The organism is Mycolicibacterium phocaicum (genome assembly GCF_010731115.1).
GTDB classification, from domain to species: Bacteria; Actinomycetota; Actinomycetes; order Mycobacteriales; family Mycobacteriaceae; genus Mycobacterium; species Mycobacterium phocaicum.
Map to the genome: position 1 here is coordinate 1595799 of NZ_AP022616.1, position 113916 is coordinate 1709714.

The following is a 113916-nucleotide window of genomic DNA, read 5'->3' on the forward strand; positions in this document are numbered from 1 at the left end:
GGCTGGCGTCGCTGGTCTACGCGGTGGCGACCGAACTCCCCCGGCATCCACCGGACATCTTCGCCGGCACCCGGCTCGGAGTCATGCTGGTGCACAACGTGTTCAGCGTCGATTTCGTCGACGGACGGCTACCGCTGTACATCGTGGCGCTGTACCCGGCGACCATCACCCTGGCCTATGACATCGTCCGCGCCACCGGCGTCTTCGAACGGCGCGGCGCGGTCGTCGGCGCCATCTGCGTCGGCTTCGTGCACGGCTGCGTCTACGGCGTGTTCGACCATCTCGGTCCGCAGCTGCGCTGGTGGGTCTGGAACACCGCGAACCCCCTGAATCACCCGACGCTCGGCTGCGTGCCGGTGAGCAGCTGGGTCAGCCTCGCGGTGGTCGGGCCCGCGGCGGTCGCCTTCCTGGTGCACGTCCTGGTCGGGCGCCGGGTAGCCGCAGGCACACCACCGGGTGCGGTGTCGTTGGCCTGGCGCACAGCGGTCGTCAGCGTGCTGGCACCGGTCCTCATGGGGCTGTTCAGCCTGCCGACGTTGCTCTCCGCCCACCACAGCGCGACGCAGTACGTGGTCCTCGGGGTGGAGATGGCGATATTCACGTTCGTGGCGGTGCCGGTCCTCATTCAGGACTGGCGGATCACGCGCCGGGTCGGCACGCAGCACCCGAGTTCGTACGTGCGGGTGTTCGGCGTGCTGTACCTGCTGACCTTCACGGTGCTCTGGCTGGCCGCGCTGCCCGACTTCGCCGGCGCCATCGACGGCGTCACCGGCGCGGGCACCCCGACCGGCAATCTGCCCTGCGCCGCGGTGTGTTTCGTGATCGCGGGCTACTGCGTCGCGGGCGTGTCGTCACTCAAGCCGACGACCGCGCCCGCGCCGCAGGAAGTGTTGCGCTAGCTGCAGGCCGCGATCACCAGTTCGCGCACGCGTGCCGCGTCGGCCTGCCCCTTGGTCGCCTTCATCACCGCGCCGACGATCGCACCCGCGGCCTGGACCTTGCCACCGCGGATCTTGTCGGCGATGTCCGGCTGCGCCGCGAGCGCCTCGTCGATGGCCGCCTGGATGAGCGAATCATCGCGCACCACAACCAGTCCGCGGTCGTTCATCACCTGCTCGGGCTCACCCTCGCCGGCCAGCACGCCCTCGACGACCTGGCGGGCCAGCTTGTTGGACAGCTTGCCGTCGTCGACCAGCTTGACCACCGCGGCGACCTGGGCCGGCGTGATGGCCAGCTCGTCGAGTGTTACTTCGCCCTCGTTGGCCTTCTGGGTGAGGAAGTTGCCCCACCAGGCGCGGGCCGCCTCACTGTACGCGCCGTGCTCGACGGTCGCGGCCACCAGCTCGACCGCGCCGGCGTTGACGAGGTCGCGCATGACCTCGTCAGAGATGCCCCAGTCGTCCTGAATCCGCTTGCGCACCAACCACGGAAGCTCGGGGATGGTGCCGCGCAGCCGCTCCACCAGCTCGTCCGACGGCGCGATGGGCTCGAGGTCCGGCTCCGGGAAGTAGCGGTAATCCTCGGCGGTTTCCTTGCTGCGCCCGGACGTGGTGTGCCCGTCCTCGTGGAAGTGCCGGGTCTCCTGCGTGATGGTGCCGCCGGACTGCAGCACGGCGGCCTGCCGGCGCATCTCGTAGCGGACCGCCACCTCGACGCTCTTGAGCGAGTTGACGTTCTTGGTCTCGGTGCGGGTGCCGAACTCCGCGGCGCCCTTAAGCTTGAGCGAGACGTTCGAGTCGCAGCGCATCGAGCCCTGGTCCATGCGGACATCGGAAACGTCCAAGCCGCGCAACAGGTCCCGCAGCGCGGTGACGTAGGCGCGGGCGATCTCCGGGGCGCGTTCGCCCGCGCCCTCGATGGGCTTGGTGACGATCTCGACGAGCGGCACCCCAGCCCGGTTGAAGTCGGCCAGCGAGGTGGTGGCGCCCGAGATGCGGCCGGTGTCGCTACCCAGGTGGGTCAACTTGCCGGTGTCCTCCTCCATGTGGGCGCGCTCGATCTCGACGCGCCAGGTGGTGCCGTCCTCCAGCGGCACGTCGAGGTAGCCGTTGACGGCGATGGGCTCGTCGTACTGGCTGATCTGGTAGTTCTTCGGCTGATCCGGGTAGAAGTAGTTCTTCCGGGCGAACCGGCCCCACGGCGCGATGTCGCAGTTCAGCGCCAGCCCGATCCGGATCGCGGACTCCACGGCCGCTTCGTTGACCACCGGCAGGGCACCGGGCAGGCCGAGGCACACCGGGCACACCAGCGTGTTCGGCTCGGCACCGAACCGGTTCGCACAGCCACAGAACATCTTGGTCTCGGTGGACAGCTCGACATGGACTTCCATGCCCATGACGGGCTCGTACGTCGCGAGGACGTCGTCGTAGTCGAGAAGGTCTGCGTCAGCCATGCGCCTGATCCTAGTTGCCGTTCACCGGCCATTTCCCCGGCCCGGTTAGTCTCCGCGGATGCTCGCACGCATCGGCGCCCTGCTGACCACCTTCGCGCTGACGGCGCTGCCCGTCGCCTCGGCCGATTCCGACGCCTTCGACCTGCAGGCGCACCGCGGCGGACGGGGCGAGACCACCGAGGAATCGCTGCGCGCGTTCACCAAGGCCATCGAACTCGGCGTCACCACACTGGAACTCGACATCGTCATCGCCAAGGACGGCGCGCCCATGGTGTGGCACGACCCGGCCATCCAGCCCGACAAGTGCGCCGACACCGGCCCCGCCTTCGCCGGCGACCCGCAATACCCCTATGTCGGCAAGCTCGTGCACGACCTCACGCGGGCCCAGCTGCACACACTGGACTGCGGCAAGCTGCTCAGCGGATTCCCGGCCGCCGAAGTGGTGAGCGGAAACAAGATCGCCACGCTCGATCAGGTCTTCGCGCTCGCGGACGCGCACCACGCCGCCGTCCGGTACAACATCGAGACCAAGATCGAAGCCGACAAGCCCGAAACCTCGGCCACGCCAAAGCAATTCGTCGACGTCATCCTCGGCGCCGTGCGGTCCGCCGACAAGCTCGACAAGGTCGAGATCCAGAGTTTCGACTGGCGCAGCCTGCCACTGGTCCGTCAGCAGGAGCCCGGTATCCCACTGGTGGCGCTGTGGGACGAGACGACGTGGGTGCCGAACTCGGCCTGGACGGCCGACGTGAACCCGGCGGTGGTCACCGACCCGGTCGCGGGAGCGGCGTCGGTCGGCGCGAACATCCTGTCCCCCGGCTACTCGGTCCCCTACGGGCTCACGCCGAAGGATCCGGGGTTCGCACTGGTCGCCGACCGGGCGTTCATCGACCGGGCACATGCGCGTGGGCTCGAGGTGATCCCGTGGACGATCAACGACGCCGACACCATGCGGGCGCAGATCGCGGCCGGCGCCGACGGCATCATCACCGACTACCCGAGCCGGCTGCGCGCGGTGGAGTCCGAGCTGGGCATGCCGCTGCCGAAGGCCTACCGCTAGCCGAAGAACTCCGCGGCATCGTCGTAACGGCTCTGCGGCACGAGCTTCAATTGCCTTACCGCGTCGGCCAACGGCACCCGGCCGATCTCCTGGCCCTGCAACGACACCATCATCCCGTACTCCCCCGCGTGTGCGGCGTCGGCGGCATTGATCCCGAACCGGGTGGCCAGCACCCGGTCGTGGGGCGTCGGCGTGCCGCCGCGCTGCACGTGGCCGAGCACCGTGGTGCGCACTTCCTTGCGGATCCGCTTCTCGATCTCGATGGCCAGCTGCTGCGCGACGCCGGTGAATCGCACATGCCCGAATTCGTCAATTCCGCCGTCGCGCAACTGCATTGACCCCTCGGCCGGTCGCGCGCCTTCGGCGACGACGCAGATGAAATGCGAATCACCGCGCACGAAGCGCTGTTTCACCAGCCGGCACACCTCTTCGACGTCGAAAGGCTGTTCCGGGATCAGGGTCATGTGGGCGCCGGCCGCCATGCCGGCGCCGAGCGCGATCCAGCCCGCGTGCCGTCCCATCACCTCGACGAGCATCACCCGCTGGTGCGACTCGGCCGTGCTGTGCAGGCGGTCGATGGCTTCCGTGGCGATCATCAGCGCCGTGTCGTGGCCGAAAGTGACGTCGGTGCAATCGATGTCGTTGTCGATGGTCTTGGGCACGCCCACGACGGGGACGTTCTCTTCGGCCAGCCAGTGCGCCGCGGTCAGCGTGCCTTCTCCGCCGATCGGGATCAGCACGTCGATGCCGTTGTCCTCGAGCGTCTGCTTGATCTGGTCCAGCCCGGCCCGCAGCTTGTCGGGGTTGACGCGCGCGGTGCCCAGCATGGTGCCGCCCTTGGCCAGTAGCCGGTCGTTGCGGTCGTCGTTCTTGAGCTGCTCGCGGCGATTCTCGAGCAGGCCACGCCAGCCGTCCCGGAACCCGACGACCGTCGAGCCGTACCGGGCATCGCAGGTGCGGACCACCGCCCGGATCACCGCATTCAGGCCAGGACAGTCACCGCCACCGGTCAGCACACCTATCCGCATGACCCCATACTGCCCGCTCGCGGGTTCTCGTTCTTGTTGAACGAGCGGCCGACTGCCGCTAGACGGCGGTCGGCAATGCGCCGCGCGCGGCTTCGTAGGCCGCGCCGACGCGGTACAGCCGGTCGTCGGCCAGCGCCGGCGCCATGATCTGCAGCCCGACCGGCAGGTTGTCGTCCGGCGACAGGCCCGACGGTACCGACATGCCACAGTGGCCGGCCAGGTTCAGCGGCAGCGTGCACAGGTCGAACAGGTACATCGCCAGCGGATCGTCGACCTTCTCGCCCAGCCCGAAAGCGGTGGTCGGGGTCGTCGGGGTGACGAGCACGTCGACCTTCTCGTACGCCTGGTCCAGGTCGCGGGCGATCAGGGTGCGCACGCGCTGGGCCTGGTTGTAGTAGGCGTCGTAGTAGCCCGAGGACAGGGCGTATGTGCCGATCATGATGCGGCGCTTGACTTCCGGACCGAAGCCGGCGGCGCGGGTCAGCGCCATGACCTCTTCGGCGCTGTGGGTGCCGTCGTCGCCGACGCGCAGGCCGTAGCGCATCGCGTCGAAGCGCGCGAGGTTCGAGGACACCTCGGACGGCAGGATCAGGTAGTAGGCCGCCAGCGAGTAGTCGAAGTGCGGGCAGTCGACCTCGGTGATCTCGGCACCGAGCTCGGTCAGCTGGTCCACCGCGGTGTTGAACGACGACAGCACGCCGGGCTGGTAGCCCTCGCCGGTGTGCAGCTGCTTGACCACACCGATCCGGACGCCCTTCAGGTCACCGGTGGCGCCGGCGCGGGCCGCACCCACGACGTCGGGCACAGCAGCGTCGACCGAGGTGGAATCGCGCGGGTCGTGGCCGGCGATCACCTGGTGCAACAGCGCGGTGTCGAGCACCGTGCGCGCGCATGGCCCGCCCTGGTCCAGCGACGACGCGCAGGCGATCAGGCCGTACCGCGAGACGGTGCCGTAGGTGGGCTTGACGCCGACGGTCGCGGTCAGCGCGGCGGGCTGACGGATCGAGCCACCGGTGTCGGTGCCGATCGCCAGCGGGGCCTGGAACGCCGCGAGCGCGGCGGCGCTACCGCCACCGGAACCACCCGGAACCCGGTTGACGTCCCAGGGGTTGCGGGTCGGGCCGTAGGCCGAGTTCTCGGTGGACGACCCCATGGCGAACTCGTCCATGTTGGTCTTGCCGAGGATCGGGATGCCGGCCGCGCGCAGCCGCGCGGTGACGGTCGCGTCGTACGGCGACCGCCAGCCCTCCAGGATCTTCGAGCCGGCCGTCGTCGGCGCGTCAGTGGTCGTGAAAACGTCCTTGAGCGCCAACGGAACTCCGGCGAGCGGCGATGCCAGCGGCTCACCGGCTGCCACCTGCTTGTCGACGGCGGCGGCAGCGGCGAGCGCCTCCTGGGCGCCCACGTGCAGGAAGGCGTGGTAGGTCTCGTCGGTGGCGGCGATCTGGTCCAGGTGCGCCTGGGTGACCTCGGTGGCCGACACGTCGCCGGCGGCGATCTTCTCGCCGAGCGTGGCCGCGTCGAAACGGATCAGGTCACTCACTCTGCTTCTCCCAAGATGCGGGGCACGGCGAACCGGCCCTCCTCGGCCCGCGGGGCCTCCGCCAGCGCCTGATCCTGCGCCAGGCTGGGCGCCTCGACGTCGGGCCGGGTGATGTTGACCTCTTTGAGCGGATTGCCGGTCGCCTCGATACCGGTGACGTCGACGGCCTGAATCTTGCCGACGTGCGCCAGGATGGCATCGAGCTGGCCTGCGAAACTGTCCAGCTCACCCTCGGTCAGGGCGAGCCGGGCCAGATTCGCCAGATGGGCGACATCGTCCCGGGAAATCTTCGACACGTCTAAACACCCTAGTGGGAGGCAACGCGGGCGCAGCCACGGGGAATGTATTCGTGACACGCGCCGCACCTGCCCGTCCTGCCATGGCCACGCCGCTGTGCCACAGTTGTCGCGTGTCCTCCTATCTGCTGCGGGTTCAGCTCGAAGACCGCCCCGGTAGCCTCGGCTCCCTCGCGGTGGCTCTGGGCTCGGTGGGCGCCGACATCCTGTCGCTCGACGTCGTCGAGCGCGGTCCGGGTTACGCCGTCGACGACCTGGTGGTCGAGCTGCCGCTCGGGTCCATGCCCGATGCCCTGATCACCGCCGCGGAGGCCCTCAAGGGCGTGTACGTGGACAGCATTCGGCCCCACACCGGGCTGCTCGAAGCCCATCGCGAACTGGAACTGATCGACCATGTGGCGGCCGCCAAGGGCAAGGCCGCGCGGCTCCAGACACTTGCCGACGAAGCGCCGCGCGTGCTGCGGGTCGGGTGGTGCGTCATCGTGGCCGGCGGCAAGGACGGTGTGCTGCCCCACCGCATCACCGGCAGCCCGGGTGCGCCCGAGACGCTCGCCGACTCCGCGCCGTGGCTGCCGCTGGAGCACGCCGCTGCCCTGGACGCCACCGGCGACTGGGTACCGCAGTTCTGGCGCGACATCGACACCACCCTGGCCGCCGCACCGTTGGGCGACCCCCACACCGCGATCATGCTGGGCCGCCCCGGCGGGCCGGCCTTCCGCCCGTCGGAGGTCGCGCGGCTCGGATACCTCGCGGGCATCGTCGCGACCATCGTGCGCTGACCGTCTCGTTCACAGCCACTTCACCTGCGCGAATGCGGTTGCGGAAGGGCCGAGACTGCTAGCGTGAGCCCACATCTCACTGGAGGGCACACGTGAGCACTTTCCTGATCGTCGTCGGCGTCCTGCTCATGATCGCCGCGGTCGTCGTCGTGGTGCTCGCCTTCACCCGGGCCAAGAAGCCCGCAACCACCGGCGCCCGCCAGGACCCGCTGAAGTCCGGTGAGATGCCGGTCTTCGGACCCAAGCAGCTCGGCCCCGGGGCGATCGTCAGCTACGGCGGCGTCGACTACGTGGTGCGCGGCTCGGTGACCTATCGCGAAGGGCCGTTCATCTGGTGGGAACACCTGCTGGAAGGCGGTCAGGGCGAACCGATCTGGTTCAGCGTCGAAGAGGACGAGGGACGGCTGGAACTCGCGTTCTGGACCAAGCGACCCGACCTGGCGCTGCAGCCCATCGGTCCGCTCACCATCGACGGGGTGCAGTACGACGAGGTCGAGACCGGTGACGCCCAGTACACCTCCGAGGGCACGACGGGCCTGCCCGAGCACGGCCAGATGAACTACGTCGACTACGCCGGCCCCGGCCGCGCCGCCCTGCTGAGTTTCGAGCAGTGGTCGCCGAACTCGCCGTGGGAGGTGTCGACCGGCAAGGTCATGTCGCCCGGTGAGCTCACGGTGTATCCCGCTCCCCCCGCCGGCTCGTAGGTCGGTGCCATGACCCGGGGCAAGATGCTGATTCTCGCCGGGGTGCTCGCGGTCGCGTCGGTGATCTGCCTGGCGATCGGCATCAGCACCGCCCGCACCATCGAGTCATTCGTCAAAGACAACTATCAGAACGTCGGCTACAACACCTACCGGTGCGACGGGTCACCGAGCGACGTGGCCGACGACCTCGCCGAGGCACATCGACCGGAGGCGCGCGCCACCGATCGCGGCAACTACTACCTGCGGTACAACGACTCCATCGCCATCGTGGGCCCGGGCTCCGGACAGGCGTGCACTGTCCGGCTGGAGAGCCTCAACTCGGGTTACAACCACGGCAGCTACTTCTTCCTTGGCCCGGGTTTCAGCCCGGGTTCGCCGTCGCACAGTTCCGGCGGCAGCTCGGGCGGACCGGGCGGCGTCAAGTGACCACATCAATTCCGAGGAGACTCCGATGAACCTGGCCGCCATCGACTTCGGCACCGTCCACACCGACGCGATCATCCAGAACGTGGTCGGCTCGGTGCTGTACTTCCTGGTGGGGGCGCTGGTGCTGGCCGCCGGCTTCGTCATGGTCGATGTGCTGACCCCGGGCAAGCTGCGCCGTCAGGTCTTCGTCGAGCGTCGGCCCAACGCGGTGACGATCACCGCGGCGATGGACGTCTCGCTGGCCGCCATCATCATCACCGCGATTCACGCCAGCTCCGACCGGCTCGGGCAGGGGCTGATCGACACGCTGATCTACGGGCTGATCGGCGTCGCGCTGCAGGGCCTGGCCCTCGTGGCGGTGGAGTTGTTGGCGCCCGGGCACTTCCGCAACGACATCCACGCCGAGGAGTTCCATCCCGCCGCTGTTGCCGTCGCGGTGGTGCTGCTGGCGGTCGGTGGTATCAACGCCGCCGCGCTCACCTGATGGTCACCGAGGCCCCGGCGGCCCTCCCGGATCCCTCACCGGTAGTCGGAACCCGTTGGCGCGCGCTGCTTCTGGCGGCCGTCGCGGCGTGCGCAGCGTGCGGCATCGTCTATGAGCTTGCACTGCTGACACTCTCGACAAGCCTCAACGGCGGCGGCGTCGTGTCGACGTCGCTGATCGTCGCGGGCTACGTGGCGGCCCTGGGCGTGGGTGGGCTGTTGGCCAAAGCGCTGCTGGCGCGTGCGGCCATCAGTTTCATCGCGGTGGAGACGGCGCTGGGTGTGGTGGGTGGCCTGTCCGCAACGGTGCTCTACGTGACGTTCGCGTTCCTCGGCGACTCGGACTGGGTGCTCGGCGTCGCGACGGCGCTCATCGGCGGGCTGGTCGGCGCGGAAGTGCCACTGTTGATGACGCTGCTGCAGCGTGGCCGGGTCGCCGGGGCCACCGACGCCGGCCGGGTGCTGGCCAACCTCAATGCCGCCGACTATCTGGGCGCCCTGCTGGGCGGCTTGGCGTGGCCGTTCCTGGTGTTGCCGTATCTGGGCATGATCCGCGGCGCGGCGGCCACCGGGATGATCAATTTGGCTGCCGCAGCGGTGGTTTCGGTGTTCCTGCTGCGCCGCATCCTGAGCCGGCGGGAATTCGTCGCCGCGCTGAGCGCCCTGGTGCTGGCGTTCGCTCTACTGGCGACGCTGATGGCGTCCGCAGACGGTATCGAGACGACGTCACGACAGCGGTTGTACGCCGACCCGATCGTGGCCTACCAGCATTCGGCCTATCAGGAGATCGTGGTGACCCGCCGCGGCGACGACACCCGGCTGTATCTCGATGGCGGACTGCAGTTCTCGACGCGCGACGAGTACCGCTACACCGAATCTCTGGTGTACCCGGCGTTGGGCGCGGGTGCGCGGTCGGTGCTGGTGATCGGCGGCGGTGACGGCCTGGCGGCGCGGGAACTGTTGCGCCAGAAGGGCATCGACCGGCTCGTCCAGGTCGAGCTCGATCCGGCGGTGGTGGCGGTGGCACGGACCAAGCTGCGTGACGCCAACGCCGGCGCGCTCGACGATCACCGCATCCGGCTGATCCTCGATGACGCCATGACGTGGCTGCGGGTGCCACATCCGGACGTCGTACCGCCAGGCGGATTCGACGCCGTCATCGTCGACCTGCCCGACCCAGACAACCCGGTGCTCGGCCGGTTGTACTCCACCGAGTTCTACAGCCTCGCCGCCCGGGTCCTGGCACCCCAGGGCCTGCTGGTGGTGCAGTCCGGCAGCCCCTACTCGACGCCGACGGTGTTCTGGCGCACGGTATCGACCATCGCGTCGACGGGGCTGGCGGTGACGCCGTACCACGTCGAGGTGCCGACGTTCGGTGACTGGGGTTTCACGCTGGCCCGCCGGGGTCCCCTGCCACCCGCGCCGGTGGTGCCCAAAGACGCTCCGCCGCTTCGGTTCCTGAATCAGCAGGTGCTCGACGCCGCCACGGTGTTCGCGCCCGACACGGCGCCGCAGCACCTGCCGCCGTCGACGCTGGAGCACCCGTTGATCGTTGATGACATGCGGCGCGGTTACCGGTAGCGCACCGAGCCGACGAGAACAGCGGTCAGCACCGCACTGACCGCGGGCCGAGCCAAGCCGAGTCCGCCGGCCGCACTCGCGTTGGTCAGCAGGAACGCCACCGCGGCACCCAGTGGCCGGGTCAGGACGAAACAGCCCCAGAAACCCACCGTCGTCGCCCCACCGAGCCGACGGCACGCCAACACGACCGCGGCGACGGCGACGGCCCACAGCAGGAGCTGCAGCACCGGGTACGCCAAGATGGGGCGCGGCGTCAGGTGGGTCAGTGCAGTGCCGATGCCGAAGGCCACCAACGCAATTGCCCAGAACCAGCCTTCGGAGCGGCGGCTGCAGACAGCGATCAGCGAGGCGATTCCCATCGTGGCATGGCCGGCCGCAACCAGCCCCGCCCCACCGATGAGGCACACGACGGCGATTGCCGCGTACCCCAGACCCAGCGCGATGTGCAGCCCGTTCGCGATCTCGGTGCCGACGGCACTGGCGGCCAGCATGGCGCACCAGAACGCCCACGGCCGCAATCGGTCACCGCGCAGCTGAATCATGAGCACTGTTGCCAACGCCGCGACGAGGAGCGTCGTCGCGATCCAGCGGCCCAGGTGGTCGTACAGGTAATCCGGCCAGAACACCGATGCCGCGGTGATCAATGTCTTGCTCACCCAGAATCGCGTGCTGATTTCCGGGATTCTGCGAGACACCGGCGCCGCCATCGAGCTCAGAGCGCGTCCGGCCCCTCCGCCAGCAACCGCCGGAAGCCGTCTTCGTCGAGAATCGGCACGCCGAGTTCAACGGCCTTGTCGTACTTGGATCCTGGCGCGTCGCCGGCCACCACGTAGGCCGTCTTCTTCGACACCGACCCGGCCGCCTTGCCGCCGCGGACCAGGATCGCCTCCTTGGCCTCGTCCCGCGAGAACCCCGTCAGCGAGCCCGTCACCACGATCGACAGGCCCTCCAGGTTCCGCTCGATGCTTGCGTCGCGTTCGTCGGCCATCCGCACGCCCGCGGCCCGCCATTTGTCGACGATGGCGCGGTGCCAGTCGACGGTGAACCAGTCGATCACGGCGGCGGCGATGGTCGGTCCGACGCCCTCGACAGCCGCCAGGCGTTCCTCGGAGGCTTCGGTGATCGCTTGCAGATCACCGAATTCCGCGGCCAGCGCCCGGGCCGCCGTCGGGCCGACGTGCCGGATGGACAGCGCCACCAGCACGCGCCACAGCGGCTGCTGCTTGGCCTTGCCGAGGTTGGCCAGCAGCCGGGCGCCGTTGGCCGAGAGCTCACCCTTCTGGGTCTTGAACAGGTTGGTGCGCAACAGCTCGTCGGCCGTGAGCTCGAAGATGTCGCCCTCATCGGTGATGACGCCGGCGGCCAGCAGCGCGGTGGCCGCCTCGTAGCCGAGGCCCTCGATATCGAAGGCACCCCGACCCGCGACGTGGAACACCCGCTCGCGCAGCTGCGCGGGGCACGACCGGGTGTTGGGGCAACGGATGTCGGCGTCACCCTCCTTCGACGGCGCCAGCGTGCTGCCACACTCCGGACATGTTGCGGGCATGACGAATTCGCGTTCGGTGCCGTCCCGCAGATCGACGACCGGGCCGAGCACCTCGGGGATGACGTCGCCGGCCTTGCGGATCACCACGGTGTCGCCGATCAGCACGCCCTTGCGCTTCACCTCGGTGGCGTTGTGCAGCGTCGCGAGCCCGACCGTCGACCCCGCCACGGTGACGGGCTCCATGTACGCGAACGGCGTGACGCGGCCGGTGCGGCCCACACTCACGCGGATGTCGAGCAGCTTGGTGGTGACTTCCTCGGGCGGATACTTGTAGGCGATGGCCCACCGCGGCGCGCGGCTGGTGGCGCCGAGGCGTCGCTGCAGCGTGCGGTCGTCCAATTTGACCACCAGACCGTCGATTTCGTGATCGACGTCGTGGCGGTGCTCGCCCCAGTACGCGACGCGTTCGGCAACCGCCGCGATGCCGGTGACGCGGGTGGTGTGGTCGGACACCGGCAGGCCCCAGGCCTTGAGTGCGCGGTAGGCGTCGTGCAGCGACGCGGGCTCGAAGCCTTCGGTGAGGCCCAGGCCATGGCAGATCATGTGCAGCCGGCGACGCGCGGTGACGGCCGGATTCTTCTGCCGCAACGACCCGGCGGCGCTGTTGCGCGGATTGGCGAACGGCGCCTTGCCCTCCTCGACGAGGCTGGCGTTGAGCGCGGCGAAATCCTCGACGCGGAAGTACACCTCGCCGCGGACCTCCAGCACCGCCGGCACCGGGAATTCGTCGGTGCCCGTCAGCTGCTCGGGGACGTCGGTGATGGTGCGGGCGTTGAGCGTGACGTCCTCACCGGTGCGGCCGTCGCCGCGCGTGGCGCCGCGGACCAGCTTGCCGTCGCGGTAGACCAGCGCCAGCGCGACACCGTCGACCTTGAGTTCGCAGAGGTACTCGAGATCGCCGCCCAGCTCGTTGGACAGCCGGGCCGCCCAGGCCGTCAGCTCGTCGGTGTTGAACGCGTTGTCGAGCGACAGCATCCGCTCCAGGTGCTGCGCCTCGCCGAACTCGGTCGCGAACCCGGCGCCGCCGACCAGCTGCGTCGGCGAATCCGGCGTCCGCAGCTCGGGGTACCGCTCTTCGATCTCCTGCAGTTCACCCAGCAGCTTGTCGAACTCACCGTCGGAGATGATCGGTGCGTCCTTGACGTAGTAGCGGAACTGGTGACCGCGGACCTCCTCGGCCAGTTCCTGCCATTGCCGGCGCACGTCGGGATCGGGTGAGCTCACTCGGTAAGGCTAGCGAAGGGCTGTGACATCAGGCCGCGATGATCCCCGCCGACGTCCCGCACGCCACCAGGACCGTGCAGGCAGCCACTGGCGCGGGATCCTCGGTACCGACCAGCGGCGGCAGCGGCGGCATGAAGATCGGCACGAGGCCGGCCCCCGTGACCCCGGTCAGCCTGGCGACGACCTGCGCGACGGCGTTCGTCGCCGCGTAGGTCAGGCTCCCGACCAGCTGCACGGGCAACGTCATCGCCTGTGCCAGCGGGCTGATGACGAAAATGTGTTGCGCCGCGATCGACTCCAGTTGCGCCGTCACCGCATCGAACCCTTGATTGAGGAAGTAGGGCACGGACGCGAAGACCGTCCGGATGCCGAGTTTCAGATCGGTGCCGATGTCGGGGTATCCGTACTTGCCGATGACATCCAGCACCGCGGCTCGCAGCGCGGCGTCGTCGTCGATCGGTGTGACCGTGCTGCCGCCCAGGTTGGTGATCGAGACACCGTCGGACTTGGGCGCGGGGGTGCCGCCGAACAACGTCACCACCGTCGGCGTGACGTCGACGATCTGGTACTTCAGGTTGACCCCACCGGCCGTGAACAGATTCGGGTTGTTGGCGATGACGAAAGTCGATGTCTCATTGGGTGATTGGAAACCGTGACCGAGGCCCTTACTGGCCTGGTGACCGTGATCGGTGACGACGATGACGGTCCACTGCTCCCCGGTCGCGGCTTCCCAGTCATTGACCTGCTGCATGATCTCGCCGATGTTCTGGTCGACATTGCGCACCGCGTCGGCGTACTGCTGGGACGCGCCACCGTAGTTGTGCCCGTTCTCGTCGACTCCGACGAAGTAGCTGAACACGAAGTTCGGCTTGTTCGGGTCGGCGGCGGCGATCGCGGCCTCGGTCGCGTCGCCGACGGCGTCGTCGGTGAGTGACCAGTCGGAGTCACCCGCGATGTGCGAGATGTTGACGACGTGGTCGGCGCCCACCGAGCCCGACACGGCGATGGCCGAGATGACGTCCCAATTCGCGATGGCCGTGGTCTGGATACCGGGGTTGAAGGTCTCGAGCTGGTTGAAAACCGTGGGCCACGTGTCGTAGACGGCCGGATTGAAGATGTTGTTGATGACGCCGGTCTTCTCACCCCAGACGCCGGTCAGGATGGCGGTCCACGACGGATTGCTGATCGTGGTGTGCCCGACGATGCTCGCGGGCGCCGTGGTGCCGCCCTGCATCAGTTCGAAGAAGTGGGCGTTGGCCGGGTCCGCCAGCACCCGGCTCAGGTTGGTGCCGTCGACGCCGATCACCAGCACGTTGGGCGTGGTATCGGCGAGCGTCGAAACCGGCTGCGGTGCAACGGCACTGGTGGGCTTGAGCGTCTTGCGTTCGAGTTCATCGCGCACCGCAGCCAGGGCCACCAGCACCGATGTCGAGCTGAGCGGCGATACCGGCGCCTGAAGCGAACGCAGGGCCCTGGTGAGTTTCGCGATCGGTGTGGTGGACACCGCGGCCACCTTGACGGTCGGCTGTGCGGCGCTCGCCTGCGCCGCGACGGCCGTGACCGTCGGAGTCGCCACGGACTTGGCCGGAACCGCGGCCGTGACGCGCGGCAGGCTCACCCGGGGTGCTGCCTCATCCGCTTTGTCTGCCTTGCCGTTGTCGACCTTTCCCTTGTCGGGTTTGTCAGCGGCGGCGGCCTTCTGAACCTTCTTGTCGGGCTTGTCGGCCGTGTCCTTGCCAGCCTTGTCCTTGTCGGCCTTGTCCGCGTGCTTGTTGGATTTCGGCTTCGGCTTGGCCGGTTTGCGCTGCTTCTTCTCCGGAGCGCCCGACGGCGTGCCAGCCGACTGGGATGACGTCGTCGTCCCGGCGGCACCTGCGGTGGTGTCGGCCCACGCCGGGCAGTCACCCCACCCCGCGAGCGCGGTACCGATCCCGAGTGCGACCGCCAGTCCCCCGACCCGACCAATGCATCTTCCCGCTGTCATCCGGAATGTATAACGCGCGACAATTATCGGCCGCACAGGAATCGCGAACCTGACACACAGTCATCCCGAAGGTTGGACACCCGCCGCCCCGCCGCGCGTTACCGTGGCAACGTGCCGCATCCGATCATGTTCGACGATGACGACCCCGGCCTGGCAGAGCTGCGCGCGGTCGCACTGGGCTTCCCCGAGGCCTTCGAGAAGGTGTCGTGGGGCCGGCCGGTGTTCTGCGCGCCCAAGATGTTCGCGATGTACGGCGGCAATTCGAAGACGACGGGCGAGATGGTCGCTTACCCGCATTCTCTACTGGTCAAGGTTGACGAGTCCGACCGCGCAGCACTGGAACAGGATTCGCGGTTCTACTATCCCGCCTACATGGGTCCGTCCGGCTGGCTCGGGCTGGATTTCACCGCGGCGAAGGTCGACTGGCACGAGGTCCGGGAGCTGCTCGATGCGTCGTTCCGGCTGGTCGCGCCGAAGCGATTGATCAAGCTACTCGACGCGCAATGAGGTAGGCCTGCGGCGTGGATTCGGCTCCGTCGTCGTCAGGTTGCCGGACCAGTTCGGCGTAGAGGCGAAAACCATTGCTCGACAACAGGTCTGTGACCACCTCCGGCCGACGACGGATGAACGTCAAGTTCACGGCCTCGCCATCGAAGTCCGTCAGCACCCGCGGCTCGTCCCCGACCTGGAACGCCAACAGCAGCACACCGTCCGCCGCGAGCACCCGGTGGAACTCGGCGAAGACCCGCGGCAGGTGCGCGTCCGGTACGTGGATGATCGAGTACCAGGCACAGAGCCCGCCGACGCTGCCTTCGGCCACGTCGAGGTCGAGCATCGAACCGACGCGAAACGGCAGACCCGGATTGTGCTGCCGCGCCTGCGCGATCATGTTGGGCGACAGATCGATTCCCGTGACGTCGAGGCCGGCCGCCGCGAGTGCTGCGGTGGCCACCCCGGTTCCGCAGCCCACGTCCAGCACCCTGCTTCCTCGGCCCACCAGTTCAGCGAAGGCACCGATCATGGCGCGGTCCAACGGCCTGTCATCGAGATGGCTTTGGAAGCGGGCGACGTAGTGTGCCGCCGCACGGTCGTAGCCGTCGCGCGTCAAGGCCACAAAATCAGGCATCGGCCAACCGTACGCGGGCCCGGCGACACGGCGATTGGACGCGTGGCTTCCGCAGCGCGACCTGGTGTCGTGCTGCCGGGCAGCATGGGGCGCCGAATCACCCTGCGGTCCTGTCTGTTTCACCCTCGTCGTCTCCACTCTCGGGCGGGTAGAGCGTCGGGTGGTGATACTCATTCGTCCTAGGTTGGCCGACATCGAGCAGTGGTGGTGGGGTCCAGTGGGTTCTGCCGTCGGGGCCCATGGTGGTGCTCCAGCCGCCGGTGTCGACCAGGCGGTTGTCGCGGCCGCAGGCCAGGGTCATGGTGTCGACGTTGGTCAGGCCGTCATCGCGCCAGTTGGTGACGTGATGGGCCTGGCTGCGGGAAGCGGGGGCGGTGCAGTTCGGGCGGGTGCAGCCGTGGTCCCGCCCGAACAACGCCAACCGCTGCGCGGTGCTGGCGGTTCTGGCCGCCCGGCCCAGATAGAGGGGTTGGCCGGTGTGCTCATCGAACACGGCGAGGTAGTTATCCGAGCCCTGAGCGGCCATCCGGATCAGGTCTTTGATGGGGAGTTTGGTCCCGGTGTGCGTGAGCGCCATCCCGGCACGCTTTTCCAGGTCGGTGACGGTGCAGTTGGCGACCACCGCGACGGGGAACCCGTTGTGCACCCCCGACATCCCGGTGGCGAGCATCATCCGGCCCACGAACGTGAACGCGTCGTACTGGCGCTGCGCCAGGGTGCGGGTATCCGCATCGATCTGCTCCTGCGTCGGGGTACCCGAGTAGCAGGGGTGTGGGTCGGCGGGGTTGCACATGCCGGGGGCGGCGTACTTGTCGAACAACACCTCCCAGTAGGCCCGCCCTTCAGGGTCGAGTTGGGCGGTCACGTCGGTGCGGCCGTCGGGCCGCTGCTTACCCATGACAAACGAGCGTTGCGGGTCGGGCTCGTCGTCGTTGGGTTCGGGGCCGTCCTGATCCAACTCGTACAAAAGTTTCTGCGCGGCGCGTCGGAGGTCCTCGGGGGTTTTGACCCTCGCATCGGCCACCAGATCCGCCTCACACTGGGCGACGGTGATCGGGTCGGCCGCCCACAACGGCAGCTTGCCGAAGAACCAGGTGATCACCTGCACGTGCTCGGCATTGATCGCACCGTCAGCCAGGGTGGCGGCGACCAGCTCCCACACCGGCCCGAGCGGCTCCCCGGTGATGGCCGAGCGCGGACCCAGCTGGTCGCAGTCCCGCACCCGCCGGCGGGCCTCCTCCCGGCTGACCCGCAACCGCACATGCAACACCTCCGGCCAATCCTTCGCCCCGATCTCCTTGGCCGTCGCCTGCGTCTGTGCCGCGGCCAGGATCCGGTGATCGACCGCCTCAGCCGCGCACCTCAACGTTTCCCGTCGGGACTGCAACGCCAACAATGTCGGCACATCCAGACCGGTGTAGTCCAGGGCTGCGAGCCGGGCCTGCGCCGCCTCGTAGGCGGCGTAGGCCTCCTCGATGACGGCCGGATCAGCGAATCCCATACATCGAACACTAGTTCGAACCACTGACAAGAAACCGCAGTTTGGGACGCCTGTGCCGAAAGTGACTGATGAGGTCAAACATGTTGCCCAGCAGGATGTTCTGCCCGCCGAGAAACTCCGAAGCTACCGCCCCGAACTCGTCAGTCCTCGCGGAACCCGGGCACCCATTTGTCGACGATATCGGCGTAGTTGATGGTCGCGTCGAGCTGTGCGGCGATGCCGAGCAGACCGCCGAGCACCCGGAACATCATCAGGTAGTTGGGCGGCAGGTTCAGTTGGCGGCTGGTCTTGAACGTGGCGGCGAACTGCTCGCTGCGGATGTCTGCCGCAGTGGCGGCGATGCCCTGCAGCCACTTGCGGCTGAAGTGGAAACTCTTGTGCCGCAACGGTTCGATGTACGGCAGCAGGTAGGCGTTGATCTCCTCGTGCGACACCGTGGCACCCGGTGGGATGAAGCCTTCCTCCCGGAGGTAGGCCGTCATCTCCTCCCACTTCTCATCGCGCGCGAGCCGCAGGATGGGGCCGGTGGCGCGCGGCAGGCCGCCCTCGTGGACCGCCACGGCACCGAAGTCCATGACACCGAACCGGCCGTCGTCGAGCAGCATGAAATTGCCGGGATGCGTGTCCACATGCAGCAGCCCGCAGCGATAGGGGGCGCTGATGGTGACCTCGAGCAACAGGTGCGCGCACCGGTTGCGTTCGTCTTCGGTGCCGCCCGCGATGATCTCGGAGAGCTTGCGGCCCTCCATCCATTCGGTGATGACGACCTTTGGTGACGATGCGACGACCGCCGGCACATAGAACTGCGGATCCCCCGCGAAAGCCTTGGCGAACGCGCGCTGATAGTCCGCCTCGATGCGGTAGTTCAGCTCTTCCTCGGTGCGCTCGATGAGCTCGTCGATGATGCTCTTGACGTCGGCGCCCGGAACCACCTGCTTGAACAGCGTGGTGAGCATGCGCAGCGTCTTGAGGTCGGCGCGCACGGCCTCATCGGCACCCGGGTACTGCACCTTGACCGCGACGCGGCGGCCGTCGCCCCACACCGCGCTGTGCACCTGCCCGATGCTCGCGGAGGCGACGGGCGTGTCGTCGAAAGACTGGAACCGCTCGCGCCACTTGGTGCCCAGCTGGGCGTCGAGCACGCGGTGCACCTTGTCGGCGGGCAGTGGCGGGGCGTCGCTCTGAAGTTTGGTCAGGGCTTCGCGGTAGGGCTCGGCATACGCCGGTGGGATGGCGGCCTCCATGACCGAAAGCGCTTGTCCCAGCTTCATGGCCGCGCCCTTGAGCTCCCCCAGCACCTGGAAGAGCTGCTCGGCGGCCTTCTCGACGAGCTCGGCGTTGACGTCCTCTTTCGACTTGCCGGCCATGCGCTTGCCGACGCCCAGGACGGCGCGACCTGCGATCCCGGCAGGAAGGGTTGCCAGCTTGGCGGCACGTCCCGTGCGGCCACGGCGGATTTCAGCCATGGCCTCGATCTTGGCTTTCTTAGCCGATCTTGACAACAGCCGCTACGAAACCGGGACAACCACCAGCTCGTGCGGCTGGTTGTTCATCGATACGCAGCCGTCGTCGGTGACGACGACGATGTCCTCGATCCGGGCGCCCCACTGCCCCGCGAAGTACACACCGGGCTCGACGCTGAACGCCATGCCCGGCTCCAGCGTCAAACCGTTGCCCGCCACGATGTACGGCTCCTCGTGGACCGACAGGCCGATGCCGTGACCGGTGCGGTGCACGAACACCTCGGCCAGCCCCTCGGCGGCCAGCACGTCGCGGGCCGCGGCGTCGATCTGCTCGGCGGTCATCCCGGGCCGGACGGCGGCCACCGCCGCCGCCTGCGCCCGCTGCAGCACCGAATACTGTTGCGCCACCACGGGATCGGGCTCGCCGATGCTGTAGGTCCTGGTGCAGTCGGAGTTGTAGCCGGGCTCGACGGGCCCGCCGATGTCGACGACGACGATGTCACCGACCTGCAGTTCGCGGTCGGAGCATTCGTGGTGCGGGTCCGCCCCGTTGGGACCGGAGCCGACGATGATGAACGCCACCTCCGAATGACCTTCGGCCACAATAGCTTCCGCGATGTCCGCGGAAACGTCGGCCTCGGTACGTCCCGGCTTCAGGAACTCGGGCACCCGCGCGTGGACGCGGTCGATGGCCGCGCCGGCCTTAGTCAGGGCGTCGATCTCGCTGGGGTCCTTGATCATTCGCAACTGCCGCAGCACATCGGTGGCCAGCACCGGCACCGCGCCGAGGACCGACGCCAGCGGCAGCAGGTGCAGGGCCGGCATGGCATCGGTGACCGCGACCGTGCTGCCCGGCAGCGCCGCGGCCACCAACGCGTAGGGATCGTCCCCGTCGACCCAATCCTCAACCGTCAGGCCCAGTTCCAGGATCGCCGACTCCTTCAGCGACGCCAATTCCAGCCGCGGCACCACGACCGTCGGCGTCGAACCGTCGGCCGGCACCACGAGTGCCGTCAACCGCTCGAAGGTCTGTGCGCGCGACCCCACCAGGTACCGGAGGTCGTACCCCGGAGTGATGACCAGCCCGGCCAGGCCGGCGGCATGGGCAGCCGCGGCGGCCGAGCGCAGACGCGCGGCATAGACGTCGGTGTTGAATCGCGCTGAGCTCATGGCAATAGGCTAGTGCGATGCTGACCGACATCCGTGACAGGCGGGCCCGAGCATGAGCCAGCCGATCCTGCTCCTCGACGGCGCCAGCATGTGGTTCCGGTCGTACTTCGGGGTGCCGTCCTCGATCACCGCGCCCGACGGCCGCCCCGTCAACGCGGTCCGCGGTTTCATCGACAACATCGCGGCCCTGGTCACCCAGCACCGTCCCGGCCGCCTGGTGGTGTGCCTCGACCTCGATTGGCGGCCGCAGTGGCGCGTCGACCTGATCCCGTCCTACAAGGCGCACCGGGTTCTCGAGGAGAACCCCGACGGCGAGCCCGACATCGAGGAAGTGCCCGACGATCTGACACCGCAGGTCGCGATGATCATGGAGCTGCTCGACGCGTTCGGCATCGCCACGGCGGGCGCCGCGGGTTTCGAGGCGGACGACGTGCTCGGCACGCTGGCGACCCGGGAACAGACCGACCCCGCGATCGTGGTCAGCGGCGACCGCGACCTGCTGCAGCTGGCCAGTGATGACGGACCTGGAATCAGGGTGTTCTATATCGGTCGCGGCCTGGCCAAGGCGGTGCTGTACGGGCCGGCCGAGGTCGCCGAGACCTATGGCGTCCCGCTCGACCGCGCCGGTGCGGCATATGCCGAACTCGCCCTGATGCGCGGCGATGCGTCCGACGGTCTGCCGGGCGTGGCCGGCATCGGTGAGAAGACCGCGTCGACGCTGCTGCAGACCTACGGTTCGCTGGCTGCGATCGAGGCGGCCGCGCAGGACCCGACGTCCAAAATGGCTGCGGCGCAACGTAAGAAGCTGCTGGCCGCAGCGGACTACATCACGGCCGCGCTGCCCGTCGTCCTCGTCGCGACCGATGCGCCGGTGTCCCTGTCGACAGCGTCCGACGCGCTGCCGCTCGCCGCGCGCAACCCACAGCGCGTGGCCGACCTGGCCGGCAAATACGGCGTCACAAATTCCATCGCGCGGCTGCAGAAGGCGCTCGACAAGCTGTAGTCACCAAACGCAGAACTGCCCCTTTCCGAGGAAAAGGGGCAGTTCTGGCGTCACGCGCGGGTGCGTTACTTCGGGCGGCCGACCTCGTACGTGCCCTTGTCGTCCTTGAACGTGACCTTGACGGTGCGCTTGGTGCCGTCGATGTTCACGTCGCAGTCGAACGTCTGCCCGGACTTGACCTCAGGGTCGCTGCCGTTGTTGCACTTGACGTCCTTGACGTTCTTGGCGCCGTAGCCGTTGGTCTCGTCAGTGAGGATCTTCTGCACGCCCGACTGCGCGGCGTTGATGTCGAGCTTGGTGGTGACGAAGAAGCCCGGCCACAGGAACCCGAGGACGCCGACGACCGCGACGACGACGGCGGCCACGACGCCACCGATGATCATCAGCGTCTTGCTGCTGGCCTTCTTGGCGGCCGGGGCGCCGAACTGCTGGTCGAACTGCTGGCCCGCGGCACCGTCACCGAACTGCGGCTGACCGTATTGACCCGGCTGGCCGTACTGGGGCTGACCGTACTGTCCCGGCTGGCCGTACTGCGGCTGACCGTAGGCGCCCGGCTGCGGGTAGCCCTGCTGCGGGTAGCCCGGGTACTGCTGCTGGGGGTAGCCCGGAACCTGCTGCGCCCCAGGCTGGGCGGCACCGGGCTGAACGGCCGGGTACTGCTGCTGGTACTGCTCCGGGTTGTAGGCCGGCTGCTGTCCCCATGCCGGGGCGGCAGTGGTCGGCTGCTCGGCGCCGGACGCCGGCTGACCCCAAGCGGGCTGCTGACCTTGCCACTGCTGTGACGGATCAGTTCCCTCTGGACCGCTCATCGTCTCTCCCTCGGTGCTCTACTACTCGGACGTCATCCGGGCTGCTGGTCAACCACACTACCGGTGCCGCCGTTCCTGGATGACCTGCACGCGGGGCGCGTGTCTGGGCATTACCTGACCCGGCCGGCCTTAGTCTCGCGGTATGACGGACCAAATCCGGCTCGGCAACGCCATCTTGACCCGCGTCGCGGAAACCCAGGTGCAAATCCCGACCACCCTGTGGCCGTCGACGCCGCCGGAGGCCTGGCACGCCGAGGCCGAACTCCTGGCGCCACGGTTCTGGAACCCCGAGACCGACCTGTTCCGGATCGCGATCCAGAGCTGGGTGCTGCAGGTCGACGGGCTGACCATCGTCATCGACACCGGCGCCGGCAACGATCGGCACCGGCCGCACATGCTGCCGCTGGATCACCTCAGCACGCCGTTCCTCGACAACATGCGCGCTGCGGGCATCGACCCGGCAGCCGTCGACGTCGTGCTCAACACGCACCTGCACACCGATCACGTCGGCTGGAACACCCAATTGGTCGACGACGCTTGGGCCCCGACGTTCCCCAACGCCCGGTACCTGATGCCCGAGGCCGACTACCGATTCTTCGCGCCCGACAACCCCGAGACCACCGACGAGATGCGAACGGTGTTCGAGGACAGCGTCATTCCCGTGGCCGACCAGACCGAGCAGTTCTCCGGCGACTATCAGCTGAGCGACTCGGTGTGGTTGCGTCCGGCGCCCGGCCACACACCCGGCTCGTCGGTGTTGTGGCTCGATGCCGGTAAGCCGGCGGTATTCGTCGGCGACCTGACGCACTGCCCCATCCAGATTCCCCGGCCGGATGATCCGTGCGCGTTCGACGTCAACGGGGCCGAAGCGACCGTCACCCGCAAGCGGGTGTTCACCGAGGCATCCCGGCGGCGGGCGGCGGTGGTGCCGGCGCACTATGCCGGCCACGGCGGCGCAACCATCGTGGCGCGCGGCGACCGGTTCATGGTCGACGACTGGCTGGATCTGAGTCCGGCCTGAGCCGGCGGCAGCTCACATGCTGTCGATGGCGACGACACCGCGACGCACGGCGCCGATGGCCCGCTTGGCCGTGGCCCGCAGCTGCGGCGACGGCGCGGCGAGCCGCACCTGGTCCAGCAGGTCCAGCACCTGGCGACACCACCGCACGAAATCACCTGCGGGCAGCGCGTTTCCGTTGCCGTTGTCGGACATCAGCAGCGCCGCGGTCAGATCACCGTAGGTCGCCCAGCTGTACATCGCCGCGGCGAAACCGGCGTCGGGTTCCCGGCTGAACGGCAGCCGGTGCCGGCGCTCGTCGCCGCGGATGTCGGTCCACAGCCTGCGAGTCTTGGCCAGCGCCCGCCGTACCTCGTCGGTGACCTGCTCGGAGCCCGGCGGCACCGTCGGGCCGTCACCGCGGGATTCGAACAGCACCGCGGACACGACCGCGGCCAGCTCGGCCGGATTCAGGGTGTCCCACACGCCGCCGCGCAGGCACTCGGCGACCAGCAGGTCGCTCTCGCTGTAGATGCGGGCCAGGAGCCGTCCGTCGTCGGTGACCGCAGGCTCGCCTTCGGCGCCTTCGATGAAGCCCCGCTCGCTGAGCAGCGACACGATGCGGTCGAAGGTGCGCGCCAGCGAGTTGGTGGCCGCGGCGACTTTCTGCTGGGTCTGGTCGTTGTCGCGTTCGATACGCAGGTAACGCTCGGCGGCGCGCACCCTGGCTTCGCGGTCGGGCAGTTGATGCGCGGGGTGCCGGCGCATCTGCTCGCGCAGGCCGGCGAGCTCCGGATCGATGTCCGGTGTCGCCTCCGTGGCGCCGCGGCTGCGCCGCACCGACGGCACATCGAGGCTGTCGGCCGCCCGCAGCAGCGCCAATGCCAGATCACGGCGCACCTTCGGCTGCCGGTGCTCCACCCGCTTGGGCAGCGACATGCTGCCCAGACGCTGCGACGTCCCGGCGTAGTCGGCGGCGGAAATCCTTCCCGCCCAACGATGTTCGGTCAGCACCAGCGGGCGGGGGTCGTCGGCGTCGAACGCCGGCTCCAGCACCACGGCCAGTCCGCTGCGCCGACCCAGGCCGATGGCTATGACGTCGCCCCGCTTGAGCCCGGCCAGCGCGTCGTTGATGCCCTTGCGCCGCGTCAGGCGACCGGCCCGGGACTGCGCCCGCTCACGTTCGGTGATGCTCGCCCGCAGCCGGGCGTACTCGAGCACGGACTCCCAGTCGTCACTCTGCTCGGCTGCAATCTCGGCGAGCATCCGCTCACCGCGCTTGATACCGCGCACCAGCCCGGTGACCGAGCGGTCCGCCTGGTACTGCGCGAACGACTGCTCGAGCAACCGGTGCGCCGCGGCCGGCGTCATGTGCTGCACCAGGTTGATCGTCATGTTGTACGACGGCGCGAAGGAACTGCGCAGCGGGAAGGTTCGGGTCGACGCCAGGCCGGCGACCTGGGCCGGATCGGCCATCTCGTCGGTGGCATGCCACAGCACTACGGCGTGGCCCTCGACGTCGATGCCGCGGCGGCCGGCGCGACCGGTCAGCTGGGTGTACTCCCCCGGCGTCAACGGGGCGTGCTGCTCGCCGTTGTACTTGACCAACCGTTCCAGCACGACGGTACGGGCCGGCATGTTGATGCCCAAAGCCAGTGTCTCCGTGGCGAAGACGGCCTTGACCAGGCCCGCGGTGAACAGCTCCTCGACGGTGTGCCGGAACACCGGCAGCAGCCCGGCGTGGTGGGCGGCCAATCCGCGCAGCAGGCCTTCGCGCCACTCGTGATAGTCCAGCACCGCCAGATCGGACTCGGCCAGATCGGCACAGCGCCGGTCGACGATCTCGGCGATCCGGTCGCGCTCGGTCTTGTTGGTCAGCCGCACCGCCGATCGCAGGCACTGCTTGACCGCGGCGTCACACCCGGCGCGGGAGAACACGAATGTGATGGCCGGCAGCAGCCCGGCCTGGTCGAGTGTGCCGATGACGTCGGGCCGGCTCGGCGGGCGGTACATGGCGGGCCGGCCCCGATGGCCGTCGCGGCCGCGCCCGCGGGGCTGCCAGTCCATCAACCGGTCCGCCTCGCGGCGATGCGCGATGTGCCGCAACAACTCCGGGTCGACGCGCGCCTTCCCCTTGCCGGGGGCCGCACCCTTGGACAGGTCGAAGAGATCGAAGAGCCGCTTGCCCACCAGCATGTGCTGCCACAGCGGCACCGGGCGGTGTTCGTCGACGACGACGGTCGTGTCACCACGGACCGTCTGGATCCAGCCGCCGAACTCCTCGGCGTTGCTCACCGTCGCCGACAGGCTGACCAGCCGGACCTCGTCGGGCAGGTGCAGGATCACTTCCTCCCACACCGCGCCGCGCATCCGGTCGGCGAGGAAGTGCACCTCGTCCATCACGACGTACGCCAGGCCGTGCAGCGCAGGCGAATCGGCGTACAGCATGTTGCGCAGCACTTCGGTGGTCATGACCACGATGTCGGCGTCGCCGTTGATCGCCTGGTCACCGGTGAGCAGGCCGATGCGTTCGGGGCCGTAGCGGGCCACCAGATCGTTGTGCTTCTGGTTGCTCAGTGCCTTGATCGGGGTGGTGTAGAAGCACTTCCGCCCGGCGGCCAGCGCCAGATGCACCGCGAATTCGCCGACGACGGTCTTGCCGGCGCCGGTCGGGGCACAGACCAGAACGCCGCGCCCGTTCTCGAGCGCCACGCAGGCGTTGGTCTGGAACGGGTCCAGGGTGAACGACAGGCCGGCGGCGAAGTCACGCAGTTGCGGCCCCGGCTCGACCGGGGCCGCCTCCTGCGGGTCAGGTGGCGTCGTCATCGATGGTCAGCCGGGTCGGCGTCGGCACGGCAGATGGCGCATCGATGGGTTCTACCGGCCCGATCGGGGCGGCCTCGTCGTCGGGAACGGTCTCGGCTTCGCGCCGGGCCTTGCGCCGGTCGTGGAGCCGTGCCACCTGGATCGACATCTCCAGCAGCACCGTCAGCGCGAGCGACAGCGCCAGCATCGAGAACGGGTCCGAGCCGGGCGTCACGAACGCCGCGAACACGAACAGGCCGAAGATCAGCCCGCGACGCCAGGCCTTGAGCTTCTCGTAGGTGAGCACCCCGACCAGGTTCAGCATGATGATCAGCAGCGGGAACTCGAAGCTGATGCCGAACACGATCAGCAGGTTGATCAGGAAGCCGAAGTACTGCTCACCGGACAGCGCGGTGATCTGCACATCGCTACCGACGGTCAACAGGAACGACAGCGCCGTCGACAACACGACGTACGCCAGCACAGCGCCACCCACGAACAGCACCGCACCGACGCCGACGAACAGCGACGCCAAACGCCTTTCATTCTTGTACAGGCCCGGCGTGATGAACGCCCAGATCTGATAGAGCCACACCGGGCAGGCCAGGATGATGCCCGCCGCCATGCCGACCTTCAGACGCAGCATGAACTGGTCGAACGGTGCCGTGGCCAACAGCCGGCACTCCCCGTCGGGCGCGATCGTCGCACGCGACGACGCCGGCAGCGAGCAGTACGGACCGCGCAGCCAGTCACCGAGGCTGGGGAATCCGAAGAAGCCGTGCCCGTACCAGAGGAAGCCGACGACGGTCGTCAACAGGACCGCGACGACCGCGATCAGCAACCGTGTCCGGAGCTCCTCGAGATGATCGACGAGCGACATGGTGCCGTCAGGGTTGACCCGCGACCGTCGGCGGCGCGGGTCGAGCTTTCGGAAGATTCCAGTTACTGGCACGTGAGTGTGAAATAGGCCGACCGCCGCGAGCGCTGGGCCCGCGGCGGGATCACGGCAAAGGTCAGGCCGGGTGCTTGTCCGCGGCGTCCGGCGCTGCCTGCGGTGCAGGCGCCGGGTTCTCGACGCGCTCGGCAGTGATCGGGCGCGGCGCAGGTTGCTGCTCCGACGAGCCGTCCGACTGCATTTCCTTCAACTCGGACTTGAAGATGCGCATCGACTTACCGAGCGAACGCGCGGCGTCCGGCAGCTTCTTCGCGCCGAAGAGCAGCACGAACACCGCGATGACGATCAACCAGTGCCACGGTTGCAAACCGCCCAATTTGGGTCACCTCCAGAAGTTGAGGCCGAGTCTACTCGCCAAGGCCGGGTTCATACGCCGCCAGCGCCGCTACCGCGGACTCGCGCACCCGGTCGGCGAGCGCCGGCGGATCGAGGACCCGGACCGCCGAACCGAAACCGAGGACGAAACGGGCCATCCACTCGTTCGACGCGTAACTCATGGTGGCTTCCCAGCTGCCGTCGGGAATTTCGCGCTGCACTGCCAGCGGGTAGTAGTCGAACATCCACGCCGCCGACGCGTCGATCAGCAGCGTCGCCACCGGGAGCGTCGGGTCCGCGGTCTCCGCCGAGAACAGCGACGTGTCCGGTCCGGCCTGCACCGCGGGTGCCGGCGGCGCGGCCGGTTCGTCCAGGGCGGTGGCGTCGACGACGCGGTCGAAGCGGAACAGCCGCACGCCCTCGGCGGTGCGGCACCATGCCTCGAGGTAGCTGTGGTCACCGATCAGAGCCACCCGGATCGGGTCGACGACGCGCTGCGAGACGGTGTCGTGCGAAGCGGAGTAGTACTCGAGGGACAACGCCCGCTTGTCGCGCACCGCGGCCCGCACCGTCGCGGTCGCCTTGTTCTCGACATCGCCGGTGACATCCGGGGCCGGTGCCGCCGCCGCGGTCGCGCCGGCGGTCCCGGCGGCGGCCTCGATCTTGGCGATCACGCTGCGCGCCACGTCGGGGTCGACGACGCCGGGCACGTCGACCAGCGCGCGTAGCGCCATCAGCACGCCGGTGGCCTCCGGCGAGGTGAGCCGCAGCGCGCGGTCCATGCCCGCAGAGAAGATCACCTCGATGGTGTCGCCCTCGAAGTCGAGGTCGATCAGTTCTCCGGGACCTCCGCCGGGCAGTCCGCAGACGAAGAGCTGCCAGAGGTCGGCTTCCAGCTGCTTCCGCGTCACGCCGAGGTCAGCGGCGGCCTTCGTGTGACTGACCCGTGGATTGGCCTGGAAGTACGGGACCATGTTCAACAGCCGCACGAGGCGGGTGGACACGTTGCTCATGCGCGATCCGCCTGCGCCACTCGCTGGATACTCACGATTGGACACTCTCCCCCGCCTGCGCCCGCAACCGACCGATCACGTTGTCCCGCAGAGATTTCGGCTCCAGAGCCACGGCGTCGGCACCGTAGCCGGCGATCTCCCGGGCCAGCCGGTCGACCATGCCGATGTCGACGACGATCTCGTCGCCGTCGCGTCCCCCGCGCGCACTGGGTGAGGTGCTGACGGCCTGCCGGCGCAGCGCCGTCGCCCGCCCCTCGGCCACCCAGATCCGCGCCTGCTCGCCGGCCGGCCACTCGGCCACCGCGCGGTGCACGATGTCCCGCAGGTTGACACCGTCTGGCCGGGTGACGGCGTGGTCGGGCCCCACCGCGCGCACCTCACCGGCGATGCGCGACACCCGGAAGGTGCGCGCGTCGTTGCGGTCCCGGTCGTGACCGACGACGTACCACCGGCCGCGGTAGGTGACCACACCCCAGGGCTCCAGGGTGCGGTCGACGTAGGGCGAGCTCCGGTTGGGGCGATGCGCGAACTGCACGGCGCGGCCGGAGTCGATGGCGGACAACAGGATTCCGAGGGCCTCTTCGGAACCGCGCAGCCCCTGCGTGGTGCCGGTGGTGATGGCGACGCCCGCGTCGGGCGCGTCGACGTCCACGCCGGCCGCCCGCAACTTGAGCAGCGCGCTCTGCGTCGCGGTGACCATCTCCTGCGATTCCCACAGCTGGGTTGCGATCGCGACGACGGCCCGTTCGTCGCCCGTCAGCTCGACCGGCGGCAGCTCATAGGCGGTGCGGTTGATGCGGTACCCGTCGTTGACGTCCATCATCGAGGCGCGCCCGGTCTCCAGCGGGATGCCGAGGTCGCGCAGCTCGTTCTTGTCGCGCTCGAACATCCGGGAGAACGCCTCGTCGGTCGGCGGGTCCTGGTAGCCGGTGACGTTGGCCCGGATCTGCTCCGCGGACAGGTAGCTGCGGGTGGACAGGAGCGCAATGACGAGGTTCATCAACCGCTCAACCTTGGACGTCGCCACGCCCAACAGACTAAGTGGTTGCTGTGCGCTGCGAGCTGACCGCCGCGCCTACCAACGCGGCGGCACCGCTCACATGCTGGCGATCAGCCGGTTGACCCGCTCGTCGACCGACCGGAACGGGTCCTTGCAGAGCACCGTGCGCTGCGCCTGGTCGTTGAGCTTGAGGTGCACCCAGTCGACGGTGAAGTCGCGCCCGGCTTCCTGTGCGGCGGTGATGAATTCACCGCGCAACTTGGCCCGCGTGGTCTGCGGCGGGGTGTTGACCGCCGCGTCGATCTCCTCGTCGGTGGTGATCCGGGCGGCCAAGCCCTTGCGCTGCAACAGATCGAACACGCCGCGTCCGCGCTTGATGTCGTGGTACGCCAGGTCCAGTTGCGCGATCTTGGGGTCGGACAGGTCCATGCTGTAGCGATCCTGGTAGCGCTGGAACAACTTCCGCTTGATCACCCAGTCGATCTCGGTGTCCACCTTGGCGAAGTCCTGGCTCTCGACGGCGTCGAGCTGGCGGCCCCACAGGTCGACGACCTGCTCGAGCTGCACGTTGGGCTCGCGGGTCTGCAGGTAATCCACGGCACGCGAGTGGTATTCACGCTGGATGTCCAGCGCCGAGGCCTGCCGTCCGCCGGCCAGCCGCACCGCGCGGCGCCCGGTCAGGTCGTGACTGACCTCGCGGATGGCGCGAATCGGGTTGTCCAGGGAGAAATCCCGGAACGGGACGCCCGCCTCGATCATCTCGAGCACCAGCGAGGCGCTGCCGACCTTGAGCATGGTGGTCGATTCGCACATGTTGGAGTCGCCGACGATGACGTGCAGCCGGCGGTACTTCTCCGCGTCGGCGTGCGGCTCGTCGCGGGTGTTGATGATGGGCCGCGACCGGGTCGTGGCGCTGGAGACGCCCTCCCAGATGTGCTCGGCGCGCTGGCTCAGGCAGAACGTCGCGGCTTTCGGGGTCTGCAGCACCTTGCCGGCACCGCAGATCAGCTGGCGGGTGACCAGGAACGGCAGCAGGACGTCGGAGATCCGGGAAAACTCGCCGGCCCGCACGATGAGGTAGTTCTCGTGGCAGCCGTAGGAGTTGCCCGCCGAGTCGGTGTTGTTCTTGAACAGGTAGATGTCGCCGCCGATGCCTTCGTCGGCGAGCCGCTGCTCGGCGTCGACCAGCAGGTCTTCGAGCACGCGCTCACCGGCGCGGTCGTGCGTGACCAGCTGCGCGAGGTTGTCGCATTCGGCGGTCGCGTACTCGGGGTGGCTGCCCACGTCGAGGTACAGACGTGCACCGTTTCGCAAGAAGACGTTGGAACTGCGGCCCCACGACACCACTCGCCGGAACAGATACCGCGCCACCTCGTCAGGGCTGAGCCGGCGGTGACCATGAAAAGTGCAGGTCACGCCAAACTCGGTCTCGATTCCCATGATCCGTCGCTGCACATAATCGAGCTTACGGGTTGGGAATGGGTATTAGGTGGGCAACAGGCCGGGCATCACCGAGAGATACCGGCGGCCTGCCGGGCGGCCCGGACGAAGGCGGTCTTGGTCGAGTCGATGCCGTCGAGATATCCGCCGACCAGTGCGGCGTCGCGCAGCAGGACGAGCGATGCCGCGACCTCCTCGGGGTTGTCGCGCCCTTCGGCCGCTGCCTGCAGTGCATCGCGAAACCAGCTGCGGTGCCCGGCGATGAGTTGCCGTACCGGGCTGTCCGGCGCGGGGTACTCGGCGGCGGCGTTGATGAACGGACAACCGCGGGTGTGGTACCTCGCGATGTCCTCGGCGATGCCGTCGATCACCAGCTCCAGCATGTCGTCGTCGGGTCCGGCGGCGGCAGCGGCGTCGCGGAAGTAGCCGCGGATGGTCTCGTCCTCGAGCCCGAGGTACGCCTCGACGAGGCCTTCCTTGCCCTTGAAGTGGCGGTACATCGTGGCGCGCGTGACGCCCGCTTCGGCGAGTATCCGGTCGACGCCGACGGCGTGGATTCCTTCGCGATAGAACAGCTCGGCGGCGACGCGGAGCAGGCGATCGCGAGGTCCGGACGCCGCGGCAGTGGTCATCTGGCCACGGTACCCCGCGGGGCAGAACGTTCTTTCTGGTTGCGGGAACAGATCGGCGCAGCCATCGGTTACTTCAGGCAGAACGACCGTTCTTTCTACTTGAGGAGACCGCAATGTCCACCATCACCGCCCGCGAGCAGGCCGAAATCGACCGCGCGAACGCTTCCACCGCACAACCCGTCGTGTTCGTGCACGGCCTGTGGTTGCTGCCGAACAGCTGGAACGACTGGCGCACCTATTTCGAGGAGCAGGGCTTCGTCACGCTGGCGCCGGGGTGGCCGGACGACCCGTCGACCACCGCCGAGGCCCGCCGCGACCCGTCGGTTTTCGCACGCAAGAGCGTCGGCCAGGTCACCGAGCACTACGCCGACGTCATCCGCGGCCTCGATCGCAAGCCCATCATCATCGGCCACTCGTTCGGCGGATTGATCACCCAGAAACTCGCCGGCCTCGGCCTGGCCAAAGTGGCGGTCGCGATCGATCCGGCGCCGTTCCGCGGGGTGCTGCCGCTGCCGCTCTCGGCACTGCGCGCGGCTTTTCCCGTCCTCAAGAACCCGCGCAACCGTGGACGGGCAATCGCCTTGACGCCCAAGCAGTTCCGGTTCGGGTTCGGTAACGCGGTCTCGGAAGAAGAGTCGAACAGCCTGTATGAGAAGTACTCCGTCGCCGGCCCTGGTGTGCCGCTGTTCCAGGCCGCGCTGGCCAACTTCAATCCGCGCACCGAGGCCAAGGTCGACACCAAGAACCCCGACCGCGGGCCGCTGCTGATCATCTCCGGCGAGAAGGACAACACTGTTCCCCCGGCAATCGCCAACGCCTCCTACAAGCAGTACAAGAAGAACCCGAACACCACAGAGATCGTCGAAATCGCCGGTCGCGGCCACTCGCTGGTCGTCGACGGCGGCTGGAAAGAGGTCGCCGACAGCGCGCTCGATTTCGTCCGGCGGTTCTGACACCCGACCAGAAAAGGCTCCGTCCGCCACCCAAGTGGGTGGCGGACGGAGCCAGGCCGGCCCGGCCGGATCAGAACGAGGTGTCGAGGGCGCCCGCACTCTGATTGGCTTCGTCGTGGTTGGAGATGTGCTCACCCAGCACGTACGACGAATGCGGATCGGTGCCGTTGGGGATCAGCGGGTCGGTGTCGGCACTGGCGATCGGCGCCAGCAGCAGGGCGCCGGCGACGCCGGCTGCGGCCATTGCGGGGGCGATGAACTTGATCGGGTTCTTCATGATCGGCGCTTTCTGTCGAAGGGCTCGTCCATTTCCGGACTGCATTCATCGTCGGCCTCGGACCGGCGAAAGTCGCTACGGCAGGCACCCGTTCCGTATTGCAGCTAGCCGGAAGACGCAGTTGGATGCCAGCGCTGACGACAACGGACCGGTCGCCGACGAATCTGTCCGCATGATGATCAATCGACGGACGATGCTCGGCGGCGCCGGCGCGGTCGGGGTGGCGGCGCTTGCCGGCGCCGGCGCCGACCGCGCCTTCTCATCCCCCTTGTCCCGCAACGAAACTCAGGACGCCACCATGACCGACAACGCCGCCCGCTTCGGCGACCCCCGCATCCCTGCCGAACTGAACACAGCGCAGCCGCACATGTTCCACCTCGGCGCCCTGACGCCCACCCAGTTCGACGGCGGCACGCTGCGCCAGGCCTACGAAGGCAATTGGCCGATACTGACCGGACAGGAAGCCAGCGTGGTGATGGTCACCCTGGAGCCGGGCGGCATCCGCGAACCGCACTGGCACCCCAGCGCCTGGGAGATCAACGTCATCACCGGCGGTGTGGCGACCTGGACCCTGCTCGATCCGTTGGGGCACGCCGAGCAGTTCGAGGCCAACGTCGGCGACGTGGTGTTCGCGCCACAGGGCTCACTGCACTACTTCGAGAACAAGGGCACCGAGAATCTGAGCCTGCTGATCGTGTTCAACGCCAGCACACAGGAGGGCGAAGACGACATCAGCATCGGCGCGTCCATCAGCAAGCTGCCGCCCGACGTGCTGAGCGTCGTGTTCGGTGTCCCTGCAGAGACTTTTACCAAGTTCAAAAAGATCGACCAGTCGCTGACGATCATCAAACGACGTTGACCCGGGTGCCGGGTCAGGCCAGCGACAGGAACAGCTTCTCCAGCTCAGCCTCGGTCATCGGGGCACGACCCTCTTCGACGTTCCCGCTGAGGCACTCACGCAGCCCGGTGGCGACGATCTTGAACCCGGCGCGATCGAGCGCCTTGGATACCGCCGCGAGCTGTGTGACGACGTCCTTGCACTCCCGGCCCTGCTCGATCATCGAGATGACGCCGGCCAGCTGACCCTGCGCCCGGCGCAGCCGGGCCAGGACAGCGGCCATGGCCTCCTCATCACCGACCATGTCGCACCTACCTTTCGTTGGTTGGCGGGCCGAACCGCCATACCCCAGAGGGTATCAGCGGAGTGGGCCGGCCTACTTCCAGAACTTGAGCCGGGTTGGTCGATCGGCCTTGGGATGACCGTCGCACCACTCACCAGCCGGTACCGCCGCCTTGACGGCGTCTACATGCATGCCGCAACCCGACCAGGTGGTCTTGCCACACACCGAACAACGCTTGGGTTGACACATGTTCGAGCCTTTCCGGAACAGCAAGTCGCTTGCCTCATTTATACATACCCCATGGGGTATAGGTCAATGATGTCCCGCGCCAGTTGACACCCGCGCGAATACCCTAGGGGGTATGGTACGTTGACCCCGAGACGGAATACCCGTCGGGGTATATACGCAGACCGCACCGCGGTGGATCCGTGCCGTCCGAGCGACAACCCGCACATCTGTGAAGGGAGACAAACGATGCCGACAGTCCTGGCCAGAATCTGGGTGCCGGCGGTCACCGTGGTGGCCGTCGCGCTGGGCGCGGCGGCGGTCACGCAACTGCGGGGCGCATTCGGCTCCGAACCCATCTTCACCGCAACCGGCAGCAGTGCCGAGCCACTCGAGCCCACGCACGTCAAGCGCGTCGTCTACGAGGTCTTCGGCCCCAGCGGCACCGCGGGCAGCGTCAACTACCTCGACCAGAACGCCCAGCCGGTGCAGACAAGTTTCCGCAGCCTGCCGTGGACCGTCGAGATCAGCACAACCGCATCGGCAACCATCGCCAGCGTGGTGGCGCAGGGCGACGGCGACCGGCTCGGGTGTCGCATCACCGTGGACGGTGCGGCCCGCCAGGAGCACTCCTCGACCGGACGTGATGCCCAAACGTCGTGTCTGGTCAAGAACGCATGAGCGGCAACATCGGCGCGGGCGAAACCCGCCCGGCGTACATGCGGTTCATCCGGCGATTCGCCTGGCCGATCATCATCGGCTGGCTGCTGCTGACCGTCGCATTGAATGTGCTTGTGCCGCAGATCGAATCGGTGGCGCGTGAGCACGCGGTGACGATGTCGCCGCAGGATGCCCCGGCGTTGATCGCCGCCAAGAAGATCGGTGCGACGTACCACGAGTCGGATTCCGACAGCATCGCGATGATCGTTCTCGAGGGCGCGGAGAAACTCGGCTCCGAGGCGCACCGCTATTACGACGGCCTGGTGCGGGCGCTGCGATCGGATCCCGCGCACGTGCAACACGTCCAGGACGTCTGGGGCGACCCACTGACCTCGGCGGGCGTGCAGAGCCGTGACGGCAAGGCGGCCTACGTGCAGCTGAATCTCGCCGGCGACCAGGGCAGCACGCTGGGCAATGAATCGGTCGATCGGGTTCGGGAGATCGTCGAGCGGCAGCCGCCTCCCCCGGGCCTGAAGGTGTATGTCACCGGGCCCGCGCCGCTGACCACCGACATGAACGAGGCCGCCGACAAGAGCATGCTCACGATGATGGGCGTGACGGGCGTCGTCATCATCATCATGCTGGCCGTGGCCTATCGCTCCGCCGCCACCGTGGTGCTGGTGCTGGTCATGGTCGGGTTCGAGATGGGCACCGCCAGAGGCCTGATCGCACTGCTCGGAGACCATGGCCTGCTGAGCTTCTCGACGTTCGTGGTCGCCATGCTGTCGTCGCTCGCGATCGCCGCGGGCACCGACTATGCAATCTTTCTCGTGGGCCGCTACCACGAGGCCCGCCAGGCCGGTCAGGACCCGGAAACGGCCTACTACACCATGTTTCGCGGCACCGCCCACATCATCCTGGGTTCGGGACTGACCATCGCCGGCGCGACGCTGTGCCTGCACCTGGCGCGGCTGTTGTACTTCAAGGCGCTGGGTATTCCATCAGCACTGGGGCTCGTCGTGGTCGTCGCCGGCGCGCTGACCGCCGCGCCGGCCGTGGTTGCGGTCGCCACCCGCCGGGGCCTGCTCGAACCGAAACGGACTACCAAGACCAAGGGCTGGCGGCGCATCGGCACGGCCACGGTCCGGTGGCCGGCGCCGATCTTCGTGGCGTCCCTGCTGGTCGCCCTCGTCGGGATCATGTTCATGCCCAGCATGAAACTGAGCTTCGACGACCGCTTCTACATCCCTCGCGAACTGCCGTCGAACGCCGGATACGACGCTGCTGGGCGCCATTTCAGCGCCGCCACGATGAATCCCGACATCCTGATGGTCGAGGCCGACCACGACATGCGCAACAGCGGCGACATGATCATCCTGGACAAGCTGGCCAAGGACATCTTCAAGTTGCCGGGAATTGCGATGGTGCAGAGCATCACTCGGCCGTTCGGCGGCCCGACCGAACACACGTCGATCCCGTTCCAGATCAGTGCCCAATCGATTCCGATCCAGCAGAACCTTCAGATCATGAAGGACCGGATGGGCGACATCCTGAAGATGAGTGACGATCTCGGCGGCCTGATCGGACCGATGAAGCGGTTGCAGACCCTCGTCGACCAGATGAGCGGATCGACGCAGCACCTGGCCGGCGATGTCCACCAGATGCACACGACCCTGAACGAACTACGGGACCATCTGGCCGACTTCGACGATTTCGCCCGGCCGCTGCGCAACTACTTCTACTGGGAGCAGCACTGCACCGACATTCCGGTCTGCGCCGCAACCAGATCCGTCTTCGACGCGATCGACAACGTCGACACGTTCAGTTCGGACATGACCACGCTGGGCACCGACATGGACCGCACCGTGGCGCTGCTGCCGCAGATGAAGGCACAGTTCCCGGCCATGATCGCGACGGTGGAGTCGATGCGCGGCACGTTGCTCACCTTGCACAGCAGCTTCTCCGGGCTGATCACCCAGATGTCCGCCATGACCGACACCGCCGGAGCCATGGGCCAGGCGTTCGACGCGTCCCGCAGCGGGGACTTCTTCTACCTGCCGCCAGAAGCCTTCACCAATGCGGACTTTCAGCGCGGCCTGGAGCTGTTCCTGTCCCCCGACGGTAAGGCGGCGCGCTTGATCATCACGCACGCCGAAGACCCGGCCACGCCGGACGGCATCGCCGCGGTGCTGCCGACGCTCGAGACCGCGCATCAATCGGTGAAGGGATCGTCTCTCACCGGCGCCAAGTTCTACCTTGCCGGCACCGCCGCGATCTATCGGGACATCCAGTCGGGCTCGCAATACGACCTGCTGATCGTCGGCACTGCCGCGCTGACCTTGATCTTCGTCGTCATGCTGCTGATCACGCGGGCTCTCGTCGCGTCGCTGGTGATCGTCGGCACCGTGCTGCTGTCACTCGGCGCGGCGTTCGGACTCTCGGTTCTGGTGTGGCAGAACCTCCTGGGTCTCGAATTGAACTGGATCGCGCCGGTTTTCGGCCTGATCATCCTGCTGGCGGTCGGCTCCGACTACAACCTGCTGCTGGTCTCCCGGTTCCAGGAGGAAATCGGCGCGGGGCTGAAAACCGGCATCATCCGCTCGATGGGCGAGACCGGCAGTGTCGTCACCACCGCCGGTTTGGTGTTCGCCTTCACCATGATGTCGATGGCGGCCAGCGATCTGAGCTCCATCGGTCAGGCCGGGACGACCATCGGCCTCGGGTTGTTGTTCGACACCTTGATCGTCCGGTCGTTGATGACGCCGTCGATCGCGGCGCTCCTGGGCCGATGGTTCTGGTGGCCGCTGCGGCCCACGCGCCGGACGGCGGCGTCACCCGCACAGCACTCCCCCGCACCGGTGGGCTGATCAGTCGCCCGGTGTCCGCGCCAGGATCGCCAGCAGCAACTCGGCGCGGACCCGGGCGATGGCCAGATCGCAACCGAGCAGCGCCTCGGCGGTCTCGATGCGCTTGCGCATCGTGTGGCGGTGCACGCCGACGGCCGCGGCCGCAGATTCCCAGTGCCCGTTGGCTTCCAGGAAAGCCCGCAGCGACGTGAGCAATCCCGTGCCGAACTCCGCGTCGTGGTCGAGGACCGGAGTCAGGACGGCCGCCCCGAGCGCAACCAGCACGTCCCGACTCTCCCCGAACGCCAGCAGTGCGCTGCCGGCCAGCGCGGAGAACTCGATCGGCGGCCGGCCGCATTCCGCGACGGAGGCCGCCAGCCGGGCGTTGTCGACGGCCTCTCCCAATTTGGCCAGCGGCTGAATTCCGCTGAGGCCCAGACGGATGGTTCGGCGCAACGATGCATCAATCCGGTTCACCAACGCGGCGGCGATCTCCTCGGCCTCCGCTCCGGGTAACAGCACCGCCAGCCATTTGTCGGCGCCGTGCACGAACGCCGGCTGGCCGGCCTGGTCCAGCTCATCGAGGATCGCGGCGGTCACCTTCTTCAGCAGATTCGCGGTGTCGGCTTCAGCGTTCGTATCCGAATCCGCCTGGACGACAAGCACCCTGATCCGGCCCCGGTGATCGGCCGCCTGAGCCAGCTGCGCCCAGGCCGGCTCCAGGTTGGCTTCACCGGTGAGAATGAGGCCGAACGCCTGTTCGTTGAGCCGCTGCTGCGCCTCCTTCAAGCGCACGGGTTTCTCGAAATCCAAGGCGAGCAACGAGTTTGCGTGGCCCAACAGCACCTGATCGACCGGGCTCAATGCCGTTTCACTGACCACGGCGAGCACCCCGTGCGAACGGCCACCGACGCGGATGGACTGCTGCGCGACGGTGACGCCCTCGGCCAGCACCGCGACGGCCGACGCGGCCCCGGGCTCGATGGCATCGCGCACCAGGTTGACGGTGGTGACGTTGAGATTGCGCGGATGCGACGCGATCACCGTGCCGGACGGATCCAGCACCACCACACTGGCCCGCAGCGCCCGCCCCAGTTCGGCGGCAACCTCCTGCGGGCCACCGCTGACGACAGCCCGGGTGATCCGTGGCTGCGCCCGGGACGCCCGCAGCACCGCGTCGTACTGCAGCGCCGCGATGCGTGAACTGACCCGCTGCACGACGGCCGCGAACGGCGTCCGCAACGGAATCTCCAACAGCGGCAGCCCCAGCTCCTCGGCGGCTGTCACCAGTTCTTCGGGCACGTCGTCGAAGGTGAGCCCGGTACCGAATCCGACTCCGGCGACGCCGCTTTCGTGAAGGCGCCGGAGATACTGCCGCCGGTCCGCAGCAGCCGGCGGCAGACTGATGCCCGTGGTCAGCACCAGCTCACCACCGGACAGCCATTTGGCCGGGTCAGCCAACTCGGTTGTCAGGACCAAACTGATCTCGCCGCCGACGCCGGCGGCACCGCCGCGCAGCCGGATTCGCAGATCAGCTTGGTCCAGCACCCATCGCACCGGAACCGTCACCGGCATGAATGTACAGAATGTCGAAAAACTCCACCGAAAATCCCGTAATTGTCCGATGCTGAAGAGTGTGTGCTGGCGCACACTAAGGCCGCCAGAGACGTGACGGCCTTCCCAGCAAGAGAGCGACGGTACGAGATGCCCGACGGACTTCTTCAGAACTACATCGACGGAAAATTCGTCGATTCGTCGTCGTCGGAGGTCATCGACCTGATCAGCCCGGTGGACGGCTCCGTGGTCGGACAGTCCCCCGTGTCCAACCGCACCGATGTCGATGCCGCGGTGGCCGCCGCCGAGCGCGCGTTCCTCACCTGGGGCAAGACCACGCCCAGCGTGCGGCAACAGGCGCTCCTCAAGCTCGCTGACGCGATCGAGGCCCACAGCGACGAGATCGTCGAGGCGCAGTGCCGCAACACCGGCCAGCTCAAGGCCATGATCGCGGCCGAGGAAGTCGCTGTGAGCGCCGATCAGGTCCGCTTCTTCGCCGGGGCCGCCCGCATGGTCGAAGGCTTGTCCGCCGGTGAGTACATGGAGGGCTTCACCTCCTATGTGCGGCGCGAGCCGATCGGCGTCGTCGGCCAGGTGACCCCGTGGAACTACCCGTTCATGATGGCGATCTGGAAGATCTGCCCGGCCCTGGCCACCGGCAACACCGTCGTCCTCAAGCCCAGCGACACCACCCCCGAGAGCACGCTGGTGCTGGCCCGGATCAGCCAGGGCATCCTGCCCAACGGCGTGTTCAACGTCGTTCTCGGCACCGGCGCCACCGGCGCCGAGCTGGTCGACCACCCGGCGCTCGGCCTGGTGTCCATCACGGGTTCTGTCCGTGCCGGTGTCGCCGTGGCCTCGGCAGCCGCCCAGCAGCTCAAGCGCAGCCACCTCGAACTCGGCGGCAAGGCGCCCGCCGTGGTGTTCGGCGACGTCGACATCACCAAGGCCGCAACCGGTATCGCGCAGGCCGCGTTCTTCAACGCCGGCCAGGACTGCACCGCGGCCACGCGCGTCATCGTGCACGAGTCGATCCACGACCAGTTCGTCGACGCCCTCGTCGAGGCGGCACAGACCTTGCGGCCCGGCCTCCCCGACGACGCCGACGCGTTCTACGGGCCGCTCAACAACGTCAACCACTTCACCACGGTCAGCCAGAAGATCTCCGCGCTACCGGAGCACGCCACCATCGTCACCGGCGGAAAACAACTGGGCGACAAAGGCTTCTACTTCGAGCCGACCGTCATCACCGGCGTCCGCCAGGATGACGCCATCGTGCAGGACGAGACGTTCGGTCCCATCCTGACGGTGCAGCCGTTCAGCTCCGACGACCAGGCCATCGAACTCGCCAACGGCGTCCGGTACGCCCTGGCCTCGAGCGTCTGGACGAAAGACCACGCGACCGCCGAGAAGTTCAGCCGTGCACTCGATTTCGGCGCGGTGTGGGTGAACTGCCACATCCCGCTGGTTGCCGAGATGCCCCACGGCGGATTCAAGTACTCCGGCTACGGCAAGGACCTGTCGATCTATGGCGTCGAGGACTACACCCGGATCAAGCACGTCATGAGTGCCCACGACTGATCCGACCGTCGCTTTTCTCCCCCGCGAGTTCTCGCCTCGCGACCCGAATCCACCTGCCGACAGGAGCCTCCTCGATGTCCGACACCTTCCACCCCCTCGACCCGCTGACCGCACCCGAATTCGCCAAGGTCGCCGAGATTCTCGCGGCCGCGCACGGTGTCGGTGAGGGTTGGCGATACACCTCCATCGAGATGATCGAACCGCCCAAGGCCGAGGTCGCCGCGTTCGACGCGACCGGCACGGTGCCGGACCGGCGGGCACTGGCGACGCTGCTCGACACGTCGAACAACCGCACGTACAAGAGCGTCGTGTCGCTGACGGCCAGGGCGGTGCTGTCGTGGGACCACATCCCGGGCGTGCAGCCCAACTTCACCGTCGATGAGTGGGAAGAGGCCGACGAGGTGCTGCGCAAGCACCCGGACGTCATTGCGGCCCTGGCCAAACGCGGGTTCACCGACATGGACCTGGTGTTCATGGACACCTGGACCTACGGCGACGTCGTGATGCCCGAGAAGTACAAGGACCGCCGCCTGGGCTGGACCGACACCTGGGTACGGGCCGCCGACGGCGCCAACCCCTACGCCGGTCCGGTCAACGGCTTCCACTGTGTCATCGACATGAACACCATGGAGCTGCTGGAGATCGAGGACACCTTCACGGTCGACCGGCCGGACATGATGGGCGAATATGTGCCACAGCACATTCCCGAGCGCATTCGCAATGTCGGCACCCGGGAGCCGCTGCAGCCGCTGAACATCACGCAGCCCGACGGGGTTTCCTTCACGCTCGAGGGCAACCTGCTGAAGTGGCAGAACTGGTCGCTGCGCGTCGGGTTCAACTACCGCGAGGGCATGACGCTGCACGCGGTGAGCTACAACGACAACGGCAACGTGCGGTCGGTGGCCAACCGGATGTCGTTCGCCGAGATGATGGTTCCCTACCGCGACCACTGCGAAGACCATTACCGCCGAACGGCTTTCGACATCGGCGAGTGGGGCATCGGCTTCATGACCACCTCGCTGGAGCTGGGCTGTGACTGTCTCGGCGAGATCCGCTACCTGGACGCCGTGCTGCACAACAGCAAGGGCGAGCCGTACACCATCAAGAACGCCATCTGCATCCACGAAGAAGACAACGCGGTGCTGTGGAAGCACGTCGACCACCACCACGGCGCCGAGGTGCGGCGGATGCGCCGGCTCACGGTGTCGTTCCACGTCACCGTCGCCAACTACGAGTACCTCACCTACTGGCGCTTCTACCAGGACGGCAACATCGAATGTGAGGTCCGCGCAACGGGAATCATGGTGGTGAGCAACTTCCCGGAGGGTCAGGCCCACCCGCACGGCACGCTGGTCGACCACCGTACCTACGCGCCCTACCACCAGCACTTCCTCGTCGCCCGGCTCGACCTCGACGTCGACGGCACCGAGAACACCGTGTACGCCAGCGAGACCGAGATCGAACCGATGGGACCGGACAACCCCTACGGACTGTCGCTGCGCCAGCGCAACACCCCGCTGCGCACCGAGGCCGAGGGCAAGCAGGACATGAACTTCCAGACCCAGCGGGCATGGAAGGTCGTCAACGACAACGTCCGCAACGGCATCGGCACCCCGCCGGCCTACAAGCTGGTGCCCGGCGGCGCCTTCCCGGCCATGTTCGATCCGAACTCCCCCGTCCTGGCGCGCTGCCGCGCTATCGAGCACACCGTGTGGGTCACCCCCAACTCTCCCGACGAGCGCTGGCCCGCAGGTGAATTCGTCACGCAGAGCAAGGAAGACACCGGTCTGCCGATGTGGACCGAGGCCAACCGCTCGATCGAGAACACCGACGTCGTGTTGTGGTACGTCTTCGGCATCCACCACATCACCCGCCCGGAAGACTGGCCGATCATGCCGGCGGACACCGTCAGCTTCTGGCTCAAGCCGGTCGGCTTCTTCGATCGCAACCCGTCGATCGACGTCGCGCCGACACCGCCGAAGGCGTGCCACATGTCCTCCAACTGTGAAGAAGGCTAGCCCGTGAGCAATCCACGAATCGCCGTCGCGTATCTCGCCACACCCGGCGGTGACGACGCCGTCGCCGTCGGCGAGCAGATCGCCCGCACCCTCGGCGCCGAGATCGATCTGTGCATGGTGCTGCCGCGCGACCGGTCGGCCCTCGCCACCACGCCCGGCGGCATTCTGCAGCGCGAAGCCGAAAGCTGGCTCGCCGCAGCCGCGGCCGGGGTCCCCAGCGACCTCAAGGTGACGACCCATCTGAGCTTCGACGAGTCCAGCACGGCGGGCCTGATCGCCGCGGCAGAGGCCGCCGGGGCCGAGGCCCTCGTGGTCGGCGGCGCCGGCGGTGGTATCGCCGGCTCGTTGTCCCTCGGGTCGGTGGTCAACGATCTGGTGCACGCCTCACCGATTCCGGTGGTCATCGCACCGCGCGGCGCCCGCCTGAAGCGCGACGAACGGATCCGGGAAGTCACCTGCGCCGTCGGCACCCGACCGGGCGCCAAGCTGCTGTTGGACGCCGCGCTGCGGCTCTGCCGGGACACCGGGACACCGCTGCGCCTGGTGTCGCTGGTCGCCGTCGACGACGCCGACGACCTGGAACTGGCCCAGCAGCACGCCCAGAACGCCCTCGACCAGGCGAAAGCATTTCTGCCGGAAGACATTCCGGTCACGTCACGCGTCGCCACCGGCGCGGGTGTCGAGGACGCCGTCAACAAACTCGGCTGGCACGACGGCGACGTGATCATGGTCGGGTCCAGCCGGCTCGCACAGCCCCGCCGGCTCTTCCTGGGATCGACCGCCGCCAAGATGCTGCGCGTCCTGCAGGTGCCCATGATCGTGGTTCCGAAAGATGAAGGGGCTGATAATGACTGAACAACTGGCCGATTCCGACCTCGCTCGCGTAGAGCGGGAAGAAGGCCTCGTCGCCAAGGGCCTCGCCGCAGGCAGAATCGGCACCATCACCGGGGCAATCCTCGGTATCTCGACCGTGGCGCCGGGCTACACGCTCACGGCCAGCATCGGGCTGATCGTCGCGGCGGTCGGGCTGAAGATGCCGGCCATCCTGATCGCCGGCTTCATCCCCATGTTCCTGACCGCCTACGCGTACCGCGAACTGAACTCACGGGCCCCCGACTGCGGTGCGTCGTTCACCTGGTCCACCAAGGCTTTCGGCCCGTATGTCGGCTGGATGTGCGGCTGGGGCATGGTGATCGCGACCATCATCGTGCTGTCCAATCTCGCCTCGATCGGCGTCCAGTTCGGCTACGAATTCCTGGGCAAGGTGCTTCACAACGAGAAACTCGCCACGCTCTCGGCCGACAATGTCTGGGTCAACATCGGGTCCACCGTCGCGCTGCTGGCCATCGCCACCTACATCTCCTGCCGTGGCATCACGACCAGCGAGAAGGTGCAGTACGTCCTGGTCGGCTTCCAGATGATCGTGCTCATCACGTTCTCGATCGTCGCGATCGTGCGGTCGGGCGGCGTCGAGGGACACCTGAACTTCGACATCGACTGGTTCGACCCGTTCACCGGATTGACCATGAGCGCCTTCGTGATCGGGCTCATCGGCTCCATCTTCGCGTTCTGGGGCTGGGACACCTGTCTGACCCTCGGCGAGGAATGCAAGGACCCCACCAAGGTCCCCGGCCGCGCCGGATTGCTCTGCGTCCTGTCGATTCTGCTGACGTACCTCCTGGTCGCGGTCGCGGTGATGATGTACGCCGGGATCGGTGACACCGGCCTGGGACTGGGCAACAAGGACAACGCGGCCAACGTCTTCGGCGCGCTGGCCTATCCGGTCCTCGGCGATTGGGGTGGCCCGTTGCTGCTGCTGGCGGTGTTCGCCTCGTCGATCGCCAGCCTGCAGACCACCGTGCTGCCGGCGGCCCGCACCATGCTGGCGATGGGTACCTACGGCGCCTTCCCCAAGCGGTTCGCCAGCGTCAGCCCCCGCACGCTGTCGCCCGTGTTCAGCACCGTGATCGCGGGCGTCGTCACCGCCGCGTTCTACACCATCGTGACGCTGCTGTCCGAGCGCACCTTGCTGGATACCATTGCCGCCCTTGGCATCATGATCTGCTGGTACTACGGCATCACGGCGTTCGCCTGCGTGTGGTTCTTCCGCAAGGAACTGTTCCTCAATGCGCACAACGTCATCTACAAGCTGGTGTTCCCGCTACTCGGTGGCATCATGCTGCTTTCCGTGTTCGTCAAATCGGTGCTCGTCAGCATGGATCCGACGGCCAGCGGCAGCGGCGCCGAGATCGGCGGCATCGGGCTGGTGTTCTATCTGGGCTTCGGCATCCTGATCTTCGGCGCGGTGCTCATGCTCGGCATGCGCGCCACCCAGCCGGCGTTCTTCCGGGGCGAGACCCTGACCATGGACACTCCTCCGCTGCCCTGAGTGAACTCGGACGCGCCCCGTCATGCTTCGGCATGACGGGGCGCTTCTCTTTGACCGGCCAATTGCCTTGTGCCTGTTGACTGTGCAGCCTGGGCGGGAAATGTTGAGTAACCATGTGCCTGGACGCAGGATCAACGGCGGGGCCAAGCGAAATCTGCCAGACAAGGACCTCGCTTCAATCACGATGCACTGCAGGACATCATGATTGAAGCGAGGTATCTTTTTCGACGGCTGGACGTCCCTGACTTCAATAACCAGCGGCAGATCGCCACGACGATTGAGCTCAGGGCGCCACACCGCGCGGGGCCGCCGTCAGGCGTCGTAGTCGACCGACACCGTGGGGCTGGTCGGATGCGACTGGCAGGTGAGGATGTAACCGGCGTCGAGGTCGGTGCGCCCGAGCGCGAAATTCTGGTCCATCTCGACCGTGCCGCCAAGCAGTTTGGCCCGGCAGGTGCCACACGCACCACCCATGCACGAGTAGGGCGCGCCAATTCCCGCCTGCAGTGCGCTTTCCAGAATCGTGTCCCCGCCGGCGAGACCGAAAGTCTGCCGCTTGCCGGACAATTGGACCGTGACGGTGGCCGACTGGTGGTCGCGAGCGGGCGAGTCGCCGCGGTCGAAGCCGGTGAACAATTCCAGATGGATCCGCTCCGGGTCGACGCCACCCTGGATCAGCGTCTCGCGCGCACCGGTGGACATCGCAGCGGGGCCGCACAGGAACCACTCGTCCACGCTGCCGGGATGAAGGTCGCCCGTGAGCGAGCGGGTCAGGCGTTCCGTATCGATGCGGCCGGACAGCTCCGGGGTATGCCGCGGCTCGGCCGACAACACGTGCCGGATTTCGAGGCGGTCGGCATAACGGGATTCGAGACGGTCGAGTTCGGCGCGGAACATCGTCGACTCTTTGGTGCGGTTGCCGTAGATGAGGGTGAAGCGGCTCTCGGTTTCGAGCTCCATGACGGTTGCCAGGATCGACAGCACCGGGGTGATGCCGCTGCCGGCCACCAGCCCGACGTAGTGCTTGCGGTGCAGCGGATGCAGGGCGGAACTGAAGCTGCCGGCCGGGGTCATCACCTCCAGGACGTCGCCGGCCCTGAGGTGCTCGGTCACAAATCCCGAGAATGTCCCTCCCGGAATGTGTTTCACCGCGATCCGCAACTGGGCTCGCGTGGCGGGCGCGCAGATCGAGTAGCTGCGGCGTACGCCCTCTCCGCCCAGGTCGGTGCGCACCGAGACGTGCTGGCCGGGTTCGAATCGGAACTGGTCCTGCAGTGCCTCGGGAACGGCGAAGGTCACCAATGTGCTGTCTGCGGTGATCGGATCGACCGCGGCCACCGGGATCCGGTGGAACACCGCGTGCGGTGAACTCGAGCGCGCCGGCATCCGCACCGGCAGCAGCCGGCCGAGCTTGCCGTTCAGTTGCTTCCACTCCCGGAATTCGCCGGCGTCGAGACCTTGCCCGAACACCGTGGAGATCGCGGCGTTCCGGTCCAGGTAGGCCTCCTCGTTGCGGCGCCAGGTCTTGGTATAGCGGTAGAACGGCACCGACGGGTGCAGGTGGTGCACCAGGTGGTAGTTCTGCGACAGCATCAAAGGGGTGTAGAGCCACTCCATCCCGACGCGGGTTCTGGTCGCCCGGTAGCGGTCACTGCGCTGAGTGTCCTCCAACCCGTGGTGCGGCATCCAGTCGAACCACCACGCCAAGACGACCACCGCGATGCGCTGCGGAATGATGAAGACGACGGCCAGCGTCCAGAAGTGGCCCGACATGATCGCGACGATCAACCCGGCCACCGAAACGGCCACGCATACCAGGGTTTCAGCGACCTCGGCCTTGGGACGACCGCGAATCTTGCGGATCAGATAAGTGCCGTAGAAAACGTCGAGTACGGCCCAGCGGAACGGCAGCTGCCACACCGGCCCGTGGGAGGCGAAGGTATCCGGATCGTTCTCGTCATCATTCGAATGCCGGTGGTGCTCAATGTGAATGAACCCGAACGAGGGGAACGAGATCAGCGGCTGGACGAACGGCACAGCCAACCGTCCGAACAAGCCGTTGACCCAGCGCGTCGAACTGATCGCATAGTGCACGGCGTCGTGGACGACGGTGAACATCGTGAAGGTCACCACCGCGTTGACCACGATGGGCACCCACACCGGAGCGACGCCACCCAGATAGGCGACGGTCGACGCCACGAAGGCCGCGGCTCCCGCGAGAAACAGCGCGACAGTCGGCCATGCCAACTTCGGAACCTGCTCGCCCGGATCGGGCAACGCCGTTCGCGCGGCGGGTTGGCTTTCTGCCCGATCGGCCACTTCGACTGACGACATTCGACACTCCGTCTTTCGGGCAACCCTCGTTGGCTGCGTCTGCCGAAAAACGCTACGGACGGGGCCGACGCGACTGAATGTTCCAACGGGACGTCGATTTGGTATTTTCGGACAGTGGGAATGGCCCCGGTCTGGGCGGTGCCGCGGGGCACCGAAGGCGTCCGCATCATGGTGCAGGGCGGCATCGCGCATGGGATGACAGCCGCCGAATGTCTGGCAGGTAGCGGACTGACCGAAGCCGACCTTGACGACGAGAACGCCGAAATCTGGGCGCACCAGGAATTCGACGTCATCCGCAATCTCATTGCGGGACTTGGCGACAGACCGGGTGTCGGCATCGAGGTGGGCGTGCACTCCACCCTGGGACGGGCCGGCTTGCTCGGCTTCCTGATCCTGGCTAGCCCCAATCTGCGGCAGGGGGTGGAACTGATCCTGCCTTATCTCGCGCTGTCCCCCACACACCTGCGGTTCTCGGTGGAGACCGACGACCAGTACGGATACCTCGTCGCCGACGACAGTGAATTACCCACGGACGTCAGGTCGTTCATCGTCGAGCGGGACCTGGCCGGATTCGTCGCCGCGACGCAGGGCGCAAATTTGGCGCTGACACCGGCATGGGCGGAGACGACACTCGACGCCGCTCGCGCCGAGAAGCTCGCCGAACTGTGGGGGCTTCCGGTATCGGACGTGCGTTCCGGCCAGCGCACCAACCGAATCGCCGCCACACACGAAGTACTGGAGATGCCGTCGCCGCTCGCCGACGGCAATACGGCACGCAAGATCGAGCAGCAATGCCGGGACCTGCTCGAGCGCAGGCTGTCTCGCGTCGGCGTGGCAGGCCAGGTCCGCAGCCGGCTGCTGCACAACCCCGGCGAACTGCCGTCGATGCCGACCATCGCCGACGAATTGCACATCGATCAGCGCACCCTGCGCCGTCGGCTCGCCGCCGAGGGCACCTCCTACCGCGCGTTGCTCGACGAGGTCCGGCGCCATTTGGCCCTCGAGCTGCTCCAGCAGGACCTTTCTGTCGAGGAGATCTCGCGGCACCTCGGGTACGCCGAAACAGCCAATTTCACCCACGCTTTCAAGCGCTGGGAAGGCACTGCGCCGAGCTACTTCCGCAGGCCGCGTTAGCCGGCTTTCGCCGGCCGCGTCAGCCAGTTCCGCGAGTGCTCCACCCGCATGACAAAACGGAGTGGACGGCACCCTTCAAATCGACAAAGTGGACATAGTTATCCGCGCCACAACCGAAGAGAATCAGCAGTACACAAGCCGTTCGATCACCAGGAGCAACCGATGACCGACATCACCTATCGACTGGCGCAGAAGCGCAACATCGTCACCGCGCTGCCCGGTCCGCGATCGGCCGAGATGTCGGCGCGCCGCCAGGCCGCGGTGGCGGGTGGCGTCAGCTCGTCGGCACCGGTTTACGCCGCGGACGCCGACGGCGGCGTCATCGTCGACATCGACGGCAACTCGCTCATCGACCTGGGTTCGGGTATCGCTGTCACCAGCGTCGGCGCATCGCATCCGGGTGTCGCCGCTGCCGTGGCTCAGCAGGCAGCCCGCTTCACCCACACCTGTTTCATGATCACCCCGTACGAGGGCTACGTGGAACTCGCCGAGCGCCTCAACGCCATGACCCCCGGCGATCACGAGAAGCGCACCGCATTCTTCAACTCGGGCTCCGAGGCCGTCGAGAACGCGGTCAAGGTCGCGCGGTTGGCCACGGGCCGGCAGGCCGTCGTCGCCTTCGACCACGCCTACCACGGCCGCACCAACATGACGATGGCCCTGACCGCCAAGGCCATGCCCTACAAGACGCAGTTCGGCCCGTTCGCGCCGGAGATCTACCGGATGCCCGCGTCGTACCCGTACCGCGACGGGCTGACCGGCGAGGCCGCCGCCAAGGCCGCCATCAGCCGCATCGAGACCCAGATCGGCGCCGCATCGCTCGCCGCGGTGATCATCGAGCCCATCCAGGGCGAGGGCGGCTTCATCGTGCCCGCACCGGGATTCCTTGCCACCATTGTTGATTGGTGCAAGGCCAACGGTGTCGTGTTCATCGCCGACGAGGTGCAGACCGGCTTCGCCCGTACCGGATCCTGGTTCGCCTCCGACCACGAGGGCATCGTCCCCGACATCGTCACCATGGCCAAGGGCATCGCCGGCGGCATGCCGCTGGCCGCCATCACCGGTCGGGCCGACCTGCTCGACGCCGTGCACCCCGGCGGCCTGGGTGGCACCTACGGCGGTAACCCCGTCGCCTGCGCCGCGGCGCTCGCCACGCTCGACGCCATGGCCGAGATGGACCTGCCTGCCCGCGCCCGCGCCATCGAAACCGCGGTGGTGCCCAAGCTGCAGGCCCTGACCGACACCGGAGTGATCGGTGACGTCCGCGGCCGCGGCGCCATGCTGGCCATCGAGATCGTCAAACCGGGTACCGATGAACCGGATCCGGTACTGACGAAAGCCATTGCGGCAGAGGCGTTCAAACGCGGTGTCATCCTGCTGACCTGCGGCTCGTACGGCAACATCATCCGCCTGCTCCCGCCGCTCGTGATCAGCGACGAGCTGCTCGACGAGGGCATCGCCGTCCTGGCCGACATCGTGCGCGAAATGGCGGCAGCCCGATGATCGACCGCACCACGCTGCTGGAGTCCATGCCCACGGAGCTGTGGCTCGGCGGCCTACAGGTACCGGCGTCCACCGGAGCCCGGTTCGCCGTGCACGACCCGGCCACGGACGCCGTGCTCATCGAGGTCGCCGACGCCTCACCCGCCGACGGTGCCCGCGCCCTCGACGACGCGGTCGCCGCGCAGGCTTCGTGGGCCGCCACCCCGGCCCGCGAACGCGCCGAAATCCTGCGGCGCGCTTGGGAACTGGTCATGGAGCGCCGCGACGACTTCGCCCTGACCATGACCCTCGAGATGGGAAAGCCTCTGGCCGAGAGCCAGGGCGAGGTCAACTACGGCGGCGAGTTCCTGCGCTGGTTCGCCGAAGAAGCGGTGCGGATCAACGGCCGCTACACGCAGTCGCCCACCGGCACCGGCCGCATCCTCGTGACCAAGCAGCCCGTCGGCCCCACCTTGGCCATCACTCCGTGGAACTTCCCGCTCGCCATGGGCACCCGCAAGATCGGGCCCGCGCTGGCGGCCGGCTGCACCATGATCGTCAAGCCCGCGGCCGAAACCCCGCTGACCATGCTGCTGCTGGGCCAGGTGTTCGCCGACGCCGGCCTGCCCGCCGGCGTGCTGTCGATCCTGCCGACCACCGATGCCGCCGGTCTGACCGGCCCGCTGCTGGCGGACCCGCGGCTGCGCAAGCTGACGTTCACCGGCTCCACCGGAGTGGGACGAAAGCTGTTGGCACAGTCCGCTGATCGGGTGCTGCGCACCTCGATGGAACTCGGCGGCAACGCCCCGTTCGTGGTGTTCGACGACGCCGATCTGGACGCCGCGGTCGACGGTGCGATGGCCGCCAAGATGCGCAACATGGGTGAGGCATGTACCGCCGCCAACCGCATCCACGTCGACAACGCAGTCCGCGCCGAGTTCACCGAAAAGCTCGCCGCCCGGATGGCGGCACTGGCGACCGGCCCGGGCGACCAGGCCGGCAGCCAGGTCGGTCCGCTGATCACCGCCAAGCAGCGGGCAACGGTCGACGAGCTGGTGCAGGACGCCGTCAGCAAGGGCGCCACGGTGGCCACCGGCGGTAAACCCGTTGAAGGCGAAGGCTTCTTCTACCCGCCCACGGTGCTCGCCGACGTGTCGACCGACGCCCGCCTCCTGCGTGAGGAGATCTTCGGACCGGTCGCCGCCATCATCGGATTCGACGGCGAGCAGGCCGGCATCGATGCCGCCAACGACACCGAGTATGGCCTGGCCGCCTACGTCTACACGCAGGGCCTGGACCGCGCACTGCGGGTCGCCGAGGCAGTCGAGGCCGGCATGGTGGGCGTCAACCGCGGCGTCATCTCCGACGTGGCCGCGCCGTTCGGCGGCATCAAGGAATCCGGCATCGGCCGGGAAGCCGGCAGCGAAGGCATCGAGGAATACCTCGAGACCAAGTACATCGCCCTTCAGTAGTTGCGCTGCAACAACTTTCCCCTCTTTCTCCCCACACAGACATCCAAGTAAATAGACCGGAGTAGTCCTCCCCATGCAGAATTCCGCTGCCCGGGTGTCTTTCGACGCCGACGGGCTGAACAACCACGCCCAAATTCAGTGGCCCGGGCATCCGCCGTTCCTGGCCGACGTCTGCGCGATGTTCGAGTCCTTCGGCCTGCGCGTCGCCTCCTACCACCACTCCGACGACGCCGGACACTGCTACGAGTTCGGCGACCTCTCGCTGTCCGAGGCGACACGCGACCTGGTCGCGCAGGCCTGCGAGGCCGCCATCGCGGGGCGCTGGAGCGTCGACCGGTACGCGATGCTCATCGCGGCGGCCGGCATCGACTGGCGCCGCGCGGTGCTGATCCGCGCCGCATGCCGGTTCCTCCGGCAGACGGGCCTGGGATTCTCCGAGGACTACATCATCGAATCCCTCGTAGCTGCGCCCGAATTCGTGAACGCACTGCTGGCGCTGTTCGACGCCCGGTTCAACCCGGACGCCGCCGCCGACATCGAGCAGGCGGATCGCGAGGTCGCCGGTCTCGTGGATGCCGCCACCTCGCTCGACGACGACCGGATCCGGCGGGCACTGCACGCCTTCGTCGCGGCGACGTTGCGCACCAACTGGTTCCAGGTCGGCGCCGACGGCGGGCCCAAGGATTACGTGTCGTTCAAGATCGACTCGGCGCGCCTGTCGATCACGGGACCCGTTGTCCCCTACCGCGAGATCTTCGTGCACTCCGACACCGTCGAGGGCGTGCACCTGCGTAGCGGTGCGATCGCCCGCGGCGGCCTGCGCTGGTCCAACCGTGCCGAGGACTTCCGTACCGAGGTGCTGGGCCTGATGAAGACGCAGGCCGTGAAGAACGCCCCGATCGTGCCGACCGGCGCCAAGGGTGCCTTCGTCTTGCGTTCTGCCACTGTCGATCCCGCCGACGGCTACCGCACCTTCATCCGCGGCCTGCTCGATGTCACCGACAACATCGTCGACGGAAAGATCGTGCATCCCGACCGCACCGTGTGCCCCGATGGCGACGACGCCTACCTCGTCGTGGCCGCCGACAAGGGCACCGCCACCTTTTCCGATCTGGCCAACTCCATTGCCACCGAATACGACTTCTGGCTGGGCGACGCCTTCGCCTCGGGCGGGTCGGCCGGGTACGACCACAAGGCCATGGGCATCACCGCCCGCGGCGCATGGCTGTCGGTACGCCGGCACTTCGCCGAGGCCGGCCATGACATCGACGTCGAACCGTTCACCGTGGCCGGCATCGGCGACATGTCGGGTGATGTGTTCGGCAACGGAATGCTGTTGTCGCGCAACATCAAGCTCATCGCGGCATTCGACCACCGGCACATCTTCCTCGATCCGGATCCGGACCCCGCCGTCTCATATCAGGAGCGTGAGCGCCTCTTCGCCCTCCCCCGGTCCAGCTGGCTGGACTACAACCCGGCACTCATCTCGTCGGGCGGCGGCGTGTGGTCACGCACCGCGAAGTCGATTCCGCTGTCCGATCAGGTCCGGGCCCGCCTGGGCGTCGCGGCTACCGAATGCACGCCCGACGAGCTGATCAGCGCGGCGCTGCGGGCACCTGTCGACCTGCTGTGGAACGGTGGCGTCGGCACCTATGTCCGTGCCGATGACGAGACCGACGCCGACGCACATGACAAGGCGAACGACCGCGTGCGCGTCACCGCTTCGCAGTTGCGCTGCAAGGTGATCGGTGAGGGCGGCAACCTCGGCCTGACGCAGCAGGCCCGGATCGCGTTCGCGCTGAACGGCGGCCGGGTCAACGCCGACTTCATCGACAACGCCGCCGGGGTTGCCACCTCCGACCTCGAGGTCAATCTCAAGATCGCGCTGGACTCCGGCACTATCGCCATCGCACAACGCAATGAGCTGCTCGCCGGTGCCACCGACGACGTCGCCGCCCGGGTGCTGGCGGACAACGCCGACCAGATCCTCGCGATCAGCATGGCGGCCGCCGAGGCCGGCTCGTTGTTGGAGCGGCACGTCCGGCTCATCGGCAACCTGCAGGACGTGGCCGGCGTCGACCCCGACGTTGAGGGGCTGCCGTCGAAGCAGGAACTGGATCGCCGCCGTCTCGTCGGGCTCGGACTCACCCGGCCCGAAATCGCCGTGCTGCTGGCGCAATCCAAGAACCTGGTGTCACAGGAGCTGTTGGCCTCCGGCGTGCCGGATCACGAGATGTTCGTCGGCCGCCTGGAGCAGTACTTCCCGGCCACCATCGCCGCGCATGCGCGCGCCGAGATCGCGAACCATCCACTCCGCCGCGAGATCGTCGCGACCTCGGTCGCCGGTGAGCTCATCAACCGCGTCGGTCCTGGCACCATCTACCGCATGCAGGAACGCCTGTCGGTGAGCACGTCGGATGTGGCGATGGCATATGCGACGGTGCGCGACATCCTCGATCTGGACACCCTGTGGTCCGAGGTGCTGACCGGCAAGACCGACGAAAGCGAACGCATTCAGGCGCTGCTGGAGATCCGCGAGCTGCTCGAGCACCTGACGTCGTGGGTGGTGCGCAACGGCGCGGGCAACCGCGACCGGGTGAGCGCGGCCGTCAGCCGCTTGATGGCCGTCAGCTCTTCTTGAGCTCCTCGGCGAACATCACGATGACGCCGCTGGGGCCACGGACGTACGTCAGCTTGTAGACGTCCTCGTAGGTCGCCACGCCACGGAGTGGGTGACACCCGTGGCGGGCGGCGATCTCGAGGGCCGCGTCGATGTCGTCGACCGAGAACGCGACGCGGTGCATCCCAATATCGTTGGGACGGGTGGGTTCCGACTCGTTCGCCTCGGGATGGATTTACTCGAACAGCTCGATGCGGCCGTGACCGTCCGGTGTTTCGAGCATCGCGATGTTGGCGTGGTTGCCGTCGAGGCCGACGGCAGTCTCGGTCCACTCGCCGCTGACGGTGGCCCGGCCGACGAGCGTCAGGCCGAGGTCGGTGAAGAACGCGATGGTGGCGTCGAGGTCGCGCACTGCGATGCCGACGTTCTCGAGTTTTATGGCCATGAGTCGGATGCTACCCAGCACGTGAGCAGCTTCCCGATTGGTCAGCCCTTGACCCTGCCCTCGCAGGCACCGTCGTGCCAGTTCTGCCAGAGCACGTTGGCGATTTTCGGCGGACCAGCCATGTAACTCATGATGATGTACTCATCGGTTCCCGGCTTGATCCACGAGTAGGGGCCTCCGGTGTGGATGGTGCACTGCTGCCAGCCTTGGCGTAGCAGACCCGAATCGGCCATCGCGAAGATCGTGTTCCGGATCGGGATGTCTTTTCTCGAGTCCAGGCGGTCGCCTTTGTAGCCCCATGCTTCACGCGACGAGGTACCGCTGTAGCTGCTCTGTACCAACCAGGTCCCCGTCGGCATGTCGACCCCGAGCAACTTTGACTTGTTGGCCCGGGCAGCGCTGGTCGACGGCATCGAAGACGCCGACCGTCGTTCCTCTAGTTTTTCATTGATTGTTTCAGTGGCGATCCGGTCAGTGTCCACAACGCAGCCGGCCAAGACGACCGGTCCGACAAAGGCGTATGCGAGCGCGGCAAATATGTTCTTAATGGCTCCCCCTGACGTAGTTGCACGAATCCTCAGGCTGGGAGCGAACATTACCGGCGAAAAGGGGCACACGGACCGGATCTGCTACTCGACTATCACCGACGGCTGGTGCTGCGTGATGCAGTGGATGCCGCCGCCTCGTTCGAACAGCGGCCGCGCGTCGACGCTGACCACCCGGCGGCCCGGGTACTGCTCGGCAAGGATCGCCGCGGCGTCGGCATCGCGGGGATCGCCGAAGGCACAGGCGATGACGCCGCCGTTGACCACGAGGTGGTTGATGTAGCTGTAGTCGACGTAGCCCTCGGCGTCGGTCAACAGGTACGGTGCGGGTAGTTCGATGATTTCCCACGGCTGGCCCGCGGCGTCACAGGTCTCGGCGAGTGCTTCGCGAATCTCCTTGCATACCAAGTGGTCCGGATGTGCGTCGGAGCGCTGCGCGTGCAACAGCAGGCGCCCCGGTGACGTGATGGCCGCGACGATGTCGACGTGCCCGCGGGTGCCGAAGCGCTCCGAGTCTCGGGTCAGGCCCCGCGGCAACCACACGGCGTGCGTGGCGCCGAGGGTGCGGGCCAGCTCGGCCTCGATGTCGGCTTTGGTGGCGCCGGGATTGCGGCCGGGGTCGAGCTGGACGGTCTCGGTGACCAGCACCGTGCCCTGCCCGTCGACCTGGATGCCACCGCCTTCGTTGACCAGCGTCGAGCCGACGACCGGAACACCGGCCCAACCGGCAACGGCGGCACCGATTTTCGCATCGCGATCCCAGCGCGCCCAGTCCTGGCCGCCCCAGCCGTTGAACACCCAGTCCACGGCGGCCACCGAACCGTCGGCGGCGTGCACGAAGGTCGGGCCGATGTCGCGCATCCAGGCGTCGTTCAACGGCGCCTCGACGATGTCGACCTCGCCGGACAGATACCGCCGGGCGGCAGCTGTTTCCGCGGGGTCCACCACCACGGTCACCGGCTCGAACTCAAGCACCGCATGGGCCACGGCAGCCCATGTCGAGCGGGCCTCGTGATGCTCGGTTGCGTTGTCCCCCAAGGAATATCCTTCAGATGGGAACGCCATCCACACCCGATCCTGGGGCGCGCTCTCCGCAGGCATCACATAGTTCGTCATTTCACCACCGCGGTGGCCTCGTGGCCGGCGCCGTACGGACGCTGCGCGTCAACCGGTGCGGTCAGCGCGCCGTAGCTCTCGGGCCGGCGGGTCAGCAGGAACGGGAACAGCTCCAGCCAGTCGCGGCGCTGATCGAGATCCAAATCGGCGACCAGCACCGCCTCCTCGCCGCGCGGCGCCTGCACCAGCACCCGGCCGTACGGGTCGGAGATGAACGACGAGCCGTAGAACGTGACGGTACCCTCGCCGCCAATCCGGTTGGGCACCACCATGAACAGGCCGCTGTTGATGCCGTTGGCGACGATGACCTGCTGCCACAGCGGCTGCGTGTCGAACGCCGGGAAGACCGGCTCAGACCCGATGGCCGTCGGGTAGACGACGATCTCGGCACCGCCGAGCGAGTAGTTGCGGGCCACCTCGGGAAACCACTCGTCCCAGCACGTCGGCATGCCCAGCTTGGCGCCGAGGCCCTTCGGTTCGTAGACCGGGTAGGGGTTGCCCTCAGCGGGACCGGCGCGGAAGTAGGTGTCCTCGTAGTAGCCCGCCGAGATCGGGATGTGCATCTTGCGGGTCCGGCCGACGAGCTCGCCCGACGGCGAGACCAGGATCGCGGTGTTGAAACCCAAACCGTCTGCCGCCGGTGCCTTTTCGTAGAGCGACGCGTGCACGAAGATGCCGTTGGCGCGGGCCGCCTCGGCGGCCAGCGCGAACGTCGGGCCGTCGAGGAGATCCTCCGCGGCGTCGCCCGGGTTCGGCCCGGCCGGGGTGTCGGCGGGGTACCGCAGCAGCGTGATCTCCGGCAGACACACCAGCGCGGCACCTTCTCCCGCGGCCCGGTCGATACCGTCGCGCAGCACCTTGGTGAGCTCGTCGGCGTCGGGACGCCAGCGGTGCTGCACCAGGCCGACCCGCACCGGCGGTCGCGTCGACTCGGTGCTGCGAGACAGCGATTCGGGCGCGGTGGCGGTCAGGGTGATCATCAGCTGGACTCCTAAAACGAATTTGATTCGTTTTATTGTGACCCCACCTACCCGCACTTGTAAAGAGGTAGTAGACATATGCCATGGGCCGCCCCTCCAAACCGCTGCTATCCACCGATCGCATCGCCGGCGCAGCAATGGATTTGGTCAACAAGACCGGCGGTTTCACCGTCCCGGAACTGGCGCGGGCCCTCAAGGTCAGCCCGTCATCCCTGTACAACCACATCGCCGGACGTGAACAGATCGTCGAACTCCTGCGCGAACGCGCCATGTCTGACGTCGCGCTCCCGGCCGACGACCCGCACCGCCCGTGGACCGACGTCGTCGCCGACATCATGCGGTCGTACCGGCAGAGCTACGCCCGCTACCCGCGGCTCATCCCGCTGCTGACGTCGCACGCGGTGAACAGCGATCACGCCCTCACGATGTACAACGTGCTGGCCGTCGCATTCGACCGGGCCGGGTTCAACCCCGCGGATACGTTGCGTGCCATCACGCTGATCGATTCGTTCGTGCTGGGCTCGGCGCTCGATGTGGCCGCGCCCGACGAACCCTGGCAGACCAGCGCCGATGTGGGTCCGGAGTTCGCGGCCGCGCTTGCCACCGGCAGCACCAAGCCCGAACGCGCCGATGATGCCTTCGAATTCGGCATCGCGGTGCTGCTTCGCGGACTGGCCGCGGTCCCGTCGACCGGGTGACTACTCGGTCGCGTCGCCTTCGGGCTTGCTCTCGCCGTCGGCGGCCTTGTCGCCGTCCGTGGTTTCCGCCTCGACTTTCGGCAGGACGGCGTCGAGCGCCGCACCGGTGATCCGGCGGAACGCGCGGCGTGGCTTCTTGGCGTCGAGGATCGCGACCTCGAGTGTCGCGGCCCCCAGCACGCGGTCGCCGGCCCCGGCATGCAGCGCGTCGACGGCGACCTTCACCGCGTCGTCCAGGCTCGCGTTCTCCTGGTAGGAGTCGTTGAGCGCGGCGATGATCGGTTCGGTCGTGCCGCCCATGACGACGAAATGCGGCTCGTCGGCGATCGACCCGTCGTAGGTGATCCGATACAGCTCAGGGGCTTTCGTCTCGCCGTGGTGCGCCACCTCGGCGACGCACAGTTCGACTTCGTAAGGCTTGGCTTGCTCGGTGAAGATGGTGCCGAGGGTCTGGGCGTAGACGTTGGCCAACTGACGGCCGGTGACGTCCCGCCGGTCATAGGCGTAGCCCCGGGTGTCGGCGAACTGGATGCCGCCGCGACGCAGGTTGTCGAACTCGTTGAACCGGCCGACCGCGGCGAAACCGACGCGGTCGTACAGCTCGCTGACCTTCTGGAGCGAGCGCGACGGGTTCTCCGCCACGAACAGCACGCCCCCGTCGTAGGCCAGGACGACCACGCTGCGGCCCCGCGAAATGCCTTTGCGCGCAAGCTCGGAACGTTCCCGCATCGCCTGTTCGGGCGAGATGAAATACGGAAAGCTCATCAGGCATTACCTCTCGCGCGGGTGCGGTTGGCGATGACTTCCCGGGCCAGCGCGGCGATGCGCTCCTCGGTGACCTCTTCGGCGCCTTCGGCACCGATGAGCACCGCGGTCGGATAGATGCCACGTGTCAGATCCGGTCCGCCGGTGGCCGAATCGTCGTCGGCGGCGTCGTACAGCGACTCGATGGCGACCTTGAGCGCCGAATCGGCGTCGGTCACATGCGAATACAGCTTCTTGATCGATGACTTGGCGAACAGCGAGCCCGAGCCCACCGACTGGTAGCCCTCTTCCTCGATGTTCCAGCCGCCGGCGGCGTCGAACGAGACGATGCGACCGGCGTTGCCCGGGTCGGTGTCGTCCAGGTCGTAACCCACCAGCAGCGGCAGCGCCACGAAGCCCTGCAGGGCCGCGCCGAGATTGCCGCGGACCATGATGGCCAGCCGGTTGACCTTGCCGCGGAACGTCAGCGGCACGCCTTCGAGCTTCTCGTAGTGCTCGAGTTCGACGGCATACAGCCGCGCGAACTCCACCGCGATGGCCGCGGTGCCGGCGATGCCGGTTGCGGTGTAGTCGTCGGCGATGTGCACCTTCTGCACGTCACGGCTGGCGATCATGTTGCCTTGGGTGGCGCGCCGGTCACCCGCGATCAGCACGCCGCCGGGGTACTTGATCGCGACGATGGTCGTGCCGTGGGGCAGGTCGGCACCGCTGGTCACAGCATCCCCTGGCACCGGCAGCAGGTGGGGCGCCTGCCGGCTGAGAAAGTCCGAAAACGAGGACAGGTTCAGGTGGGGTGAGGTGACATCCAGTCGATCAGAGAAAGGCCCGAACGCTGGCGTCACTGGCCGCCCTTTTGGACGTACGCGCGCACGAAGTCCTCAGCGTTCTCTTCCAGCACGTCGTCGATCTCATCGAGCAGATCGTCGGTGTCCTCAGCGAGCTTCTCGCGACGTTCCTGACCTGCGGCAGACGGGCCGGAGACGTCGTCGTCCTCGCCGCCGCCGCCACCGCGCTTGGTCTGTTCCTGAGCCATCGCCGCCTCCTGATTGCTCGATATCTAACTTCACACTACCGGTCCGGGCCCGGGTTCCCCGGGAACACAAGCGTTTACGTGGTGAGCTGTTCCACCAACTCGACCGCGCTGTCCACCGAATCGAGCAACGCACCGACATGGGCCTTGCTTCCACGCAGCGGTTCCAGCGTCGGAATCCGCACCAGCGACTCGCCGCCGAGGTCGAATATCACCGAGTCCCAGCTGGCCGCGGCGATGTCCGCACCGAACCGGCGCAGGCACTCACCACGGAAGTAGGCGCGGGTGTCGGTGGGCGGATTCTCCACCGCATCCAGCACCTGCTGCTCGGTGACGAGCCGCTTCATCGAGCCGCGCGCGACCAGGCGGTTGTACAGGCCCTTGTCCAGTCGCACATCGGAATACTGCAGGTCCACCAGGTGCAGGCGCGGCGCGTTCCAGCCCAGGTTCTCCCGCTGCCGGAAGCCCTCCAGCAGGCGCAGCTTGGCCGGCCAGTCCAGGATTTCGGCGCATTCCATCGGATCGCGCTCGAGCAGATCCAGCACGTGCGCCCAGGTCTCGAGGACGTGGTCGGCACGCGAATCGGGATCGCGCCGTTCCTGCAGCTTGGCCACCCGGTCCAGGTAGATGCGTTGCAGCGCAAGGGCGGTCAGCTCGCGACCGTCGGCCAGCGCCACGGTCGCGCGCAACGACGGGTCGCGGCTGATCACATGCACCGCGTGCACGGGGCGGGCCAACGCCAGATCGGACAGGTCGATGCCCTCGGCCGGTCCGAACTCGATCAGGTCGAGCACCAACGACGTGGTGCCGACCTTGAGGTACGTCGACGTCTCGGCCAGGTTGGCGTCACCGATGATGACGTGCAGCCGGCGGTACTTGTCGGCGTCGGCGTGCGGCTCGTCGCGGGTGTTGATGATGCCGCGCTTGAGCGTCGTCTCGAGCCCGACCTCGACCTCGATGTAGTCGGCGCGCTGGGTCAGCTGGAAGCCCGGCTCGTCCCCCGACTGTCCGATGCCGACCCGGCCGGAACCCGTCACGACCTGGCGGGACACGAAGAACGGCGTCAGGCCGGCGATCACCGAGTTGAACGGCGTCTGCCGGCTCATCAGGTAGTTCTCATGCGTGCCGTACGACGCGCCCTTGCCGTCGACGTTGTTCTTGTACAGCTGCAGCCGGGCCGCGCCCGGGACGCTGGCCACGTGGCGCGCGGCGGCCTCCATGACGCGTTCGCCGGCCTTGTCCCAGATGACCGCGTCCATCGGGTCGGTGACCTCGGGAGCGGAGTACTCCGGGTGGGCGTGGTCGACGTACAGCCGGGCGCCGTTGGTGAGGATCATGTTGGCCGCGCCGATCTCGTCAGCGTCGACGATCGGGGCCGGGCCCGTGGAGCGGCTGAGGTCGAAGCCACGCGCGTCGCGCAGCGGGGACTCCACCTCGTAGTCCCACCGGGTGCGCTTGGCCCGCTGGATGCCGCTGGCCGCCGCGTACGCCAGCACCGCCTGGGTGGACGTGAGGATCGGGTTCGCGGTCGGATCGGACGGCGACGAAATGCCGTATTCGACCTCAGTTCCGATGATCCGTTGCATGCCGCCAAGACTAGACGGCTGTCGATACGCGACGATTAGCCGCATGACCACATCTGGGCGAGCGCAGCGACGGGAAAAGCCCTCACGTGCCGACCGAGTCGCCGCCGAGACCTGGTTTCTGCGCCGTGGACTGCCCGCGGTGCTGCGCCCGGGAGCGCTGGTACGACGGCTGTGGCAGCGCTCCGCTCCCGCGCTGGCCGGGTTCGCGGTGTTCATGGCCAACTCGATCCTCGTCACCGCGGTCACCGGCAGGCACACCATCAACATCGAGGGCCAGCCCACCCGGACCGAGTGGTTCGTCCTCGCCGTCCTCCTGTTGGTGGCGCCGGTGGCGGCCCTGGTGGGCTGGCTGGTGTCCCGCATCGCGTCGTGGCGGCGTCGCGCCGCGGCGGCCGCAGTGTCGGTGGCGGTGTGCCTGGTCGGCGCGGTGTTCGGTGGCCCTGGTGCCTACGTCGGCGGCAACGTGATCTACGTCGGTGTGATCGTCGCCGTCGTCCTGGTCTGTACCGCGACCGGAATCGGCTCGATCCTGGGCTGGGCCCTGGACACCACGGCGCACAACGTCACCCTCGTGGGCAGCCTCTTCGTGCGGGCCCTGCCGATCATGCTGTTGACGGTGCTGGTGTTCTTCAACACCTATGTCTGGCTGATGGCGGCCATCGTCAGCCGGGCCCGGCTGTGGTCCGCGCTGGGCTTCCTGGCGCTGATCGCCGTGGCGTTCGTCATCGCGACCACCATCGACCGGGTCCGGCCGATCCTGACGGCGTCGGCGCCCGACGCGCCCGAGACCCAGAACGCGGTGCTGGCCGACACGCCATTCGTGCACCTGCCCGCGCCCGAGCACCGAATCCCGTTGTCCCGCATCGAACGTGTCAACGTGGTGTTCGTCCTGGCCATGTCGCAGGTACTGCAGCTGCTGATCGTCGCGCTGGTCACCGCATTCATATTTCTGGTGCTCGGCCTGATCCTGATCAGCCCCAAGCTGCTGGCGGAATGGACCCGCAACAACGGCTCGCCGGACGGCTCCATCTTCGGCATGACACTGCCCATTCCGGAGTCGCTGATCCAGACGACGCTCTTCCTGGGCGCCCTGACCTTCATGTACATCACCGCGCGCACCACGACCGATGCCGAGTACCGCGCCGAGTTCGTCGACCCACAGATCGACAGCCTGCGCCGCCGGCTCGACGCGCGGGACCGCTACCTCGCCGACCTCAGACAAGCGTGAGGGCCGGGTACGCAATTCCGGAAAATCGCGTACCCGGCCCGCACACCGGTCGTGCTGTTACAGGTACTGCCCCAGGTTGGACTCGGTGTCGATGGCGCGGCTGGCCGACGAACTCTTGCCGGTGACCAGCGTGCGGATGTAGACGATCCGCTCGCCCTTCTTGCCCGAAATCCGCGCCCAGTCATCGGGATTGGTGGTGTTGGGCAGGTCCTCGTTCTCGGCGAACTCGTCGACGATGGAGTCCAGCAGATGCTGCACGCGCAGGCCGCGCTGCTGCGTTTCCAGCACCGACTTGATGGCGTACTTCTTGGCCCGGTCCACGACGTTCTGGATCATGGCGCCGGAGTTGAAGTCCTTGAAGTACATGACCTCCTTGTCGCCGTTGGCGTAGGTGACCTCGAGGAAGCGGTTGTCGTCGATCTCGGCGTACATCCGGTCCACGATCTTCTCGATCATGGCCTTGATGGTCAGCGCGCGATCACCGTTGAACTCGGCCAGGTCGTCGGCGTGCACCGGCAGTTCCTCGGTGAGGTACTTGCTGAAGATGTCCTGCGCCGCTTCGGCGTCCGGCCGCTCGATCTTGATCTTCACGTCCAGACGGCCGGGCCGCAGGATGGCCGGGTCGATCATGTCCTCGCGGTTCGAGGCACCGATGACGATGACGTTCTCCAGGCCTTCGACACCGTCGATCTCGCTGAGAAGCTGTGGCACCACGGTGGTTTCGACGTCGGAGCTGACGCCGGTGCCACGGGTACGGAAGATCGAGTCCATCTCATCGAAGAACACGATCACCGGGGTGCCCTCGGAAGCCTTCTCGCGAGCCCGCTGGAAGATCAGGCGGATGTGCCGCTCGGTCTCGCCGACGAACTTGTTGAGCAGCTCGGGGCCCTTGATGTTCAGGAAGTAGCTCTTCGCCTCCCGGGCGTCGTCGCCGCGCAGCTCGGCCATCTTCTTCGCCAGCGAGTTGGCGACGGCCTTCGCGATGAGCGTCTTGCCGCAACCCGGAGGGCCGTACAGCAGCACACCCTTCGGCGGCCGCAGCGCGTACTCCCGGTACAGGTCCTTGTGCAGGAAGGGCAGCTCGACAGCGTCGCGGATCAACTCGATCTGCCGCGTCAGGCCACCGATGTCGCTGTAGGCGACGTCGGGCACCTCTTCGAGGACCAGATCCTCGACCTCGGCCTTGGGGATGCGCTCGAAGGCGTACCCGGCCTTGCTGTCGACCAGCAGCGAGTCGCCCGGGCGGAGCTTGCGCGCCCGCTCGTCGGCCAGGTCGTCGACGCCCTCGAGCACCTCGGCGACCTCGGGGTCCAGGTACTCGAGCGCGATCAGCGGCTCGGCGAGCCAGACGATGCGCTCCTCGTCGGCATGGCCGACGACGAGGGCACGCTTCCCGTCGTTCAGGATTTCGCGCAGGGTGCTGATCTCGCCGACCGCCTCGAACGAGCCGGCCTCGACCACCGTCAACGCCTCGTTGAGACGGACGGTCTGGCCCTGCTTGAGTTCGGACACCTCGATGTTCGGCGACACCGACAGCCGCATCTTGCGACCAGAGGTGAAGACGTCGACGGTGTCGTCGTCGTGGGTGAGCAGCAAGACGCCGTAACCGCTGGGCGGCTGCCCCAGCCGATCGACCTCTTCGCGAAGCGCCAGCAACTGCTGCCGCGCCTCTTTGAGGGTGTCCATCAACTTGCCGTTGCGGGTCGTCAGCGAATCGATGCGGGCTTCGAGCTGCTGCACGTCCCGTGGTCCGCGATGCGTCGCGGCCGCGTTGGTGAGCTGCTCGCGCAGCGCCGCCGTCTCGCTACGAAGACGCGCCAATTCGGCGGCATCGGTGCTGGACATGGGGTTCTGACGCGGTATGCCCGGGTTGCCGAAGGCGTCCGGGCGATCCATTTCAGACATCTTGCGCTCCTTTCCCACACCGGAAGTTGGTGCGGCGGATACCTCAACGCTACCGGCGATCTGCCGATCATGGGCGTCGAAGGAATTGCGACACACGGGTGTCCCTCTGACCGCGCTGTTAATCTCATACGCGAGTCGGGCTCATCGAAAGACATCTCACGAAGTTAAAAGTCAAGCCGCGGCCGGGAGTGGAGGTGGAAACGCTTGATGTTCGTTGTAGAGCTGGCCGGTGTGCAGGCAGTGATGCAGTTGGCCGAGGAATTTGTTGAACAGGTGCCGTTGGGCTTGGTGGTTCCAGTCTCCGGCGGCGCGGCGGGCGTCGAAGTGCCGGCGGGCTCCTGGGGAGGCGCGCAGCGAGGCCAGGGCCCAGATCGGCCCGACGGCGTTGAGTCGCCGGTTTTTGATATGACGGTGCAGGACAACGGTTTTCTTGCCGCTGGCTCGTGTGATCGGCGCCGATCCGGCGAACGCTTTCAAGCCGCGGGCGTCGGGGAACCGGGTGCGGTCATCACCGATCTCGGCGAGCACCCGGGCACCGGCGAGCATCCCCAGCCCGGGAAGCTGGTGATGATCGCGGCGTCCGGGTGCTGATCAAAATGGGCGGTCGCCGCCTCGGTCAACGCATCGGTCGCGGCGCAGGCCGCGTCGAACTGGCCCAGCAGCGCCGTCAGGTGAATGCCCATCGCGTTTTCCACCACCGCCGGCTGGTGCAGGTAGGTGTCGCCGAACACCTCACGCAGGCGTGTCACGTCGCGGTCGAGGTAGCGCTGGCGGCCAGCTTTGATCAGCAGCCGGCGCAACCTGGCGGGGGTCAGCTTGGCGGCCTGGGCCGGGGTCGGCGCCGCGGTCAGGATGGCCCGGGCATCGGGGCGGGCCAGCCCGCCGTCGAGGCCGTCGAACGCCACCAGCGCGGCGGGGTAGAACTCTTTGAGCAGATCACGGATCTGGTTGCCGACCTGCCCGCGGGCCCACACCGCGTCCTGCTGGGCGCGGGCCAGGACCCGGATCGCTTGGGCCAGTTCGGTATCGGCCGGCAACGCGCGATGCGCGGTGGGATCGGTGCGGATGATGTTGGCCAGCAGCACCGCGTCGGTGGCATCGGATTTGGCGCCCGACACCGAGTACCGGGCCCGGTAGCGGGACGCGGCCAGCGGGTTGATCGGGTAGATCACCCGGCCGGTTTCCGCAGCGCTGCCACGAACAGGCCGCGGTCGGTTTCGATACCGACCGGGATCGGATGCTCAGCGCTGTCACCGACCTCGGCCAGCAGGGCCAGCAGGGCGGTGAACCCGGCGGCGTCGTTGTTGACCCGGCCGCGGGCCACCACCTTGCCCTCATCGTTGATCACCGCGACATCGTGATGGGCTGTGGCCCAATCGATTCCGCAATACAAACCCAATGTTGTCTCACTCCTTCGATCTGTGGTCGTGCCGTTACCGGTGGACTCACGCGGCGCCCTAATCGTGGGACTCAAAGGTCCGTCATCTCACTAGCCGTCCGTGACTCCAGCGCACCGCAGGACTTCGTTCTATCGAAGAGCTCAAAGCTCGGGAACCATCATCGGGAAGTCAACCCTGCGGCAGGCTCGGGCAACGGAATCCCACCACCACCGAACAGGGTCTGCTGCCAGGCGCGCCGTTCTTTCGTAAGTCGTCGAACGACGGGACACATCAGGCATCACCTGGCAACAGACCCCGTCAGGAACAAACCCCGGTCATCAGGACCGGTAATCCATCCCTACTAAACGATTAGGACCGCAGTGATCGTCAAATCCCTCGTCACCGGCATCGCAGCCACCGCCCTCGTCGGCGCCGCAGCCGCCGGTACGACCGTGGCTTCGCAGACGGCCATCCCGACCACCGGAACGCCGACGGTCGCGCCGGTCGTCCGCCAGGTGCCGCTGCCCCAGGCGCCCGCGCCGGGCCTGCAGACGTCGCTGGTGTCGACCCTCAACGGGCTCACGGCCGCCGGGAGCTTCGCCGGGTCCAAGGGCAGCTACATCCAGGGTGGCGTCGGGCGACTCGAGGCCATCACCGCCGACCGGGCCTACAGCAACGCCGTGAAGCAGGGCGTGTTCCCCATGAGCTTCGCTGTTGCCGACATCGATGACCTCGGAGACGGCACCGCGACGGCCAACGTCACCGCCACCGCTGCCACCGGCGCCACCGCGGCCCAGCCGCTGACGTTCGTCGCCGGCCCCAGCCCCACCGGCTGGCAACTGTCCAAGGGCTCGGCCATGGCCCTGCTGTCGTCGGTGAAGTAGGCGCCAGGACCAGCCCGGTGAATACGACCCGAGGGACCTTGATCGCCGTCGTCGCGGCGGCGATCGGGTTGGCCGGGTGCAGTGAACACGTCGAGCCGCCGGCCGACCCGATGCCCCGTTCACTGCTGACGACCGACGCCAAGGCGCCCGAGGCGGCGCCGCTGCCATCGCCCGATGCGATCACCGCGGTGCTGTACAGGATCGCGGACCCTGCGGTGCCGTCGGCACAAAAGATCGGGCTGATCCAATACGGCACCGCCGAGGATCAGGCCGGGCTGGACAACTTCACCAGAGCACTGCGCGACAACGGCTTCAATCCGATGAACGTGACGGCGACCGACCTGCTGTGGTCGGCCGGGCAACCGGGCGACATCATCGCCACGATCACCATCAGTTCGGTCGCCGCGCCGGACAACAAGTTCACGTTCCCCATGGAGTTCAGCCCCATCCGGGACGCCTGGCAGTTGAACCGGCAAACCGCCAACCTACTGCTCAAGCTGGGGCAACCCGGCGGCCCGGGCGCTTCGGGCGCGGCGCCGACGCCTGGTCGCTGAGCTGTCGAATGTGGGTCGGCTGGCTGGAATTCGACCTGTTGCTGGGCGATGTGCACTCGCTGAAAGAGAAGCGCTCGGTGATCCGGCCGATCATCGCCGAACTGCAGCGCAAGTTCTACGTGTCCGCAGCCGAGAGCGGAAATCAGGATCTGCACCGCCGGGCGGCCATCGGGGTGTCGGTCGTCGCCGCTGACCGCCACCACGTCGTCGAGGTGCTCGATGCCGCCGAACGTCAGGTTGCGGGACGCCCGGAGATCGAGCTGCTGTCCGCGCGGCGCGGCCTCGTCAGCAGCGAGGACTAGATGTTGCGCTTGCGCCGCAGCGGCTGCGGCGTCACCGCCCCCGGCGCGAGGCGGCGCGCGCTGATCAGGAACGCGGTGTGGCCCCGCATCGAATGCTGCGGGCGCACCGCGAGTCCGACGACGTCCCAGCCGCGCTGCAGCGACTCCCACGACCGCGGCTCGGTCCAGCACTGCTGCTCACGCAGCGCCTCGACCGTCTTCGACAGCTGCGTGACCGTCGCGACGTAGACGATCAGGACGCCGCCCGGGACCAGCGCCTTCGACACCGTCTCCAGCACGTCCCACGGCGCGAGCATGTCGAGCACCACCCGATCGACCTCGCCACCGTCGTAGTCATTGAGGTCGGCGATGACCAGGTTCCAGTTCTCCGGCCGTTCGCCGAAGAAGGTCTCGACGTTGCGCACCGCGTGCACCGCATGGTCGTCGCGCACTTCATAGGACGTCACAGAGCCGCCCGGGCCGACGGCGCGCAGCAGCGAACACGTCAGCGCGCCGGAACCCGCGCCGGCCTCCAAAACCCTTGCCCCCGGGAAGATGTCGCCCTCGTGCACGATCTGCGCGGCGTCCTTGGGGTAGATCACCTGCGCGCCGCGCGGCATCGAGAGGACGTAGTCGATCAGCAGCGGACGCAGCACCAGGAACGGGTCGCCGTTGGTGGATTTCACGACGCTGCCCTCGGGCTGGTCGATCACCGAATCGTGGGCGATGACGCCCCGATGGGTGTGGAATTCTCCGCCCGTCGCCAGCACCATCGTGTAGTGCCGGCCTTTGGCGTCGGTCAGTTGGACGCGGTCGCCGACGGTGAAGGGTCCGGTGATTCTCACCGGGCCAGCCTGCCAGCCGACCCGTCCGGGCGGACGGCCGGGGTTCGGCAACTTTGTCGTTGCCCCCACTTAAGCTGCTGGCATGACCACCCCCACTGCGCCCACCCGGCGGCCGGCGCTGTCGCCGTCGCGGGCCGGTGACTTCAAACAGTGTCCGCTGCTGTACCGGTTCCGGGCCATCGACCGGCTGCCCGAGCCACCGTCGACCGCGCAGCTGCGGGGCTCGGTGGTGCACGCCGCCTTGGAGCAGCTGTATGCGCTGCCGGCCACTGATCGTGTGCCGGAGACCGCGCTGTCCCTGGTGACACCGGCGTGGGACGCCGTGGTGGCGGAGAAGCCCGAGTTGGCCGAGGAGATCGCGCCCGAACTGCGGGAGACGCTGCTCAAAGAGGCGCGGGCCCTGCTGTCGGGCTACTACCGGCTCGAGGATCCGACACGCTTCGATCCGCAGAGCTGCGAACAACGCGTCGAGGTCGAGTTGTCCGACGGCACCCTGCTGCGCGGTTTCGTCGACCGGATCGACGTCGCGCCGACCGGTGAGCTCCGCGTGGTCGACTACAAGACCGGGAAGGCCCCGCCCGAAGCGCGGGCGCTGGCCGAGTTCAAGGCCATGTTCCAGATGAAGTTCTACGCGGTGGCGCTGCTCCGGCTGCGGGGCGTGGTACCCGCGCGGCTGCGGCTGCTGTACCTCGCCGACAGTCAGGTGCTGGACTACAGCCCTGATCTGGCCGAGTTGGAAAGGTTCGAGAAGACCCTGATGGCCATCTGGCACGCCATCCAGAAGTCGGGCGAGACCGGTGATTTCCGGCCCAACCCGTCCAAGCTGTGTTCGTGGTGCACGCACCAGGATCTGTGCCCCGCCTTCGGCGGCACTCCCCCGCCGTACCCCGGCTGGCCCGAGAACTTCGGGGCCGCATGATCGACTGTTACTACCGTCGGCTGGACGCCGACGGCGACCTGCAGCGCTTCGAATCGACCGAAGGCACCGGCAGCAACTGGGATGAGAGCATCCAGCACGGGTCGCCGCCGCTGGCATTGCTGACCAAGGCCATCGAAGAGCTGGCCGCCGGTAGCGGTATGCAGGTGGGCCGGCTGACCCTCGACATCCTCGGCGCCATTCCTGTTGCGCCCGTTGCGGTTCGGGCCTGGGTGTCGCGGCCCGGCTCGCGCATCTGCATGATGACCGCGGAGATGACGGCCGCGCAGCGCGACGGTTCCGAACGCGCGGTGGCCCGGATGTCGGCGTGGCTTCTTGCGGTGACCGACACGCGCGACGCGGTCCTCGATCGGTACCCGCCGATGCCCCGGTTGCCCGACACCGGTTTCCGGCATCACTGGCAGGGCCGGCCCGGCTATCTGGAGACCGTCACCTGGGTGCCGCAGCCCGACGACGCCAACGCGTCGGTGGTGTGGATGCGGCCGCTGATATCGCTGGTCGATGACGAGAAGACGACTGACCTGCAGCAGCTGGCGATGGTCGTCGATTCCGCGAATGGCGTTGGCGCGGCGCTGGATCCGAACGAATTCATGTTCATGAACACCGACACCACGGTGCACCTGCACCGCGCCCCCGTCTGCCCGGAGTTCTGTCTCCGGGCCCGCGGCTCGATCGGCCCCGACGGCCTCGGCTCGACGACGGCCGAGCTGTTCGACGAACAGGGCTTCTTCGGGACGTCAGCGCAGACGCTGTTGGTCCAGCGGCGCTGACGTCCCGCGATCACTTCGCGACGTCGACGGCGGACGTGGGCGCCTCGAAGAAGACGCGCAACGCCGCGAGGTCGCCGGTGATGTCGACGAGCGGGGCGACGTCGTCAAGGGCGAGCAAGCCTGCCGCGAGCCCGAGAACGATCTGCGCCTCGGCCGTCAGCACGGCGTCGAGCTTGCGCCCGTCGGGCCAGCCCACGTCGATGCCGGCCTCGGCCGCGCTCAGTTGGACGGTCACACCGTCCACGACGATTCCCACCGTGGTCGGCCGATCACCGGGCACACGCGCGGACAACAAGGCCGGCAGCGCCAGCAGCAGCCCGTCGGCGCGGAAGGAATCGCCCTCCGGACCGCGGATCATCAACGGCGTCGACCAGCGGATCATGGCGTAGATCGGCTCCCGTAATTGGGCGCCCCAGTCAGTGAGGGCGTACGTGATCGCGTTGGCCTCGTCGGACAGGCGCCGTGCCACCACACCAGCCGATTCGAGATCGCGGAGCCGGTCGGTCAGCAGGTTCGTCGCGATCCCCGGCAGCCCCTCACGTAGCTCACCGAAGCGCGCCGGCCCGATCAGGAGCTGGCGGACGATCAGCAGGTTCCACCTGTCACCCACCACGTCCAATGCCCTGGCGAGTCCGCAGTACTGGCCGTAATCTTTACTCATCATCACTCACTTGATTTTTTAAAGTACACCTGATTATATCAACTACCGAGCGGAGGTTGCCATGACAATCCCAGACCGACAAAACGACCCGCGCCGCAAGGCGGGCATTCTGACTGCCGTCTACGTAGCAGTCCTGGCCATCAATCTCGATGTGACGATCGTCAACGTCGCCTTGCCCAGCATCGCGACCCAACTGCACGCCGATACCCGCGGCCTGCAATGGGTCGTCGACGGCTACACCCTGACCTTCGCGGCCCTCGTCTTGGCAGCAGGCAGCTTGTCGGACCGCTACGGTCGCCGGCCGGCGCTGCTGATCGGCCTGCTCGGATTCGCTGTCACCAGTGGGATGGGCGCACTGGCCACCAGCACCGGGTCCCTCGTCGCGGCGCGGTTCGGCATGGGAGTTTTCGCCGCGCTGATCTTCCCCACCACCCTGTCGATCATCACCAACACCTTCTCTGACCGACGCCAACGTGCCGCGGCACTGGGCGGCTGGGGCGCGGTGGTCGGCGTCGGTGTCGCCGCCGGCCCGGTCACGGGAGGCCTTCTGCTCGAACACTTCTCGTGGAGCAGCGTCTTCTGGGCACTCATCCCGTTGGCCCTGCTGGCAGTGGTTCTCGGGTTTTTCCTCGTCCCGGAATCACGCGACCCGGGCGTGCCACCGCTCGACATCCGGGGCTTAGTCACCTCGACCGCATTGCTCGGAGTGCTCGTCTACACCATCATCGAAGCCCCTGCCCGAGGCTGGCACAACCCCGCGACACTGTTCGGCTTCGTCGCCGCGGCAGCGCTGACGCTGGCTTTCGTGACGATCGAGCAGTCAGCAGAGCACCCCATGCTCGATGTCCGGTTGTTCACCGACCGCAGATTCAGCGCCGCCAGCGCGTCGGTGGCCGTCACCTTCTTCGCGTTGTCCGGCTTCATCTTTCTGATCACGCAGTACTTTCAGGTGCTGCGCGGGTTCAGCCCTTTCTCGACCGGCGCCCGCATCCTGCCCGTCGCCGGCTCCATCGCGATCGGTTCCATCGCCGGCGGCTTGCTCGCCCCACGCGTCGGCACCCGCGCCGTGGCGGTCAGCGGACTGGCGTCCTTCGGCACTGCGATGGCCTGGATTGCCGGGAGCATCGACACCGACACCCTCTATTGGGCCACCATCGTTGCGCAGATGGTGCTCATGGGCCTGGGCATCGGCCTGGTCTCCACTCCCGCAACAGAATCCATCATGCTCGTGCTGCCGCCGGCCCGGGCCGGTATCGGTTCGGCGGTCAACGACGCCACGCGCGAGCTGGGTGCCACACTCGGCGTGGCCATCGTCGGCTCACTCTTTTCCTCGATCTTCAGTGCCCGCCTCGCCGACAGCGCATTCGCCGCAACCGGAAAGGCCAGCGAGGCCGGCGACTCCGTACCGACCGCGTTCGGCATCGCCGCCGCGCACCCCGAACTCCTTGTCGCCGTGCAACATTCGTTCCTCAGCGGCATCACCACGGCGTGCACGGTCGTCGCGGCACTGTGCTACGCGGCGGCTGCCGCCGGTGTCATTGCGCTACCCGGCCGACGGTTTCAGCCGCCGGCCGTCGCGACGGGCACCGCACACGAGCCGGATTCACGCGCTCCGGTGGCACAGCAGGCATAGGTTGCCGATCTCCTTTCCACCGCCCGGGTCTAGCAGTGGCGAACGGAGTTCGCGGCGAGCCAGTCGGCGAAGCGTGTCGTGCAGATGGTGGCATTGCCGCCTGGCGCGAGCGAGAGATCATCGATCACTGCCCCGAAGTACGGCGCGCGGGCGTCGGTCACGATCCGGCGAGGATCGCCGGCCGCCGCGAGACCCGTGCGGACAAAGTCGTCCATCCCAATCGCTTCCGGACCGACAACCTCCACCACCCCGTTGGTGGGGCTGCCAACAGCGGCACCGGCCACGGCGGCCGCCACATCGTCGGCGGCGATCGGGCGAAACGCGGCGTGCGGCAAGGTCACAACGTCCCCATCGGTGGCCGAGTCGGCCAGGCCGCCCACGAATTCGTAGAACGGCGTAGCGCGAACGATCGAGTACGGCTGGCCGGAATCCTGGATCCGGTTTTCCTGGGCTCCTTTGGCAGTGTTGTAGCCGCTATCGGGCGTCGTGTGCGCTCCGACGACCGACAGGGCCACGTGGTGCCCAACACCGACTTCACGTTCGGCGGCCAGGAGATTCGTGGTCGTTGTGGTGAAGTAATGCATCACCGCCTCGTCTTCGAACAACGGTGAGTCGGAGACATCGACGACGACGTCCGCGCCCGCCAGCGCACCGGTGAGACCCTCTCCGGTGAGTGCGTCGACACCCGACCGGCGGGACGCGGCAACCACATCGTGCCCCTGCGCGGTGAGGATGGTCGATACCTTGGCGCCGATGAGCCCACGGCCGCCGATGACAACAATTTTCATGATCGTCCTAATCGTTTAGTAGGGATGGATTACCGGTCCTGATGACCGGGGTTTGTTCCTGACGGGGTCTGTTGCCAGGTGATGCCTGATGTGTCCCGTCGTTCGACGACTTACGAAAGAACGGCGCGCCTGGCAGCAGACCCTGTTCGGTGGTGGTGGGATTCCGTTGCCCGAGCCTGCCGCAGGGTTGACTTCCCGATGATGGTTCCCGAGCTTTGAGCTCTTCGATAGAACGAAGTCCTGCGGTGCGCTGGAGTCACGGACGGCTAGTGAGATGACGGACCTTTGAGTCCCACGATTAGGGCGCCGCGTGAGTCCACCGGTAACGGCACGACCACAGATCGAAGGAGTGAGACAACATTGGGTTTGTATTGCGGAATCGATTGGGCCACAGCCCATCACGATGTCGCGGTGATCAACGATGAGGGCAAGGTGGTGGCCCGCGGCCGGGTCAACAACGACGCCGCCGGGTTCACCGCCCTGCTGGCCCTGCTGGCCGAGGTCGGTGACAGCGCTGAGCATCCGATCCCGGTCGGTATCGAAACCGACCGCGGCCTGTTCGTGGCAGCGCTGCGGGAAACCGGCCGGGTGATCTACCCGATCAACCCGCTGGCCGCGTCCCGCTACCGGGCCCGGTACTCGGTGTCGGGCGCCAAATCCGATGCCACCGACGCGGTGCTGCTGGCCAACATCATCCGCACCGATCCCACCGCGCATCGCGCGTTGCCGGCCGATACCGAACTGGCCCAAGCGATCCGGGTCCTGGCCCGCGCCCAGCAGGACGCGGTGTGGGCCCGCGGGCAGGTCGGCAACCAGATCCGTGATCTGCTCAAAGAGTTCTACCCCGCCGCGCTGGTGGCGTTCGACGGCCTCGACGGCGGGCTGGCCCGCCCCGATGCCCGGGCCATCCTGACCGCGGCGCCGACCCGGCCCAGGCCGCCAAGCTGACCCCCGCCAGGTTGCGCCGGCTGCTGATCAAAGCTGGCCGCCAGCGCTACCTCGACCGCGACGTGACACGCCTGCGTGAGGTGTTCGGCGACACCTACCTGCACCAGCCGGCGGTGGTGGAAAACGCGATGGGCATTCACCTGACGGCGCTGCTGGGCCAGTTCGACGCGGCCTGCGCCGCGACCGATGCGTTGACCGAGGCGGCGACCGCCCATTTTGATCAGCACCCGGACGCCGCGATCATCACCAGCTTCCCCGGGCTGGGGATGCTCGCCGGTGCCCGGGTGCTCGCCGAGATCGGTGATGACCGCACCCGGTTCCCCGACGCCCGCGGCTTGAAAGCGTTCGCCGGATCGGCGCCGATCACACGAGCCAGCGGCAAGAAAACCGTTGTCCTGCACCGTCATATCAAAAACCGGCGACTCAACGCCGTCGGGCCGATCTGGGCCCTGGCCTCGCTGCGCGCCTCCCCAGGAGCCCGCCGGCACTTCGACGCCCGCCGCGCCGCCGGAGACTGGAACCACCAAGCCCAACGGCACCTGTTCAACAAATTCCTCGGCCAACTGCATCACTGCCTGCACACCGGCCAGCTCTACAACGAACATCAAGCGTTTCCACCTCCACTCCCGGCCGCGGCTTGACTTTTAACTTCGTGAGATGTCTTTCGAATTGCGTTGTTTTGTGACATTTTTCGAGTCCTTGAGCCGGCGTCGCGGGACCGGCGGGCCGCCGTCCATCTCAGTTCATGGCGGCATCGTCGGTGCTGAGGGGACCGTCTCCCGTATCGACCAGGAACACCGCGAGAAGTTCGGCAGGCTCTGTGGCACTGGCATTTTCACTGATGATGTGATGGGCACCGGGAGTCTCACGCCATGCTTCACCGGCGTGGTAGACCCGTGCCGGTTCGCCTTCGACCTGGCTACGAATCGCGCCGGAAATCACGTACGCCATGATGAATGCCGATCTGGCGTGGTGATGGGCGGCGCTCTTGCCGCCCGGCGGGTAACTGACGGTCACCGCCTGCATCGATTTGCCGTCGGCGTTTGTCGGCTCGTTGAAAACAGCACGCACGACAGGCTCCTGCGCCGAATTCGATGGCGCCGGCTGCGCATTGGATACGGGTACGAGCGTCGCAGCTGCGAGCAAGGTGGCGAGCAGTGTCTTCACGGCCATTCTGGCTGACCCCCTCACTCGGCCGAACGCGCGGTGCCATGGACGACCGCGCCGATGGAATCGGCCAGCGTCAAGACCGAAACACCGATCAGCACAACGTCTTTGATGAGGAACTGGCCGGTCATCGACAGCAGCGGAAATCCGCCCTCTGACGACTCACCCACACCGGGAGTCGTGAACAGGAAAGACAGGGTACTTGCGAAGAGCAGCACCGCCACCGCACTTCCGAACGCAGAGAGTGCGGGGAACCAGGGCTTGGCAATGATCAGCAGTGCCGTGGCGATCTCCAGCACTCCCAACATCGTCGAGAACGTCTCCACGCTGAACACGGTGTAGAGCCAGCCCATGAACGGGCTGTTGGCCACGAGCGGTTCGATGTTGTGCGCCTCATAGGGGTAGAACTTGCAGATTCCGATCCAGCCGATGACCAGCGCAAGCCCGTAGCGGGCCAATATCCAACCGGTCGATTTCACCGCCGGCTCAGCGTTCCGCAGTACGGCTGGGAGGGTGTTCGCTTTGACCGTCATGTTCCTGGCTGCCTTCCGTAGTGATCCTGTGCTGCGCGAGTTGTGCAACACCAGCAGTAACGGACTATATAGTCCTTTCTATTCCTGTGGTCGCACTTCTCTCACCTCGACACAGACCGCCTGCTTCAACGACGTCCCGCACCCGAAGCGGAACCTCTTACGGTTTTAGCCACGTTGTTCAACTCGCAACGGCACACCAGCCCGCCATGCGATGTTGCCAAGAAATCGCCTCGCGATTTGAGGCATAAAAGGACTATATAGTCCGTTATTCTCACTGCATGGGCGCGCTGCGCCGCGACAACCATCCACCCCTCGCCGGTAAGGAATCACCGTGACCAATGACCTGACCATGACCAATGCCGTGATCGAGAGCCTCGTGAGCCGCAGTACCACCAGCCACTACGATCCGGGATTCACCTTGACCGACGACCAGATCGCCAACCTGGTACGGATCGCGACCACGGCGCCGACGTCGTTCCACCTGCAGAACTGGCGTTTCATCGCCGTACGAACGCCGGAGGCCAAGGCCCGGCTGCGGCCCATCGCGTGGGACCAGCCCAAGATCACCGCTGCGGCCGTCACCTTCATCATCTGCGGTCAGTTGCCCGATCACGCGACGGTGCCCGAGCGCCTGGCCCCCGTTGTGGAAGCAGGCATCATGCCCGCCGAGGCTGTGCCGCAGTGGGAGGAATCGGCGCGTGGCTTGTACGCCGGCCATCCGCAGCGTCAGCGTGACGAAGCGGTGCGCACAGGCTCGATCGGCGCAACCGCCTTGATCTATGCGGCCAACGCACTGAGCCTGGGTTCGACGCCGATCATCGGGTTCGACGCGGAGGCAGTCACGCGCGAATTCGCGTTGGCCGCGGACGAGGTGCCGGTCATGTTGGTCGCGGTCGGGGCGAAGCAACCCCAGAACTGGCCGCAGAAGCCACGACGTGCGGTCAGCGATCTCTTGACATTCGTTTAGCGACTGCGATCAGGCGCGCGGAGTCGCCGACCATCCCGCCGAAGGCACCCATACAAAACCGTTGGCGCCGAACACTTCCCGTGCCACTGACGCTCAGGAGGCCAGCACAGTCGACCACCACAGTTATTGCACCACCCCAACCAACCCGTTCCCCCATGTCCGAAAGGAACCACGATGACTCACTTCACCCCCATCGAACCCGAGGCAGCTTCCGGCAAGACCGCCGAACTCCTGACCCAGGTGCAGAAATCGCTGGGCGCGACCCCCAACATGACGAAAGCCATGGCACACAGCCCGACGCTCCTCAAGAGCTACCTCGCGCTGTTTTCCGCGGTGGGCACCGGCACGTTGTCCGCGGCCGTTCGCGCCCGTCTGGCAATCGCCACCGCGCAGCTCAACGGATGCGAATACTGCCTGTCATCGCACACTTACATCGGCGCCAGCGTCACCAAGGTCGACGCGGCCGAGCTCGAGAGCGCCCGGAAAGGACAATCCGCGGACCCGCATGTGGACGCATTGCTCAAACTGTCGAACAGCATCGCCGAGAACGCCGGTGATATCGACGAAGCCGACATCACCGCAGCCCTCGAGGCTGGCGTGACCGAGTCGGAAATCGGCGAACTGGTGGCCAACCTCGCGCTGAACACGATGACGAACTACTTCAACGTCATGGCGCGCGTCGACAACGATTGGCCGGTCGTGGCGCTCTGACCCGACAGCACTCGACCCGCAGATGAGCCGCAGGGCCTGCCGCCAGTCGGTGGCGGGCCCTGCGTCTGGCCGCGATGGAGCGCTTCGGTTTTCAGTGTCGGCGACTCAGCCCCTGGCCGCGGCAGTACCGCCCGATCCAGATGTGCGCACCCGGCGGGCCGCCGTCGATTTGTGCGACTTGGCTGACGAGTCGGACGCCTCACGCGCAGCCCCACGTCCGGCCGGCCGGTCTGCGGCAGCTTCGGTCAGACTTTCGATGTGGGCCAGCGCCATGTCGAGCGCGGTGGCCATCGGAGCCACGTCATGCTCGGCTTGAGCCAGCAGATACCCACCCTGCAGTGCCGCCATCAGCCCCGTGGCCAACGCGTCGGGGTCAGCATCGGACGGCAGGACGCCGTCCTCGATCATGCGCCGAAAACCGTTCGCCAGCAGTCCTTCCCAATTCGCGAAGTGTTGCGACAGCGACGTTCTGGCCTGGTCGTCTTGATCCGCAACTTCGATGACCAGGTTGCCCAGGGCACAGCCATAGGCACCGTCTTGCAGAGCGGCGCCCTGAATGAGGGCGTCGCGCCATCGCCGCAGGCCACTCATCGATTTCAATCGCGCCAAGCGTTGTCCTTCACGCTCCAGGACCTGCTCGCCGCGCAGCGCGACCACTGCGCGCACCAATTCCGGCTTACCGCCCGGAAAATGCTTGTACAGCTGAGACTTACTGGTGCCCGTCGCCGCCCGCACGTCGTCGAGAGTGACGGCGTTGACGCCGCGGACGTACATGAGTTCTGCGGCGGACGCGATCATCCGTGCGCGGGTCGCCTCTCCGCGGGCAGTTGTCCGCCGCGGCGTCTGCTGCTCACCGCTGGTCATCGGCGAAAGACTACCGGCTCAACTGACGACGTCGGCGCAGCTGGTCGGCACCTCGCAGACGTGTCTCGAGAACACGATCCCAGCCGCGTCATGCTCTTCACCGTCACCACAGCTCCTGCCCTAGCCACGAGACCGGCGTAACTGCGACCTGTGCGGTATGCGCTCACGACTTGCCGGCTTCCTACCAGAGTAGCTCCGTCGGATGGACGGTGAGGTCCGCAAGAAGAATACCGTTCCGCTCAAGGCGTCACTTTTTCGACAGGCGACATAGCAGTTGTCGACGGTGGTGTCGCAGCACCGATCCACACATAAGGGACTATATAGTCCTTTTATGAGAGCGATCACTTGCCCGGGCGCTGCGCGCCGGTCCCACGTCACGAGGACATGGACGAAACCGCGAAGTCGGGAACACTACGGCATAGAAGTTTGAAACCAGCTGTTCGCCAGTGCATTTCACCATGGACGACTCTGCGGCGCCAGACCCGAATGACCTGGTCCGAGCATTACTGAGTGCTCAGAGCCGGCAATTATCTGTGGTCACCAGCGTCTCGTGCTTCGACGTGTGGCGCGACAGCCTGGTCGAAGGGAGCAGACAATCGGGCGACCCACCCGGCGGGGCATTGGGGGTGTTGATCGCACTGCTGGCCGATCGGAACGAGAGCATCCGCACAGCGGCCACAAGCTACTTCTCCGGATGGCGCCGACTACTCGCCACGACGATGCGACGGCTGCAGGAACGTGGCCGGCTACGCGCTGACGCCGACCCCGAAGCCCTCGCCACCGGTCTCGTCGCGGGAGTCCAGGGCGGCTACCTCCGGGTAAAAGCGAGCGGCGATCCCCATCACCTGGTCATGGCAATCGAGATGGCCCTGGAGCGCATCCGATCCTTCGCCGACCAGGGGTGACCCCGCGCCGGGGCATTCCTGGAGCGTTGCATCGGACCTGCCCTCGCCGGTTTCAAGTTCCGACGGCCGCCGCGCCCGATCGATCCTGTGCGCTAGATCACCGACGGACGGCATTCGGTTTCGGGGCCGGCTCCCGACTACACCTGCAGAACGTGTCCGACATTGCCGACGGATATCAGAACTGGTGTATTCAGGGGAATCGTCGTGGTGAACTTCGTACCGGGTGAACGGTCGTGGTGGCGTCGTAGCCGTTGGTGGCGGGTACCGGTGGCGTTGATGGTCACCATCGTGCTTTCCCTCTGCGGGATACTGTGGCTGGCCGGCATCGATCGCCCACGTTCAGAGCAACACGCAGGTGCGCCGCGCGCGCAGCAATTCGCCGACAGCCCGGCAGCGGTCATGGCTGCCGAGTCACTGACAACCCCACTGACACAGCATGTTCCGTGCGCGGGCCAATCCTTCGGCCCGGACACGCTGGTCCTGATGGCCAATGGCACCAAACGCCCCATCGCGGAACTCAAGGTCGGCGATCGGGTGTGGTCAGTCGACCCGGAAACCGGTCGCACCAGCGGTCAGCCGGTGGAGGCGGTCCTGGTCAACCACGACACCGACCTGCTCGACCTCACGATCACCAACGCCGCCGATGTCACTTCGGTGGTACACACCACCGCCAAGCATCCCTTCTACAGCGCGGCCCGGGCGCAGACAGAGCCGTCCGAGGTCTCCGAGCTGGCCGCCACCACTGGCGGAGCCATTCGGCCGGGAGCCGAATGGATTGACGCGAAAGACCTGCGTCCCGGTGATCGGTTGACCACCCCGTTCCGGGACAGCGTCGCGCAGGTCGCAGGTAGCACTTCGGTATTCGGCACGGCCGACATGTGGGATCTGACGGTCGCGAACACCCACGTCTTCTTCGTCGCGACCGTGACCGCGGCGGTTCTGGTCCACAACTGCACCACGCAGTAGGCACGATGAATTCGGTTGCTGCCGTGGATATCAACTGATCCCGTAAGTAATGGGATCGGCGCGGGGTCATCGCGTCAGGGAGCCCGCCGTTGACCGGGGCGCATTCGACAACCGATACGCTGGGGTTGATTCGGCATAGGGAGCGGCCCGTGGTCACGTTGGACCGCCTAGCCAATGTGCTGGGCAGCTATGGCGTGCGATTGCGGTTTTGTCCTGTCCCGCGGTCCACGGAGTTGCGCAGCGTGGTGTTGCATGAACTCATCGAGGACCGCGCCGTCGTCGGTGACGTGCTGCTGGGTATCGGCGCGCAATCAGTGCAGCAGGCGGTGCACTGGGCGGCGCAAGCCCGTGCCGTGGTCGTACTCGTCCGCGCCGAGGGCGACTACGACACCGCATTCGCCGGTGCGGCCGAAGGTGTAGCCGTGATGGTGGTCGACCCGGCGATGTCCTGGAGCGAGTTGGCCGCGGTCATCTTCGGGCTGGTCCTGGAGGGCCGTGAAACCGAATCCGGTCGCGGGCCAACGGATCTGTTCGCACTGGCCGACAGTTTGGCCGAGTCCGCGGGCGGGGCGGTCATCATCGAGGACCGGCTCTCGCGGGTCTTGGCGTACTCGCGGCGCCAGCGAGGCGCCGACCCGGCGCGGGTGGCGACCATCGTCGAGCGACAGGCACCGGAGGAGCTGCGGGCCTTCTTTGACGCTCGGGGTGTGTACGCGCATTTGGAGTCTTCTGACGAACCGTTGTTTGTCGGCCCGGACTCTGCTCACGGTGTGACCGGGCGCATGGTGGTGGCGGTGCGGTCGGGTCGTCAGCTCATGGGGTCGGTGTGGGTCGAGTGCGCGACACCGTTGGCCGGGGCCGCGCTCACTGCGTTGGCCGACGGGGCTCACACGGTGGCCCTGCACCTGTTGCGGTCACGTGCCAGCGCGGACCTCGAGCGGCAAGTGGAATCCGAACTGGTGATCCGGTTGCTGGAGGGCACTGCCGATGCCGCCACCGCCGCCAGCCGACTGGGCCTGCCGCACACCGTGTTGCGGGTGGTTGCGCTGCAGGCGTTCATCGGCGCGGAACGCGACGCGGCGCTGCTGTTGGCGTTCGAGCGAGCCACGACGGGCTTTGGTTGGTCACGGCCGGGCCGCAGTGCCCTGGCCGGCAACACCGTGTACACGCTGCTGCCCGGCGAACAATCAGAAGCTGCCAGGAAGTGGGTTTCCAGCCTGCAGGCGGCATTGCCCGAGCGGGTGACGCTGTTGGCCGGTATCAGTGGTGCCGCAGAGGTCGCTGATCTGGTCGCGGCGCGCCACGAGGCCGACGAGTGCCTGGCGCTACACGAGACGTCGCCGACCGGCGTCGCCCCTCCGGCCTACGACGAGTCGTGGGACGACATCCTGCTGCAACGGTTGCGCAGTGCGGCACGCTCAGGACGCTCCCCCGATCGCCGGCCGGTGGCCGAACTGCGCCGGCACGACCGCGACCACGCCACCGACTACCTGCCCACCCTGCGGGCCTGGCTCGAGGCGCAGGGCGACCCCACCGAAGCGGGTAACCGGCTGGGAGTGCACGAGAACACCGTGCGGTACCGGCTCCGCAAGATGGCCGAAATCACGAATCTCCCACTCGACGACGCCAAGAAGCGGCTGGCCATGATGATCGAACTCGCCGCCACCGACACCGACTGACCAGTCCGGGCTGTCGAAACACGACAAAGCGCGCCAGCCGGCGCTGTACGCCTCCGGCACCTCACGGCACGTCGAAGCCGGTCGCGGAGGTGCTCGCTGCCGGCGCCTACCCGATTCGCCGAGACACGACCGCGCTCAGGAGGGCGTTGTCGAATCTCGACAACCCGGCACCGGCCTCTTGTCGGATTTCAGCAAATGCCTTTCTCCTGGTGAAGCCACCATGGACGCAAGGACGAAGTTCGGATGCGGAGGTTTGTGATGAGCGGCGGCGAGCGCATTGACGGCGGACCCCGGTCGGCGATCGTGGTCGGTGCGGGCATCGTCGGGCTGTCGACGGCGTGGTTCCTGCAAGAGCGCGGCCTCGATGTCACCGTGGTTGACCGCACCGGAGTGGCCGCCGGAGCATCGTGGGGCAACGCCGGCTGGATCGCACCGGCACTGACGCTGCCGCTGAACTCACCCGGTGTGCTGCGATATGGGCTGCGCGCCCTCGTCGATCCGGCCGCCCCGTTGCACATTCCCTTGACCGCCGACGCCGAGCTCGGGGCCTTCTTGATGCGCTTCGTCGCCAACTGCCGGCCCGAGTCGTGGAACCGGGCGGTGCGCGCCAACGTGCCGCTCAACGAAGAAGCCATCGAAGCCTTCGACGTACTCGTCGCCAACGGTGTCGACGCACCGGTGACCGATGCCCCGATCACCGCCCTGTTCCGCAGCACCGAACAAGCCGAACGCATGATGCGCGAACTCAAGCATCTCGAAAAGGCCGGGCAGACAATATCTGTCACCGCTCTGGCCGGCGAGGCGCTACGCGAGCAAGTGCCGCTGGCATCGCAGGCGATCACCGCCGCCCTGAGCATCAACGGTCAACGCTTCGTCGATCCCGGCCGGTTCGTCCACGCGCTGAGTCAAGCAGTCGTGCGGCGCGGCGCAACGATGCGCACATTGGAGGTGCGCGACGTGTCCAGCTCGGGCAGCGGGGTCAGCGTCCACCCGCCAAATGACGAGCCGTTGACCGCCGACACCGCGGTGATCGCCACCGGCGCATGGCTACCCCGGCTCGCTGGCAGTCGGATACGCGTGCCCGTGCAGGCCGGTCGCGGCTACTCGTTCACGGTGCCCGTGGACCGTCCCATCCGTGGGCCCGTCTACCTGCCCGATGTGCGGGTTGCGTGCACGCCCTACCACGGCGCGCTGCGGGTGGCGGGAACCATGGAATTCCGCGCCCCGCACGACCCGGCGATACCGGCGCGGGCCGATGCCATCGTCGCCTCCGCGGCTCCCCTGCTGCAGGGCGTGCGGTGGGCCGAACGCAGCGAGATCTGGGTGGGCCCGCGCCCCGTCACTCCCGACGGCCGCCCACTCATCGGGGAGGTGACGCCCGGCGTCTACGTTGCCGGCGGCCACGGCATGTGGGGACTGGCGCACGGACCGGTGACCGGCCGGCTACTGGCCGAACAGATCACCACCGGCAAGCAACCCCAAGCCCTGCGCGAATTCGACCCGCTGCGCCGAACGGGGCGCTAGACCCACCAATCACTGGTCCACACCGCCCGTGCAGCCCCACACCACGGGCGCTCCAGTCGTCAGGGGCGGCGCGTCCACCACCGGCCCGCCCCTGGCGACAACCTCGGCTTCGACGAAAGGACAGCACCGAAAATGACCAGCACTGAACGTCTTTGGATGACGCGTGAGGCCCATACGCGGCTGCAGGCCGAACTGACCGTGCTGCGTTCACGGTCGGGTATCGAAGTTCGTGGCGACGTCATGGACACCGACGACAACCTCGTCGAGAATTACTTGGCGCGACAAGCGCGCATGCGTCAGATTCAAGATCTGCTGTCCAATGCCGTGGTCGGTGAAGACCCGCCCGACGACGGGATCGCTGAACCGGGAATGGTCCTGACCGTTCGCTACGACGACACCGGGGACATCGAGACGTTTCTGCTCGGTGTACGCGGTGCCGAGGACCCCGATGTCGATGTGTATTCCATGCAATCGCCGCTGGGCAGCGCGGTCGCCGGCGCACATGTCGGCGAGCAACGCACCTACTCCATCCCCAGCGGGGCCAGCGTGCCCATCACGCTACTCAAGGCGGTCCCCTACGGAATGCATGCCCCGAACGGCGACACATGAAGAACTTGAAATGCCCTACCGCGCAACCGGTCTCGCGACGAATGGAAATGACATGGCCACCACGACACGAGTCTGGATTTCCCCACAAGCCCACGAACGGCTGCACCGCGAACTGGACACCCTGCGTTATCTTCACTCCGCCGGAACGGCCGACGAGAACATCGACGCGAACGCCGCAGCAGTGCGACGCGCGTGGGAGAAGCGGATTCAGCAGATTCATGACCTGCTGATCAATGCCGTCGTCGGCGAAGACCCACCCAACGACGGCATTGCCGAACCCGGGATGGTGGTCACCATCCGACACGACGCCACCGGGGACTTCGAGACGTTCCTACTCGGCGTACAGGGCGCCGAATACGCCGACATGCCCGTCCATTCCATCGAATCCCCGTTGGGTGCCGCCATTGCAGGCGCGTGCGCCGGGCAACGACGCACCTACCGACTGTCCAGCGGCATCCCGGTGACAGTCACGCTCGTCAAAGCCGTGCCCTACGGCCTCCACATCGCCGACCTGGACCAGTCCGCACCGCAGTGAGACCGCGTAACCGCACAACACTCTGAGCTGCGGAAATCACACCACCTGTATCGCCGAGTCTTATATGTACTTGCATCTATATAGATAGCTGGGCATACTGACTTCATGGACGTCTTCGAAGCAGTCGCCGAACCGAACCGGCGTGCCCTGCTCGACGTACTCGCCGAGGGTGAGCGCACGGCCGGTGAACTCGTCGCGACCCTCCCCGGCCTGACGCAACCAACGGTGTCCCGTCACCTCCGGGTGTTGCGGGAAGTCGGGCTGGTCGAGGTGCGGCCCGATGCCCAACGGCGCATCTACGCGCTCCGCGCCGACGGCCTGGTCGAGATGGACCAATGGATCGACCGCTACCGCCGCTACTGGACCAACCATCTGGACGCCCTTGAGCGGCATCTGGATTCGACATTCGAGGAGGAACATGACAACCGATGAACTCGAGGGCGTCGTCACGGTGGACGGCGACCGCGCCACGCTGACATTCGAGCGGCGACTGAAACACCCCGTCGAGCGGGTATGGGCCGCAATCACCGAACCCGCGCATCGCGACGTCTGGATGGGCAAGACCGTCATCGACGGCCGTGCGGGCGGCTCGATCGAGACGGTCGCCTCGGGTCCGCCCGTGCCACCGGACATGAAGCGCATGACGGGCCGCATCCTGGTCTGGGATCCGCCGCATGTGTTCGAGCATGAGTGGCACCAACAGATCGTCGAACCCGGCGTGGTCCGCTACGAACTCACCGCCGATGGTAGCGGCACTCTGCTCCGGATGACCCATCGCGGCCTCGGCGTACCCAATGCCAACGGATTCCGGCCCGGCACACAGGCTTTCCTCGACCGACTGCAGGCGCTGCTCGACGGCACTCCCCTGCCCGGCTGGCTGGAGCGATACGCCGAGATCGCCGGACACAGCCCGCTCGATGCCCCGCCCGCAGGCCCGAACCCCTAGGAGTTGATGATGTCGGACAATACCTTTCACGAAGCGCCTTCGGTTGTCGTCGCCTTCCAGTCCGGGTTCGGACACACCGCGTTCCTCGCCGAGGCAGTCGCCGCCGGAGCCCGGTCCGGCGGCGCGGCCGTCACCCTGATCCGGTTGGGTGACCTCACCGACGACGACTGGCAAACGCTGGATACCGCCGACGCGATCATCTTCGGCACCGCCACCTACATGGGCAATGTGTCGGCGGCGTTCCAGACGTTCGCCGAGCAGACGGGCCGTCGCTGCCAGCAGGGCGCGTGGCGCGACAAGGTCGCCGCCGGGTTCACCAACTCGGGAAGTAAGAGCGGCGACAAGCTCAATTCGCTTGTCTCACTGGCGGTCTTCGCCGCCCAGCATCACATGCATTGGGTCAATCTGGGCCTGGGCCCGGGCTGGAATCACTCCACCGCAAGCGACAGCGAACTCAATCGGCTGGGGTTCTGGCTGGGTGCCGCGGCGGCGACCGATGTCGACGCCAACCCAGACCAGGTGCACCCATCCGATACGGCGACGTGCGAACACCTGGGCCGGCGCGTCGCCGAGGTCACCCGGCAATTGGTCGCCGGACGCGGTGTGGCACAGGCTGTTACCGAGCCTGTCATTGCAGGGGCCTGAGCCCCTCGAGCATCGTGGGCACCAGCTCGGAAACAGTCGGGTGGATGTGCACGGTGTGCGTCATGGTCGTGTACGGGGCTTTGGCGGCCATCAGGTCGAGGATGCAGTGCACCACCTCGTCGCCGCCGACACCGAGGATGGAGGCGCCGAGAATCTGGTTGGTCTCGGCGTCGACAACGACCTTCATGAAGCCCTGCGTCTCCCCCTTTTCGACCGCCCGGCCGACGCGGGTCATCGGGCGCTTGCCCACCAACGCTTTTCGCCCCGACGCCCGAACCTGCGCCTCGGTCAACCCGGCCCGCCCGAGCGGCGGATCGATGTACAGCGCATAGGTGGGGATCCGGTCACTGACCCGCCGCGGTTCGTTGTCGAGCAGGTTGGCCGCCACGATCTCGAAGTCGTTGTACGACGTATGAGTGAACGCCCCCTTGCCGTTACAGTCGCCCATGGCCCAGATGTGGTCGACGGTGGTCCGCAGCTGATCGTCGACGGTGATGTATCCCCGGGAGTCCGTTGCCACGCCGGCCTTTTCGAGACCAAGGTCGTCGGTGTTGGGCACGCGCCCGACCGCGACCAGCAGGTGCGAGCCCGGTACAACGGCACTGCCGGTGCTGACCGCCACCCCGTCGCCGTCTTTGGCTACCCGAATATCGCTGGCACCCAGGTGGATTGTGATGCCCTCACGTTCGAGAATGTCCTTGATGGCGGCGCAGACGTCGTCGTCTTCGCGCGAGGCAAGTCGCGGCCCGCGTTCGACGACCGTGACCTCGGCGCCGAACCGGCGGAACATCTGCGCGAACTCGAGACCGATGTAGCTGCCGCCGATGATCACCAGGTGCTCTGGCACCGTGTCGAGGTCGAGAATGCCGACGTTCGTGAGGTAATCAACGTCGGTCAGACCGGGGATATCCGGGGCCGTCGCACGGCCGCCTGTGTTGAGGAAAATCTTCTCACCGGTGATCTGTTGGTCACCGACCTGCAGCGTGTGTGGATCGAGGAAGCGTGCGTGCCCGCGTAGCAGCGTGCAGCCTTTCATGCCTTCCAGCCAGCTCTCGACGCCTTCGCGGTCCTCGGTGACGATCCCGTCCTTGCGGCCCTTGACTTTTGCCATGTCGACGGTGACGTCGCCGGTTCCGATGCCGTAGTCGGCGCCGCGGCGGGCCAGGTGTGCGGCGTAGGCGCTCGCGACCAAAGTCTTGGTCGGTATACAGCCGTAGTTCACGCAGGTGCCGCCGACGAGCTTGCGCTCGATGACGGCGACGGTCTGGCCGGCTTCGGTGAGTCGGCCGGCCAAGGGCGGTCCCGCTTGTCCGGCGCCGACGATGATGGCGTCGAACGCGGTGCTCTCAGACGACGACATAGGGACCGATGGCACTCAGCACGACGGCCGCTATGGCGAAGCCACCACCGACCGCGAGGACGTCCTCGGCGAGCGCCACCGGCAGGTCATGTCCGCCGTTGCGCGCCACCAGGATTCGACGTGCGTGGAAGCCTGCCAGCGTCCCGATGACCGCGCCGATCATGCCGCCACCCATGCCGATGAACGTATGGTGCCACCCGGCACCGATGACCGCACCGGCGAACGCCCCGGTGAGCAACCGGGCCCCGAACTGCGCCGGCACCGTTCGCGCCGGCGTCTTGGGCAGCTGATCGGTGATCAACTCGACCACCAACAGGACGGTCAGCACCGTCACCGTGATCCAGTTACCGACCCATTCGGCCCAGGTACCCACCAGCGGCAGCCAACCGAGCTTGGCGCCCCAGGCCACCACCGCGGGCGGAGTCAGCGCCCGCAGGCCCGCGACCACACCGATGAGTAAGGCGAACAGCAGAATCAGTGCTTGTGTCACTTGACCTCCGTCAGGTTGCAGACCTTACGGGGACGCTAACACCGGCACGGGTCAGAAGCGACAGAACCGGATATCGGACGCCAGGATCGCCTTGGCCCCGATGGCCGCCAGCTCATCCATGATGGCGTTGACCTGCCGCCGCGGCACCAGGGCACGCACCGCAACCCAGTCGGCGTCAGCCAGGGGCGCGATGGTCGGCGATTCGAGACCCGGCGTGATGGCCGTTGCCTGCTCCAAAACGCTGCGGGGGCAGTCGTAATCGAGCATCAGGTACTGCTGCCCGAACACCACACCCTGGATGCGGGCCGCGAGCTGGTCGCGGGCCGGGTCCGGTGCGACATCGGCGCGCTCGATCAGCACCGCCTCCGAATCGCACAGCGATTCACCGAAGGCCACCAGGTTGTGCAGCGCCAGAGTGCGGCCGGATCCGACGACGTCGGCGATGGCGTCGGCCACGCCGAGCTGGATCGAGATCTCCACGGCGCCGTCGAGGCGGATCACGGTGGCTTCGATCCCCTTGTCGGACAGGTCTTTCCGCACCAGGTTCGGGTAGGCGCTGGCGATGCGCTTGCCGGCCAGATCGGCGACCGTCCAGTCCCGTCCCTTTGGCGCGGCATAGCGGAACGTCGAGGATCCGAAACCCAGGGCCAACCGCTCGCTGACGGGGGCCATCGACTCGGCAGCGAGGTCGCGACCGGTGATGCCGAAGTCCAGCTGCCCGGACCCCACGTAGATGGCAATGTCCTTGGGCCGCAGGAAAAAGAACTCGACCTTGTTCGCCGGGTCGACGACCGTCAGATCCTTCGGATCGGTGCGGCGACGGTATCCGGCCTCGGACAGGATGTGGGCGGCCGACTCACTCAGTGCGCCCTTGTTCGGAACGGCGACGCGCAGGAGGCCGTTGGACGATGCGCCGGTCACAGCTTGCCGTACACGTCGTCGAGGGTCAGGCCGCGCTTGATCATCAATACCTGCGTCCAGTACAGGAGCTGACTGATCTCGCCCGCCAGCTCGTCATCGCTCTCGTGTTCCGCGGCGATCCACACTTCGCCGGCTTCTTCGATGATCTTCTTGCCCAGATGATGCACCCCGGCGTCCAACGCCGCGACGGTGCCGCTGCCGGCCGGCCGGGTCTTCGCTCGCTCACTGAGCTCGGCGAATAGCGCATCGAAGGTCTTCACGGGCTGCAATTGTTTCACGCTGGGCACACGGGCCGTGCACGTGGCCGCCTCGGGTCGCATGCCGAGGTCATAGCCACCTTCGAAAAAACTTTGGTCACTTTGATTGCGCTGGTCACGGTAGGTGACTTGCTGCTCATCGGTCACAGCGACTTGTCGGTGGTTCGAACTATTGTTCGAATATGGCCACCGACCGCACCACCATCCGCACCGCCTACGCGGCACTGGCGGATGCCCTCGCGGCGGTCAACAGCCTCGACTACACCCGACTACCCATCGAGGTCCTGCTCGAGCTGCAATCCCAGCGCGAAACCCTCAAATGCGCCGCCGAAGCCACCGATCACCAGATCCTCGCCGCCGCCCAAACCCAAGCCACCGCCAAAGACATCGGCGCCAAGGATTGGCCCGAGGTGCTGCATGTGCGGTTGCGGATCAGCCGCGAAGAAGCCCGCCGCCGGGTCCGCGACACAGATAATTTGGGCCCGCGCTCGGCCATCACCGGCGAACCGTTGGGCCCGGTGTGGGAGCTGGTGGCCGCCGCGCTGGCCGAAGGTGCGATCAACAGTGAGCACGTGCAGGTCATCACCTGGTTTTTCCAGAAGCTGCCGCTGTGGGCGGCCGACCCGGTCACTCTCGCCCAGTGCGAGACCGACCTGGTGGCCGACGCCCGGGTCAAGACGCCCGAGGACCTCCGCAAAGTCGCAGCGGACCTGTTGTACCGGCTGGATCAGGACGGCCCCGAACCCGACGACGATGAGCCCGACCCCAAGCGTTCGTTCGTGATGGGTAAGCAGCGGCCCGACGGCCGCACCGACGTCACCGCCCAACTCGATCCGGAAGGGCGGGCCTACTGGCAGGTGCTGTTCGACAAGTACGCCGCCCCCGGTATGTGCAACCCCGCCGACGAGGTGCCGTGCCTGTCGGGGACACCCACCCAAGAACAAATCGATGCGGACACCCGCACCCTGGCCCAACGCCAATACGACGCGTTCAAAATGGTCGGGCGAATGATGCTGGCCTCATCCAGCGGGGTGCACAACGGGTTCCCCGTCGGGGTAGTCGCCACCTGCACCGTCACCGACCTGGAAAAACGTGCCGGGGTCGCTGTGACGCACACCGGGACGAAGCTGCCGGTGAAGGATTTGGTGCGGATGGCCGCACAAGGGTCGGACAACTACCTCGCGGTGTTCGATGACCACACCGGCCAACCGCTCTATTTGGGTCGGGCGGCGCGCACCGCCAGCACCGCACAACGGCTGGCCCTGTTCGCCCGGGACCTGGGCTGCACCCGACCCAACTGCACCGCCCCCGCATCCCGCTCCCAGGCCCATCACGTCAACACCAACTGGCGTGATGACGGCCTGACCGACATCACCAACCTCACCCTGGCCTGCGGACCCGACAACCGGCTGGTCGACACCGGCGGCTGGACCACCACCATGGGCCCCGACGGCCGCACCCACTGGACCCCACCACCCCTCTTAGACGTCGGCCAACCAAGGACGAATCAGTACCACCGCCCGACGCTGTACCCCACAGAGCGCGGAGACACCGGCAATGATGAAAGTGACAGTCCCGCAAGGTGATACGGCGCCATCGGCGCCGGAAGGCCACGCCGCCCAACCACGGCGGCGGTACCGCACGCGCTGCGGCACCCACGCGGCAATACGGGCCGCATCGATTCACAGCGCCCGCGCGATGCAACGTGCCACAACGAGCAATGCGCCACCGCGAATGCCGCCGATGCCGATGCCGATGCCTACGCCGAGCCCGCGCCTGCGCCCGAGCCCGCGCCTGCGCCGAAACTCAACCGAGCCTAGGAGTTGCCCTTGTCACCGCGAACCGGCCGGGTGCCGTGGCCCAGCTTTGAGCTACGCGACGGCGATGCCCCCGCCTTGCCGTCGCCCTTCGGCGGGCCTGCCTGCGATCCAGCATCCTTGCCGCCGGCATTCCGATCCTGGGGCTGCCCGGCAGCCGTCACCGGGCCGTGCTGCACCGACCGCCGCCCCGTCGGCTTGAACTGCCCCACCAACTCATCGTCGGTCGTATCCGAAGTCGTCACCGCGCCCTTCGATGTCCGCAACGTCGGTGACACGCGCCCGTTGTGTGTCGCCTTGCGAGATGGCGTCACCGGGTCGGAGACGGTCGCTGTGGGTGCGGCAGGCGCGACAGGCCCGGTCGACACGGCCGCCGTCGGCATGGGCGTCGCGGAGACCGGTGCCGGCACCGCCGCGAACGGCAGCAAGTTGAGTATCGGAGCAGCGATGGAGTTGAAAATCGTGAGCGGCACACCCACGACCAATCCGTACAGGATGATGCCCAAGAACACGAACGGGCCGAAGACGGCAGCGAGCTCAGGCGTACTGACCAATGGCTGGGCCAACGTCAAGAAGGCCGTGGACAGCGCCGACACGATCGCCTGCTCGATGACGGCGACGGCCCCCGCCGGCTGCGGGGCGGGTAGTGCTGTCGCCGCCAGAGGCATTGGCGCCGTGACGGATCCAGCCGTCGGCATCGTCGCGGCTGCACTGGCACCGGAGCTGCCGCCGCCCACCACGCGCACCGCGGCCGCCACCAAATCGGCGTGGGTGTCGACGAACTGGTCCAGCGCGGCCCAGTGCGCCGACATCGACGTATTCACAGCCGCAACCCGGACGGCGCCGGCGTCGAACATGGCACCACGCACCGGCGGGGCCGCGCCCACAAAGCCGAGCACCACGATTGCTGCGGTGGCGACCGCGACACCGACGTTCAGACGAGCCACACCGTTCAGACGAGCCACACAACGAGAGCCGGCGTTGACCATTGCGCACCCCTTCCATGAAGGAGCGCCAGAACCACGGCAGCACCAACGCTCACCGCCGACAATTATCGCGCACGTCAATACGGATGGGCATCAGCCGTCTGACGGAGATTCCGGGGCGCGCGGGCTGAATTCAGTCAGTCACTGCATTCAGCCAGTCACTGAATCAGCCGGTCATGGCAGCCAGGCAACCAGCGGCCTCACTTTGCCAGCAGCTCGGCGTGCATGTCCTCGAGCGCAACACCTTTGGTCTCGCGAACCCACTTGGCGACGAACACCAGCGACAGGAACGCGCACAGCGCGTAGAAGCCGTATGCGACGCCGAGCATGCTGCGCAGTTCGGGGAAGGTGACGGTGATGGCCCAGTTGGCGACCCATTGGCCGGCCGCGGCCAGACCGAGCGCCGCGGCTCGGATGCGGTTGGGAAACATCTCCCCCAGCAGCACCCACACCACCGGCCCCCACGACATGCCGAACGCCACCACGAACAGGTTGGCGGCGACGAGGGCGACGGGCCCCTCCACGCCGCTGAGTTGCGGCACCCCGTTCACCTGCGGGGCGGTACCGAAGATGACCGCCATGGTGGCCAGCGTCAGCGTCATGCCGGCCGAGCCGATGAGCAGCAGCGGCTTGCGGCCGATCTTGTCGATCAGCATGATGGCGACCACGGTCGTCAGGATGTTTACCACCGAGGTGATGACGGTGATGAGGAACGACGAGCTCTCGTCGAAACCGACGGCCTCCCACAGCACGTTCGAGTAGTAGAAGATCACGTTGATACCGACGAACTGCTGGAACACCGACAGCGCCAGACCGACCCAGACGATGCCGTAGAGGCTCAACGGTCCGCCGCCGGGCCGGCACATGTCGCGCCAGGTGGGCTTCTGTTCGGACTCGAGCGTCTGCTGGATGCGACCGATCGTGATCTCCAGGTTCTTCTCCCCGAGCAACGTGGTGAGCACCTTGCGGGCTTCCGGAATTCGGTGCGTGGCAACGAGATACCGGGGCGACTCGGGAATGGTGAAGGCCAGCAGGCCGTACACGATGGCCGGGATGGCCATCAGGATGAACATCCAGCGCCACGCCTCCTGCCCCAGCCACAGCATGTTGCTCGCTCCACCGGCCAGATGCGCGAGGAGTGCGTCGACTGCCAACGACAGGAAGATACCGCTGACGATGGCCAGCTGCTGTAGCGATCCGAGTCGCCCGCGGATGCTCGCCGGTGACGTTTCGGCGATATAGGCCGGAGCGATCACCGACGCGATGCCCACGCCGAGCCCCCCGACAACCCGGAATGCCACCAGCACCCAGATGTTCCAGGCCAGCCCGGCCCCGATGGCGCTGATCAGGAACAGCAGCGCGGCCAGCTTCATGACGGAGAGACGGCCGACGCGGTCGGCCAGCCGCCCGGCCGTCATGGCGCCGACGGCCGCACCGAGCAGCGCCGAGGCAACGGCGATGCCCAGCGACTGATCGTCGATCGCGAAGTGCATCTGGATCGACTTCACCGCGCCGTTGATGACAGCGCTGTCATAGCCGAACAGCAGACCGCCGAGAGCCGCCACCGACGCTATGCGCACCGCACTACGACCGGAGTCGAACTCCTCGTCGGCGAAGATCGCCGTTGTGTCGTCACCGATCGGGCCATGGGACATCGGACGTCCTTTCGCAGCGCTGCGTGGGGTGCGTCAACAATCGCACAACAGGACCCGCTGCAGGACCAGAACTCGCGGCTACGAACACATTTCGGTGTAGATGTCACGAAGGTCGGCGACCCCGAGCCCGGCCAGCGATTCGATGTGCCGGCGGCGTGGTCCGTCGGGCACCGCGACGTCGTTGGGCACCACCAGCACGACGCAGCCCGCGGCGTCCGCCGACTGCGCGCCGGTCACCGAATCCTCGATCGCCAGGCAGTCCTCCGCCGCAACCCCCAGCAGTTCGGCGGCCCGCAGGTACGGAGCCGGATGAGGCTTCCCGTCGGGCACCTCGTCACCGCAGACGGTGACCGTGAAGTAGTGACTACCAATGGTTTTCAGCGCCTGCTCGGTCAAGGTACGCCGAGTATTGGTCACCAGCGCCAGCGGAATCTCGCTGGCGGCCAAGGTTTCCAGCAACTCCTGCGCGCCCGGACGCCAGGGCAGTCCCTGCTCGAAGAGCTCACCGGTGTAGACGTGGAGCCAGTCGGCGGACTCGGCCATGGACTCCGGAGTCGGGTCCAGGCCGAGGTCGTCGTAGACGATCCGCATCACGTTCTCCGCCGAGCCGCCGACCGTCGTCTCCCGCACGGCATCGGTAAGCACGCCGCCCTTCTGGGCATAGAAGGCGTGCATCGCGACGTCCCAGAGCTTTTCGGAGTCGACGAGCGTGCCGTCCATGTCGAACAACACGGCCTTGAACAAATCAGTCCTCCGGGTTGTAGCCGAGGTTGGGGGCGAGCCAGCGCTCGGCTTCCTTCAAGGTCCAGCCCTTGCGCCGCGCGTAGTCGGCGACCTGGTCCTGGGCCAGGCGGCCGACCACGAAGTACTGCGACTGCGGGTGCGAGAAGTACCAGCCGCTGACGGCGGCGCCGGGCCACATCGCCATCGACTCGGTCAGCTCGATACCGGTGCGCTCGGTGACGTCGAGCAGCGAGAACAGCGTCGTCTTCTCGGTGTGCTCGGGGCAGGCCGGGTAGCCGGGCGCCGGGCGGATGCCGACGTACTTCTCCCCGATGAGCGCCTCGTTGTCGAGCTGCTCGTCGGGCCGGTATCCCCAGAACTCCTCACGGACCCGCTGGTGCATCCGCTCGGCGAACGCCTCCGCCAGCCGGTCGGCGACCGACTCCAGCAGGATGGCGCTGTAGTCGTCGAGGGCAGCCTTGAACTCCATGATCTTGTCCTGGCCGCCGAGCCCCGCGGTGACCGCGAAGGCGCCGACGTAGTCGGCCAGACCAGTGTCCCTGGGCGCGACGAAGTCACCGAGTGACTTGTTCGGGATGCCGTCGCGGTGCTCACCCTGCTGGCGCAGGTTGTGCAGCGTGGTGAGCACCTCGGTGCGGGTCTCGTCGGTGTAGACCTCGACGTCGTCGCCGACGGCGTTGGCCGGGAAGAACCCGATGACGCCGTTGGCGCGCAGCCACTTCTCCTTGATCAGGGTGTCGAGCATCTCCTGCGCGTCGTCGTACAACTTGCGGGCGGCCTCGCCCGACGCCGGGTTGTTGAGGATGTCGGGGAACTTGCCCTTCATCTCCCAGGCGTTGAAGAACGGCTGCCAGTCGATGTACTCGCGGAGCTCAGCCAGGTCGTAGTCGAGAAATTCTCGTACTCCCGTCCCGATTGCGGGCACCGGCGGCGTGTAGCCGCCCCACTCGATCGGCGTCCGGTTGGCGCGCGCCTTCTCCAGCGTCAGCATGGGCCGCTCGTTCTTCTGCGAGTGCCGTTCGCGCAGCGCGGCGTAGTCCTTCTCGGTGGCCTCCATCAGGGCCGGACGCTGCTTGTCGTCGAGCAACGCGGCCGCCACGGGGACCGAGCGGGACGCGTCCTTGACCCAGACCACCGGACCGCTGCGGCGCGGCGAAATCTTCACGGCCGTGTGGGCGCGCGAGGTCGTCGCACCACCGATCAGCAGCGGGATCTCGAGGCCCTCGCGTTCCATCTCGACGGCGAAGTTCACCATCTCGTCGAGCGACGGCGTGATCAGGCCCGAGAGCCCGATGATGTCGGCGTTGTGCTCCTTGGCGGCGTCCAGGATCTTCTGGGCAGGCACCATCACACCGAGGTCGATCACTTCGAAGTTGTTGCACTGCAGAACGACCCCGACGATGTTCTTGCCGATGTCGTGGACGTCGCCCTTGACGGTCGCCATCACGATGGTGCCGTTGGTGTCCTTCGCCGCTGCGGTTCCGTTCTGCTCTTTCTCCGCCTCGATGAACGGCAACAGGTACGCCACGGCTTTCTTCATCACGCGGGCCGATTTCACGACCTGGGGCAGGAACATCTTGCCGGCCCCGAACAGGTCGCCGACGACGTTCATGCCGTCCATCAGCGGGCCCTCGATCACCTCGATGGGCCGCCCGCCGGCGGCGGCGATCTCGGCGCGCAGTTCCTCGGTGTCGTCGTCGACGTGGGCGTCGATGCCCTTGACGAGGGCGTGCGTGATGCGCTCGCGGACCGGCAGACTGCGCCACTGCGCCGCGACCGGGTCCTCTTCCTTGCCCTTCGTGTTGAACCGCTCGGCGATCTCCAGCAGCCGCTCGGCCGCGTCCTCCCGCCGATTCAGCACGACATCCTCGATGCGGTCCCGCAGCTCGGGATCGATCTCGTCGTACGGCACCAGGGCGCCTGCGTTGACGATGCCCATGTCCAGGCCGGCCTTGATGGCGTGGAACAGGAACACCGCGTGGATCGCCTCGCGCACAGGGTTGTTGCCGCGGAACGAGAACGACACGTTCGAGATGCCGCCCGAGATGTGGACCCCGGGCAGGTTCTCCTTGATCCACGCGCAGGCCTCGATGAAGTCGATGCCGTAGGTCGCGTGCTCCTCGATACCGGTTGCCAGTGCGAAGCAGTTCGGGTCGAAGATGATGTCCTCGGCCGGGAAGCCGACCTCCTCGGTCAGAATCCGGTAGGCGCGCCCGCAGATCTCCTTGCGACGCTCCAGGTTGTCGGCCTGGCCCTGCTCGTCGAAGGCCATCACGACGACGGCGGCGCCGTACTTGCGGCACAGCCGCGCCTCGCGGATGAACTTCTCCTCGCCCTCCTTCATGGAGATCGAGTTGACGATCGGCTTGCCCTGCACGTTCTTCAGGCCCGCCTCGATGACCTCCCACTTGGAGGAATCGATCATCACCGGGACGCGGCTGATGTCGGGCTCGGCCGCGATCAGCTTGGTGAAGCGGTCCATCGCGGCGACGCCGTCGATCATGCCCTCGTCCATGTTGATGTCGATGACCTGCGCACCGACCTCGACCTGCTGCAGCGCGACCGACAGCGCGGTGTCGTAGTCCTCCGCCTTGATGAGGTTGCGGAACCGGGCGGAACCGGTGATGTTGGTGCGCTCACCGATGTTCACGAAGAGGGAGTCTTCGGTGATGTTGAGCGGCTCCAGCCCTGACAGCCGGGTCGCCACCGGGATCTCCGGCAGCTCGCGGGGCGCCTTGCCCTCGACGACCTTGGCGATCTCGGCGATGTGCGGCGGCGCGGTGCCGCAGCACCCGCCGACCAGGTTGACCAGACCGGCCTCGGCGAACTCCTCGATGTAGCCGGCCTGACGCTCCGGGGACTCGTCGTACTCGCCAAAAGCGTTGGGCAGACCCGCATTCGGGTAGCAGGAGACGAAGGTGTCGGCGATGCGCGCCACCTCGGCGATGTACGGCCGCATCTCGGGCGCGCCGAGGGCGCAGTTGAGGCCGACCGCGAGCGGCTTGGCGTGCCGGATCGCATTCCAGAACGCCTCGGTGACCTGACCGGACAACGTGCGGCCCGACGCGTCGGTGATGGTGCCCGAGATGATCAACGGCCAGCGTCGGCCCCGCTCCTCGAACAGCGTCTCGACGGCGAACACCGCGGCCTTGGCGTTCAGCGAGTCGAAGATCGTCTCGATGATCAGGATGTCGGAGCCGCCGTCGACGAGGCCGTTGGCGGCTTCGAGGTACGCGGCGACCAGCTGGTCGTAGGAGACGTTGCGGGCTCCCGGATCGTTGACGTCGGGCGAGATCGACGCGGTGCGCGTCGTCGGCCCGAGGGCGCCGGCGACGTAGCGCGGCTTCTCCGGGGTGCTGAATTCGTCGGCGGCCTGACGGGCGAGGGCGGCGCCGGCGTAGTTCAGCTCGTAGGCGAACTCCTCCATGCCATAGTCGGCGAGCGAGACCGCGTTCGCGTTGAACGTGTTGGTCTCGAGGATGTCGGCGCCCGCCTCGAGGTACTCGCGGTGGATGCCCTCGATGATGTGCGGCTGCGTCAGGGTGAGCAGGTCGTTGTTGCCGACCAGATCGCTCGGCCAGTCCTTGAAGCGCTCGCCGCGGTAGCCGGCCTCGTCGGGCCGGTCACGCTGAATCGCCGTGCCCATCGCGCCGTCGATGACCATGATCCGCCGGCCCAGCGCAGCCGTGAGTTCATCGGTGCAGTCCGGCCGGATGTTCGGCACGAAGGTTTTCACCGGGGCGGCAGTCACATGCGTTCCTTCCATTGCGGAAGGCGTCCTTAACTCTGCCGAGCGTGGCGGACACCGGAAAACCCGGATCCGTTGCAACGCCTCTCGACGCCAAAGAGTCTACGTCGTCAGCTGACAGACGTTCGGACGCCCACGTTGGACAGTCGTTTGTCCAGTGCAGTCACCTCACCATGGTAGGTGGAGGAACCAAACCGGTTTGCCGGCCCGACCCGCCCGGGGGTAGCGCTCGCGGGCGCCGAGAAGGGCTTACGCTGGCGTTGTGAGCCCGTCCGACCGGCCCCTGCCCCAGGGACTTGACCTGCCCGAACTGCACGATGCCGTCGTCGTCGCGGCGTTCGAGGGATGGAATGACGCCGGAGACGCCGCCAGTGACGCCCTCGAGCACCTCGATGCCATGTGGGAGGCCCGCAACCTCGTCGAGATCGACGACGAGAGCTACTACGACTACCAGGTGAATCGCCCCGTCATCCGCCAGGTCGACGGCGTCACGCGCGAACTGGTGTGGCCGTCGATGAGCATCTCCCACTGCCGCCCGCCGGGTTCGGACCGCGATGTGGTGTTGATGCACGGCGTCGAACCGAATATGCGCTGGCGCACGTTCTGCGCCGAGCTGCTGGCGATCCTGGACAAACTCAACGTGCAGACCGTCGTCATCCTGGGTGCGCTGCTCGCCGACACCCCGCACACCCGCCCGGTGCCGGTGTCCGGCGCGGCGTACTCGGCCGACTCGGCCAAATTCTTCGGGCTCGAGGAGACCCGGTACGAGGGGCCGACCGGTATCGCAGGCGTCTTCCAGGACGCCTGCGTGCAGGCGGGCATCCCGGCCGTGACGTTCTGGGCGGCGGTACCGCACTACGTGTCGCAACCCCCGTGTCCGAAGGCCACCGTCGCACTGCTGCGGCGCGTCGAGGACGCCCTGGACGTCGAGGTGCCGCTCGGCGACCTGCCGGCGCAGGCCGAGGAGTGGGAGCAGTCGGTGACCGAGATGACCGCCGACGACGAGGAGATCGCCGAATACGTGCAGTCCCTCGAGGAACGCGGCGACGCCGAGGTCGACATGAACGAGGCGCTCGGCAAGATCGACGGCGACGCGCTGGCCGCCGAGTTCGAGCGGTACCTCAAGCGCCGCGGCAGGTAGTTCTTTTCCCGCAGTAGTTCTTTTTCCGCAGGTAGTTCGTCTCCCGCGAGCGGCCGTGTCTGCACACCGACACGCCGGGTGTGCCGTGCACTTTGCGCACGTTCGCGGCCGCCGAGCGACCCCGTTTTGTACGCGATCACACGGCGTGTCGCGTACAAACACGGCCGCTCGCGGTTACGAGCGAATTGGTTTGGGGGCCTTCCAGGTGCCGTCGAGCGCTTCGGGTTTGGGCCAGTACAGCCGCATCGCGATGACGAACGGCCCGGTCGGGGCGGGCAACCAGTTGGCTTCGCGGGCCGGTCCCGGCGACTTGTTCTGCAGGTTCAGCGTGATGCCGCCGTCGGGGTCCTTGATCAAGGTGGGCAGCATCGCCGAGTTGATGAGGTAGCGGTTGATGGGATTGGCCACCAGCAGGCTCTGTGGCATCTCGTACATCGTCACCGACCAGAAGGCGTTGACGGGCGGCAGCTGTCCCGGCGACTTGTTTTGCACGTTCAGCGTGATGCCGCCGTCGGGGTCCTTGATCAAGGTGGGCAGCATCGCCGAGTTGATGAGGTAGCGGTTGATGGGATTGGCCACCAGCAGGCTCTGCGGCATCTCGTACATGGTCACCGACCAGAAGGCGTTGACGGGCGGCAGCTGCCCCGGGGCGAACCGCAGCGTGTAGTTGTTGGCGCCGGTCAGGGGCGCGCCGGTGCTGTCGTTCGACTCGCCCGGGTAGATCGCCTCGGCCGCGGTGTTGCCGTAGATCCCGAGCACCGCGCCGGCCATGCGGTACAGGTAGTTACCCCTGAGATCCGTTGCGGTGCCGAACAATTGAGCCGACGTCACTTCGCCGGTGTCGAACTTGTCCTTCTTGAAGGTCTCGAACGCCGCCCACGCGTCGGCGATGCCGGCCTCGACGGCCTTGCGGTTCTCGGGCGTCAGCTGGTCCGCTCGGTAGGTGCCGTCGGGACCGATGCCGATGCTGGCGAAGCGTTTCCACATGACTTCCTCGGCAGCCTGCACCGGGGCGAACTTCATTGCGAAGTTGAGGATTTCGAAGAACTTCGGCGAAGTGCGCTCGTCCTGCGCCGACAGCGGGGCGACGAAGTCGATGGCTGGCGCCGGCGGTGGCGGTGGCTGCTTCAGGAACGCCGACAACGGCGTCACCTGGTAACCGGCCTGAATCTTCTTGACGTTCTCGATGTCCGTCGGCCCGAAAAGCTGCGTGCGGTACAGCACGAAGGCCAGCTCGGTCGAGCTGCGGATGACCCGCTCGACGCCTGGCGGGGTCGCACCGTGCCAATTCGGCCCGGCCAGAAGGTATTTGCCCGCGCCGTTGCCCGTCGCGCGGCTACCGACGTACGCGATGTTGTAGGTATAGCCATCGACGAACTGCAGCGAGTAGTACCGGCCCGGCTCGACATCCGGCACGCTCAGCACCAGCGGCTCGGCGCGCAGGTCGGCACCCAGGAACGAGTACGGGGTGTCCGAGTTGGGCGTCTGGATCGCCTTGTCCTCGGGAGTGAAGACGCGCGCGACGTTGTGGATCTGGTTCCAGGCGCCCTTGTACTCGGGCCCGGCCTTGTCGGCGAAGTACGAGTACTGGACCCGGTAGTTATCGACCATCGGAAACCCGTACGTGTACGCGGATTTCGCGATGGCCCGCACCTGCTCCGGCGTCGGCGGGGATGACGGGGACGGGCTCGACGACTTCTCGTCCGCACACCCGGTGACCGCCAGCAGCATCGCGACGAAGCCCAGGGCGAAGAAACCGGCCCGCATGGTCAGTGCTTGTCGAGCTGCTCGGTGTGCGCGCTGGACGAGCGGCCCAGGGCGGCGACCTCGGCGTCCATGCGGGGCAGCAGGTCGGGCACGAACTTGGCCACCGGCACCTCGCCGATGCGCGTCGCCAGCAGTGGCCGCAGCCAGCGCAGCGCGCCGACCCAGCCGGGGCAGTTCACCCGCGTCTTGCGGCCCTCGATGCCGGCGACGAAGGCCTCGCCGCACTTGTCGACCGACGTCGTCTTGCTGATGGGCCACGGCAGCTTGGTCAGCATCTCGGCGAACGTCGACAGGTCGGACTTGGTGTCGCGCACCATGGCGGTGTCGATCCAGGACATGTGCGCCGAGCCCACGTCGACGCCGCGGTACCCGACCTCCAGGCGCAGCGCGTTGGCGAAGTGCTCGACGGCGGCCTTGGAGGCGTTGTACGGCGCCAGGCCGGGAGCGGCGGTGTAGGCGGCCAGTGACGACACGATCAGGACGTAGCCGCGGCGATCGATGACCGACGGCAGCGTGGCGCGCACGGTGTGGAACACCCCGAGCACGTTGATGTCGAGCAGCCGTTTGAAGGCCTCGGGGTCGACCTGCAGCACCGAGCCGTAGGTCGCGATGCCGGCGTTCGCCATCACCACGTCGATACCGCCGAAGCGCTCGACGGCCGCGTCGGCGGCGGCCTGCATCGAGGACAGGTCGCGGACGTCGGCGACCACGGTCAGGACATCGTCCCCGAGCGTGGCGGCCGTGGCGTCCAGCGCCGTCGCGTCGACATCGGTCAGCACCAGCTTGGCGCCCTTGCGGTGCAACCGGCGGGCCACCTCGGCCCCGACCCCCGCAGCACCACCGGTGATGAAGACGAGGTCGTGTCCGGGACGCGGTGTAAATACGGAGCACGGGCGTAGGTTCCGCTTCACGACCTGCAAGTCTGCGAAGAAGGAGTCACGCCCGTGCCTGTTCGAGTATCAGCCGTCGATCGCATCCGCACCAGAATCGATGCCCTATTTGCCGAGGATCGGGAGCTTTCGGAGATCCTTGAAGAGGTTGCCCGGCTGGGCGCTCAACTGTTGATGCAGGCGGCCCTGGAGGCTGAGGTCACCGAGTTCCTCGGTCGCGAACGCTACCAACGCGCTGCTGCCTGTCCCGACGCTAACGGCGGCTCGCGCAACGGGTATCGACAGGTGACGGTGAAAACCACCACTGGGCCGGTTACGTTGGAGCGGCCGAAGCTGCGTGGCACCACCGCAGCGTTTGCGTCGCGGTTGTTCGGCAAGCACGTGACGAGAACCAACGCCTTGGAGACGCTGGTGATTGCCTCGTTCGTACGCGGGTTATCGGTGCGCGACGTGCAGGCCACCCTCGCCGAAACACTTGGCGACCAGGCCGCGATCTCCAAATCCACGGTCTCGGAAGTGTGCAAGGCGATCCGAGCCGAATACCAGGCGTGGGCGCGTCGTCGACTTGACGAGATCACGCTGGATTACCTGTTCTTGGATGCCAGCTTCTTTCGGATGCATCCGGGGTCGCCGGCCGAGCCGGTGCTGGCCGCCTGGGGCATCACCACCGAGGGCAAGCCGGTGTTCGTCGGGTTGGCGCCCGGGACCGGCGAGTCGACCGACGCATGGGCCGACTTCCTGACTGATCTGGGCGATCGCGGCCTGGGTTGTCCACTGTTGGTTGTCTCTGACGGCGCCAAGGGCCTGATCGCAGCCATCGAACAAATTTTCCCAAAAGCGTTGCGGCAGAGATGTCTTATTCATCGACTCCGCAACGTGCTCGCGAAGATTCCCGCCGGGATGCAAGCCGAGGTCCGCGACGGCTACTGGGCCATCTTCGATACCGCCGATCTGACGGTTGAACCGGGGCCTGGGCTCGTTGAGATCATCGACAAGCGGATCGAGGCGTTCGCCGCCAAATACTTCGACCTCTATCCGGCGGCGATGCGCATTCTGCTCACCGACAAAGCTGGGTTGACTGCCTATCTGCGGTTCCCGGTCGAACACCATGGGCGCGTTCGACATTCGAATTTTATTGAGCGCTCCTTTGGGGAGACCAAGCGTCGGACCAAGGTCATCGGCCGATTCCCCGGCGAGACCAGCGCCGTTAGCCTGGTATGGGCGGTGCTCGACCGGGCCTCGGCCGGTTGGCGCGGGCTGTCCATGACACCGGTCGGTACCCGATTGCTGCACGACCTACGTCGATCGCTGCTGGACCCACCCCGTGAACTGCGGCTGACACCGTCCACCACGAGTAACGGCACCAACCCCGCAGATCCCATCTCGGCCACCGCGTAACAACTCCGTGTCGCTTTGGCAGGCTCAGTTTCGGTGACGGCTGGCGGTGACCAGGTCGATCGGTGGGATGTAGCCGGTGATGCTGTTGATGGTGCGATGCAGGCCGTGGTGCAGCGCGTCGATGTCGCAGCGGGCCAGGCCGCCAGCGGTGGCGATGACGTGTTCGGTGGTGAACGCCAGGTCGTTGATCGTGCCCAGGATGCGGCGGTCGGCGGTCTTGGCCACGGCCACCTGCTGGGGATCAAGATCGCCGAGCGTATCGGCGGGCAGACCCTCGACGTGCAACGCGGCCTGGATCGCCGAGACGACCGGCGGGCCGATCGGGCGCAACCCGGCGGCGGTGACGTTCGGCATGAACACCGAGAACAAGGTCCCGGCGTGGGTCACCAGCAGGCATTTGCGTCGGTCGATCCAGACCAGGTGGGCATACCAGTCGGTCGCGCAGGCTTGGCCGATGGCCGGCTCAGGCGCCCTCAGCAGCGCCAACACCTTGGCGGTACATCGCAGCATCACGACCCATGATCGTAGGCAGCGTCCCCGAGGATCGGTACCCAAGAACACCGCGACGTGGCGCCGGTACAGTGTGGCGACGTGTTGGTCGCCGATCTGCATCACTTCCTCGACATGCCGCACGACGCTTCCGGTCCCGCGCGCCGCCTGGCACAACACCTGGGCGACATTGTCCGGGCGGGCACCGCCGGCCAGGTCGGTGATCGGTGGGTATCGGCATTGCCGTGTCGGCGCCGCCCCGCCCACAGGCGCTGCCCCGGGCGGATGACCATCGCTATCGCCTCGGCCGAGACGGCGGCGCCGATCCGATGGTCGTGCAGCGTCTGCGACGACGAGGGGGTGATCAGCAACTGGGCAGACTCCCCATACGACCTGCGCCGCCGCCGCTCCAGCGTTGCCGGCGACCTCAAGGAGGTCATCGTCAGCGACACGACCGCCGCCGTGTTACGCGACCTGATGCTGCTTGACCCCGACTGTGAGCGACTGGTGTACGGCATGCGCGCCCACCCAAACGGCGCTGCCTTACTGACCAATGCCGACGACCTCGAAGAGCTTATCGGGTTCGTAGCCGCCGAAGCCAACCACGAACCCAACCGCCGCCGCCAAGACCGCCTCGACGCCGCGTTCAACGCACTGACCGACGCCGCCCAAACCCTCTCCAGCTGAGCATCTCTCGGCCCTACGCATCAGCCCTGGGCGCGCCAAAGCATCCGCAGCAAGCTACCGAACCCGCTCGCCGTTATCCCCAACACCACCAGCTCAAGCTGCAAGAGCCTGTCACTTGAGTTCCCCAGCCCGTATGCTCACCCACGAAGCTGCGAACCGACCGGTGCTTTTACACCCACTTTCGGACGCGACCTGAAGACGACTTTTCCGTACACAGAAGACATGGTCCGAAACGTACCCTCACGACGAAGTGACTAGAGGGTCACCCCGAGCAGCGCGTCGACGGTGTCGGCCACCAATCGCGGCGCGGCGGCGTCGTGCCCGCCGTATTCGAGCGCGTCCGTCGACCAGCCATCAAGGGCGGCAAGTACTTTCGGGGTATCGAGATCGTCGGCCAGGTACCGGCGGACCCGGGCGAGCAGATCCGTCGCATCCGGCCCGGCGGGCAGTGCGGTGGCCGCCCGCCAGCGCTGCAGCCGCACCTGCGCGGTGCTGAGGACCTCGGGGCTCCAGAAGCGATCGGCGCGGTAGTGCCCGGCCATCAGACCGAGCCGGATGGCACCCGGGTCGACGCCGTCGGCCCGCAGCTGCGACACCAGCACCAGGTTGCCGCGGCTCTTGCTCATCTTGTGGCCGTCCCAGCCGATCATGCCGCCGTGCACGTAGTGGCGGGCGAAACGCCGCTCCCCCGTTACTGATTCGGCGTGGGCGGCGGAGAACTCGTGGTGCGGGAAGGTCAGGTCGCTGCCGCCGCCCTGGATGTCGAAACCCGCACCGAGGCGGTTCAGCGCGATCGCGGCGCACTCGATGTGCCAGCCCGGCCGGCCCGCGCCGAACGGCGACGACCAACTCGGCTCGCCCGGGCGCTGCACCCGCCACAGCAGCGCGTCCAGCTGGCTGGCCTTGCCGGCGCGGTCGGGGTCGCCGCCGCGCTCGCCGAACAGCGCCAGCATGGTGTCGCGGTCGTAGCCCGACTCGTAGCCGAACTGGGTGGTGGCGTCGGCCCGGAAGTAGACATCGGGGTACTGGGCGTCGTCGATGACGTACGCCGCGCCGGACGCCAGCAGCTTCTCGACGAGCTCGACGACCTCGGCGACGGACTCGATGGCGCCGACGTAGTCGTGCGGCGGGAGCACCCGCAGCGCCGCCATGTCCTGCCGGAAGAGCTCGGTCTCACGGTCGCCGAGGTCGCGCCAGTCGATGCCGTCGCGCGCGGCCCGCTCGAACAGCGGGTCGTCGACGTCGGTGACGTTCTGCACGTAGTGGACGTCGTGCCCGGCGTCGAGCCAGTACCGGTGCACCAGGTCGAACGTCAGATAGGTGGCGGCGTGACCCAGGTGCGTGGCGTCGTACGGCGTGATGCCACAGACGTACATGGTGGCCTTCGGACCGGCCGAGACCGGCCGGACCTGACGGTCGGCGGTGTCGTAGAGCCGCAGTTCGGGGCCGGCCTGTTTCGGCCGGCCCGGCAGGTTCGGGACGCTGGGCGCCAGCCACGATCGCATGGCATCGACTTTAGGGTGTGGCCCGAGACACGGCTTAGTCAGGACACCTGGCGCACGGCGTCGAGCAGGGTGTCGGCGAACTCCGGCCGGCACATGACGAAGTCCGGCAGGTACGGATCGGGCCGGTTGTACCGCAGCGGCGAGCCGTCGAGCCGCGACGCGAACAGCCCCGCCGCCTGCACCACGCCGGCCGGTGCGGCCGAGTCCCATTCCCACTGCCCGCCGGCGTGCACGTAGGCGTCGACGTCGCCGCGCACCACGGCCATCGCCTTGGCGCCCGCCGATCCGATGCCGACGAGCTCCATGTCGAGCACATCGCGCAGCCACCACACCACGGCCGGCGGCCGGTAGGTGCTGGTGGCGACGCGGATGGGCCCGGGCCGGCGCGGCGGCGGTCCGGTCACGGTGTCGGTGCGGTGCACCTCGCCGTGTGCGGGCAGCGCGACGGCCGCGTCGGTGATGGACCCGTGTGGGCTGCCATCGCGCTGCCACAGCGCGATGTGGACGGCCCAGTCCGGCCGGCCCCGGCCGAACTCACGGGTGCCGTCGACCGGGTCGACGATCCACACCCGGTCCGAGCGGAGCCGGACCAGGTCGTCGGCGGCCTCCTCCGACAGGATGGCGTCGTCGGGGCGCGCGGTGCGCAGCCGATCGAGGATCAGCGTGTTGGCGTGCCGGTCGCCGGCCGCGCCGAGGGTGTAGGGATCGTGGGAGCCCAGCCGGTCGCGCACCGACAGCAGGAACTCCCCTGCCTCCTGCGCGACTTCCGCGGCCAGCGCGACATCGGTCTGCGCCCTGTCGCTGTCCGCCATGCCCATGAGTATCGCCGAGGGCGACGTCACAGCCGAAATCGCCTATTCACAGGGACGTTGCAGGCTGCTGGCAGGTCCTGCCGAAATAGGGCTCATAGCATTTTCCACAACTATTTACCGCGTAGTCATTAAGGAGGACGTCATGAAGGTGGCGAAGACATTCGGATTCGTCGGCGTCGCGGCGGGTGTCGCACTCGGCGTCTACGGCACGACCCACGCACCCGCGCCGGCCGTCGCGCCCATCGCCTCGTCGGGACATGGCGCCACGTCGGGCGAATACACCCAGCCGACGGTCGCCGGTATCAACATGGGCTCCACCGAAGCGCCGACGACGCCCAGCAGCGTCGAGCCCGTCACCGTCGCTTCCCCGCCGGTGAAGGCCAAGCCGTACTCCGGCTGAGCTGACGAAGGCACGGAAAAGGGCTCCGGAATTCCCGGAGCCCTTTTCCTTTGGGGCACAGCCTACTTCGGTGTCGCGCCCGGAGCGCGGACCACCATGGGCACGGCCGGGAAGTACGACGCCATCTCCGACCGCGACCGGCGCAGCGCCGCGGTGCCGTAGCCGCGGTGGCGGTAGTCGGGGTGGACCCAGATACGGACGTTGACCTCGCCGCCGTCCAGCTCACCGAACACCATGCCGACCTTGGCGCCATCTTCCTCGGCGACGAACCACACCGCTTCCTCGGCGTTGACGCGGGCAAGCGCGGCCTTGATCTCGTCGTCCAGGTCGCCGGCGGCACGGCCCGAGCCGTCACCGGACGCACCGACATCGGTGGTGCGGGTGGCGAAGATGTCGCGGTCGGCGGCGCCGGAGAACGGGCGCAGCGACAGGTTGTCCCCGAAGCTGGCCGGGCGGTCCTTCACTGTGAAGGACAACTGGCTGTTCAGATCTTCCAGCTCGTCGGCGATGCGCTTGCGGGCGTCCTTCGTCAGCAGATCGAAGGACATCGCCATGACCTGCTCGCCCCCGGCATGGGAGGTGCCCAGCAGCTTGGCGATGGCATCAACGGCGGCAGCCTTGTTGTCGGCTTCGACGATGACGTCGAGCACCTCGTGCCGGCGATCCAGTGCTTTCTGGAGCGCATCGGTGATCTCGCGGCGGGCTGCGGCCTTGTCGTGGTCGGTCATGCCGACGAGCCTAGAGCACTACCGATCGGTAGGGCTGCCGAAATCACTACGCAAATCGCTACCTGTGTGCAAACTGCGATCAAAAGGCCGGCCACGGGATCGGCCGGTGCCGATCCGGGGTGGGCATGATCGGATTGTCAATCAGCTCAACAACTCTCGCTTGTAGCGCGGCGATCTCAGGACGGGTGAGGTGCGGAGCCAGCGTCGCGGCGAGGCCGTCGCGCAGGGCGTCCCGCAATGCGGCGACCGCACCGAGCACGTCGTCGTCGATCGGTTTTCCGGCCCAGCCCCACAGCACGGTCCGCAGCTTGTCGTCGGCATGCAGGCTGACGCCGTGGTCGACGCCGTACACCTGGCCGTCGGCGCCGGCCAGCACGTGCCCGCCCTTGCGGTCGGCGTTGTTGATCAGTACGTCGAACACCGCCAGCCGGTGCAGCCGGGCGTCGTCGGCGTGCACCAGCACCACTTCGTCGCCCTTGTGGTCGTAGGCCCGCAGGATAGGCAGGTATCCCGCCGGCACCCGGCCGGCCGGAACGAGGTCGACGAGGTCCGGGCCGGGCGGCGGTTCGGTTTCACTGAGCGCGTCGCCAGGCTGGTCGACCCAGCGCTGCACCATGCCCGGGCCCGCCGGGCCGTCACGAATTATGGTGTGCGGCACCAGGTTCCAGCCCAGCGCGGCAGACACCAGATAGGCCGCCAGCTCCCGTCCGGCCAGGGTGCCGTCGGGGAAGTCCCACAGCGGAGCCTCCCCGGAGATCGGCTTGTACACGCAGTGCAGCAGCGCGTCGTCCAGCTCGGCTTCGCACAGGAACGTCGCGTTGCTCGCCGACCTGATGCGCCCGAGCGCCGTCAGCTCACCGCGTTGCAGAATCTGTTCGGCGTCAGGAGGCGTCATCCGGCTCATCACCGTCGGCATCCAGCATGCCGCGCCGATACCCGTTGGTGCGCACGCAGATATGCCCCTCCGGGTCGAGCGGCTCCTCGCACAGCGGGCACGGCGGCCGGCCGGCGGAGATCACCCGATTCGAGCGGTTCGCGAAGTCCCGGGCCGACTGCGGACTCAGAAACACCCGCACGGCGTCGGGGCCTTCCTCGGCGTCGTCGAGCACGACGGAGGCGTCGAATTCCGAGTCGGTGACGGCCAGCAGCTCGACCACCACGGTCTGCGCTTCGGAGTCCCAACCCAGACCCATGGTGCCGACCCGGAATTCGGCGTCCACGGGCATCACGAGTGGGTTGAGGTCGGCGACCTCACCGGTGTCGGGCGGGATCGGCGTGCCGAACCGCCGGTTGATCTCGACCAGCAGGGCGGAGATGCGCTCGGCCAGGACCGCGACTTGCTGCTTCTCCAACATGACCGAGACGACCCGCTGGTCGTGCACGGCCTGCAGGTAGAACGTCCGGTTACCAGGCTGCCCAACGGTCCCGGCCACGAAGCGGTCGGGAGAGCGGAAGACGTGAATTGCGCGAGCCATGGCACCTTTCAAAATACCGGTTCACCGGTCTAATCGGTCGAGCCACCGACGGTTGCGTCGTGTGTCGGGACGGCATCGTCGGGCTTGCCGGCCTCGTCGGATTTGGGCTGCTCGGGCTGCGGGCGCAGCGACGAGCTGAGATCCGTGCCGGTGTGGTTGACGTGCAGGACGAACGGTCGGTGCGGCGTGTAGCGGATGACGCTCATCGAGGCGGGGTCGGCGACGATCCGCTGGAAGCCGTCGAGGTGCACACCCAAGGCGTCGGCCAGCACCGCCTTGATGACGTCGCCGTGCGTGCAGGCGATCCACAGCGTGTCGCCGTCGTGCTCCTGAGCCAGGGCCCGGTCGATCTCGCGGACGGCGGCCACGGCGCGCGACTGCACCTGCGCCAGCCCCTCACCGTCCGGGAACACCGCTGCGCTGGGCTGCTGCTGGATGACGGGCCACAGCGGCTCTTTGACGAGTTCGGCGATCTTGCGGCCGGTCCAGCCGCCGTAGTCGACCTCGATCAGCCGATCGTCGACGCGCGGCTCCAGGCCCAGCGCCGCGGCCAGCGGGGCGACGGTGTTCTGGCAGCGCAGCAGCGGCGAACGGACGATGGCCTTGACCGGCAGCTCGCCGATCCGGGCGACGACACCGTCGGCCTGCGCGCGGCCCTTGTCGTCGAGGTCGACGCCCTCGGACCGGCCGGCCAGGGTGTGGGCGGTGTTGGACGTGGAGCGCCCGTGGCGCAGCAGGATGACCGTCACTGTGCCGCCACCACCCCGGTGCCGAGCAGCGCGAGCACCGTCACGCCGAGCACGATGCGGTAGCCGACGAACCAGTACATGCTGTGCCGCACCAGGAATTTCAGGAACCAGGACACCGCGGCGTAGCCGACGACGAACGCGATCAAGATGGCGACGGTCAGCTGCGCGCCGGTGGCGCTCATGCCTTCGGTGACGGGCTTGAAGGCGTCGGGCAGCGAGAACAGGCCGGAGGCCAGCACCGCCGGGATGGCGAGCAGGAAGCCGAAGCGCGCCGCCAGCTCGCGGTTCATGCCGAGGAACAGGCCGGCACTGATCGTCGCGCCGGACCGCGACACCCCCGGCACCAGCGCCAGGCACTGCGCCAGACCGACGAGGACGCTGTCCTTCCACGTCAGTTGCTCGACGTCGCGGGTCTGCTTGCCGGCGTACTCGGCGAGGGCGATCACCGCCGAGAACACGATCATCGCGGTGGCGATGACCCACAGATTGCGGGCGCCGGAACGGATCTGGTCCTTGAACAGCAGTCCCAGCACGCAGATCGGGATGGTGCCGATGATCACCCACCAGCCCAGCCAGTAGTCGGCGGTGCGGCGGGCGGCGTCGGTCAGCCCGGCGAACCAGGCGGTGAGGATGCGCCAGATGTCCTTGGCGAAATAGATGAGCACCGCGGCCTCGGTCCCGAGCTGGGTGACCGCGGTGAACGACGCGCCCGCGTCACCGGCGAAGAAAACCCGGGAGGCGATGGCCAGATGACCCGACGACGACACCGGCAAGAACTCGGTGAGCCCCTGGAGGACGGCCAGCACGATCGTCTGCCACCAGCTCATGGCTGCCACGTCAGTCACGCCGACGACCGTACCGTGAGCGGCAGGCGCAGGCGTTAGTGGTTGCGCTGCACCGGTTGTGCGTCGGCGACCGCGTCGCGTACGGCGGCAGCGAGACTGCGCTCGTCGTGCACGTCGACGTGCGCCAGGCTTCGCGAGGACACCGCGACGACGTCCTCTTCCTGCGGCACCGGCCCCGACAGACGCGGGCGGTAGACCTCCACAATCAACACGCGCTTGTCGTCGAGGCGAAATGAAAAACTCCGGCCGTCGCCGACTTGGCCAAACCCGCTGGCCCGCAGACCTGTCGAAAGGTCTTCGATAGCAAAATTACCGTTGGCCAGATCGCCGTCGGTGGCAATGCTCATGGTCCCGACCATACCCCTCCGGTACGTGACGTACCCGCCTGAAGCAGATAATTGACGTCAAAATATTTGCCTAAACTGGCAATTAGCGATCACCCGCCGTTCACCGACCGAAAGCCAGCCTGTGTCAATGGATCACCATCCCATTAATTGTCGGCTGCGTGAATATCGGGTGGGCCTAACGAGATTCGCGACGGCCGCGCTGGCCGTCGGCACGCTGGCGGCGTGCTCGTCGCATCCAGCCGAGACGGCGCCGCCGACCATCTCCCCCGCACACGCCGCGGTGTCGCCCCCGGTCACCGGCGCTCCCGACGGCGTCGTCCGCGCCCTTCCCGGGCCCGGTACCGGCGCCGGCTTCGACACGGCGACGGCGTCGCTCGTCGTGCTCGGCACCGACGCCGGACGTCCGGTGGTGACGGTGCCCGGCACACCGCCGGTGGTGCTGCCGGCCGCTGCGACAGGTATCACAGTCGACGGCGCGGGCACGGCGTTCCTGTCCACCCGCGGCGGCTACCTGCGGTTCGACATCGGCAAGCGCGCGGTGCAAACGGTCGCGGTCGACGGCCAGTCCGGCACCGACTTCACCTCGATCGCCCGGCGGGCCGACGGGAAACTGGCATTGGGAACCGCCGACGGGGCGGTGCTGATCGTCGACGGTACCGCGGTGAAGTCCCGGATGAAGGCCTTCGCCCGCGTGGACGGTCTTGCCGCGCAAGGCAATACCGTCGTGGTCCTGGACCGTGGGCAAACCTCGGTGACCGAGGTGAACGCCGACGGCACCGACGTCGCCCAGGCGCTGCGCGCCGGTGAAGGCGCCACGACGCTGGCCGCCGATCCCGCCGGGCGGGTGCTGGTGGCCGACACGCGCGGCGACGGCCTGCTGGTCTTCGGGACGACGCCGCTCATGCTGCGGCAGCAGGCGCCGGTGCGGGGCGCGCCGTACGGCATCGTCGGATCGGCGAAACTCGCCTGGGTTTCGCAGACCGCGACGAACAGCGTGGTTGGTTACGATCTTTCGACTGGCATCCCCGTCGAGAAAGTCCGATATCGCACCGTGCAGCAGCCTGACGTCCTCTCCTTCGACGAACGCACCGGCACCTTGTTCGTGGTGTCGGGATCGGGCGCCGGGGTCCAGGTGATCGCGAACGCCGCCGCGAGGCCGGGGTCGGGCGGCCACTGATGCAGCGGGGGCGGATGCCGGCAGCGTGGGCGGAGGACTTGTCCGACGACTACGAATGGATTCCGCTCCGACTGCCGCCGGAAGTGACCAGGCTGTCGGCGTCGATCCGGCTGTCGATCGAGGCCGAATACCGCGGGTGGGAACTGACGCGCGTGCGCCTCTACACCGACGGTTCGCGCCGGGTGCTGCTGCGCCGCCGCAAGATCAGGACGGGCGACGCGACGGGAAATGTGCCCGGGGCGGGCGAAACGACGGGCCAGGTGCCCGATAGGTTGGCGCCCGAACAGCCGTCGATGTGAGGAGCCGTTGATGTATCGCGCCCTGCGCTGGGTGTTCTTCCTGGTGTCCCCGGAGCGGATTCACACCTGGGTGTTCGCGCTGCTGCGCGTCGCGACCGGATTGGCCGTCAGCCGCCGGTTGCTGGCCAAGTGGCTGGCCCCGTCGGATCCGGTGTTGGAGACGACGGTGTTCGGCGTGACGTTCCCGGGCCCGGTGGGCCTGGCAGCCGGCTTCGACAAGAACGGCAGTGGCATCAACGCTTGGGGCCCATTGGGTTTCGGCTACGCCGAGGTGGGCACGGTGACGGCGCAGGCACAGCCCGGCAATCCGGCGCCGCGGCTGTTCCGGCTGCCCGAGGACCGTGCACTGCTGAACCGCATGGGCTTCAACAACCACGGGGCAGGCGAGCTCGCCATCAAGCTGACCCGCAGCCAGTCCACCGTGCCGATCGGCGTGAACATCGGCAAGACCAAGGTCACCCCGCCCGAACACGCCGTCGACGACTACGCCGAGAGCGCCCGCCTGTGCGGGCCACTGGCCGACTTCGTCGTGGTGAACGTCAGCTCGCCGAACACGCCCGGGCTGCGTGATCTACAGGCCGTGGCGTCGCTACGGCCGATCCTGGCCGCCGTGCGCGCCGAGACGACCAAGCCCGTGCTGGTGAAGATCGCGCCCGACCTGTCCGACGACGACGTCGACGAGATCGCCGACCTGGCCGTCGAACTTGGGCTGGCGGGGATCGTCGCGACCAACACCACGATCTCCCGCGAAGGACTACTGACCCCCGGCGTCGCCGAGCTGGGCGCGGGCGGCGTGTCCGGCGCCCCGGTGGCCGCGCGGTCGCTCGAGATCCTGCGGCGGCTGCACAAACGCGTCGGCGGTCAGCTGGTGCTGATCAGCGTCGGCGGCATCGAGACCGCCGACGACGCCTGGGAGCGCATCCTCGCCGGCGCCTCCCTGGTGCAGGGCTACACCGGCTTCATCTACGGCGGTGGCCTGTGGGCCAAGCACATTCACGACGGCGTGGCCGCGAAGTTGAAGGCCGGTGGCTTCGCGTCGCTGGCCGATGCGGTGGGCTCCGGCGCCTAGGAGTCTGCTGAATTAATCGGGTGTGGCGCCAAGGGTTGTCCTGGGGTTTCGCCGATGATTGAGCGGTGCAAGGTCGCTCTGATGATCAGCGTGAGTTGTTGGATGCCGAATCGGTGGCCGGGCATCTTCTGAAGCCCGACAGTGTGTTTGCGTTCCTGGCGGCCCACCGCCATGTGCTGTTTCCCGAGGA

At 67.3% G+C, this 113916-nt stretch carries 106 protein-coding genes and 3 pseudogenes (2 of these 109 running past the window's edge); 51 read left to right on the forward strand and 58 right to left on the reverse strand.

Annotated features, from left to right (window positions below; translation table 11 throughout):
- A protein-coding gene (locus G6N46_RS07750; RefSeq protein ID WP_064857674.1) for a hypothetical protein crosses the window boundary here: on the forward strand, positions 1 to 899 show its 3' portion. 211 nt of this gene lie to the left of the window's left edge; the window shows 899 of its 1110 coding nt (coding positions 212–1110); the start codon falls outside the window, past its left edge; its stop codon occupies positions 897 to 899.
- Here G6N46_RS07750 and gatB read toward each other — a convergent pair.
- Positions 896 to 2392, reverse strand: coding sequence for an Asp-tRNA(Asn)/Glu-tRNA(Gln) amidotransferase subunit GatB (gatB, locus tag G6N46_RS07755; protein ID WP_138248755.1), 1497 nt, complete (start codon positions 2390 to 2392; stop codon positions 896 to 898). The genes G6N46_RS07750 and gatB overlap by 4 nt on opposite strands.
- A gap of 58 nt (positions 2393 to 2450) precedes the next feature.
- Here gatB and G6N46_RS07760 point away from each other — a divergent pair, with 58 nt between their 5' ends.
- Positions 2451 to 3452: a glycerophosphodiester phosphodiesterase family protein gene (locus G6N46_RS07760; protein WP_138248754.1), complete on the forward strand. Its 1002-nt coding sequence runs from the start codon at positions 2451 to 2453 to the stop codon at positions 3450 to 3452.
- Here the strand turns inward: G6N46_RS07760 and G6N46_RS07765 are convergent.
- The 3 genes from G6N46_RS07765 to gatC are packed head-to-tail and all read right to left on the reverse strand — an operon-like array spanning position 3449 to position 6319.
- Positions 3449 to 4480, reverse strand: a complete 1032-nt coding sequence (locus G6N46_RS07765; RefSeq protein WP_029105781.1) for an ATP-dependent 6-phosphofructokinase — start codon at positions 4478 to 4480, stop codon at positions 3449 to 3451. The two genes, G6N46_RS07760 and G6N46_RS07765, sit on opposite strands and share 4 nt — an antisense overlap.
- A 58-nt stretch (positions 4481 to 4538) precedes the next feature.
- Positions 4539 to 6023: an Asp-tRNA(Asn)/Glu-tRNA(Gln) amidotransferase subunit GatA gene (gatA, locus tag G6N46_RS07770; protein WP_138248753.1), complete on the reverse strand. Its 1485-nt coding sequence runs from the start codon at positions 6021 to 6023 to the stop codon at positions 4539 to 4541.
- The gene (gatC, locus tag G6N46_RS07775; RefSeq protein ID WP_138248752.1) at positions 6020 to 6319 is read right to left on the reverse strand and encodes an Asp-tRNA(Asn)/Glu-tRNA(Gln) amidotransferase subunit GatC; all 300 of its coding nucleotides are present in this window, start codon (positions 6317 to 6319) and stop codon (positions 6020 to 6022) included. The genes gatA and gatC overlap by 4 nt, the downstream gene beginning before the upstream one ends.
- Positions 6320 to 6432: 113 nt before the next feature.
- Here gatC and G6N46_RS07780 point away from each other — a divergent pair, with 113 nt between their 5' ends.
- The 5 genes from G6N46_RS07780 (at position 6433) to G6N46_RS07800 (ending at position 10292) form a co-directional block, all read left to right on the forward strand.
- Positions 6433 to 7098 carry an ACT domain-containing protein gene (locus G6N46_RS07780; RefSeq protein WP_138248751.1) on the forward strand — a complete coding sequence of 222 codons (666 nt, stop codon included), beginning with the start codon at positions 6433 to 6435 and terminating at the stop codon, positions 7096 to 7098.
- Between the two features lie 92 nt (positions 7099 to 7190).
- The gene (locus G6N46_RS07785; RefSeq protein WP_138248750.1) at positions 7191 to 7802 is read left to right on the forward strand and encodes a DUF4178 domain-containing protein; all 612 of its coding nucleotides are present in this window, start codon (positions 7191 to 7193) and stop codon (positions 7800 to 7802) included.
- Between the two features lie 9 nt (positions 7803 to 7811).
- Positions 7812 to 8228 (forward strand): DUF4247 domain-containing protein, encoded by a 417-nt coding sequence (locus G6N46_RS07790; RefSeq protein WP_138248749.1) that lies wholly within the window; start codon positions 7812 to 7814, stop codon positions 8226 to 8228.
- 25 nt (positions 8229 to 8253) lie between these two features.
- The gene (locus G6N46_RS07795) at positions 8254 to 8712 is read left to right on the forward strand and encodes a DUF350 domain-containing protein (protein WP_138248748.1); all 459 of its coding nucleotides are present in this window, start codon (positions 8254 to 8256) and stop codon (positions 8710 to 8712) included.
- Positions 8712 to 10292: a polyamine aminopropyltransferase gene (locus tag G6N46_RS07800; RefSeq protein ID WP_138248747.1), complete on the forward strand. Its 1581-nt coding sequence runs from the start codon at positions 8712 to 8714 to the stop codon at positions 10290 to 10292. The genes G6N46_RS07795 and G6N46_RS07800 overlap by 1 nt, the downstream gene beginning before the upstream one ends.
- Here G6N46_RS07800 and G6N46_RS07805 read toward each other — a convergent pair.
- From G6N46_RS07805 to G6N46_RS07815, 3 genes are read right to left on the reverse strand one after another with little or no spacing between them, the layout of a single operon-like run.
- A complete protein-coding gene (locus G6N46_RS07805; RefSeq protein ID WP_138248746.1) occupies positions 10283 to 10948 on the reverse strand; it encodes a hypothetical protein in 666 nt (221 codons plus the stop codon). The genes G6N46_RS07800 and G6N46_RS07805 overlap by 10 nt on opposite strands.
- Positions 10949 to 11004: 56 nt before the next feature.
- Positions 11005 to 13062: an NAD-dependent DNA ligase LigA gene (gene ligA, locus G6N46_RS07810; protein WP_135356626.1), complete on the reverse strand. Its 2058-nt coding sequence runs from the start codon at positions 13060 to 13062 to the stop codon at positions 11005 to 11007.
- A gap of 28 nt (positions 13063 to 13090) precedes the next feature.
- The gene (locus G6N46_RS07815) at positions 13091 to 15046 is read right to left on the reverse strand and encodes an alkaline phosphatase family protein (RefSeq protein ID WP_138248745.1); all 1956 of its coding nucleotides are present in this window, start codon (positions 15044 to 15046) and stop codon (positions 13091 to 13093) included.
- A 111-nt stretch (positions 15047 to 15157) separates the two neighbouring features.
- On the opposite strand from G6N46_RS07815, the gene G6N46_RS07820 reads away from it, so the two are divergent.
- Positions 15158 to 15553 (forward strand): MmcQ/YjbR family DNA-binding protein, encoded by a 396-nt coding sequence (locus tag G6N46_RS07820; protein ID WP_061006785.1) that lies wholly within the window; start codon positions 15158 to 15160, stop codon positions 15551 to 15553.
- Here the strand turns inward: G6N46_RS07820 and G6N46_RS07825 are convergent.
- The 4 genes from G6N46_RS07825 to G6N46_RS07840 form a co-directional block, all read right to left on the reverse strand.
- Positions 15531 to 16172 carry a class I SAM-dependent DNA methyltransferase gene (locus G6N46_RS07825; RefSeq protein WP_138248744.1) on the reverse strand — a complete coding sequence of 214 codons (642 nt, stop codon included), beginning with the start codon at positions 16170 to 16172 and terminating at the stop codon, positions 15531 to 15533. The two genes, G6N46_RS07820 and G6N46_RS07825, sit on opposite strands and share 23 nt — an antisense overlap.
- A 97-nt stretch (positions 16173 to 16269) precedes the next feature.
- The gene (locus G6N46_RS07830; protein WP_163692641.1) at positions 16270 to 17673 is read right to left on the reverse strand and encodes an HNH endonuclease signature motif containing protein; all 1404 of its coding nucleotides are present in this window, start codon (positions 17671 to 17673) and stop codon (positions 16270 to 16272) included.
- 140 nt (positions 17674 to 17813) lie between these two features.
- Positions 17814 to 19139, reverse strand: a complete 1326-nt coding sequence (locus G6N46_RS07835) for an ABC1 kinase family protein (protein ID WP_061010209.1) — start codon at positions 19137 to 19139, stop codon at positions 17814 to 17816.
- 42 nt (positions 19140 to 19181) lie between these two features.
- Positions 19182 to 20306, reverse strand: coding sequence for a M24 family metallopeptidase (locus tag G6N46_RS07840; protein WP_138248743.1), 1125 nt, complete (start codon positions 20304 to 20306; stop codon positions 19182 to 19184).
- A gap of 52 nt (positions 20307 to 20358) precedes the next feature.
- On the opposite strand from G6N46_RS07840, the gene G6N46_RS07845 reads away from it, so the two are divergent.
- On the forward strand, positions 20359 to 21309 hold the full coding sequence (locus tag G6N46_RS07845) for a 5'-3' exonuclease (protein ID WP_138248742.1): 951 nt from the start codon (positions 20359 to 20361) through the stop codon (positions 21307 to 21309).
- Between the two features lie 65 nt (positions 21310 to 21374).
- Here G6N46_RS07845 and G6N46_RS07850 read toward each other — a convergent pair whose 3' ends face one another.
- A complete protein-coding gene (locus G6N46_RS07850; RefSeq protein WP_138248741.1) occupies positions 21375 to 22118 on the reverse strand; it encodes a DUF4333 domain-containing protein in 744 nt (247 codons plus the stop codon).
- Positions 22119 to 22260: 142 nt separating this feature from the next.
- On the opposite strand from G6N46_RS07850, the gene G6N46_RS07855 reads away from it, so the two are divergent.
- Positions 22261 to 23139, forward strand: a complete 879-nt coding sequence (locus tag G6N46_RS07855) for an MBL fold metallo-hydrolase (protein ID WP_138248740.1) — start codon at positions 22261 to 22263, stop codon at positions 23137 to 23139.
- Between the two features lie 12 nt (positions 23140 to 23151).
- Here the strand turns inward: G6N46_RS07855 and G6N46_RS07860 are convergent, their stop codons facing one another.
- From G6N46_RS07860 to G6N46_RS07890, 7 genes are all read right to left on the reverse strand, one after another.
- Positions 23152 to 25941 carry a DEAD/DEAH box helicase gene (locus G6N46_RS07860; RefSeq protein ID WP_138248739.1) on the reverse strand — a complete coding sequence of 930 codons (2790 nt, stop codon included), beginning with the start codon at positions 25939 to 25941 and terminating at the stop codon, positions 23152 to 23154.
- Positions 25925 to 26872, reverse strand: coding sequence for a twin-arginine translocase subunit TatC (gene tatC, locus G6N46_RS07865; protein ID WP_138248738.1), 948 nt, complete (start codon positions 26870 to 26872; stop codon positions 25925 to 25927). The genes G6N46_RS07860 and tatC overlap by 17 nt, the downstream gene beginning before the upstream one ends.
- 61 nt (positions 26873 to 26933) lie before the next feature.
- Positions 26934 to 27191, reverse strand: a complete 258-nt coding sequence (gene tatA, locus G6N46_RS07870) for a Sec-independent protein translocase subunit TatA (protein ID WP_138248737.1) — start codon at positions 27189 to 27191, stop codon at positions 26934 to 26936.
- Positions 27192 to 27222: 31 nt separating this feature from the next.
- Complete coding sequence (locus G6N46_RS07875; RefSeq protein ID WP_138248736.1) at positions 27223 to 28203, reverse strand: helix-turn-helix transcriptional regulator; 981 nt, start codon at positions 28201 to 28203, stop codon at positions 27223 to 27225.
- A 31-nt stretch (positions 28204 to 28234) separates the two neighbouring features.
- A complete protein-coding gene (locus G6N46_RS07880) occupies positions 28235 to 29230 on the reverse strand; it encodes a helix-turn-helix transcriptional regulator (RefSeq protein WP_138248735.1) in 996 nt (331 codons plus the stop codon).
- A gap of 69 nt (positions 29231 to 29299) precedes the next feature.
- Complete coding sequence (gene pafA / locus G6N46_RS07885; RefSeq protein ID WP_138248734.1) at positions 29300 to 30658, reverse strand: Pup--protein ligase; 1359 nt, start codon at positions 30656 to 30658, stop codon at positions 29300 to 29302.
- A gap of 53 nt (positions 30659 to 30711) precedes the next feature.
- Positions 30712 to 31275, reverse strand: a complete 564-nt coding sequence (locus tag G6N46_RS07890; RefSeq protein ID WP_138248733.1) for a TetR/AcrR family transcriptional regulator — start codon at positions 31273 to 31275, stop codon at positions 30712 to 30714.
- A gap of 113 nt (positions 31276 to 31388) precedes the next feature.
- Here G6N46_RS07890 and G6N46_RS07895 point away from each other — a divergent pair, with 113 nt between their 5' ends.
- A complete protein-coding gene (locus G6N46_RS07895; RefSeq protein ID WP_138248732.1) occupies positions 31389 to 32228 on the forward strand; it encodes an alpha/beta hydrolase in 840 nt (279 codons plus the stop codon).
- A 70-nt stretch (positions 32229 to 32298) separates the two neighbouring features.
- On the opposite strand, the gene G6N46_RS07900 is transcribed toward G6N46_RS07895, so the two are convergent.
- The gene (locus tag G6N46_RS07900) at positions 32299 to 32505 is read right to left on the reverse strand and encodes a hypothetical protein (protein WP_138248731.1); all 207 of its coding nucleotides are present in this window, start codon (positions 32503 to 32505) and stop codon (positions 32299 to 32301) included.
- A 172-nt stretch (positions 32506 to 32677) separates the two neighbouring features.
- Between G6N46_RS07900 and G6N46_RS07905 the strand changes: the two genes are divergently transcribed.
- The gene (locus G6N46_RS07905; protein ID WP_138248730.1) at positions 32678 to 33364 is read left to right on the forward strand and encodes a cupin domain-containing protein; all 687 of its coding nucleotides are present in this window, start codon (positions 32678 to 32680) and stop codon (positions 33362 to 33364) included.
- 13 nt (positions 33365 to 33377) lie between these two features.
- On the opposite strand, the gene G6N46_RS07910 is transcribed toward G6N46_RS07905, so the two are convergent.
- Positions 33378 to 33647, reverse strand: a complete 270-nt coding sequence (locus tag G6N46_RS07910) for a metal-sensitive transcriptional regulator (RefSeq protein ID WP_061001596.1) — start codon at positions 33645 to 33647, stop codon at positions 33378 to 33380.
- 453 nt (positions 33648 to 34100) lie between these two features.
- On the opposite strand from G6N46_RS07910, the gene G6N46_RS07915 reads away from it, so the two are divergent.
- On the forward strand, positions 34101 to 34532 hold the full coding sequence (locus tag G6N46_RS07915) for an MmpS family transport accessory protein (RefSeq protein WP_138248729.1): 432 nt from the start codon (positions 34101 to 34103) through the stop codon (positions 34530 to 34532).
- Positions 34529 to 37378, forward strand: coding sequence for an MMPL/RND family transporter (locus G6N46_RS07920; RefSeq protein ID WP_138248728.1), 2850 nt, complete (start codon positions 34529 to 34531; stop codon positions 37376 to 37378). The genes G6N46_RS07915 and G6N46_RS07920 overlap by 4 nt, the downstream gene beginning before the upstream one ends.
- Here the strand turns inward: G6N46_RS07920 and G6N46_RS07925 are convergent, their stop codons facing one another.
- Positions 37379 to 38914 carry a PucR family transcriptional regulator gene (locus G6N46_RS07925; RefSeq protein WP_163693121.1) on the reverse strand — a complete coding sequence of 512 codons (1536 nt, stop codon included), beginning with the start codon at positions 38912 to 38914 and terminating at the stop codon, positions 37379 to 37381.
- A 147-nt stretch (positions 38915 to 39061) separates the two neighbouring features.
- Between G6N46_RS07925 and G6N46_RS07930 the strand changes: the two genes are divergently transcribed.
- The 4 genes from G6N46_RS07930 to G6N46_RS07945 all read left to right on the forward strand — a co-directional run bounded on the left by G6N46_RS07930 (position 39062) and on the right by G6N46_RS07945 (position 44899).
- Positions 39062 to 40492, forward strand: a complete 1431-nt coding sequence (locus tag G6N46_RS07930) for a gamma-aminobutyraldehyde dehydrogenase (RefSeq protein ID WP_138248726.1) — start codon at positions 39062 to 39064, stop codon at positions 40490 to 40492.
- 74 nt (positions 40493 to 40566) lie between these two features.
- Positions 40567 to 42510, forward strand: a complete 1944-nt coding sequence (locus G6N46_RS07935) for a primary-amine oxidase (RefSeq protein WP_138248725.1) — start codon at positions 40567 to 40569, stop codon at positions 42508 to 42510.
- A 3-nt stretch (positions 42511 to 42513) separates the two neighbouring features.
- Positions 42514 to 43365, forward strand: coding sequence for a universal stress protein (locus G6N46_RS07940; protein ID WP_061001601.1), 852 nt, complete (start codon positions 42514 to 42516; stop codon positions 43363 to 43365).
- Positions 43358 to 44899 (forward strand): APC family permease, encoded by a 1542-nt coding sequence (locus tag G6N46_RS07945; protein WP_138248724.1) that lies wholly within the window; start codon positions 43358 to 43360, stop codon positions 44897 to 44899. Before G6N46_RS07940 ends, G6N46_RS07945 begins: the two co-directional genes overlap by 8 nt.
- 312 nt (positions 44900 to 45211) lie before the next feature.
- Here the strand turns inward: G6N46_RS07945 and G6N46_RS07950 are convergent, their stop codons facing one another.
- On the reverse strand, positions 45212 to 47233 hold the full coding sequence (locus G6N46_RS07950; RefSeq protein ID WP_138248723.1) for a fatty acid desaturase: 2022 nt from the start codon (positions 47231 to 47233) through the stop codon (positions 45212 to 45214).
- A 120-nt stretch (positions 47234 to 47353) separates the two neighbouring features.
- Here G6N46_RS07950 and G6N46_RS07955 point away from each other — a divergent pair, with 120 nt between their 5' ends.
- From G6N46_RS07955 to G6N46_RS07970, 4 genes are all read left to right on the forward strand, one after another.
- Positions 47354 to 48367, forward strand: coding sequence for an AraC family transcriptional regulator (locus tag G6N46_RS07955; protein ID WP_138248899.1), 1014 nt, complete (start codon positions 47354 to 47356; stop codon positions 48365 to 48367).
- 162 nt (positions 48368 to 48529) lie between these two features.
- Complete coding sequence (gene gabT / locus G6N46_RS07960) at positions 48530 to 49870, forward strand: 4-aminobutyrate--2-oxoglutarate transaminase (RefSeq protein ID WP_138248722.1); 1341 nt, start codon at positions 48530 to 48532, stop codon at positions 49868 to 49870.
- Positions 49867 to 51321: an NAD-dependent succinate-semialdehyde dehydrogenase gene (locus G6N46_RS07965; RefSeq protein WP_138248721.1), complete on the forward strand. Its 1455-nt coding sequence runs from the start codon at positions 49867 to 49869 to the stop codon at positions 51319 to 51321. Before gabT ends, G6N46_RS07965 begins: the two co-directional genes overlap by 4 nt.
- 73 nt (positions 51322 to 51394) lie before the next feature.
- Entirely contained in the window at positions 51395 to 53962 is a 2568-nt protein-coding gene (locus G6N46_RS07970; protein WP_138248720.1) for an NAD-glutamate dehydrogenase domain-containing protein, read from the forward strand.
- Here the strand turns inward: G6N46_RS07970 and G6N46_RS07975 are convergent.
- From G6N46_RS07975 to G6N46_RS07990, 4 genes and pseudogenes are all read right to left on the reverse strand, one after another.
- Positions 53949 to 54386, reverse strand: a pseudogene (locus G6N46_RS07975) (VOC family protein). The gene G6N46_RS07970 and the pseudogene G6N46_RS07975 sit on opposite strands and share 14 nt — an antisense overlap.
- Positions 54387 to 54427: 41 nt before the next feature.
- Positions 54428 to 54799, reverse strand: coding sequence for a hypothetical protein (locus tag G6N46_RS07980; protein ID WP_138248719.1), 372 nt, complete (start codon positions 54797 to 54799; stop codon positions 54428 to 54430).
- Positions 54800 to 55015: 216 nt separating this feature from the next.
- The gene (locus G6N46_RS07985; protein WP_138248718.1) at positions 55016 to 56047 is read right to left on the reverse strand and encodes an agmatine deiminase family protein; all 1032 of its coding nucleotides are present in this window, start codon (positions 56045 to 56047) and stop codon (positions 55016 to 55018) included.
- Complete coding sequence (locus G6N46_RS07990) at positions 56044 to 57027, reverse strand: nitrilase-related carbon-nitrogen hydrolase (protein WP_138248717.1); 984 nt, start codon at positions 57025 to 57027, stop codon at positions 56044 to 56046. The genes G6N46_RS07985 and G6N46_RS07990 overlap by 4 nt, the downstream gene beginning before the upstream one ends.
- An 83-nt stretch (positions 57028 to 57110) precedes the next feature.
- Between G6N46_RS07990 and G6N46_RS07995 the strand changes: the two genes are divergently transcribed.
- The gene (locus G6N46_RS07995; protein WP_138248716.1) at positions 57111 to 57725 is read left to right on the forward strand and encodes a TetR/AcrR family transcriptional regulator C-terminal domain-containing protein; all 615 of its coding nucleotides are present in this window, start codon (positions 57111 to 57113) and stop codon (positions 57723 to 57725) included.
- Here G6N46_RS07995 and prcA read toward each other — a convergent pair whose 3' ends face one another.
- The 4 genes from prcA to dop form a co-directional block, all read right to left on the reverse strand.
- Positions 57726 to 58490, reverse strand: a complete 765-nt coding sequence (gene prcA, locus G6N46_RS08000; protein WP_138248715.1) for a proteasome subunit alpha — start codon at positions 58488 to 58490, stop codon at positions 57726 to 57728.
- Entirely contained in the window at positions 58490 to 59332 is an 843-nt protein-coding gene (gene prcB, locus G6N46_RS08005; protein WP_234880608.1) for a proteasome subunit beta, read from the reverse strand. Before prcB ends, prcA begins: the two co-directional genes overlap by 1 nt.
- Complete coding sequence (locus G6N46_RS08010; protein WP_061001614.1) at positions 59329 to 59523, reverse strand: ubiquitin-like protein Pup; 195 nt, start codon at positions 59521 to 59523, stop codon at positions 59329 to 59331. Before G6N46_RS08010 ends, prcB begins: the two co-directional genes overlap by 4 nt.
- Before the next feature lie 74 nt (positions 59524 to 59597).
- On the reverse strand, positions 59598 to 61106 hold the full coding sequence (gene dop / locus G6N46_RS08015) for a depupylase/deamidase Dop (protein WP_138248714.1): 1509 nt from the start codon (positions 61104 to 61106) through the stop codon (positions 59598 to 59600).
- A gap of 43 nt (positions 61107 to 61149) precedes the next feature.
- On the opposite strand from dop, the gene G6N46_RS08020 reads away from it, so the two are divergent.
- On the forward strand, positions 61150 to 62334 hold the full coding sequence (locus G6N46_RS08020; RefSeq protein ID WP_138248713.1) for a hypothetical protein: 1185 nt from the start codon (positions 61150 to 61152) through the stop codon (positions 62332 to 62334).
- 57 nt (positions 62335 to 62391) lie between these two features.
- On the opposite strand, the gene arc is transcribed toward G6N46_RS08020, so the two are convergent.
- Positions 62392 to 64230 (reverse strand): proteasome ATPase, encoded by a 1839-nt coding sequence (gene arc, locus G6N46_RS08025; protein WP_407665188.1) that lies wholly within the window; start codon positions 64228 to 64230, stop codon positions 62392 to 62394.
- A gap of 180 nt (positions 64231 to 64410) precedes the next feature.
- Positions 64411 to 65632: pseudogene (locus tag G6N46_RS08030) on the reverse strand (IS110 family RNA-guided transposase).
- 366 nt (positions 65633 to 65998) lie between these two features.
- Here G6N46_RS08030 and G6N46_RS08035 point away from each other — a divergent pair.
- From G6N46_RS08035 to G6N46_RS08045, 3 genes are read left to right on the forward strand one after another with little or no spacing between them, the layout of a single operon-like run.
- Positions 65999 to 66502 carry an MTB12 family secreted protein gene (locus G6N46_RS08035; protein ID WP_138248711.1) on the forward strand — a complete coding sequence of 168 codons (504 nt, stop codon included), beginning with the start codon at positions 65999 to 66001 and terminating at the stop codon, positions 66500 to 66502.
- A gap of 17 nt (positions 66503 to 66519) precedes the next feature.
- Complete coding sequence (locus G6N46_RS08040; protein ID WP_138248710.1) at positions 66520 to 67056, forward strand: lipoprotein LppK; 537 nt, start codon at positions 66520 to 66522, stop codon at positions 67054 to 67056.
- 8 nt (positions 67057 to 67064) lie between these two features.
- The gene (locus G6N46_RS08045; RefSeq protein ID WP_138248709.1) at positions 67065 to 67358 is read left to right on the forward strand and encodes a DUF503 domain-containing protein; all 294 of its coding nucleotides are present in this window, start codon (positions 67065 to 67067) and stop codon (positions 67356 to 67358) included.
- Here G6N46_RS08045 and G6N46_RS08050 read toward each other — a convergent pair.
- Complete coding sequence (locus tag G6N46_RS08050; protein ID WP_138248708.1) at positions 67355 to 68182, reverse strand: tRNA (adenine-N1)-methyltransferase; 828 nt, start codon at positions 68180 to 68182, stop codon at positions 67355 to 67357. The genes G6N46_RS08045 and G6N46_RS08050 overlap by 4 nt on opposite strands.
- 82 nt (positions 68183 to 68264) lie before the next feature.
- On the opposite strand from G6N46_RS08050, the gene G6N46_RS08055 reads away from it, so the two are divergent.
- Together G6N46_RS08055 and G6N46_RS08060 are read left to right on the forward strand one after the other, a co-directional pair.
- Entirely contained in the window at positions 68265 to 69101 is an 837-nt protein-coding gene (locus G6N46_RS08055; protein ID WP_061001621.1) for a RecB family exonuclease, read from the forward strand.
- The gene (locus G6N46_RS08060) at positions 69098 to 69889 is read left to right on the forward strand and encodes a thioesterase family protein (protein WP_138248707.1); all 792 of its coding nucleotides are present in this window, start codon (positions 69098 to 69100) and stop codon (positions 69887 to 69889) included. Before G6N46_RS08055 ends, G6N46_RS08060 begins: the two co-directional genes overlap by 4 nt.
- A 10-nt stretch (positions 69890 to 69899) precedes the next feature.
- Here G6N46_RS08060 and G6N46_RS08065 read toward each other — a convergent pair whose 3' ends face one another.
- Complete coding sequence (locus G6N46_RS08065; protein WP_138248706.1) at positions 69900 to 70550, reverse strand: winged helix-turn-helix transcriptional regulator; 651 nt, start codon at positions 70548 to 70550, stop codon at positions 69900 to 69902.
- A 61-nt stretch (positions 70551 to 70611) separates the two neighbouring features.
- Between G6N46_RS08065 and G6N46_RS08070 the strand changes: the two genes are divergently transcribed.
- Positions 70612 to 72183: an MFS transporter gene (locus G6N46_RS08070; protein ID WP_138248705.1), complete on the forward strand. Its 1572-nt coding sequence runs from the start codon at positions 70612 to 70614 to the stop codon at positions 72181 to 72183.
- Between the two features lie 29 nt (positions 72184 to 72212).
- On the opposite strand, the gene G6N46_RS08075 is transcribed toward G6N46_RS08070, so the two are convergent.
- Positions 72213 to 72971: an SDR family oxidoreductase gene (locus G6N46_RS08075; RefSeq protein WP_138248704.1), complete on the reverse strand. Its 759-nt coding sequence runs from the start codon at positions 72969 to 72971 to the stop codon at positions 72213 to 72215.
- Between the two features lie 366 nt (positions 72972 to 73337).
- Between G6N46_RS08075 and G6N46_RS08080 the strand changes: the two are divergent.
- Positions 73338 to 74560, forward strand: a pseudogene (locus G6N46_RS08080) (IS110 family RNA-guided transposase).
- A 97-nt stretch (positions 74561 to 74657) separates the two neighbouring features.
- On the opposite strand, the gene G6N46_RS08085 reads toward G6N46_RS08080, so the two are convergent.
- Positions 74658 to 75092, reverse strand: coding sequence for a cupin domain-containing protein (locus tag G6N46_RS08085; RefSeq protein ID WP_138248695.1), 435 nt, complete (start codon positions 75090 to 75092; stop codon positions 74658 to 74660).
- Positions 75093 to 75106: 14 nt separating this feature from the next.
- Entirely contained in the window at positions 75107 to 75619 is a 513-nt protein-coding gene (locus tag G6N46_RS08090) for a YkgB family protein (RefSeq protein WP_138248694.1), read from the reverse strand.
- Between the two features lie 331 nt (positions 75620 to 75950).
- On the opposite strand from G6N46_RS08090, the gene G6N46_RS08095 reads away from it, so the two are divergent.
- Together G6N46_RS08095 and G6N46_RS08100 are read left to right on the forward strand one after the other, a co-directional pair.
- A complete protein-coding gene (locus tag G6N46_RS08095) occupies positions 75951 to 76586 on the forward strand; it encodes a nitroreductase family protein (protein ID WP_197746718.1) in 636 nt (211 codons plus the stop codon).
- Positions 76587 to 76760: 174 nt separating this feature from the next.
- Positions 76761 to 77297, forward strand: a complete 537-nt coding sequence (locus G6N46_RS08100; RefSeq protein WP_138248693.1) for a carboxymuconolactone decarboxylase family protein — start codon at positions 76761 to 76763, stop codon at positions 77295 to 77297.
- Between the two features lie 105 nt (positions 77298 to 77402).
- Here G6N46_RS08100 and G6N46_RS08105 read toward each other — a convergent pair whose 3' ends face one another.
- A complete protein-coding gene (locus tag G6N46_RS08105; protein WP_064858425.1) occupies positions 77403 to 78161 on the reverse strand; it encodes a TetR/AcrR family transcriptional regulator in 759 nt (252 codons plus the stop codon).
- A gap of 458 nt (positions 78162 to 78619) precedes the next feature.
- Between G6N46_RS08105 and G6N46_RS08110 the strand changes: the two genes are divergently transcribed.
- The 9 genes from G6N46_RS08110 (at position 78620) to G6N46_RS08150 (ending at position 85970) form a co-directional block, all read left to right on the forward strand.
- Positions 78620 to 79066: a TetR family transcriptional regulator C-terminal domain-containing protein gene (locus G6N46_RS08110; protein WP_131808714.1), complete on the forward strand. Its 447-nt coding sequence runs from the start codon at positions 78620 to 78622 to the stop codon at positions 79064 to 79066.
- 399 nt (positions 79067 to 79465) lie between these two features.
- Entirely contained in the window at positions 79466 to 80032 is a 567-nt protein-coding gene (locus G6N46_RS08115; RefSeq protein ID WP_163692645.1) for a Hint domain-containing protein, read from the forward strand.
- Positions 80033 to 80181: 149 nt separating this feature from the next.
- Positions 80182 to 81711 carry a PucR family transcriptional regulator gene (locus tag G6N46_RS08120; protein WP_061007410.1) on the forward strand — a complete coding sequence of 510 codons (1530 nt, stop codon included), beginning with the start codon at positions 80182 to 80184 and terminating at the stop codon, positions 81709 to 81711.
- 258 nt (positions 81712 to 81969) lie between these two features.
- Positions 81970 to 83235, forward strand: coding sequence for an NAD(P)/FAD-dependent oxidoreductase (locus G6N46_RS08125; RefSeq protein WP_138248691.1), 1266 nt, complete (start codon positions 81970 to 81972; stop codon positions 83233 to 83235).
- 132 nt (positions 83236 to 83367) lie between these two features.
- Positions 83368 to 83844 (forward strand): GreA/GreB family elongation factor, encoded by a 477-nt coding sequence (locus G6N46_RS08130; RefSeq protein WP_061007412.1) that lies wholly within the window; start codon positions 83368 to 83370, stop codon positions 83842 to 83844.
- Between the two features lie 52 nt (positions 83845 to 83896).
- Positions 83897 to 84379 carry a GreA/GreB family elongation factor gene (locus tag G6N46_RS08135; RefSeq protein WP_061007413.1) on the forward strand — a complete coding sequence of 161 codons (483 nt, stop codon included), beginning with the start codon at positions 83897 to 83899 and terminating at the stop codon, positions 84377 to 84379.
- A gap of 105 nt (positions 84380 to 84484) precedes the next feature.
- Positions 84485 to 84811, forward strand: coding sequence for an ArsR/SmtB family transcription factor (locus G6N46_RS08140; RefSeq protein WP_020103692.1), 327 nt, complete (start codon positions 84485 to 84487; stop codon positions 84809 to 84811).
- Complete coding sequence (locus tag G6N46_RS08145) at positions 84798 to 85325, forward strand: SRPBCC family protein (RefSeq protein WP_064857749.1); 528 nt, start codon at positions 84798 to 84800, stop codon at positions 85323 to 85325. Before G6N46_RS08140 ends, G6N46_RS08145 begins: the two co-directional genes overlap by 14 nt.
- 9 nt (positions 85326 to 85334) lie before the next feature.
- Complete coding sequence (locus tag G6N46_RS08150; protein ID WP_138248690.1) at positions 85335 to 85970, forward strand: flavodoxin family protein; 636 nt, start codon at positions 85335 to 85337, stop codon at positions 85968 to 85970.
- On the opposite strand, the gene G6N46_RS08155 is transcribed toward G6N46_RS08150, so the two are convergent.
- The 4 genes from G6N46_RS08155 to G6N46_RS08170 are packed head-to-tail and all read right to left on the reverse strand — an operon-like array spanning position 85954 to position 89019.
- Entirely contained in the window at positions 85954 to 87330 is a 1377-nt protein-coding gene (locus G6N46_RS08155; RefSeq protein WP_138248689.1) for an FAD-containing oxidoreductase, read from the reverse strand. The two genes, G6N46_RS08150 and G6N46_RS08155, sit on opposite strands and share 17 nt — an antisense overlap.
- On the reverse strand, positions 87317 to 87820 hold the full coding sequence (locus G6N46_RS08160) for a DUF4126 family protein (RefSeq protein ID WP_138248688.1): 504 nt from the start codon (positions 87818 to 87820) through the stop codon (positions 87317 to 87319). The genes G6N46_RS08155 and G6N46_RS08160 overlap by 14 nt, the downstream gene beginning before the upstream one ends.
- Before the next feature lie 51 nt (positions 87821 to 87871).
- Positions 87872 to 88741: an ATP phosphoribosyltransferase gene (gene hisG / locus G6N46_RS08165; protein ID WP_061007418.1), complete on the reverse strand. Its 870-nt coding sequence runs from the start codon at positions 88739 to 88741 to the stop codon at positions 87872 to 87874.
- Positions 88738 to 89019: a phosphoribosyl-ATP diphosphatase gene (locus tag G6N46_RS08170; RefSeq protein ID WP_029105736.1), complete on the reverse strand. Its 282-nt coding sequence runs from the start codon at positions 89017 to 89019 to the stop codon at positions 88738 to 88740. The genes hisG and G6N46_RS08170 overlap by 4 nt, the downstream gene beginning before the upstream one ends.
- Positions 89020 to 89180: 161 nt before the next feature.
- Here G6N46_RS08170 and G6N46_RS08175 point away from each other — a divergent pair, with 161 nt between their 5' ends.
- On the forward strand, positions 89181 to 90584 hold the full coding sequence (locus G6N46_RS08175; protein ID WP_138248687.1) for an HNH endonuclease signature motif containing protein: 1404 nt from the start codon (positions 89181 to 89183) through the stop codon (positions 90582 to 90584).
- Positions 90585 to 90814: 230 nt separating this feature from the next.
- Here the strand turns inward: G6N46_RS08175 and G6N46_RS08180 are convergent, their stop codons facing one another.
- The 4 genes from G6N46_RS08180 to metH all read right to left on the reverse strand — a co-directional run bounded on the left by G6N46_RS08180 (position 90815) and on the right by metH (position 97966).
- Entirely contained in the window at positions 90815 to 91762 is a 948-nt protein-coding gene (locus G6N46_RS08180) for a hypothetical protein (RefSeq protein ID WP_138248686.1), read from the reverse strand.
- A gap of 239 nt (positions 91763 to 92001) precedes the next feature.
- The gene (locus tag G6N46_RS08185; RefSeq protein ID WP_163692648.1) at positions 92002 to 93456 is read right to left on the reverse strand and encodes a sugar porter family MFS transporter; all 1455 of its coding nucleotides are present in this window, start codon (positions 93454 to 93456) and stop codon (positions 92002 to 92004) included.
- A 78-nt stretch (positions 93457 to 93534) separates the two neighbouring features.
- Positions 93535 to 94200, reverse strand: a complete 666-nt coding sequence (locus tag G6N46_RS08190) for an HAD family hydrolase (protein ID WP_138248685.1) — start codon at positions 94198 to 94200, stop codon at positions 93535 to 93537.
- A 1-nt stretch (position 94201) separates the two neighbouring features.
- Positions 94202 to 97966: a methionine synthase gene (gene metH, locus G6N46_RS08195; protein ID WP_234880603.1), complete on the reverse strand. Its 3765-nt coding sequence runs from the start codon at positions 97964 to 97966 to the stop codon at positions 94202 to 94204.
- 244 nt (positions 97967 to 98210) lie between these two features.
- On the opposite strand from metH, the gene G6N46_RS08200 reads away from it, so the two are divergent.
- The gene (locus tag G6N46_RS08200; protein WP_064857742.1) at positions 98211 to 99089 is read left to right on the forward strand and encodes a PAC2 family protein; all 879 of its coding nucleotides are present in this window, start codon (positions 98211 to 98213) and stop codon (positions 99087 to 99089) included.
- Between the two features lie 174 nt (positions 99090 to 99263).
- Here G6N46_RS08200 and G6N46_RS08205 read toward each other — a convergent pair whose 3' ends face one another.
- Complete coding sequence (locus G6N46_RS08205; protein WP_235688634.1) at positions 99264 to 100856, reverse strand: DUF1254 domain-containing protein; 1593 nt, start codon at positions 100854 to 100856, stop codon at positions 99264 to 99266.
- Between the two features lie 2 nt (positions 100857 to 100858).
- Positions 100859 to 101767 carry an SDR family oxidoreductase gene (locus G6N46_RS08210; RefSeq protein ID WP_138248684.1) on the reverse strand — a complete coding sequence of 303 codons (909 nt, stop codon included), beginning with the start codon at positions 101765 to 101767 and terminating at the stop codon, positions 100859 to 100861.
- Between the two features lie 33 nt (positions 101768 to 101800).
- On the opposite strand from G6N46_RS08210, the gene G6N46_RS08215 reads away from it, so the two are divergent.
- Positions 101801 to 103144, forward strand: coding sequence for an IS256 family transposase (locus G6N46_RS08215; protein WP_074328301.1), 1344 nt, complete (start codon positions 101801 to 101803; stop codon positions 103142 to 103144).
- Between the two features lie 24 nt (positions 103145 to 103168).
- Here G6N46_RS08215 and G6N46_RS08220 read toward each other — a convergent pair whose 3' ends face one another.
- Positions 103169 to 103654: a DUF6933 domain-containing protein gene (locus G6N46_RS08220; RefSeq protein WP_043370462.1), complete on the reverse strand. Its 486-nt coding sequence runs from the start codon at positions 103652 to 103654 to the stop codon at positions 103169 to 103171.
- 81 nt (positions 103655 to 103735) lie between these two features.
- On the opposite strand from G6N46_RS08220, the gene G6N46_RS08225 reads away from it, so the two are divergent.
- Positions 103736 to 104320 carry a hypothetical protein gene (locus G6N46_RS08225; protein WP_043370464.1) on the forward strand — a complete coding sequence of 195 codons (585 nt, stop codon included), beginning with the start codon at positions 103736 to 103738 and terminating at the stop codon, positions 104318 to 104320.
- Positions 104321 to 104574: 254 nt separating this feature from the next.
- Here G6N46_RS08225 and mshC read toward each other — a convergent pair whose 3' ends face one another.
- Together mshC and G6N46_RS08235 are read right to left on the reverse strand one after the other, a co-directional pair.
- Positions 104575 to 105825: a cysteine--1-D-myo-inosityl 2-amino-2-deoxy-alpha-D-glucopyranoside ligase gene (mshC, locus tag G6N46_RS08230; protein ID WP_138248683.1), complete on the reverse strand. Its 1251-nt coding sequence runs from the start codon at positions 105823 to 105825 to the stop codon at positions 104575 to 104577.
- 38 nt (positions 105826 to 105863) lie between these two features.
- Positions 105864 to 106643: a 3'(2'),5'-bisphosphate nucleotidase CysQ gene (locus G6N46_RS08235; RefSeq protein WP_138248700.1), complete on the reverse strand. Its 780-nt coding sequence runs from the start codon at positions 106641 to 106643 to the stop codon at positions 105864 to 105866.
- A gap of 136 nt (positions 106644 to 106779) precedes the next feature.
- Between G6N46_RS08235 and G6N46_RS08240 the strand changes: the two genes are divergently transcribed.
- The gene (locus tag G6N46_RS08240; RefSeq protein WP_138248682.1) at positions 106780 to 107037 is read left to right on the forward strand and encodes a hypothetical protein; all 258 of its coding nucleotides are present in this window, start codon (positions 106780 to 106782) and stop codon (positions 107035 to 107037) included.
- Between the two features lie 62 nt (positions 107038 to 107099).
- On the opposite strand, the gene G6N46_RS08245 is transcribed toward G6N46_RS08240, so the two are convergent.
- The 6 genes from G6N46_RS08245 to G6N46_RS08270 form a co-directional block, all read right to left on the reverse strand.
- A complete protein-coding gene (locus G6N46_RS08245) occupies positions 107100 to 107765 on the reverse strand; it encodes a GNAT family N-acetyltransferase (RefSeq protein WP_138248681.1) in 666 nt (221 codons plus the stop codon).
- 79 nt (positions 107766 to 107844) lie between these two features.
- Positions 107845 to 108660, reverse strand: a complete 816-nt coding sequence (locus G6N46_RS08250) for an Rv2133c family protein (RefSeq protein WP_174814032.1) — start codon at positions 108658 to 108660, stop codon at positions 107845 to 107847.
- A complete protein-coding gene (locus tag G6N46_RS08255; RefSeq protein ID WP_138248679.1) occupies positions 108647 to 109240 on the reverse strand; it encodes an Rv2134c family protein in 594 nt (197 codons plus the stop codon). Before G6N46_RS08255 ends, G6N46_RS08250 begins: the two co-directional genes overlap by 14 nt.
- Positions 109241 to 109269: 29 nt before the next feature.
- A complete protein-coding gene (locus G6N46_RS08260; RefSeq protein ID WP_138248678.1) occupies positions 109270 to 109989 on the reverse strand; it encodes a histidine phosphatase family protein in 720 nt (239 codons plus the stop codon).
- On the reverse strand, positions 109986 to 110834 hold the full coding sequence (locus tag G6N46_RS08265) for an undecaprenyl-diphosphate phosphatase (protein WP_174814033.1): 849 nt from the start codon (positions 110832 to 110834) through the stop codon (positions 109986 to 109988). Before G6N46_RS08265 ends, G6N46_RS08260 begins: the two co-directional genes overlap by 4 nt.
- A 35-nt stretch (positions 110835 to 110869) precedes the next feature.
- Positions 110870 to 111181: a hypothetical protein gene (locus G6N46_RS08270; RefSeq protein ID WP_061006446.1), complete on the reverse strand. Its 312-nt coding sequence runs from the start codon at positions 111179 to 111181 to the stop codon at positions 110870 to 110872.
- A gap of 127 nt (positions 111182 to 111308) precedes the next feature.
- Between G6N46_RS08270 and G6N46_RS08275 the strand changes: the two genes are divergently transcribed.
- The 4 genes from G6N46_RS08275 to G6N46_RS08290 all read left to right on the forward strand — a co-directional run.
- The gene (locus tag G6N46_RS08275; protein WP_407665086.1) at positions 111309 to 112358 is read left to right on the forward strand and encodes an NHL repeat-containing protein; all 1050 of its coding nucleotides are present in this window, start codon (positions 111309 to 111311) and stop codon (positions 112356 to 112358) included.
- Entirely contained in the window at positions 112358 to 112657 is a 300-nt protein-coding gene (locus G6N46_RS08280) for a DUF5703 family protein (protein WP_138248676.1), read from the forward strand. The genes G6N46_RS08275 and G6N46_RS08280 overlap by 1 nt, the downstream gene beginning before the upstream one ends.
- 10 nt (positions 112658 to 112667) lie before the next feature.
- Positions 112668 to 113726 (forward strand): quinone-dependent dihydroorotate dehydrogenase, encoded by a 1059-nt coding sequence (locus tag G6N46_RS08285; protein ID WP_163692653.1) that lies wholly within the window; start codon positions 112668 to 112670, stop codon positions 113724 to 113726.
- A 65-nt stretch (positions 113727 to 113791) separates the two neighbouring features.
- On the forward strand, positions 113792 to 113916 hold the 5' portion of the coding sequence (locus G6N46_RS08290; RefSeq protein ID WP_138248674.1) for an IS1182 family transposase. 1423 nt of this gene lie beyond the right edge of the window; 125 of the gene's 1548 nt are visible here — the first part of the coding sequence; its start codon is at positions 113792 to 113794; its stop codon lies beyond the right edge, outside the window.

Excerpts from the sequence above, each read along its gene's own strand:
- G6N46_RS07795 (WP_138248748.1), top strand. The coding sequence starts at position 8,254 with ATGAACCTGGCCGCCATCGACTTCGGCACCGTCCACACCGACGCGATC.
- G6N46_RS07835 (WP_061010209.1), bottom strand. The coding sequence starts at position 19,139 with ATGGCTGAAATCCGCCGTGGCCGCACGGGACGTGCCGCCAAGCTGGCA.
- G6N46_RS08235 (WP_138248700.1), bottom strand. The coding sequence starts at position 106,643 with ATGGGCATGGCGGACAGCGACAGGGCGCAGACCGATGTCGCGCTGGCC.
- G6N46_RS07850 (WP_138248741.1), bottom strand. The coding sequence starts at position 22,118 with ATGAGCGGTCCAGAGGGAACTGATCCGTCACAGCAGTGGCAAGGTCAG.
- metH (WP_234880603.1), bottom strand. The coding sequence starts at position 97,966 with ATGGAAGGAACGCATGTGACTGCCGCCCCGGTGAAAACCTTCGTGCCG.
- G6N46_RS08125 (WP_138248691.1), top strand. The coding sequence starts at position 81,970 with ATGAGCGGCGGCGAGCGCATTGACGGCGGACCCCGGTCGGCGATCGTG.
- G6N46_RS08205 (WP_235688634.1), bottom strand. The coding sequence starts at position 100,856 with ATGCGGGCCGGTTTCTTCGCCCTGGGCTTCGTCGCGATGCTGCTGGCG.
- G6N46_RS07840 (WP_138248743.1), bottom strand. The coding sequence starts at position 20,306 with ATGAGCTCAGCGCGATTCAACACCGACGTCTATGCCGCGCGTCTGCGC.
- G6N46_RS08155 (WP_138248689.1), bottom strand. The coding sequence starts at position 87,330 with ATGTCGTCGTCTGAGAGCACCGCGTTCGACGCCATCATCGTCGGCGCC.
- G6N46_RS07990 (WP_138248717.1), bottom strand. The coding sequence starts at position 57,027 with ATGATCACCCTGACCGCCACCGCGCCCGAATCGCTGTCTCGCAGCACC.
- G6N46_RS08175 (WP_138248687.1), top strand. The coding sequence starts at position 89,181 with ATGGCCACCGACCGCACCACCATCCGCACCGCCTACGCGGCACTGGCG.
- G6N46_RS08075 (WP_138248704.1), bottom strand. The coding sequence starts at position 72,971 with ATGAAAATTGTTGTCATCGGCGGCCGTGGGCTCATCGGCGCCAAGGTA.
- G6N46_RS07790 (WP_138248749.1), top strand. The coding sequence starts at position 7,812 with ATGACCCGGGGCAAGATGCTGATTCTCGCCGGGGTGCTCGCGGTCGCG.
- G6N46_RS08060 (WP_138248707.1), top strand. The coding sequence starts at position 69,098 with ATGATCGACTGTTACTACCGTCGGCTGGACGCCGACGGCGACCTGCAG.
- G6N46_RS07905 (WP_138248730.1), top strand. The coding sequence starts at position 32,678 with ATGATGATCAATCGACGGACGATGCTCGGCGGCGCCGGCGCGGTCGGG.
- G6N46_RS07915 (WP_138248729.1), top strand. The coding sequence starts at position 34,101 with ATGCCGACAGTCCTGGCCAGAATCTGGGTGCCGGCGGTCACCGTGGTG.
- gabT (WP_138248722.1), top strand. The coding sequence starts at position 48,530 with ATGACCGACATCACCTATCGACTGGCGCAGAAGCGCAACATCGTCACC.
- G6N46_RS07900 (WP_138248731.1), bottom strand. The coding sequence starts at position 32,505 with ATGAAGAACCCGATCAAGTTCATCGCCCCCGCAATGGCCGCAGCCGGC.
- G6N46_RS07845 (WP_138248742.1), top strand. The coding sequence starts at position 20,359 with ATGAGCCAGCCGATCCTGCTCCTCGACGGCGCCAGCATGTGGTTCCGG.
- G6N46_RS08070 (WP_138248705.1), top strand. The coding sequence starts at position 70,612 with ATGACAATCCCAGACCGACAAAACGACCCGCGCCGCAAGGCGGGCATT.
- G6N46_RS08275 (WP_407665086.1), top strand. The coding sequence starts at position 111,309 with ATGGATCACCATCCCATTAATTGTCGGCTGCGTGAATATCGGGTGGGC.
- G6N46_RS08140 (WP_020103692.1), top strand. The coding sequence starts at position 84,485 with ATGGACGTCTTCGAAGCAGTCGCCGAACCGAACCGGCGTGCCCTGCTC.
- G6N46_RS07765 (WP_029105781.1), bottom strand. The coding sequence starts at position 4,480 with ATGCGGATAGGTGTGCTGACCGGTGGCGGTGACTGTCCTGGCCTGAAT.
- G6N46_RS07930 (WP_138248726.1), top strand. The coding sequence starts at position 39,062 with ATGCCCGACGGACTTCTTCAGAACTACATCGACGGAAAATTCGTCGAT.
- G6N46_RS08010 (WP_061001614.1), bottom strand. The coding sequence starts at position 59,523 with ATGGCTCAGGAACAGACCAAGCGCGGTGGCGGCGGCGGCGAGGACGAC.
- G6N46_RS07860 (WP_138248739.1), bottom strand. The coding sequence starts at position 25,941 with ATGACGACGCCACCTGACCCGCAGGAGGCGGCCCCGGTCGAGCCGGGG.
- G6N46_RS07875 (WP_138248736.1), bottom strand. The coding sequence starts at position 28,203 with ATGAGCAACGTGTCCACCCGCCTCGTGCGGCTGTTGAACATGGTCCCG.
- G6N46_RS08240 (WP_138248682.1), top strand. The coding sequence starts at position 106,780 with ATGAAGGTGGCGAAGACATTCGGATTCGTCGGCGTCGCGGCGGGTGTC.
- G6N46_RS07945 (WP_138248724.1), top strand. The coding sequence starts at position 43,358 with ATGACTGAACAACTGGCCGATTCCGACCTCGCTCGCGTAGAGCGGGAA.
- mshC (WP_138248683.1), bottom strand. The coding sequence starts at position 105,825 with ATGCGATCGTGGCTGGCGCCCAGCGTCCCGAACCTGCCGGGCCGGCCG.
- G6N46_RS08065 (WP_138248706.1), bottom strand. The coding sequence starts at position 70,550 with ATGAGTAAAGATTACGGCCAGTACTGCGGACTCGCCAGGGCATTGGAC.
- G6N46_RS07825 (WP_138248744.1), bottom strand. The coding sequence starts at position 16,172 with ATGCCTGATTTTGTGGCCTTGACGCGCGACGGCTACGACCGTGCGGCG.
- G6N46_RS08250 (WP_174814032.1), bottom strand. The coding sequence starts at position 108,660 with ATGACGCCTCCTGACGCCGAACAGATTCTGCAACGCGGTGAGCTGACG.
- G6N46_RS07830 (WP_163692641.1), bottom strand. The coding sequence starts at position 17,673 with ATGGGATTCGCTGATCCGGCCGTCATCGAGGAGGCCTACGCCGCCTAC.
- G6N46_RS08255 (WP_138248679.1), bottom strand. The coding sequence starts at position 109,240 with ATGGCTCGCGCAATTCACGTCTTCCGCTCTCCCGACCGCTTCGTGGCC.
- G6N46_RS08135 (WP_061007413.1), top strand. The coding sequence starts at position 83,897 with ATGGCCACCACGACACGAGTCTGGATTTCCCCACAAGCCCACGAACGG.
- G6N46_RS07920 (WP_138248728.1), top strand. The coding sequence starts at position 34,529 with ATGAGCGGCAACATCGGCGCGGGCGAAACCCGCCCGGCGTACATGCGG.
- G6N46_RS08090 (WP_138248694.1), bottom strand. The coding sequence starts at position 75,619 with ATGACGGTCAAAGCGAACACCCTCCCAGCCGTACTGCGGAACGCTGAG.
- G6N46_RS08115 (WP_163692645.1), top strand. The coding sequence starts at position 79,466 with ATGGCTGCCGAGTCACTGACAACCCCACTGACACAGCATGTTCCGTGC.
- G6N46_RS08280 (WP_138248676.1), top strand. The coding sequence starts at position 112,358 with ATGCAGCGGGGGCGGATGCCGGCAGCGTGGGCGGAGGACTTGTCCGAC.
- G6N46_RS08110 (WP_131808714.1), top strand. The coding sequence starts at position 78,620 with ATGGACGACTCTGCGGCGCCAGACCCGAATGACCTGGTCCGAGCATTA.
- G6N46_RS07980 (WP_138248719.1), bottom strand. The coding sequence starts at position 54,799 with ATGCCGTCGACCAGCGCTGCCCGGGCCAACAAGTCAAAGTTGCTCGGG.
- G6N46_RS08130 (WP_061007412.1), top strand. The coding sequence starts at position 83,368 with ATGACCAGCACTGAACGTCTTTGGATGACGCGTGAGGCCCATACGCGG.
- G6N46_RS07935 (WP_138248725.1), top strand. The coding sequence starts at position 40,567 with ATGTCCGACACCTTCCACCCCCTCGACCCGCTGACCGCACCCGAATTC.
- G6N46_RS08185 (WP_163692648.1), bottom strand. The coding sequence starts at position 93,456 with ATGTCCCATGGCCCGATCGGTGACGACACAACGGCGATCTTCGCCGAC.
- G6N46_RS07965 (WP_138248721.1), top strand. The coding sequence starts at position 49,867 with ATGATCGACCGCACCACGCTGCTGGAGTCCATGCCCACGGAGCTGTGG.
- G6N46_RS07955 (WP_138248899.1), top strand. The coding sequence starts at position 47,354 with ATGGCCCCGGTCTGGGCGGTGCCGCGGGGCACCGAAGGCGTCCGCATC.
- G6N46_RS07995 (WP_138248716.1), top strand. The coding sequence starts at position 57,111 with ATGGGCCGCCCCTCCAAACCGCTGCTATCCACCGATCGCATCGCCGGC.
- G6N46_RS07895 (WP_138248732.1), top strand. The coding sequence starts at position 31,389 with ATGTCCACCATCACCGCCCGCGAGCAGGCCGAAATCGACCGCGCGAAC.
- gatB (WP_138248755.1), bottom strand. The coding sequence starts at position 2,392 with ATGGCTGACGCAGACCTTCTCGACTACGACGACGTCCTCGCGACGTAC.
- arc (WP_407665188.1), bottom strand. The coding sequence starts at position 64,230 with ATGGATCGCCCGGACGCCTTCGGCAACCCGGGCATACCGCGTCAGAAC.
- G6N46_RS08270 (WP_061006446.1), bottom strand. The coding sequence starts at position 111,181 with ATGAGCATTGCCACCGACGGCGATCTGGCCAACGGTAATTTTGCTATC.
- G6N46_RS08150 (WP_138248690.1), top strand. The coding sequence starts at position 85,335 with ATGTCGGACAATACCTTTCACGAAGCGCCTTCGGTTGTCGTCGCCTTC.
- G6N46_RS08220 (WP_043370462.1), bottom strand. The coding sequence starts at position 103,654 with ATGCTGCGATGTACCGCCAAGGTGTTGGCGCTGCTGAGGGCGCCTGAG.
- G6N46_RS08055 (WP_061001621.1), top strand. The coding sequence starts at position 68,265 with ATGACCACCCCCACTGCGCCCACCCGGCGGCCGGCGCTGTCGCCGTCG.
- G6N46_RS07985 (WP_138248718.1), bottom strand. The coding sequence starts at position 56,047 with ATGACGAACTATGTGATGCCTGCGGAGAGCGCGCCCCAGGATCGGGTG.
- dop (WP_138248714.1), bottom strand. The coding sequence starts at position 61,106 with ATGCAACGGATCATCGGAACTGAGGTCGAATACGGCATTTCGTCGCCG.
- G6N46_RS07855 (WP_138248740.1), top strand. The coding sequence starts at position 22,261 with ATGACGGACCAAATCCGGCTCGGCAACGCCATCTTGACCCGCGTCGCG.
- prcA (WP_138248715.1), bottom strand. The coding sequence starts at position 58,490 with ATGAGCTTTCCGTATTTCATCTCGCCCGAACAGGCGATGCGGGAACGT.
- G6N46_RS07970 (WP_138248720.1), top strand. The coding sequence starts at position 51,395 with ATGCAGAATTCCGCTGCCCGGGTGTCTTTCGACGCCGACGGGCTGAAC.
- G6N46_RS07800 (WP_138248747.1), top strand. The coding sequence starts at position 8,712 with ATGGTCACCGAGGCCCCGGCGGCCCTCCCGGATCCCTCACCGGTAGTC.
- G6N46_RS07910 (WP_061001596.1), bottom strand. The coding sequence starts at position 33,647 with ATGGTCGGTGATGAGGAGGCCATGGCCGCTGTCCTGGCCCGGCTGCGC.
- G6N46_RS07815 (WP_138248745.1), bottom strand. The coding sequence starts at position 15,046 with ATGACAGCGGGAAGATGCATTGGTCGGGTCGGGGGACTGGCGGTCGCA.
- G6N46_RS08020 (WP_138248713.1), top strand. The coding sequence starts at position 61,150 with ATGACCACATCTGGGCGAGCGCAGCGACGGGAAAAGCCCTCACGTGCC.
- G6N46_RS08045 (WP_138248709.1), top strand. The coding sequence starts at position 67,065 with ATGTGGGTCGGCTGGCTGGAATTCGACCTGTTGCTGGGCGATGTGCAC.
- G6N46_RS07950 (WP_138248723.1), bottom strand. The coding sequence starts at position 47,233 with ATGTCGTCAGTCGAAGTGGCCGATCGGGCAGAAAGCCAACCCGCCGCG.
- G6N46_RS08285 (WP_163692653.1), top strand. The coding sequence starts at position 112,668 with ATGTATCGCGCCCTGCGCTGGGTGTTCTTCCTGGTGTCCCCGGAGCGG.
- G6N46_RS07760 (WP_138248754.1), top strand. The coding sequence starts at position 2,451 with ATGCTCGCACGCATCGGCGCCCTGCTGACCACCTTCGCGCTGACGGCG.
- G6N46_RS07890 (WP_138248733.1), bottom strand. The coding sequence starts at position 31,275 with ATGACCACTGCCGCGGCGTCCGGACCTCGCGATCGCCTGCTCCGCGTC.
- G6N46_RS08100 (WP_138248693.1), top strand. The coding sequence starts at position 76,761 with ATGACTCACTTCACCCCCATCGAACCCGAGGCAGCTTCCGGCAAGACC.
- G6N46_RS08245 (WP_138248681.1), bottom strand. The coding sequence starts at position 107,765 with ATGACCGACCACGACAAGGCCGCAGCCCGCCGCGAGATCACCGATGCG.
- G6N46_RS08145 (WP_064857749.1), top strand. The coding sequence starts at position 84,798 with ATGACAACCGATGAACTCGAGGGCGTCGTCACGGTGGACGGCGACCGC.
- G6N46_RS08105 (WP_064858425.1), bottom strand. The coding sequence starts at position 78,161 with ATGACCAGCGGTGAGCAGCAGACGCCGCGGCGGACAACTGCCCGCGGA.
- G6N46_RS08085 (WP_138248695.1), bottom strand. The coding sequence starts at position 75,092 with ATGGCCGTGAAGACACTGCTCGCCACCTTGCTCGCAGCTGCGACGCTC.